Raw genomic sequence first — 115,343 nt, forward strand, 5'->3', positions numbered from 1 at the left:
AGTTTATATAAAGCTGTAACAATCTTCCGTTCAGTACGGCTTAGTGGTTTGCGCTTTTGGTATCCCTTCAGCAAGGATTGCACAAATTCAGGATTGAATTGAGTCGTATTCATAAGGGCCTTTGCCAAATCAGCATAGACTGAGCCGATCTTAACCCGATCCCAATCAATGATTTTGAGATGACCGTCATCCGAAATAATGACATTTGGGGTAGTGATATCACTGTGTATCAAGGAGGGATGCCGATGTTCCATCCGAAGCAGTCTTATGATGGATGCATCCTGCAAATCCTTCCATGCTCGCCTGGATAAACGTTTGCAGTCTTCGCCGTGAGCATTGTACCAGTTGCGGTACGTTTTATCATGGCGACTGTTTTTTATCATTTTTCTTTGAAAAAGACGATCCTGGTTTTTCCAAATCCGCAATTGTTGAATGGTCGGAGGGGACTTTCCTTTATCCATCCGATTCAAGCCGGTGGAGGTGGCGTGAAGTGTGGCAAGTGCCCGCCCCAGTTTTTCGAAATCTTCAGCGGTCTCCAGTCCCCGTCCTTTGATCCACTGACTTACATAAAATGGCGTTCCTTGATATAGAGTCCATAACTTGCCGGAATGAGTGGGGAGCCATGCGGGCATGTAGGTATACTTTCTCTTTTTCAAAAGCCTTATATGACTCGCAGCTCGTTCCATCTGTTGAATCGTATTTGAACGGATCATCTTTGTACGACTAAAGGGCTTTAATGCATAAGTTCCCTTTTTCGTTTTCACCTGGATCACTGCATTTTTTCGGTATAATGAGGAGACTAAGCTTGATTTTAACGGGATCAGGCCGAAACGACGGGTGATTTTGCGAATCTGTGCTTTAGTATAGGATTTCGCCATAAGAACCTCACTTGACTTTGGATTGAAGAAAAAGGTAATCCTCTGTTAGTTATCAGTCTATTCATGAAGAAATAATAGGTGCAGTTTTATGAAGCCATCTTCGTTCTTTTCCTATGTCACATTGGTCAAAAAAACGGAGCAGCGAAAGTTCGCTGCTCCGTTTTAATTAGCGCTGTATTTAGTTACCCTGATTATGACCTGGGTGATTAATATTCGTTGTCATCATCATCTTCGTCTGTATCCACGATTGCGCCAGATGATGCATGGATTTCAAGCTCAACGGTTCCTTCGTTGGTGAGTACCTTTACCTCGTAGATGAACTGTCCATCTTCCTTATCCAATTTAGAAGACAAAAGGGTACTCCCGGGCACGTGCTTAAGCGCAATTTGTCCAGCCTGCTTTTCAGTCAGGGTGATGTGATTTGGCTTGTTTAGGGAGGACTCGTCATTCGAGTCATGATCAAGCTCAGAATGGGAACGGATGGTTTTCCCCGTATAAGCATCAACATCTATATCCCAATCTTTATCCCCTTGCTGGAGATCCACCTCATAGTAGACTTTTCCGTTCTTGCGCTCCAGTTCGACATCTTCAACTTGTGCATTATTCCCCACAGCCTTCTTGGCAATGTTGGCAGCGGCGGTCGCTCCAATAAGGCCCGTAGGTTTAGCGGCCCATACGGCATTCGCTGAGACACCCGTAACTGTAACTCCAAGCAGAACCGTGGCTGCCATAATTCCTAATGTATAGTTTTTTTTCATTACATAATTCCTCCTTGTGCTATAAGCATGAATACAGCTTATCTCTTGAACATGAGAGGAACATAATAGAATCATGAGAAAACCATGAGAAAACATGAGCTGAGATGATCATCAAGTTGTCATGATTCGTTGTGCTCCTGTTTTTCTTTTTCCCACGTTATAGAGTCGATAGAGCCCGATACTGCATTGACCTGTACTACTGCTTCACGCCCATCTTTTACCTCAACCTCAACCAGATAATAGAGGCCTTTGTCGTTGCGATGAAGCTCAATATCGTCGGATGTTCCGTTAACTGCTTTGGCAGCAAGCTTGGCTGCTTCTTTCTCTGTAATAACGAGAGAAACCGGGTCAGGTTTATTAGCTGGATTTGATGTGTCTCTGGTTGGTGAGGTACCGGGCTTGCGATCTTGGGGCTCCTGCTTCGCATCTGTATAAGCCTGTGTCCGCTTAATGGAGTCGATGACACCATCATAGGCATTGGCTTTTATATCGTACTTCCCTTTGGCGCGTTCCAGCCTGATCAGATAAAAATCACCCAAGCGTTGGGATTCGAGCACCTCGCCAGGATACTGATGCAAAACGGATTGGATGATGGCCTTTTCTTCCAATGGAGAAGCTGCTAACGACCGTGCCCAAGGCCACTGTAAAAGACAAATTGTAATCAATACAGCCGCCAGCGTACCCCCAATCATCCACACATAGATGGTTTTCATCGTTATTCCCTCCTTTGGCTTATTATTTTGGAACGGTAGGGAGGATGATCGTTGCAGTTGTTCCGCTCTCCTCTACACTTTCTAGCCCAATTTGAGCATGTATAGCTTGTGCAATTCCTGTAGCCAATGATAAGCCTAGCCCAGCCCCACCTTCCTCGCGGCTTCTGGCTTCATCCACACGATAGAAGCGGTCGAATACTTTAGATAACTTTTCTTCCGGGATTCCAATTCCTTGATCTGTGATTCTTATGCAGGGTTGAGCTGTACCGCCCACCGTATCAATCATCAGGTGTATCGGCTCGTCACTGTATTTGCGTGCATTATCCAAAAAGATAAATAGGAGCTGCTTCAGCTTATTTTCATCGGTATAGCCAATGCAGTCTGCCTGTACATCCAGTTGAATTTGTCGGGCGAACGCATTTTCAAATGTAGCTTTTAATTCTGTCGCTATTCTGGTCAGGCGTACAGGCTCCAGCACGACATTCCATTGTTCTTCGTTTCTGGCCAACAGAAGAAGCTGCTCTGCCATGTCCTTCATTCGAATCGCCTCGGAATGGATCGCTTCAACGGATTCGGCGAAAATGTTGGGATGCTGCAACCCCCGCCGTTTGAGCAGGCTGGCATAACTTTCAATAATGGTGAGAGGTGTCTTCAATTCGTGGGACGCATTAGATACAAATTGTTCTTGCCTGACGAAATTCCGCTCCAGCAGTTCAATCATGTCATTAAATGTTTCACCCATTTCGACCAGTTCGTCGCGTGATGATGAATTGAGCGGAAGACGTTTAAATTTCCCGCTGCGCTGAATTTCTTTCATCGTACTAATCATAGATGTGATTGGACGTGTGATCAGTCTGCCGAGCAGTTTTCCCGATACCACGACAGGAATGAGCGCAATTCCAGTGACAGCAACAAGTACGATTCTGAGTACCTGTAGCGTCTGCATCGTTGGTTGCAGACTTTCGATCACCTGGAGATTGACAACCTCACCATTGGTCCAAATCATGGGGACCGATACAAGAATGTAACGGTTGCTTTCATAGGTAATCATGCGAACCTGCCGTGTTTCATCAAAAACGCCCTTCATCAAGCTAAGAGATTGCTCGGAAGAAGAGGTGATAGGGGGAAGAAAATCGCCTTCCGGCCTCATCAGCCGAAGCATGCCATCCAGCGGTACATAGGCTCGGAGAAGGTCCTCTGCGGCTACGGATACCGAAGCGCGTTGAATGCCGCGAATCATGTTCTCTGCTGCGGCCTCTACCTGGTCTTTTCGACTGTCTATCGAAAGTTGGCTGAATAGGAAATAGATCGAAAAATTAATGGCTACAAGTAAGACCGCGAATAATAACGAGGTGTACGTATGGATTTTGTTTTGTAGCTTCATAAAGATTCCTTCAGTACATAACCAATTCCGCGTACAGTATGGATAAGCTCAGGGAGCTGGCGCGTAGGGTCGATTTTATTGCGCACGTAGCGAATATACACATCGACCACATTGGTATCGCCCATATAATCTATGCCCCATACATTCTCCAGTAATTGTTCACGGCTAAGTACCTGCCGCTGGTGTCTGAGTAAATGAACGAGCAAGTCAAACTCTCGCGGTGTAAGCTCAATGTTGTGCTCTCCTCGAAGAACTTCACGAGTACCTTCATGGAGACGTAAATCCCCGGCACTAAGCCACTTATCTACCACTTGTGGAGCCATGTCTTTCGTTGCACCCACTCTGAGTGCGGCCCGTACACGTGCAAGCAGCTCTTCGATCACAAACGGTTTGGTAACATAATCATTGGCTCCCAAATCGAGTCCCTCGACCTTATCTGCAATGGAACTTTTAGCCGTCAGCAAAATGACAGGAACGTTCGCATCATGCTTACGAATCCTCCGAAGTAGCCCGATGCCATTGAGACCGGGAATCATAATATCCAGCAACACTAGATCCCAATTGCCTTTGCAGTACGTCTCTAGCCCATCAATTCCGTTTTTTTCTTTACATACTTGATAGCCTTCAAATTGAAGTTCGATCTCTAGAAGCCGGGCAATCTTTTCTTCGTCTTCTACGATCAAAATAGATTGTTTCATGATCATGCCCTCCTGTAGGCGAATAGCCGATACGGAAGTATTTTAGCATATACGGACAGGTAAGACACTCCAAAGCGCAGGGCAGTGAGGGAAGAGATGTTTAAAGTGTGTTATATTTCTTGACATTAAAAAGGAATAAAATGTAATGATAGCGCTATGACTTTGTTTTTTTATCCTTTATGCACAACAAACAAGCCTTTGTTTTGGTCAGGACGAACATTGTTTATGTAAGGAAAGTTGCAGTAACATAAGTTAAAACTATTCACCAGAACCGAAATAAGGGCAGGCCGCGGGCTTGCCCTTTGTCGCCAGGAGCGTAAAATAAAGCGAAAGCAGGGATTCAAAATGCATAAGCTTGGGATGATTACGATTGGGCAAGCCCCCCGGTCAGATGTGGCGCCTATCATAGAAAGGGCATTGGAAGGACGGGCAGAGCTGGTACAGGCTGGTGCGCTGGATGGGCTCTCATTGGACTATATACAACACCATCTATCACCGTCACCGGGAGAATATGTATTAACCTCGCGCTTGACGACCGGGGAGTCGGTGGTCATTTCACGCGAAAAAATCCAGCCGCTGCTCCAGGACAAAATCACACGTTTGGAGGAGCAGGGCATACGTACTATTTTGTTACTCTGTACCGGTGTGTTTCCTGGATTGCATACCCGAAGCGCTTTTCTAATTGAGCCAGATCATGTGCTTCCTCCTGTACTAAAGGCCATGTCCAGCGGAAGAAGGTTGGGTCTCATTGGACCGCTCGAAGAACAGAAGAACAACCTCAAGCTTAAATTCAGCCCTTATGGATTGAATCCAGAGTTTGCGGCGGCCTCGCCTTACAGTGGCAGTGAGGAAGAATTTCGCCGAGCAGCAGGACAGTTCAAGAATCAAGCCGATCTGATCGTGCTGGATTGCATGGGCTATACGGAAACGCATAGAGAGCTAGCGGCGCATTACTCAGGGGTTCCCGTTGTATTGTCCAATGCCTTGATTGGCAAACTGGTATCGGAAATGGTGTAAGGGCCCAAAAATTGGAGGTAAGAACTATGAGTCAACAACGTATTGAAATCAGTAAAAATGTATTGCAAAAATGTTTGGGACTTACCGCTGGAGAGACGCTTTTGGTCGTAACCGACGATGATAAAAAAGAATTGGGCGAGTCCATATATGAAGCTGGCAAGGCACTGGGGGCAGAAGCAGCTATTTTGACGATGAAGGTTCGCTCTAAATCGGGCGAGGAGCCTCCGGCCCCTGTTGCCGAAGCCATGCTTCGCTCCAACGTTGTTGTATGTGTCACCCGGTATTCGCTGACACATACAAGTGCCCGTAAGCAAGCCGCAGCTGCTGGAGCACGCCTAGCGACCATGCCCGGCATGACAGACGATATGTTCATGAATGGAGCAATTGCTGCTGATTATCCGAAGGTCAAGGCGCTGACCGAAGAGGTGACCGCATTGCTGACTGCTGCCAAGCAGGTACGGATTGAAAAGGAAGGATATAGTCTGAACTTTACCATAGAAGGGCGCAACGGCGTTCCCAGCACAGGTATGTATTTGAATCCCGGCGAATCGGGCAACCTGCCTTCCGGTGAAGCGTATATTGCTCCGCTGGAAGGAACGGCACAGGGTCAGATTGTGGTGGATGGTTCTGTGGCGGGAATCGGTGCCTTAAAAGACCCGCTGCTGCTGACGGTGCAAAATGGAAGATTAATCGCCGCAGAAGGGGAAGCCGGACAGTCCCTGTTGGATATGCTCGGCGAAGGCGATGGTAGAATGCTGGCCGAATTTGGTATTGGAACGAATGATAAAGCCCGCATTACAGGTGTTGTGTTAGAGGACGAGAAAGTATATGGCACGATTCATGTCGCTTTTGGCAGCAATAATACCTTCGGGGGAACTGTCGCTGCGGGTGTACATATTGACGGAGTCGTACAAAAACCGGATGTATATCTGGATGATCGTCTGATTATGAAGGCTGGTCAGTTGCTAGAGCGATAAAGGGAGGAAGTTATCATGCTTGGAATAATCAGAGTGCTTACCATACAGGACAAAGTAGCTATCGACCTTCACGGCCGGGTCATTGAGCAGCACTACGGGCTGCCTGTCACCAGTGTATGTATCCCCGATCAGCCGAAAGGAATCTACGATGATATCACAGACCGGGAAGCGGTGCCTAAAATTGTGCTCGCGGCGCAACAACTCGTTGAACAAGGCTGTACGTCTATCGGTATTAGCTGCGCGGCTGATCCAGCGCTAGAGGAAACTCGTCAGGTTGTATCTGTACCTGTATACGGGGCGGGGTCCTGTGCGGCACTCTTGGCTCTGACATCGGCCAGCCGTGTAGGCGTGTTGACCATTTTGGAGGAGGCTCCGCCGCTGATTCGCCGCATTTTGGGCGATTCCTATATCGGTACAGAGCGTCCCATAGGTGTGCAGACGACACTGGACTTGAACACTCCACAAGGTAAAGAGGCAGCTATGGCAGCAGCGTTACGGCTTCAGGAGAAGGGGGCTGAGGTAATCGTACTTGCCTGCACAGGTTTTGTAACGATGAACTTTGCGCCAGAGTTGGAGCGTACACTAGGGATTCGGGCTATTGACCCGATTGTGGCGTTGGGTGCAGCTGTTTCGGTACGCTAGCAGACACTTCGTGTGGGGGACAAGCAGGATAGTTCTTAAACTTCATTATAAATAGTTGAATATTGAAATAAACCGCCTTTTCCAGAAAAGGGCGGTTTATTTATGTTCCATTGAGCTCCTAAAGATAGGAATGGGCTGGTGTGGATAGACTTGACCAAGCGGTAAAAGGTTTTGTTTTGTACACTTTTTTGGTACACTATCCTGAAAATTAAATGAACTAAGGATTTTGCAAAATAAATAGCAGGGTGGTCTGTCTTTATGAAAATACCGGGTGTAACAGTTCAAGAGCTCATGGCAATACCCGTGTTGAAGGAGGCGAAGGTATTAAGCGGAGAACAAGGGCTAAGCCGGGTTGTCCGGTTTATTGACATTATGGAAGTTCCTGACCTGAAAGGCTGGGTTCGGGAAGGTGTATTGTTGATGACTACGGCTTATTCGATCCGTCATGAGCCTGAGGTATTGTGTCAAATTATTCAATTACTGCATCAGGGCGGGGCGGCGGCGCTTGTGATCAAGCCTACCCGCTTTCTCACGGAAATTCCCCATAGTGCGCTTGAAGAAAGCAATGCCTGCGGCCTTCCTGTGATTGAGATTCCAGCCGATATTCCCTATACGGATATTACGCAGCGTGTCATGGATATGGTGTTGAACCGACAGGCAGAGCTGCTGCGACGTTCGGAAGAAATCTATCGAACGTTAACGACGATGGTGCTGGAGAACAGTGGCATACAGGCTGTAAGCGATAATATAGCAGAGCTTTTTAAAGCTCCGGTTGCTTTGGTTGATAATGGTGGTCAAGCCATTGTCACTTCACCACAAGATTGGGATTGGGCGAAGGTACAAGATGCTCGTCATTTTCCCATTAGTGTGGATAAACGTACAGTCGCCAAGTTGGTCATTGCCCGCAATGAACTGGATGATATGGAGCAGGTTGGTATTGAGCAGGCACGTCTGGTGATGGCGTTAGAATTAATGCGTGAAAAGGCAGTAGAAGATACGGAAAGCCGACTACGGGGGAATTTTATAGATGAGCTCATGACACCTCCGTTGCCGGTGCGGCATGAGGTTGAGCGGAGAGGTCGTCAATTGGGATTCAACCCGGAATATAACTGGGAGGTGGCTGTACTGGAAAGTGCTACGGCTCCGCCAGAAGAGATTCTTTCTGGGTTATTGAGTATGGAATCGACCCGACGGCGTGTGGTGTCTCATATTGAGTTCCGTTCAAATCGTGCGATATTATTTCTGCCGACTCTTCAGCCGAATGATCATCAGAACGCACCTGGCTCTGATCAGGAAACGTCCTGGAGTGATACGCTGAAAAACTGGTCAACTGAAAAAGCCTGGGGTACCGCCGATTATTATTTAGGCATCGGAAGTGCCAAAAAGTTATGGGAGCTGCTGCAAAGCTACAATGAAGCACGTCGTGCCATTACTGTAGCCCAGCGGCTGTATCCTGATAAACGTGTATGCAAATACAGCGATATAGAGATGCACTATATGCTTGGAGAAGCGATGGACAAAGAGGAATTTTCAAATTTGTTTGAACGCAAGCTGGGGAGACTTCAGCAATATGATCGCTCACATGGCAGTGACTTACTCAAAACGTTATTTTATTATTTGGAAAACAGGGGCAGTCTGGTAGATACAGCCAATTATCTTTTTATACATCGTAACTCAGTAAAATACAGATTGGAACGGATACGCGACATGACGGATTTTGATCTTAACGATCCACGTGAGCAGTTTATATGTCATACATGTCTGATTCATTATTATTTGCGGGAACATAGGTAGCTGGAGCGTTTTTTTAATGCAGGGAGGGCAGGACATGGATAAAAAAATACTGATAGCGGACGATGAGGCGAGCATTCGGAATGCGCTGGCTTATGCGTTAAAGCGAGAGGGTTTTTTGGTGGAAACCGCTGTTGATGGGGAGGACGCCTTGGAAAAAGTGCGTTTGTTCCACCCAGATGTGCTCATACTGGATGTGATGATGCCCAAACTGGGTGGATATGAGGTGTGCCGCCGCTTGGAAAGTCGGAAGGGCATCGGTATTTTACTGCTGACGGCCAAAAACGATATCGTTGATAAGGTACTCGGGCTGGAGTTGGGTGCGGACGATTTTATGAGCAAACCGTTTGACCTGAGGGAGCTGCTCGCTCGTATTAAAGCATTGGTACGGAGACTGGAGCGAGAAGGAGCGCCTGCCCCGGAAGGAACAGAAATGGTACTCGGCCCATTACGGGTACGTCCGTCCAGCCGAACGGCTGAACTTGGAGCCATAGCGCTGGATCTAACCCCCAAGGAGTTTGATGTGCTGACGCTGTTGGTGTCTCATGCCGGGAGGGTGTATACACGGGACGAGCTGCTGGAGCAGGTATGGAGCTTCGATTATGTGGGCGGAACGCGGACGGTGGATATTCATATCCAGCGCTTGCGCAAGAAGCTTGAGCCACATCAGGCGATACTGCAGACCGTGTATGGTATCGGCTATAAGGCAGAGAAAATGACGTGAACGAACATCATTCACTCCATCAGCAAGGAAGCTTGCGGTCCACCGACCAACAGAAGCGCAAACGCAAACCTACAGGCTTAAGCCTGCGTTGGAAATTCCCCCTGGTACTGGCGGCTTTGCTGCTGTTTACTGTCGGTGTGCTGAGCTGGCTCGTGCTTACTGGCATTCGTGCTAACCAGACAGACCAAATGGAACGCAGCTTAAAGCGCCAGGCCGAAATTGTAGAAATGCGTGTAAAACAGTCTTACCTGTTGGGAGTGCGCCAATCACCGGAAGGCTTCATGAAGAAGCAGGCGCCCCAACTCGCAGTGGAACTGGGCGTATCCAGCAATATGCGCGTTGTTTTATATGATGGCCAGGGGCATGAGGTTGGCAATTCTCTACCGCTGGCTTTTAGAACAAATGTCAGCCAGGCCCTTTCCTATGCGCTCCAAGGCAAAATTGCGTATATTACGGAAGGTAGCGCAGTCACCTATTTGGCTCCGCTTCAAGGTCCGGACGGCTTGCTGGGAGTGGTACAGCTTCATAGCTCAACAGAAGCGCAGCAGCAGTTCTACCAGGCCATTGCCCACTTGTTTCTATGGACGGGGGGTACGGTGCTGGTATTGAGCTTTATTTTGGGCTTAGGCTATGTCAGCCGCCAGACGAGGGATATCGGACGACTAACTCGCGCTTCCGAGCAGATATCGACAGGGCACTATCCAGAAGCCAGACTGCTTCGACGGCAGGACGAGCTGGGAAGACTGGATGAAGGAATGCTCCTGATGAGTCATGTGATCCGGGAGAGCATTACCGCGCTGGAAAACGAAAAGCTTCGGCTGGAAGAAGCGGTTCAGCGTTTGAGAGAGCTGGAGCAGCAGCAAAAATCTTTTATTGGAAATATCAGCCATGAACTGAAGACTCCATTAACCTCTATTCAGGCTTATGCTGATTTACTGGATATGTATGGGGATGATCCTGAACTGGTGCGTGAAGCGAGAGAAAGTATCAGTAAGGAAACAAAACGGTTATACGAGCTTGTCGAGGACTCGCTGCGGCTATCTGTGCTGGATAAATATGATTTTGAATTGCATACGGAGGCTGTGAAACTGCATTCGTTGCTGGAAGATGCAGGGAGCCGTATTCGAGGGAAAGCGGCGGCGCGTGGACTGAATTTTTCGATAGATACCGTTCCTGCTCAGGTGTGGGGAGACCCTAAGTATCTGATGCATATTGTACTGAATTTGCTGGATAATGCAGTGAAGTACAATCGGGACGGTGGATGGATTACGTTATCGAATCGAGTAGAACAGGACACCGTGATTGTGTGTATACGCAATTCCGGCCCATGGATTCCTAGGGAGCAATGGGACATGATTTTTGAGCCGTTTGCTACCTTAAGTCGTGATCGATCTCGTCAGGACAGCGGTACGGGACTTGGTCTTCCTCTGGCGCGCAGACTGGCGGAGCGCATGGGGGGAGAGTTGCAGCTTACAGCTTCAGATCATAGTGGGTTGGAAAATGACAACGGGCATACAAATGTAAGTGGGAATGAATTTTCGCTTAGACTCCCTCTCTTGGTTCACGATGGCTCCCTGTAAACGGCCGATTGTTAGCACAGGGCTAGAATGGTGTCTTGTTTACAACTTGGAAACAATTCGATGTATTCATGAGATGTTCGGGCATTAAACTGGGGGTATCGTTAACAAGGAGGCCGTTGTACATGATAAAGAAAAACATAGACAGCTATGGGCAAAAGAACGGCTCCCCTCGTCGCGAAGATTCCCGCACAAGAGTTTTCAGACAGAAAGCTACGGGGGTGCTCATAACCGGCTTAATCGCCGGGGGATTGCTCAGCGGTTGCGGCATAAAGAGCGCAGGAGAGACAAATCCAGCATCCGATATGAAACCGGGCCAACAGCTTACTGTGATTGACACGGATGCAGCCCGGCAGCAAGTAACGGACGAGCTGGTGGTATCGTCTATCGACAGGCTGGGGGATGTCTACGCGAGGTCTTGGCTGAGCGACGAAGAGCTGATTGTGGAGCGTAAAACCCAGCTATGGATTCATAATGTAGAGACAGACAAGGAGCGGATTTTAACACCAGGTCGTAAGGCTCCGCAGTTACTTGCTGCGGTATCACCGGATCAGCGCCATGTCTTTTTTACTGAGGGCAGCACCAGCAGCAAATATGATATTCAAGGCTATATTCTGGAACTAAGCAGTGGTAAGGTTACATCGGTTGGCAAGCTGGATATGATTAACGAAGTGAGCTGGAGCGATGAGAATCATATCATTACAGGCACACCGGATGGTAAAATCCAGCTGATTGGTCTGGACTGCAAAGCTAAAGAATTGAGTTTTCAAGATCCGAATCGCTCTGAATTGATGTCTCATGTCGAAAAAGTGGGTAACGCCATATTTTATACAGGCAGTGATAAGCAAGGGTATCCGGTGCTGAATCGGTTCACCCTCAATCATCCTCAGGCTGTGACCATTGCAGAGGGTGCCATGTCCTTTGCCGTGTCGCCTGATGGTAAGTCTATTGCCATTGAAAAGCGGAAATGGAATACATCCGAACCAGCCCGTATGATCATTTTGGATGAACAGGGCAAAGAGAAAGGAATCGTCGGTCAAGGCACTTTAATGAGTCGTGGAAGCTGGTCCAGCGACGGGTCCAAGCTTGCTTATTCCATTTATGATGAGGATCAGCAAGGCATGAGAGGGCTGTATGTGTTTGACCAGTCCACGGGTAAAACCACTCCGGTTACGACCGATATCCAATCCTATGACAGCCCAACGGTATGGAGCCCATCCGCCCGGTTTTTATCCATGTACCAGAACATTTCGGAAGGTGGAAAACAGCTCAACCAAAGCTACATCGTCGAATTTAAGAGGAAGTAGTTTCTGGATCCAGTCGTACACGAGGCTCATCGTTGACAAGGAAATCATACCAGCGGTTGCGAAACCGAACTTGAGGTCCATCAGCGGGGACGTGTGCCTCCATTCGCAGCGCTTCTGGGATTGGACGCGGATGCTGGCTTTCCACCACGGCCCGATCCTCTTCCAGCACCTTGCCACTGTATCTGGAAAAAATGTGGCTCATGCCTGGTACAAATCTGGCAAAATTACGTCCAGCCAGTCCGTAGATGGCAGTTAACTCTTGCCCAATCGGAGTGAAGGTGACGAAATTAATAAACTTGCTGCGTCCTTCCTTGGCGGGAGTCAAAATCCATTGCTGTGGAAAGGTATATTGTAATAGACCTTTCCCGTTTTTCACTCGAATATGATTGTCATCCGCTTCAAACTCGATATGAATGTCGGTGGAGGATTTTTTACCGATCGTTTTGTTATGGACAATTGGCAAATGAGCGACATCCAGCACGCTCTCCACAACTCTCGTCAGGTGTGCCTTCCACACGGAATCGTAGGGAGACAAAATAAGAGAGGGGTCCTCCAGCTCGGGGAAAATCTCCAGAGGAGGTGGGGATGTGGATGTCCCCAACCCTGAGTTTATCTCAGACTTTGAGCCAACGGCCTGAGGATATACCCACAGCAGGCCTGCTTTTTCAATCGCGGGGTAGGCATAGGTATGAGCAAACTCAGGAATAGCCCGCCCCGGATGTGCCGGAATATCCACACACTGCCCACTCTCATCGAAAGACCATGCATGATATGGGCATGTGATGTGCCCGTTTTGACAATAGCCTAGCGACAAATCAGCTCCTCGGTGCGGGCAATAAGCATGGATGGCATGTACCTGACGATGATCATCACGGTACAGGACAATATCTTTGCCAAGCAATCGCTTTTTAAGCGGTTTATTTTTTAGTTCCTTGGACCAGCCAACGGCGTACCAGGCGATCGGGAATACCTGTTGGTCACTTACACGAACTTCACGAAAGCTGGGATGGATGTTCATCTATATCAACGCTCCTCGTTCTGTTTCTCAAGTATGACCCATGGGTCATTTATCATATTAGTATAATACACCCCTGATCCAAAACGAAACAGGCGTCCTGAAATTGGCAAGAAACGAAGGTCGCTTAAGGTTGTATGAAATAGTAAAAAAAGGCGCATATCCTTTTTAGGAATGCACCTTTTTTAAATTAGGCTGGCTATTTGATTTTGTATGACTATACAAACTTACGATGATGTTTCTTACCGTCATATGAGAATAAGGCGAGCTTACCCTCAATCAATGTTTCCAAATGAACGGTGCGCCCCCACAGCTGATATACATACGGAAGTGTGCGCTCCATATATTTTAAATCCAGCTCAATGCCTTCGTACTGGTGCTTGAGCTTCAACTCGCCCGTATGCAGATAATCTCCATCCTCGACGACGATATAAGGGGAGCCTCCATTCACACGTGAAAACACAAGCTGATCCCGTATGTTTTCCCAGGATTTATCGGTAATTTTCCAATCGGGTCCCCGTTTCTCAAACACGTACAGATCCAAATCCTCTGTCAGTTTCTTGGTCATGTAATTGCGTATAAAAGAGGTGTCTGAGTCGAACTCTCGTACCTCGAACATTTTAGCGCGTCCTTCGCCCGGTTTGCGTCCTTGTCGTTCTTGCTCCTCACGGGTTGGGTTATCCCATCGTTTTTCAATATCCTCAAATATTTTCAGACCCAAATAGTACGGGTTCAGGCTTTGCTTGGAAGGCTGTACGACAGAGGCGTTCAGCATCGCAAATTCAACGGTTTCCTCCCCGGTCAAATCCAGTTCCCTTACAATCCGCTGGTGCCAATAGGAGGCCCAGCCTTCATTCATGATTTTGGTCTCCATTTGGGGCCAGAAATACAGCATTTCGTCTCGAAGCATCGTCATAATATCCCGCTGCCAGTCCTCCAGCACCTCCGAGAATTCCTGAATAAACCAGACGATATCTTTTTCAGGTTCCGGTGGGAACTGGCGTATCTTGATGCCCTCGGTCTCGGCCGGATCATGATGCTTCACTGTGTCCAGTGACCACAGATCATCGTAAGGCCCAGGGGGACGCTGGCGTTTTCCAGGTTCTTTCTGCTCCCGAATTTTGAGCTCCATGTAGCGCTGTTTATCCAGATGCCTTGGTTTGATAATCTGTGGATCCACATGCTCTTGTATCGCCAGTACAGAGTCAATGAAGGATTCCACAGCCTTTGAACCGTATTCCATTTCATAGCTGTTGATTCGGTCTGCTGTGGCCGACATACTCTCCACCATATTGCGATTAGAAGCTGAGAAGCGAGCGTTGTGTTTGAAAAAATCACAGTGTGCCAGTACATGGGCGACAATCAGTTTATTTTGCACTAAAGAATTTCCTTCCAGCAGGAAGGCGTAGCAGGGATTGGAGTTAATGACCAGCTCATAGATTTTGCTCAATCCAAAATCGTACTGCATTTTCATCTTGTGAAATGTTTTTCCAAAACTCCAGTGGCTGAAGCGCGTGGGCATACCATAGGCTCCGAACGTGTATACAATATCCGCCGGACAAATCTCATACCGCATCGGGTAGTAGTCGAGCCCGAAGCCATCTGCAACCTCCATAATTTCTGATATCGCATATTCTAGCTCCTTCTGGTCGGTGCTCATCCCACCGTTCCCCCTTCCCGTTTGCGAAAAAAGGTACGTAAGGCTTGGTATACCTCACCTTTTTCCTTGATGACATAGTACATAAACTGATCCTTTTTAATATTCTTGTAGGCTGACATCAGCGTGCTGCTACGATTATATTGATTCACTTCTCCATAGCCGAACATATTGCTCCGCTTTATAAGTTCCTCGATTAGCTTCACACACCGCTCATTGTCCGAGGTCAGGTTATCGCCATCCGAGAAATGGAAGGGATAAATATTGTAGCTGGAAGGAGGATATCGTTTGTCGATAATCTCTAGTGCTTTCAAATAAGCGGAAGAGCAGATCGTGCCGCCACTTTCTCCGCGGGTAAAAAATTCTTCCTCCGTAACCTCTTTAGCCTCGGTATGATGCGCGAGAAAGACAATTTCCACCTTTTCATACTGACGGCGCAAAAAGCGGGTCATCCAGAAAAAGAAGCTGCGAGCGCAATATTTTTCAAAAGAGCCCATCGAGCCTGAGGTGTCCATCATGGCTATAATCACCGCGTTGGATTGAGGAATGGTCTTCTCTTCCCATGTTTTGTACCGAAGATCGTCCGGACTAATATGATGAATGCCCGGTTTCCCTTCACGGGCGTTGCGGCGCAGGTTTTCGAGAATGGTTCGTTTCTTGTCAATGTTCGCTTGCATGCCTTTTTTACGTATATCATTGAACACAATAGATTCAACTTCAATTTGATCCTTGTCTTTTTGCTGTAAATTCGGCAATTCCATTTCCTCGAACAGCATATCTTCCAGTTCTTCTATGCTGACTTCCGTTTCCATAATATCGTGTCCCGGCTGATCGCCGGCTTTCTCACCTTTACCAGGCTTCTGGGAGGCAGGATCACGTCCGATGACATCCCCCACCTGACTATCTCCATCCCCTTGACCTACATGCTTTTGCTTTTGATAGTTATAAATGAAGCGATATTCATCCAGACTGCGAATCGGCACTTTGATAATCTGTTGACCGTCCGACATAATAATATTTTCTTCCGTTATCAGATCGGGTAGATTTTGCTTAATGACATCTTTGACCTTCTGCTGATGACGTTGCTGGTCCTGGTACCCTTTGCGATGCAGCGACCAATCTTCGCGGGATACGACGAATGAATATGGCTGGCGTGGTTCCGGCATTATTAGGCACCCCCCAAGTGGATACACGGCACAGTTTGGCCTTGTTGGTTATTAAGTATATTCACGGGGATGAACGATATGTGATGGAACTCGATTTAAATTCTGCCCGTTTGCTTTTATAATGAAAGTAAAAAATGTAAAAAAAGAATGGAGAACCTTGGGTTATGGAAGAAATTGCAGTACTTATAGTAGACGATGAGCAGGGGTTGCGGGATATGCTGACAACGGTGTTAAAAAAAGAAGGATTCCTTCAAGTCAAGCATGCTGCAACGGGTCGGGAAGCGCTGCAAGTCGTGATGGAATCTCATATGGATGTGATTGTACTTGATGTCATGCTGCCTGATAGCGATGGGTTTGAGGTGTGTCGTCAAATGCGTCTATATACGGATGCCCCTATTCTTTTTTTGACGGCAAGAGATACAGACCTAGACAAATTAATGGGGTTCGGTATCGGGGGAGACGATTATATTACCAAACCGTTTAACCCGCTGGAAGTCGTTGCGCGTATGAAAGCTCGAATGAAATATCGGAAAGTTTCGACAGTGGCCATGAAACCGACCTTACGCACTTTAGATTTTGGATATTTTCGTCTGGAGCTGGAATCCGGTGTATTGTATGTGGAGGGAAAGCAGGTCGATTGTCCGGCACGTGAATGGCTACTGCTGGTTTTTTTGTGCAAGCATCCTAACCGTATTTTCAGTGTACGGCAGCTTTATGAGGCGATATGGAGCGAGGCCTTCTTGGGTGATGAGAAGACCGTAGTGATTCATATCTCCCGTTTGCGGAAAAAAATAGAACCTGATCCCAAGCACCCGCAATTTTTAATCAATGTAAGAGGGCTTGGTTATAAAATGATGTCAGTCAAGATGGGGGAGCAAGAATGAACTCTCTGGTTAAGATGTCCTTTCGCTTTATGAAAGTAACGTTATGCTTTGTACTGGCCTATGTCCTATGTTTTGTTATTTGCACGATCTTATATATTTTTATAAAAAGTATATTTGGAGCATCTCAAAATATAAATATTGATCTGTTCTGGACAGGACTTGGTATCGTGCAGAGTGTTGTGTTCATAGCTGCCTACGGATGGTATATAGGCAAACCTTTGGTATATGTAATTAAATGGATTGGAAATATTGCGACAGGGGAATTCCAAGCGCCGCTAAGTGAACTGGAACTGCCGGAGGGCAAAAAAAACCAGAAAAATAGTTATAAGCTCCCGTATCAATTGTATAAAGAAGTTTTTGAACAAATGAATATCTTATCGGCTCAATTGCGCAGCAATGAGGAAGAGAGAGTGGAATTAGAGAAACGAAAACAGCAGTGGGTAGCAGGTGTAAGCCATGATCTCAAAACACCATTATCTTATATTGAAGGATATGCGGCTATGCTAACTACTCAAGAGTATGACTGGTCTGATGAAGAAAGAAGAAGCTTTAGTATGAGTATCAGTGAGAAAGTGACTGAAATGAAGCAGTTGATTCAGGATTTGAATGCTTCTATGCAGCTTAAGGAAAGTCCATTGCCAATCCAATTGGAGAAGGAGGACATTGTGGAGTTTCTCCGTAGTACAGTCATAGATATCGCTAACCATCCTTCGGCTGAGCAATACGAATTTTCTTTTACGTCAATGGAGGCGGCATGTATCATGCCCTTCGATAGCAAATTATTAGGCAGAGCGCTGCAGAATTTTTTGATCAACGCAATCATTCATAATCCTCCAGGTACACACGTTTCCATGGAAGTAAGTAAAGCGAACGATAAGCTTCATATTTCTATCGAAGATGACGGAATAGGAATGAATCCCAATGAGTACATGCAGGTATCTCATTTCCAAGGGCATGGAATACCTATTGCCAAAAGCTTTATTGAGGCGCATAACGGAACGCTTCATATCCTTTCAGGCAGTAAAGCAGGTACTAGGATGGAGATTTCACTGCCGCTAAACATCTAACTTTTTAACATCTAATCTCACATTTTGCAGTTTGCTCGGTTTTTTTGCCTGTTGTTTAGGGACTGTTTACCTGATGTTTACTTTACTTCAGTAAACTGTATGTAACTTAAGCTTCAGCATTAGAAGTCGAGAGGAGATCAGGAAATGTCTGAATATGTAATACATACACAGCAGCTAACTAGGCGTTTTGGAAAACGGGAATTTGTAAAACGAATAAATCTCCAGGTACCTGGACAGCAGATTTATGGATTTTTAGGACCTAATGGGGCGGGTAAAACAACCACGATTCGTATGCTGCTTGGGCTGATTAAATCCACCTCCGGAGAAATTGAGATTTTTGGGAAAAAGCTGAAGGATCAGCGTATGGAAATATTGAAGGATATTGGTTCCTTGGTTGAATCACCTGCCTATTATGCCCATTTATCCGCATATCGAAATTTAGAAATCGTTACAACCATGCGTGGACTGCCGACCCGAAGAATTCATGAAGTGCTAGATTTAGTGAGATTAACCAAGGATGCGTATCGTCCGGTAAAGGGATATTCCTTGGGGATGCGACAAAGACTGGGGATTGCTATGGCGCTTATTGCCAACCCCAAATTATTGATACTTGATGAACCGACGAATGGTTTGGACCCGTCTGGTATTCAGGAAATTCGGGAGTTAATTATGAGCCTTCCTGGCGCTTACGGAATGACGGTACTGGTTTCGAGCCATTTATTAAGCGAAATTGAGCAGATTGCAACCTATGTAGGAATTATTAATCAGGGTGAAATGATCTTCCAGGGAACGATGAAGGAACTCACCGCCAAAAGCAAGCCTCAATTATTCATTGAAACCTCAGATCCTGTTCTGGCTGCCGGTGCACTGATTCAGCATGGGTGGACGGCCGGAGCTGGATCGATTGAACAAAATGAGGTCGTAACTCCTATTGTAGATCGGCAACAATCTTCGGAGATGATCAAGGTGCTTGTGGAACACAATCATCCCATTTATCGGGTCACAGAGAAGAAAAAAACATTGGAGGAGATATTCCTGGAACTGACAGGTAAGGAGCGAAGCTTATGATACTCCGGGTTATAAAGTCAGAGGGGCTTAAGCTGAAGAAAATATGCTGGTGGATTCCTCTTATACAGGGGTGTGTACTTACAGGCATGACTGCTGTGGAATGGTATCTTTACTTTCGGCAAGGACCGGGAGGTGTCTACGCTGGTTTTGCCGTTATGTTTATGTTCCTTTCATTTGTGATGTTGCTTGGCGGTACACTTTTGGCGAGTATTATGGCCGGTACAGAGCATGATACTCAAACATGGAAGCAGCTTATGGCCATGCCTGTTCCCAGAAGTTATATCTATTTATCCAAAATCGTATGGATCGTGATTCTGCAGTTGGGTACCGCCTTGATCACTGTAGCAGGTATGAGCCTCATCTGGGTATTATATACAAACGAACCCATTCCTTGGCGGATCATGCTGTTACAGCCGATTAATGCAAGCTTGGCTACCCTACCAGTACTTGCAATTCAACTTTGGCTGTCTACGCTTTTCACTAATCAGGCATTCCCATTAGCGTTTGGTATATTCGGTTCAATTGCAAGCTTGTTTTTGGCACGCACAAGTATTCTGTGGATTAAAATATTGCCTTGGTCGTACCCTGCACTATCAAGTCCTCTGATGAAGGAACACATGATTTGGGTGATCGTTGCTTTAAGCGCAGGAGTGATCTTTACGGGACTTGGTACACTACAGTTTACCAAGCATGAATTCAAATAGAGAGGAGAAGATACATGGGCTCTATTTTACGCGTGGAGACAATAAAACTTCAATGGATCATGGTATGGATTCTCATTATATTGGATGCGGTCATAAATTCTTTAATGGGAGTCCTGGAACTGAATGATTTGAAGCAGTTTTTTTCGCCCAGCTGGTTAACTTTATATACGTATTCAGCGCAATTTCACTCTATGTTTTTTTATCCGCTCTATTGTGGAATTATCGCTTCTCTTTTGTGCGCGTACGAGCATCGGGATGGGGGATGGAAGATTTTACTAAGCAGCCCGTATCCTCGTCAGCAAATTTATTATGCAAAATATATATTGCTCATTCTCATACTGGGCCTGGATCAGCTTATATTTATAGCAGGCTATTTTGTAAGTGGAAATATAGCAGGTGCTCCAGGAGAAATCCCTTGGTCTGTCGTTCTTTCTACCGGTTTGGGAGGGTGGCTCGGGATTTTTCCCCTGGCAGCACTACAGCTTATGCTCTCGATAAAAATTCGGAATTTTGGAGCTTCTCTGGGAATGTCCATTTGTTGTGTTGTTCCTAATATTGTTATAACAGGCTTTCACTCTTCCATAGGTGCGTGGTTTCCTTTTACGATTCCTTATTATATTATGATGCCGCAAACAGCGACTTATGCACCCAGAGTTGAACCTTACAGTCTCGGACTGATTGTCATTTTTACGTTTTTAGCCTATCTGTATGGTGGAAGAAAGATGTTTGTGAATAGGGACTGGTTGTAGTTAGGATAGCATGAGGATGTAATCCCAACCGATCTCTTTGTTCTCAGCAACACTTAATAAAGCAGCTGCAATCCCAGCAACGCCTTCAAGCATGCCCGCTTTTGTCAGCCAAGTTAAAGAGCCATCTGACCTTGGCTCGGGGTCCAGATATCCAAGTGGGCTATCCATTTGAAAGCGATCAAGCAGACAATTCGTTAACTGTTGAATAAGCGGGAGAAAAGCAGGCTCTTTACTATGACACCACATTCGCCAAGAGATGGTAAGTAATCCGGCAAGACCGTGACAGAGTGCAGAAGAGTCCATTTCCCGCTTAGCTATCTCATAGGAGATTGCACCGACACAAGCTTTCACAGCCAATTTTTGCAGTTCCTCATTATGGAGAGCCTTTCCGGCAAGAAATAGGGTACAGGCAATGCCGGGGGTACCGTAACACCATGCTTCTCTTGCTCGTTCCAAATCAAACCGTAGAGAGCCTATTTCAGCTTCGAATGGAACAATATGAGGCCAGTAGCTACCATATTCATCTTCATATTTATACTTAAGCAACCATTCCGCAATGGTTTCAATCGCTTGATATTGGCCTTTTACTTCAATTCCAGCACTGTAAGCTACAGATAATAAAGCCAACGGTCCAGGAATACCGTGTGCCATTCCACAATTAAAATTGCCCAGAGGATAGTTACGTTTATCCCGCTCTAAAAATTGAAACTTTTGCGGGGAGTACCACCCTGGGACATAACGATTGTGAATATGTATGGGATGTGTAAGATCGGTAAGAAATTGAAGAATTGGCTCAACAAGAGGAGTGCAGATAGGATCGGTTGAGTTCATCAAAATATATCTTCCAATCCCTGAAGCTCCCGAAATGGTGTCAAAGGCTTGCATGGGCATACCTTCGTGAAGGCTTAATTGTTCTGTGTTCGACTGAAGCCATTGCTCTGTTAGAGGCATCATCCATTGATGTATTTGCTGTAAGAAATTACTGTAGTATTTTCCATGATTAGAAGCCTCTCTTACGGACGAAGCGATACCTGCCCAGCCACTGTAAAGAGAGAGATCGTGAAGACCATTTTTAGCAAGTGAGGATTGAATCTGAGCCATGTTTGAATGTATGGCTCTACTCCAATCATACGAAGGGTCTGTAGCACGCCATTGCGATAGTAAATGAATGTTACCAGGATAACCATGCGAAAGTGAAGTTTCTCCCCATGGGTGGTACTTTGTTTCTGGCGAAACATTGTGTTCCGCATGGACTGCTGCATAGACGGATTCGGGCTCGCATAGACGTAAAGCAATTTTTTTACTAATATCTCTTGCACGAACTTGGTCGGATTGTTGTATAACAAAACTATCAATTTTCATATGAAAGCCTCCATTATTTTTTTCTTCATTATATTGTCACTAAAATCTAGTGTGTTGTCCTTAAAAATACTAAAAAATAATGAAGGTTTATCTTAAATGTACTCGTTGAAATTAAGACAAATGTAAGAACTATATAAAGTCTAGTTAAGATTATATAACTTATAATAAAATTGTAAAAAATAAAAGGAGGTAACAAGATGAAAAATCAATTTGATCTGGACTTGCAAGTAGCTAAAAATGAGGTTGCTTCAAAAGGGGTTCAACCAGCCAGTGGTCTTATCTGTACTCCTTCATGTGCAACAGGTACTTTGAATTGTCAAGTTAGTCTTAGCTTCTGCAAAACGTGTTAATAACGAAAATACATGGAAAAAAGGCACGGTTTCTATAACCGTGTCTTTTCCAGTTATGAAAATGAGGGAAGGATTTATGGTTGAAGATTTGAAGGGGAGATCAGTTGAAATCAGTAAGTATATAGCACAAAAGCTAATAGACCTATCATATACAGAAAAGATAGTTAATCATACAAACAACCTTTCACCTTCACGTGGAAAGTCCCCTTGGAATCCTGGCTCGCTTGCCGATGGAATTCCGGGTGTGTTTGCGCTGTTGTCCGAATGGGGTTACCTGGAGCCAGATCAAAATTGGGCAGAGCATGTGCATAGTCAGTTACGGCACTTAGATGCTAACTCTCTATTATTATTGCCTCGTATTTCTCTTTATTATGGAACAACAGGAGTAGCTTATGGCATATTATTAGCTTCCAATAACAGAGCTAATTATAACAAACTAATCTCTCAGCTTAATAAGTATATTGAAGTAAAGTGGGGGGATTTACCTGTAATTGGCACAATTACAGAGTTCAGTAGGCAAATGGATATCATCAATGGGCTGCTCGGAGTGGGCAGATACACTCTGGAGGTTGCTGAAGACAAGACGATGTGTGATCTGTCTCGTCAATTATTAGACACCATTACGCACTTTATACCTGAATATATACATTTGTCGTCAAGGGAAGATTCGGCTTCAATCCATCTAGGTTTGGCGCATGGTATCACCGGAATACTTGCACTGCTTGTCACTGCCCTACAAAAAAAGATCGAAGTTGAAGGACTACATGAGGCTATAAAACATATAGCCGATTTTTTGCTTATTCAAATTCAGGAGGATCAATATGGCTGGTATTGGCCTGTAAACTCTCAAGCGTCTTCAATGAACAAGAGAGAGAAAAAAGTAGGGATGAGAGAAATTGAAGGCTGGTGTCATGGAACCTTTGGAATAGCTTGGACATTATTCAGAGCAGGAATTGAGTGCAGTAATGAAGAATGGAAAAAGATAGCGGAAAAAGCTATGAAATCCATATTTTGCTTAGATGATGAGCTACTAAACGCGCTATCCCCTACTTTCTGTCACGGGTTGGCCGGTTTGCTTCATATGGCTCATAGATTCTATTGTTTAACCGGTAATATAGCAGCGTTACGCTTTGCCGCTCAGATAGCTTTAAAGTTAGTAAATTTATACGATGAAGAACTCCCATTTGGATACCAGGATTTGGAGGGGACAACTCATGTTCATAATGTAGGAATACTGCAAGGAGCAACAGGGATTGCATTAAGTTTGCTGGACTATGGAATTGGGAAAGAACATCCTAAATATTCAGGGAGATGGAGTGAATTGTTTCTAATTTCTTAAGGGTGCTACCTTATTGCTTTATCTGAAGCATTGGTTTTGGGGGGATTAGATGAAACAAAAATTTATGGTTATATCATCTTTTAGGAAGATCAAGCATTTTTTTGAGACTTTAAGCACTCCAGAAAACATTCAAATCATGTTTTATGATTCGCTTTACCAGGCTCTACCGGAGATTGATGAGCAGTGTATCGGTGTAGCTTTGAATCAGGATCATATAACGCTAGAGGACTTGTCTTACTGGCACACCATTAAAGAAAAATGTACGGTCCCATTTATCTTTCTTTCCTATCATAGTGATGACCAACGGCAATTGGATCTCCTCAAACAACTCTTTTCAATGGCATCATCTGAATATGAAATGGAAAGAGAACAGCAGGCTATTAGTTTATCACCCAATGTCATTTTTGATCCTGCTGGAAAGGTTATTTGGAAGCAAGGGCATGAGCATATGCTGACTATGATGGAATTCCGGTTATTAATGTATCTTCTTACTGCAAAAGAGTGTGCTTCAACAATTGATCACATTATAGACAGAGTCTGGGGAGTGGATGCTTTTACTACGTCTAATACGGTGTATGTGCACATCCGAAAATTGAGAGAGAAAATAGAAGATGATCCAAGTCATCCAAAAATTCTGGTAACATGTCATGGAATCGGTTACAAGTTGAATATATTTCCTAAAAACTTGGAGGTGGTCAGTTGTGAAGAGACAACTGCATTACACTGATGCGCATAAACTACATAATGAAGTGAGAGATCGGGATGAAAGATGGTTTAGTGCATGTGATTTTTTTCTAATCAGAGCTCCATTACTACCGCTAGACCGATATTTTCAGGTGTTTTCGGATCAAGATGTGGACAGCCAGCTTACTTTGGAGGAAATAACTCGTCGATTAAAGTTGATATCCCAAGAAGCTGTTGTTCAAGAAGCCATATCATTAGCCTCTCCTTCCCTAATGCAGTTTCTACATTACTTGAATGATGATCATGCTTTGGATGATAAAGGAGAGCTACAAAAGTATGAGAAGACGCTGAACAGCTTTTATCGTTATTTTATTCGGATGACTACCCGAACGACTCCATTTGGGTTATTTTCAGGAGTGGGGCAGGGGATTTGCGGGAAGACTACCGATCTGGATATTGGTAGCTATCCTAAGCATCTGAAGAGAGCCAGACCCGACATGGAATGGATATATAAACTGATTCAAAAAATAGAAGCTGATCCGACCATATTTAATCAACTAAAGGTTTTCTTAAACAAAACGGTTATGATCAAAGGAAATCGAGCCAAATTACCATTCCGACCTAAGCATGGAGCAGCAGAAGCTGATGATTCGGCAGAAATTTTTAATTCCATTCGGCTTACTGACGTTGTTCGAATGACGTTTGAAGCTGCGGAACATCCCATTCGGGTGATGGAACTCAAAGAAATACTATTAAAGGCATTCCCTGACGCTACTTTGGAAATCATAGCTGATTATTTGCAGCAACTAGTAGAGCAAGAGTTTATTTTGAGCGAGCTTAGACCTCCGTTAATGGATCATTCACCCTTTCATTACATATTCGAAAAAATTAAAAAACTGGACATTTCCGATCCTTGGATTCACATTTTACACGAAATTGATGCTTTATTACTTCAATATAATCAATGCACGATTGGAGAAGGAGAGAAGGTCTACCGGAAATTATGTGACAAAATGCTGGATATCATTTCTGTAAAAACACCTGTACAAGTTGATGTTAAATTGGATAAAGAAGTAACGCTGCCGAAACAAGTGCTTGATGAGGTTTCATTAGGGGCTGAAGTCATGTGCAAATTGTATGCATCCCCCAAAACGGATGAATTGGCTGAATATTTGAATCGTTTCTTGGAAAAGTACGGTGTGTATCAGGAGGTTCCTATTCATGAACTGTTTGATGAGGATTGGGGTCTGGGTATACCGGAAATGTACCGTTCAAATGAAAAAAAATCAATGGGCATGGAGGCATTTAAACGCAACGCTGTTCTCTTTCAATGGGTTTCGAATGCCATTTCTAATCATGAAATAGAACTTGCCCTTACAGATGAACAGTTAGAGCAACTGATGATTTCTGATAACTACGACACTTCCCCAGAATCAATGGAGATCTATTATAGTATATTTGCTGATTCTCCTGAAAAAGTTGATTCTGGAGACTATTCGCTTTTACTTGGAGCCAGTGCTGGCTCGAATAGAGCGGGTAAAACCTTTGGACGTTTTCTGGATATGTTTAGTGAGGAGTTTGTACAAAAATTCTCTGAAATATATGATCATCACCGATGCTTTCATCCCGATGCGTTATTGTCAGAGATGGTTTTTATGCCGGAACAGGGGAAAATATCAAATATCTCATTAAGCAAAAATTTAATGGCATATGAGATTGTGTCGGGTACCACTTCTTCTAAAGATGAGGACCATACGCTCTGTATTGATGATTTAGTGGTGGGTGCTACTCATGATCGTTTTTATGTCAAGTCCAGACGTTTGGGTAAGGAAATAATCCCCTTGCAAACACACATGCTGAATTACAAGCTTTCACCACATATATTCAGATTTCTAACGGATATTACTAATAAAGAGATTGGTACGTGGTCTTATTTTGACTGGGGGCCATTAGAGCAGTCCCCTTTTTTGCCAAGACTAGTATATAAAAAGATCATTATTAGTGCTGCGCAGTGGAAACTGAGCAAAGCTTCATTGAATATTTCAGAATCATGCGAGTCCAAAGAAGGAGAAGAACTTTTCCATGTGTGGAGACAACAATGGAATGTACCGCGTTATGTTTACCTAACGATGGGGGATAATCGCCTTTTATTAGACCTATGCAACCTTTTCCATATCAAAGAATTGCTACATGAGGTGAGCAAGACACGTGAAGGACAGGAACTTCTTCTTACCGAGTGTTTGGGTAATCCCTTCCATACCCCAGTACAGGGGACGGGAGGAAGATATATGGGAGAATTTGTGTTTCCACTAAAGAAGAAAAAAATAAAGGTGAAACCGAGTATCCCTAGTTCACAAAACCATATTGTTTCTCAAAACTTCATTACTCATACTTCTTCCAGCATTCATAGAGGCATATTTCCAGGAGGGGAGTGGCTATACCTTAAATTGTACGGAGTCAAGGAAAGAGAGACTGACCTGGTAGGCTTAAGCCTAGAGCATCTCTTAAAACAGCCGGGGTTTAAGGATTGGAGTCGAAAATTTTACTTTTTGCGATACGTTGATCCTGAACATCATATCCGTTTACGTTTTCAGGGAGAGCCCGATAAGCTATGGACAGCTGGTTTGGCGCAATTAAATCAGTGGGCAGCCGAGTTACGTGAAGAGGGGCTAATAACGAATATGGTCATAGATACATACCATCCTGAATTGGAGAGGTATGGAGGACAGACACTTATGGAGCTGGCAGAACAGGTTTTTGACGTGGATAGTCAATGGGTCATCGCCTATATGAAGGGAATTCGCTCTAATGCTTTCAATCTGGACATAGAGATTGCGGCTGTGATTAACATTATTCATTATCTGAGTGGTTTTGGTTTAACGATTCAGGATCAAGTGGAATGGCTAGAAGAGAGAATTGATTGCAAGCCTCATATGAAGGCATTCAGGGATGTCAAAAAAACATTGATTACCGCTGTAGAATCGAATTATGAATGGATTGGACAAGCAGATACGAACACACAGGTTGCTTTCTTAGCGCTTGTAGAAAAAAGACAGACTATGATTCAGAAGTATGCTCAAGCGATAATCCTGGCTAAAAATAATCACGAACTTACCAATCATCCTGATGATATTTTAGGCAGCATCATTCATATGCATTTGAATCGTCTGCTTGGTGTAAATAGGGAGCGAGAAATAAAATGTATGGCTTTAGCTAAGCATACAGTAGCTAACCTGTTGCATAGGAAAGGGGTAAGCTATGTCACAGTCTGATGGACAAACCAATGATCTGATCTCTTTGTCCTATAAAAATATATTTCGTACCTTTTTATTTTGGCCTCGTATATTCAGGCTGCTTTGGGACACACATCCTTCCTTTTTGATTGCTATACTCATTACGAATTTATTGAAGGGTGCAATTCCTGCTGTGATCCTTTTAACTACCAGAGAATTAATCAACAGTGTCGTGGCCGGAGCGTCAGGGGGAAGCTTTCAACCTGTTTTTATAGCTTTTGGCGTCTTGATCGGTGTCAATTTGCTGTACGATCTGATCAACATTGGCGAAAGCTTTTTTCGTAAAATGTTTCAAAGCCGGCTATCGAACCAGGTAAATATCAGAATTATTGAAAAAGCACAAAAGATGTCTTTGCAGTCGTTTGAGGATGCAGATGTGCAAAATATGCTTCAACGTGCTCAGGGAGAGGCAGATTTCAGGCCGTTTGAAATATTTACTCAAATCCTTGCCATTATTAGCAGTGTTGTAACCTTATTTTCGACGGGTGCGATTCTCATCGCATGGAGATGGTGGGCATTCTTATTCATTTTTCTCATTCCATGCTTATCATTTTATTCTTTTTTACGTATTGGACAAAGAGAATTTAATGTTCACTTTCAAAGAGCAGGAAGACAACGTGAATCCTGGTATTTGTCGTTTTTAGTGACAAGAGATAATAGTTTTAAAGAAGTGAAAATATTTCAATTGGGAGACTATCTTCGAAAAAGATATAAAACGATACTCGAAGGGTTTTATCGCGAGGATAAAGTGCTAGCAGTTCGTAGATCCTATACTTCTCTTGTATTTCAGATTGTAAATCAGGGTGCGTGTGCATTTATTATTTTCATGGCCATACAAGCCACTTATGTTGGTCAAATTTTAGTGGGGAACTTGGTGAGCTTAATTCAGGGTATCACGTTAACCCAGTCAACATCGCAGAGCATTGTACAAGGGATTTTAAGCTTGTGCCAAAATAATTTGTATATCAAGCAGCTATTTGACTTTTTGGATATGCCAGAAGAGGCAAAAATACAAAAATCAGTTCAGCAATTGCCTTTGTCCGCTATTCACAGTATTGAATTTCGGAATGTATCGTTTAGATATCCGAACACGGAGGAGAATGCCATTTCTAATGTTAGCTTCAAGCTTCATCAAGGAGAGAAGCTGGCCATTGTAGGGAGAAATGGATCGGGTAAATCAACGATTGTGAAGTTACTAACTCATCTGTATTCCGATTTTGAAGGAGAAATCTTAATTAATGGACACTCTATACATGAATTGGATAAAGACAGTTTTAGAGAAAAGATAGGCGTTGTTTTTCAGGATTTTGTACATTATGAGATGGCTGTTAGAGATAATATAGGCTTTGGTAATGTGGCTTCCAGAGAAAATGATGAGGCTATTTGGACAGCTATAGAGAAGGCGGGAATCACAGATTTGATAGTCGGCCTGCCTGATAAAATGAATACCTTGCTTGGAAAATGGTTTGAAGATGGACAGCAGCTATCTGGAGGACAGTGGCAGCGTATTGCAATAGCCAGGGCTTTTATGAGAAATGCCGATATATATGTCTTGGATGAACCAAGCTCTTTTTTGGATCCACACGCGGAGAAAGAGGTTTTTCAAAAGTTTGATCAGCTTATTCATGAGAAAATTGGAGTGTTTATTTCACACAGATTGTCCTCCGCACGTATGGCCGATACCATTATTTTAATGGAGGAGGGCAGAATTGTAGAAGCAGGTAGTCATGAACGCTTAATGGATATAGACGGAGTGTATGCAGAAATGTTCAGGCTTCAAGCCTCCTCGTATCTTTCACAACGAGAACGTTGTTTTGAGGAAGAAAATCTGTCGCCCTCGTTAGTAAGGACGACAGGTGGATCATAAGAAATGGCAGATGCCCTCCTATTGTAGGAGGGTAATTTTTATCTTCACCACAAAAGTCGAACTACAGCCATACTCACAATACCGACAACGACGGTAGCCAGCAGGTTTTTGCTCCACAAGGCGGTCACTAGCGTAGGAAGAACAGCCATAAGCACTTGCCCATTAAGAGTGACTGAGGTTTCGGTTCGAACGAGCAGATTTTCCATCACGAGGGCCGTGAATATGCAGATGGGAATATAGGAAAGCCATTGTAGCACTGGCTTGGGTAGCGCCAGCTTTTGCAGCACGACAAAGGGAATGATCCTTGGAATCGCCGTGACAATCATGGCACCGATAATGATATACAGGACATTGGGATTAATGTTCATTTGTCGGTTAACACTCCAATCGTTGCGGTGATCATGGTCGCTATAATGACGGCGATATGTGATGGCACCCACCAGGACAAAAGGTACATCAGAACAGCCATACATAGCACAAGCAGCAGACGATGCTTGAGTTTGGAGGTCTGGACACTTTGGAGCTGGGAAATGAGTAAGGCAAGAAACATCGCAGGCAAGGCAAAGTCCAGACCAAAAGCCTCCGGTCGGGAAATCCAGTTCCCGAGAACCCCTCCCGCCACACAGGATGCAATCCAGGCGAGATAAGCTGTGATATTAAGTCCGTTCATCCAGCGGTCACTGACCTGCCCGCCTTTAGCCAATTTATCCGACGCTACTCCAAAGGATTCGTCCGTCAAAAGAGCGCCGATGCCTATGTTTTTCCACAATGAATATTTAGAAAAGTAAGGAGCCAGCGACGCACTTAACAGCAGATGACGAGCATTTACAATGAATGTCGTTAAAATAATGACAGATGGAGGGCTGGCTGCAGCCAGCATCGAGCACATAATAAACTGGGAGGCTCCGGCGTATACAAGCGCCGACATGAAGGCAATTTCCATGGTGCTCACCCCTGATGAGGCACCCACAATGCCTGCCGCGAACCCAATACATACATAACCGAGCAATGTAGGAATACAATCTTTAACCCCTTGTAAAAAACTGAGTGAATCGTGCTTCGTTCCGCTCAACTCCGAAGCTATGGACATTTTAACCTTACCCCCAGTGTATAAATTTTATAATAGTATATAACGTAAGTTGTAAAGTATCAATATATTATACGTTTGTATGTTATATTGAATAATGTCTATAGCGAACACACAGGGAAAATATTTATTTTATTACTTTTTAGAACTTGACCCTCAGACTATTCGTTATTATCCACAACCAATTAATATACAACTTCAATTAATTAATAAGGATTTTGTTAAAGTGAAGAAGGAACACGTCCCCGATGTATTAGTTTTTCGAGAAGGTAAGATGCCACATTTGTATAAAGCCTGCACAGATTACTGTAATGATAAAGGGTGGAAGTATTCAGTCATTTATCCAAAAACTCTGTCTTCTATAGTAAAAAGAAACTTGCACTCTATTATGCACTACAAGCATATACGATCTGATTTTGACGCTTTTTCTCATGAAATAAAAAAACTTGACAAAACGACGCAATACCGATTTCATATCGTCGCCCGTTATTTTCAGAAAGTGATCCCAACATGATGTAGAACAGAACGCTTTATGTTTGTTTTTTGAGTCATAGTTTAGCACTCCTTCTTTTAGTTTAGTTTAAATTACTGTTTCATCAATTGCATGATTTGGATTTCCATTCCCCATGGTGCAGTAATATAAAAGAAACCAAGTGGGCTGATTTCTCTTACAGATACAGAGGGTTGAGCCTGGAAATACGTCATAGCTGCGTCCAAATCGGAAACCGTGATGGCAAGGTGGGCAGCACCTACATCGGAAGGATTCATCTGATAGGGATGTTGATGCTCCACCGTCCACTGCGCCAGTTCGATTTGTAGGCCGCCGTATTGCAGAAAAGCAGCACCTGCTACACTGGAGCCGGCAGGAACGCCGAAATATCTGTTTAACTGGTCATCGTCAAACTTCATAGGGCCTGGACTAAACAATACTTCAAATCCTAAGATATCTGTAAAAAAATCGATGGCTTCTTTAAGATCGGGAACAACGTAACCGGAATGGTGGATTGTTCCCTGGAAAATCGTATTTTTCATATTACTCATGTCTTGCCAATCCTTTCCTTGTTGATTGTTTGTTGATAACGCAGTAGATCAAGTTGCAGCTGCACGCTTCCCAATGTCGAAAAAGCTTCGAATCATTTACTTCTATAATAGAAGCGATAATTAAGAAAGAACTTGAGGCAAGTATTTTTCGAGATGATGATGAATCAGAATGCAGGAGTCCGTGAGGAATCCGTTCGAATTGCATCTGTAATGTTAAGCTGGAGCATTTACGGGGCGGCTGTTAACTGGCAATATAACGAGACAAGGCCAGCTGAGGAATATATCCAATTGGTGATACCTTATCTTTCTCAAGGACTGAAATTTTTTATTGAGGAAGGTGCACGTTAGTTGTTCAATCAGATAAAGTAACACTCACTCTAAGAGAGATCTTCTTATACCGAACAGTCTTTATTAAAGGGGAACTTAATTTAGGGATATATAGTCAACAAACAGGTCATTATGCTAACTGGGTACGTTAGTTCAATAAAACAGCTGCAGTCTAGTGGTCTTGTTCTACAACAATGCAGCAGGGGGGTCCGTTCATCACGACCTACACGCGGCTAGAGGTGATCCACGGGCAGATTTATGAGTAAATAACCGCCGAAGAAAAGGCCCGAGCTACATACCAGTGGCTGATTGACAAGATGGATGATGTGGATCTGTAAGACAGCCTCAAGTTTCTGCGGGAGCGGGAGATTTTGCGTGCACTGCGGTTCAAGGAGTCGGTGCAGATTATTATTGAATATACGGGAAAGAAAAAGGTATTTTGAGTTAAGTTGACTGAGTACTATAATTCATTAATTTAAAAAAGGGCTTGCGTGCTTATGTGGTTTTCTCCATCCCACCGGACCAGTAGGAGAGATCAGGAATTTTCATTGATTTTAGTGTGAGCACGTCTCGTACCTGCTAATATAGATTAGAGGTGTTATACTCGACTGGTGTGTTAATGAAGGAATATTTTCTTTAGCAGAACGAATTGAGAATATTTAAAGCTTATTATCAGTTCCAATTCAGTTTAAATAACCAATAATAACTAAACAGAGAAAAGGTGTGTTCATATGAGTACAGCAAATCGTGGAATCCACATTGGTCCTCCCCGTTTTAAAATAGCCGTTCATTCTGTCGTATGGCTAGCAAAAAGTAACAGCGTTTTATCTAGTGCAATGATTGCGAGTCAAGTTAAATCGCATGCTACATTCATGAGAAGAGTCATGCAGTCTTTAACCATTGCAGGTATCGTGGAGTCAAAAGGTGGACGTGAGGGGGGCTACATTTTACGAAAAGCTCCCGGTCTAATTACTTTAGGTGATATTTATTATGCAGTAAATACGGATATATCAGAATCTGATTTTGATATCGATTGTGGAGATGCCGCTAAACAGCTTGATCTTGAATTGGAAAAAATTCTGTATGAAACTGAACAGCACACTATAAAATATTTGAGTCAGTTTACAATCGAAGATGTCGCTAACCGTATAGATTTATTTTAATTAGTAAAAATTGAAAAAGGCTAAGCCAAAATTTATAATGTGCTGATTCAAAGGATGTCGCCATATTGGCGACTTTTTATTTTCTTGCTGGAATTTGTTAAAACAGTACACTGATCGCTCATCTCCCCAATTGCGCATACTTGTAACTAATGTATATAGAGAACAGCACTGGTATGATAATACCAGTTAAAGTATTAAAGGATACTACCAGAATAGACCCGTTCCCAATATCTTTTAGTTAGTCATATAAATTTTGATGGTAAGTTCAATCAATAGACGAAAGTAAGTTATTTAAAACCCTAGTTGTAAGAAAAATGATTAAAAGTATCCCTTCTCATCGATCATAGTTAGTCATCTATCGTTGTATTCAGAAGATAGATAAATAAGACACGAATGCTGTGAAAGGGCTCCCCCTTAAAACGCTATTGCCCCTACTGACCAAACAATCAGGTGTCACTCCTGTACTACAACGTTATAAAGCATATTTTGTAACCTAACATTCGTACAGAAATAAAACTTGAGATTAAGGAATAAATGAATTATAATGTGCTCATCACAGTTGCATTTAAAAGTTTTAAATGTGCTTTAAAAAGGCACAATATGAAATGGACTGAGATAAATATCTTACTTTAAGGGAGAAATTACTATGTCCAATGTACTTTTTATTAAAGCGAATGATCGTCCAGCAGATCAAGCAGTAAGTGTTCAGATGTATGAGACTTTTCTCAAGACTTATAAAGATACCCATTCTTCTGATGTAATTACTGAACTTGATTTGTTCGTAGAGAACCTTCCTACTTATGGGAATACTGTGATCACAGGCATTTATAAATTAAGTCAAGGTTATGAACTTACGGCAGAAGAGTTGGAAGCCACAACAACGTCCAATCGTTATCTGGATCAATTCCTTGCCGCAGATAAAGTAGTCATTGCCTTTCCACTCTGGAACACCATGGCACCTGCACCGTTAGTCAACTACATCGCTCATATCTCCCAGGTTGGCAAAACATTTAAATTTACTGCTGAAGGTCCTGTTGGTCTTGCCGGTGATAAAAAAGTCGCATTGCTAAGCGCACGTGGAGGAATGTACTCGATAGAGCCGATGGCATCCTTCGAATCAGCGGTTAAACCAGTGAAGATGAATCTTGGCCTTTTCGGAATTCAAACTACCGAGGTTATTATTGAAGGACATAATCAGTACAAGGATCGTGCAGAAGTGATTGTAAAAGAAGGACTTCAAGAAGTGGCGAAAGTAGCATCAACGTTCTAAGACACTTTCCAGGAGGGCTTCACCTGTTTGGCGCCAGCGGCTCTATTGGGCAGATGCTGATACGGCAAGCACTTGAGAAATGTGCTCTTGTAAGGCCTATGGACGCAAATCTGCAAGCCTATTCTAGAAAATAAGAATTATAATTTTGCAAACACTATTTAAACGTAAAGGCAGCCGATTATTGGTTGCCTTTACAAATTTAACGTGATCTCTTCGGTAAATTGGCAAATGGGACTAAAGAAACGGTGGGCACGTAACTTTTAATAACGCTATTCGTGTCTTTCGGAGGAAATTTGGGATTAACCACTAAAACAAGAAGGATAGAGATGAATATGAACAGATGTAGAGGACAAGGACGTATATTTAATGGAATCCGCGCTGGCGCTTCAGCCCGGCAGGGAAGATAAAAAGTTTTTATAAAGGCCGTGGGCATTTGTGGTCATGAACGTTTATAAGGCTGCACGAGTGTTATTGAAGCTGGAGGCACAAAATTCATATGCAGGGTTGGCATGAAAACGGTAGCAAAAAAGAGCATCAAAAAAATTGAAACGTTTCCATCTTAGTGTTATTATAATTTTCATAAAGAGAGATAGGGGGAGGGAAATGCCAAGTATTAAAGATGTAGCTAACATAGCTGGCGTAGCTGTGGGAACGGTGTCCCGAGTTATATTAGCCGCCAACTATATAGAAAGAGCACGCAGGCAGGGCATTCGCGTTCCAGAGGACGTAAAGGTTATCGGCTACGACGGGATTCAGGATCATCCTTATTTTCATCCGATATTGTCTACAATCAGGCAGCCAGTGGAGGAGATGGCACGTATGACAATCAGACTGCTTTATAAGAAAATCGAAGGTGAAACTTTAGATCAGCAAGTGTATCGTCTCCCTGTTGTCTTCAAGCAAGGCGAAACTACATGATTTTATTGTGAAAATATTAGCTCATTCGGTCGATTCATAGTATGGATCTACTAACTGACGTTTTTCTTACAGTAAATTGGAAACGTTTCAAAAGTGAAAATATCCTAGTTCAAGAACTATTGAGTCGGATCATTCTGGATAAAGCCAAATCAAAAAATATGGAACCGGATCAAACGCGACTATTCCTTAAACATTCAAACTTCAAACTTTTTTCTTTTGCCAGAAGAAAGATATCTCAGTTCTTCCCGATATTTCGCCACGGTTCTGCGTGATAGATGCAGACCTTCCCTTTCCAGTACGATGGTAATAGCCTGATCCGATAACGGATTTTGCTTGTCCTCATTATCTATCAAATTTTTGATACGCTTTTTTGCACTCTCCGATGAAGCAGCATCTCCGTCCGCTGACGTCAAGGAGGAAGTAAAGAAGAATTTGAGTTCGAACAATCCGCGAGGCGTCTGTATAAATTTATTACTGACCGCCCTGCTGACCGTGGATTCGTGTAAGCCCGTCTTTTCGGCAATCTCCTTTTGGGTGATTGGTTTGAGGAAATACACGCCATGCTCAAAAAAATCCTGCTGCTTTTCCACAATGGCCTTGGCAACCCGTAGAAGAGTCAGCCGACGTTGCTCCAGGCTATTGATCAGCCATTTTGCCGTATTTATCTTCTCATGGATAAAACGTTTGGTTTCACTATTCGGTAGATCCTGCATCATTTGCCGGTAAAAAGGGTTGATCTCAACCCGCGGCGCACTAATGTCATTAATCAGGACAAGATATTCGCCGTTGGCTTTTTCGACCGTTATATCTGCTATGATGTATTGCTGCTCTTTATGAGCAAATGCTGCGCCCGGGCATGGATTTAGCTTGCGAATTCGATCGGCCATCTGTATAACCTCTCGCCTACCGATTTCAAGAGCATCCGCAATTTTTTGTATCCGATTGTTCGCCAGATCGGCCAGATGGTTGCTTACTATTCTGACTATGCATTCATCATCCATGCCAGCAAGCTGGAGCTGGAGAAGAAGACACTCTTCCAAGCTGTAAGAGGCGATCCCCGGTGGATCAAAACTCTGTATCACCAAGAGCATATCCTCAATTTCGGCTATGGGAGCGTCCAATAGTGAGGCGACTGTTGGAACATCAAGTTCTAAATATCCCATTTCGTTCAAATTGCCAATGAGGTACCGTGCCACCATACGCTGTGAATTTGTAAGCCCACTTACCAGTCCAAGCTGCCTGTTCAGATGTTCAAACAGGGTATCATTCGGATTGGGGACAAAATCCAGAAATGTAACGGGGTTTGCTCGCTGGACCGATGGATATTTTTCTCCGCCACGATAATGTTCAAGCAGCTCTCCTTGATCTTTCTGTGAAAACCGCTCTGCTTCTTCTTTGATACTGCCTATGAACATATTAAACTCCGGCAAATCAATGACTGGATTATCGTTCGCCTGTTCATGCAGATAGGATATTAAATCAGCAGAAGAATATTGCAAGATCGTGATTGCTTGTCGCAATTCGGGCGTCATGACCAGCTTGAATCCTTGTTCCTGTTGTAATCCATATCGTATCATTGACTTATTCAAACTCCTTTTCCATACATTTCTAGTTCAAATTCACAGTCATTTATGAAAGATCTACTTCTCTAAGCCTATGCGATTCTCCTGCCTAGATGTTAACGTTACCGAGTAATTTTATCTGATAGAAACGATTCATCAACAAGCCAAAGCTTGTCGTAATAAGTAACAGTTATTATGTGTGTTGCATTTTTGGTTATATACACTATCTTTCTTGTATACTCATTCATTGAATAACATAATACACTGGAGCTGGAGGAATCATTTATGGAAACTTATAAAATTGTCTGCATTGACATTGACGGGACGCTGCTTAACTCGGCGCATCAAATCACGGAAGAAACCAAAGAAACCATTCTCCAGGTTATAAATGGTAAGCAGATTCCAGTGGTTCTTGTCTCTGCGCGAATGCCAAAAGCAATTATTCCATTGCAGAAGCATCTTGGTATTTCTGAGCCTCTCATATGCTACAGTGGGGCACTTGTTATAGATAGGCACGGGAACAAGCTGAACACCCGTTATATAGATACGAAAATGACACAGCGTTTGCTTGACAGCCTGGCTGCCTATGATCTTCACGTAAGCCTGTATAAGGATGATGAGTGGTATATTGAGCAATTGGATGCATGGGTGATCCCGAAGAGATCAGCCGCGTCCTTCAAGTATTGCGACCCGTATACGGTGAAGAAGTAAATCTCTACTTATCCAAGCCTACTTATCTAGAAATCATGTCAAAAAAGGCTTCCAAAACCGCAGCCATTCAAATTCTGCTAAAAGAGTACCAACTGAAACAAAGCGATTGTCTGGCTATTGGTGACAACTACAATGATATCGACATGCTGGCCTTTGCGGGACTTGGCATTGCCATGGAAAATGCTCCACTTGAGGTCAAAGCTGCTGCCAACACCGTTACTCTCTCGAATGACGAGAATGGAGTAGCTCATGCGCTGAAAAACCATATTCTGTTCCCTAAATAAGCAGGTTGATATCAATTTCCAATGACTGATTCAGGCTGGAGGAATACAGGTGAAACGAATAGATAAGATTTTAGAGTATATTGCCGAAAGTACCAAGAAAATTTCCAAAGAGGCATTACTTGCGGGGGAAGGGATTACGGCTGCGGAAATTGCTGATGATCAAAAGATGCTGAGAAACAATGTGAGCAAAGAGTTGAATAATCTGCTGCGTGACGATCTAATCCTTAAAATCAAAGGAAGACCGGTCAGGTTTCTGCACAAGCAGATTATCGAGGACACCTTTCGGGTTCGGCTGAAAGAGAAACAAATTAAGGTCAAAAGCATCAAAGAGGTATTGCTGCCTGACGAACAGGTCGATCCATTCCATGCCTTGATCGGTTTCAGGGGCAGCATGCGTAACCAGGTTGAGCAGGGGAAGGCAGCGATTCTGTATCCTCCTAGAGGTCTGCATACACTGATAGTCGGACAGACTGGTGTTGGAAAAACTATGTTTGCCAGGTTGATGTACCATTATGGCAAGTATATGAAGCGGTTTTCAGAGAATGCGCCATTTATCGTTTTTAACTGCGCTGATTATTTCAATAACCCCCACTTGCTACTTTCCCACATCTTTGGTCACGTTAAAGGGGCGTTTACAGGCGCTGATCATGAAAAAGCAGGGCTGGTGGAGAAAGCTGACGGAGGCATCCTTTTTTTGGATGAGATTCACCGTTTACCCCCGGAAGGGCAGGAAATGATTTTCTATTTCATGGATACTCACACCTATAACAAATTGGGTGAAACGGATCGAAAAAGAGACGCGAGTGTGTTATTGATTGGAGCTACGACGGAGGATCCCGGATCATCCATGCTGAAAACCTTCATTAGGCGCATACCCATCACAATCAATATCCCTTCCCTTCAGGAACGTGCTATTGAGGAGCAAATGCTGATTTTGAAGTATTTGTTTGCTAACGAGGCCAATAGGGTAAACAAGCCGATTAGGATTGAATCAGAGGTAGTAAGAGCACTGATCGGCAGCGTCACCTACGGCAATATCGGCCAGTTAAAGTCGAACATCCAGCTGGTATGCGCGAAAGGGTTTTTAAACAGCATACATGAAAACAAAGAAGAAATAGGACTTGATTTTAAAAACCTGCCGGGCAATATCCGAGATGGTTTGTTTAATATTGATAAAACGCAATATAAGATGAAGGAAATGGGATGTATTTCCTCGTGCCTATACATTACTCCAGAAGGAAGAAAAGCTTTGGATGAAGAGGTTGTTTCCGAGCTGCCGTTTAACCTTTACAAACTAATTGAAGACAAGATTGGCATGCTGAAGGAAGAAGGGCTCGACGACGTCTACATCCACAGATTTATTGCTACGGATGTCAATATCCATATTAAAAGTTTTTATAACCGTTTTTATAACACCAAGGGGAGCAGGGAACGAATTCTGAAAATTGTGGACAAAGACATCCTTGAATTCTCCGAGCAGATTAAGGAAATGGCCAAAAAAGAACTAAACCGAATTTACAGCGAGAGATTCGTGTATGCTTTCAGTCTTCATTTAAGCGCCTTTTTCAAGCGCACCAGAGAGAAAAAATACGGTGATGCACGAATCTATGAACCGATGAATGACCATGATGAAGAGTACAGACTGGCCCAGACTATCAAAAGTTTAATCGAGTCTAAGTTCGGTGTACATGTACCGGAGGCCGAAATAACTTATATGGCGATTCTTCTGAAATCTGTTGAGGAGGAACGACAGGGTAGTGTGGGAATTATTGTGGCGGCACACGGCACCAGTACAGCGAGTAGCATCGTCGGTGTCGTAGACAGCTTGCTGGGCAGTTCTAATCTTTGCGCTGTTGATATGCCCCTCGATGTCAGTCCTAGGGAAATTTTGGAGCTTATTATCGATAAAGTAAAGAGCATTGACCGTGGTAGAGGCGTGTTGCTGCTGGTTGATATGGGCTCTTTGCTCAAACTTGAAGAAACTATTATGGAACGTGTTGGAATCAATGTAAAGACCATTGATATGGTTTCAACTCCGCTCACGCTGGAGGCTGTCCGAAAGGCCAGTGTTTTTGACATGGGGATAGAGGAGATATACCAATCGCTAAAGGATTTCAGGGGATATAACAATAGCAGCGCCGCAGTGAAAGTGGTTCATAAGGCAATTGTGACAGTTTGCTCCTCCGGCAAAGGTGCAGCGGTCAAATTGAAAGAGTTTGTGGAGAAAATTGTCTGCGATTTGACGGATGAGGAAATACTGGTTGTCCCGGCAAACGTAAGGGAGTTGGATAAAGTGGTCCAGGATATGCGGTCTAAGCGAACAATTCTTGCCGTGATTGGAGTAAAACGGCCAAGCGAGCCGGAAATCCCGTTTATTCCCTTGGAAAAGCTGATTGAAGCAAGCGGTGAGCAGACATTGAGAGAGCTACTGCTGAATAACAAACAGATCCCTGCTGTGGATCAAAGTGTAGTCGTCAGGGAGTTATGCGAGGAAAGTCTGAAAGAATTTATGACTTATTTGAATCCCCACAAAGTTCTGGGAATGGTGATGAGATTTGTGCAAGAGCTGGAACTTGGATTGGAAGTCAAATTTGATTATGCAACAAAAGTCCAAATTTCTACTCACACAGCTTATGCGCTGGAACGCATGGTTATTCGCGATGGACTTGTTTATCAGGGGGAAGTGAAAAAGCTCGACCAGCGCATATTCGAGGTGGTAAACCGTTCATGCAGCATATTTGTTTCTGGTATGAATCTTATACTTTCTGATGACGAAAAATATTATATTTGCGAAATGTTGAGCGAAGTATATAACTTTACTCCACAGTAATGGCCAAAGAGTATAAAACGCTTTCATATGTGTATGAAAGTAGCGGAAATTGATAAATGATGATCTGTTCAGACTGGAAAAAACCTCCGACGCAACGGGGGTTTTTTTGTTGTTTACAAAATTTCCTCTGATCTATACAGATGTTTGGCACAGAACTTGCATTAATAGATATATGTGGAGAGAAACAAAGGGGGTGAGACAGATGATCGGTGTAATTGTTGGGACACATGGGAAATTTTCTGAAGAAATACTGAGGTCAACAGAAATGGTTTTCGGCCGATTGGATAATGTGGCAGGTGTTACGTTTGAACCAGGTGAAAGTGTCAGCGGACTTGTAGAGAAATATAAGGCTGCGTTGGCATCGCTGGATTGGACGGACGGTGTTATCTTCCTTGTTGATCTATTCGGCGGCAGTCCTTATAATGCTGCCAGCCGAATTGCGGTTAACCATGAAAAAATGGATATTGTGACAGGAGTAAACATGCCAATGATCGTTGACCTTCTTGCAAACAGAGGGATTGAACAAGTGGAGAATTTGGTAAATCTAGCGATCCATGCAGGGCACGATTCCATGATGTCTTTTCGTGCCATTCGAAACAGTCAATCAGAGGAGGAATTATAGAATGCAAATTGCATTAGTTCGTATTGATGACCGTCTGATTCACGGTCAGGTGGCGACCGTTTGGGTGAAAGAAGCGAAGTGCAACAAGATCATCGCCGTTAGCGATGATGTCGCAGCGGATACATTACGCAAAACCTTATTGCTTCAGGTGTCGCCGCCTGGAATTAAGGCGTATGTCGTAACGATTAACAAAGCGATAGAGGCTTATAATAACCCCAAATACAGTGATTTTAAAACATTGTTCCTCTTTACCAACCCTACAGATGTGCTGCGGGTTGTAGAAGGGGGAGTACCCATACGCTCGGTGAATGTTGGAGGAATGTGTTTTAAGGAAGGGAAGACACAGATTACCGGGGCGGTATCCGTAAACCAACAGGATGTAGATGCATTTCGTAAGCTGCATGAAAAAGGCATTGAGCTGGAAATCAGAAAAGTAGCCAGTGATCCGAAAATCAACTTAATTACCAAACTGCAGGATTTGTGATCGTAAATACCAGGCGGCAACTAGAGAGGAGTTATAGAAATGACTGTTTTTCAAATTGTGATGGTAACACTGGTAGCGGCCATATGTGGCATGGGTAGCGTTCTGGATGAAGGGCAAACCCATCGTCCTCTGATTGCGTGTACGTTGATTGGCCTTGTCCTTGGCGATCTCAAAACTGGTATTATACTTGGCGGTACTTTGGAATTAATGGCTTTGGGATGGATGAATGTAGGAGCATCCATGGCACCAGACGCTGCTCTAGCCAGTGTGGTTTCAACCATTTTGGTCATCGTCGGCCATCAATCGATCGGCGCCGGAATTGCCGTTGCGATTCCAATTGCAGCCGCCGGACAAGTGCTTACCATTTTTGTCAGGACGATTACTGTCTTCTTCCAGCATTTAGCTGATAAGTATGCGGAATCTGCAAATTTCAAAGGAATTGAGCTATGTCACTTTATTGCCTTACTTTTGCAAGGTCTGCGCGTTGCTTTGCCCGCTGTTTTGGTGGCAGTTGCCGCAGAAACGGGCCTGGTGACTGCTATGCTTAACGCAATTCCGGAGGTTATCACAAGAGGACTACAAATTGCGGGCGGCTTTATCGTAGTCGTAGGGTATGCGATGGTCATTAATATGATGGCAGCCAAATACCTGATGCCATTCTTCTTTCTGGGCTTTGTCATTGCAGCTTTTACCAACATTAATCTGGTTGGTTTTGGGGTCATTGGCGCGGTTCTGGCTCTGCTTTACATCCAGCTGAGCCCAAAATACAACCAGCGTAATGAGAAGATGGCAGAAATTGAAGAGTTATAGTAACTACCTGAAGGGAGAGGAGAGCATTATGAAAGAAAAGAAGCTGACTAAAAGTGATTTAAATAAGATGTTTGTCCGTTCATGCTTCCTGTTAGGCTCGTTCAATTTTGAGCGAATGCAGTCGATCGGTTTCTGTGTCACCTTGATCCCTGCGATTAAGCGTCTGTACAGCAAGAAAGAAGATCAAAAAGAGGCATTGAAAAGACATCTGGAATTTTTCAACACTCAACCGTTTATCTCGGCGCCTATTATGGGTGTAACGGCTGCGATGGAAGAGCAGAAAGCAAGCGGCCAGCCGATTGACAATGCCACCATAAGTGGAGTCAAAGTCGGTTTAATGGGACCTCTTGCGGGAGTGGGTGACCCCATTTACTGGGGGACTTTACGCCCAGTTCTGGCTGCACTCGGAGCCTCAATCGCCTTATCCGGTAGCCTTGTCGGACCGGTTCTTTTCTTCCTTCTCTTTAACACTGCACGCTTGGCAACGAAATGGTACGGTCTGAAATACGGTTATCACAAAGGTACGGAGATTGTCTCCGATATGTCAGGAAACCGGTTGCAAAAACTCACGGAGTCAGCCTCCATACTGGGGCTTTTCGTTATGGGCGCACTTGTTTCCAAATGGACCACACTGAATGTGCCGCTGGTGGTATCAAAATATGTGGGAACGGATGGAAAAGAGGTTATTACGACCGTTCAGATGATTTTGGATCAATTGATGCCCGGACTTTTACCACTATTATTGACCTTTTTATGTATGAGACTACTGAAAAAGAAAGTGAACGCAATCGCTCTGATTTTTGCTTTATTTGCAGTAGGCATTATTGGATATGCATTTGGTGTTTTGGCTTAAAACGTGCCGGTCAGGGAGTTATTCTTGACCGGACATTGTCGGATTTTTGTAACTAAAGCAGCGTAAATATAAGATATTGAGCTATAGAGTTAAATTTAAACGCTTTATTTGTAATGTCAAGAACATTACTTGGAGTTCAAAATATTAAAAGAGGATGTGAAAGATGGTGAAGAGGAAGTTAAGTATGCTGCACAGTCAATATCCCCGAAAACACAGTGAAATCAGGAATAAAGGCTAAGTGAATACAAAATTATCAGTTCATAATTAATCTAAGTGTTCTTTTTTTATGGTGAAAAAGGATAGCCTATTTGAAAAATTACCTTTGTTCGGCTAAAATTTTGTAATATACATTTTTAGCTACAGGACAATCTAATATCTAACCTAAAAAGCCCCGTTAAAAAGGGGCTTTTTTACTTTATGTATAGCAGGTGAAATGGCTAGCTGTTTCCAGAAAAATGTTGCACTCATTCAAATCTCATCCTGCTATTTGGAGAATGCATCTTTGGTACTTAAGCTTTAACTTACGGAGATATTTGGAAAATTAACGGCCTAGTGATCCGCATGGTCATTCGTGACGGATTAGTGTATCGGGGGAATGGGAATTTATTTGATCAGCGTTTACTGGTTGCGGCGAACCATTCCTGTGAAATATTTGTCAGTGGTATTAATCTGGTACTGACCGAAGACGAAAAATATTATATTTGCGAAATGTTAAGCGAAGAATATATTGGTATTGCCTAGAAACGGTGAAAGTGTATAAAACGCTTTCAAAAGTGTATCGATGATTGAGATTATGAAAATAAGTATCTGGCAATTTAAGACCAAAACCCCCGTAGCTTAGGGGATTTTGGTCTTTTTAAATTGAACATTGAAACATACAGATGTTTGGCACGAGTCTTGCATAATAATATAGACGAAGGAAACATTGAGGGGGTGAAACAAATGATAGGAGTTATTGTAGGAACACATGGGAAGTTTTCCGAAGAAATCCTAAGATCAACGGAAATGGTCTTCGGCCAGTTGGACAATGTGGTAGGTGTGACGTTCGAAACTGGTGAAAGTGTCAGTGGACTTGTCGAGAAATATAAAGCGGCATTGGAAACGATTGATTGGACGGATGGACTGATCTTTCTTGTCGATCTGTTTGGGGGTAGTCCTTACAATGCGGCCAGCCGTCTAGCATCCATTCATGAAAATATGGATATTGTAACTGGAGTAAACCTGCCAATGATCATAGATCTGCTCACTAACAGAGCATTAGAGGAGGAGAATCTGAGTGATCTGGCAATCCGTGCGGGTCAGGATTCAATGATGTCTTTTCGTGTCATCCGAGGTATGCAAATAGAGGAGGAATTATAAATGGAAATTTCATTTGTTCGGATTGATGACCGTCTGATCCACGGTCAGGTGGCCACTGTGTGGGTGAAAGAAACGAAGTGTAATAAAATCATCGCTGTGAGTGATGAGGTTGCCGCTGATACGCTGCGCAAAACCTTATTGTTACAAGTGTCACCGCCTGGAATCAAAGCCTATGTAGTCACGATTGACAAAGCAATTGAAGCGTACAATAACCCGAAGTACAACGACTTTAAGACCTTATTTTTGTTTACCAACCCAACTGATGTGATGCGGGTTGTGGAGGGAGGGGTGCCGTTTACATCAGTTAATGTAGGCGGTATGTGCTTTAAAGAAGGAAAAACACAGATTACCGGAGCAGTGTCCATAGATAAACAGGATGTGGACGCATTCAGGAAACTCCACGAAAAGGGCATTGAGCTGGAAATCAGAAAAGTGGCCAGTGATCCGAAAATCAATTTGATGAACAAGCTTCAGGATGTCCAGATGTAATAGCAGATTGAAATAAAGGAGGGGGGTTAATATCATGAGTGTTTTTGAAATCATGATGGTAACGTTGGTTGCGGCCATTTGCGGGATGGGAAGCGTTTTGGATGAAGGACAGACTCATCGGCCTTTGGTTGCGTGCACTTTGATTGGTCTGGTCCTGGGTGATATCAAAACGGGCATTATTCTTGGTGGTACGCTGGAATTGATGGCTTTAGGTTGGATGAATGTGGGGGCGTCAATGGCTCCGGATGCTGCTTTGGCAAGTGTGGTTTCGACTATATTGGTTATTGTTGGACACCAGTCAATTGGTGCCGGGATTGCTGTTGCAATTCCGATTGCGGCTGCAGGGCAAGTGTTAACGATTTTTGTAAGAACGATTACCGTATTCTTTCAACATTTGGCGGATAAATATGCCGAGTCAGCAAATTTTAAAGGCATTGAATTATGTCACTTTATAGCTCTCCTTCTTCAGGGGTTACGCGTTGCTCTTCCTGCCGTATTGGTAGCAATTGCGGCAGAAACTGGCTTGGTTACAGAACTGCTTAATGCAATTCCCGAAGTCGTTACAAGAGGGCTGCAAATTGCAGGCGGATTCATCGTAGTTGTAGGGTATGCGATGGTGATAAACATGATGTCGGCCAAATATCTTATGCCCTTCTTCTTCCTGGGATTTGTCGTTGCCGCTTTCACGAACATCAATCTAGTTGGTTTCGGGATCGTAGGAATTGTGCTGGCTCTGCTATACATCCAGCTCAGTTCGAAATACAATCTGCGGAACGATAAAACGGCGGAAATTGAAGAGCTATAAGAAAATATTTTATGAAAGAAGGGGAGTACATATGGAAGAAAAGAAGCTGACCAAAAACGGCTTGAACAAAATGTTTGTACGTTCATGGTTCCTGCTGGGCTCTTTCAATTTTGAACGGATGCAGTCGATTGGTTTTTGCGTTACCTTAATTCCGGCGATTAAGCGGCTGTACAGTAAGGTTACTACCGCTCTTACTGACCTTCCTTTGCATGAGACTGCTTAAAAAGAAAGTGAACGCCATGGCTCTCATTTTTGCGCTATTCGCAATTGGTATTATTGGATACGCTCTCGGTGTCTTGGCTTGAATAATTCTTAAAACTATCTGGTCAAGGAGTTATCCCTCACCGGGGATAGGCTTTCATTATAAGGTGTTTTGACCTAATTTATAAAATTAATTATAAAGGGAGTGAACAAGATGAGGAGTAAAAATATGAATCGGATTTGTTCTTTAGCACTTAGTATCATCTTATTATTATCTTTAACTTCATTCACGAAAGCGTTTGCATCAGATCCAGGATATTATCAGGAAACGTACCGCAATCAATTTCATTTTTCTCCCGAGGCCAACTGGTTGAACGATCCCAATGGAATGGTTTATTACAAGGGGGAATATCATTTATTTTACCAAAATTATCCATATGGAACGAAATGGGGACCGATGCATTGGGGGCATGCAGTGAGTAGAGACCTTGTTCATTGGGAACATCTACCTGTTGCACTTTCTCCCGATATCCACGGACAGATTTTTTCCGGAAGCACTGTAATCGACTGGGGAAATACAGCCGGCTTTGGAAAGGAAGCAATGGTAGCCATCTTTACCCATGCAGGTGATAAGGGTCAGGTTCAAAGCATTGCTTACAGCTTGGATAAAGGGAGAACATGGAAAAAGTATGAAGGGAATCCGGTAATGCCTGAACCTCCCGCCGCCGATTGGCGCGATCCCAAAGTATTTTGGCATGAACAATCCAATCAGTGGGTGATGTCGTTAGTTGCTAACAATAAGGTGATGTTCTATACTTCTCCCAATTTAAAAAATTGGACTTATGCCAGTGAATTTGGTCCAGATGGTGGAATACAGGCCAATAGTCTGGATTCCACTTCTTACGCGATTTCCTCACAAGAAGGTGGATCATTCAACTATGAGGGCGACATTACCCTTAATGCAAAAAATGGCCGGGAAGGTTCGGGAGGACTGGTTTTTCGTTCTGATAAGCGTGCGGCCAACGGCTATGTAGTCAATCTGGATGCCAAAAATGATATCGTAACTTTAACTAAAAATAGGAATGGAGAAAGATTGGAAATTGCGTCCAGTTCTTTGCACCTGGATACTTCATCTACCTATCATTTACGGATCGCAACGGATAGGAATCACATTCAGGTTTTTGTAAACAACCAAACGGTTATTGAGCAAATAGATGATGAATTTGCATACGGCTACTATGGGTTAACCGCATGGAATTCAACAGCCTCTTTTCGAAATGTGAAATTCAATAATACGTCAAACTTTGTGACCAATTTGTCGAAATGGGAATTTGTAAGCGGTTCCTGGGAAGATACCTTGGAAGGAATGAGAGGGACTTCCCCACAGAATTCTTATGTAATGAGCGGCCAAACCGGGGAGAACTTTCGATATCGGGCGAACATCGAATTATCGGATGGTGGAGATGAAGTCGGCTCACTTGTTTTCCGGGCAGATACCGGGGCGAGAAATGGATATATGGTGAGTCTCGACGGTCACAACGATACGGTAAATTTGATGAAACTTGAGGACGGGAAGAAATCTGTTCTCGCTAAGGCCACTGTATCTCTTGCTACGTATACGAGTTATCCTCTCGAGGTGAGGACTTATGGAGAGAATATTAAAGTATATTTGAATGGCAAACTTACGCATGATGTTAATGATTCTACCTATTCCTCCGGCATTTTCGGCTTGCATCTTGTAAACGCCTCCGTGATCTTCCAAGATGTTCAATTGGGCAAAAATATCATCACGGAAGAGAATGGAATACTTAACCATGATTTTGAAACTGGGGATCTGACTGGCTGGACTGGTATGTATGGGGAAGCATTTACCAATGGTCATGTAACGGATCGAACGGATTGGTGGGGAGGAACTTTCGACCAGCAAGGCAAGTATCACCTATGGGGTTTTTCTGATCGCCACAAGGGGGATGATGCTACCGGAGAACTGCATTCATCCTATTTCAAACTGGGTGGCTCTGGAGAGATCAACCTGATGATGGGAGGAGGCAAAGACGTCAGCAACCGTTATATATCGTTAGTCAGAGCTTCCGACGATCAGGAATTGCTTCGTCAAGCAAATACGAGATCTGAAAAGGAGACGTATAGCAGATACGTATGGGATGCTTCCAGTTATATTGGTGAAGTGCTGTATATCAAAGCTGTAGACAATGCAACGGGAAGTTGGGGGCATATCAACCTGGATGATATCAATGTTTATAATGACAGACCCATTCCGGAAGACGTTGACCAGGTTGCACAAGAGCCGGAAAAAGGCAACTTGGCACAAAGTGGCCTCATAACGGATTGGTCTGCCGTCTCAGGTTCGTGGATACCTTCTACAAACGGAAGTATAGGCGGCGTATGGGAATGTCCTGCATTAATTGAATTGCCTATTGATGGCGACCCTTCAAAAAAGAAATGGGTTCTGCAGGTAAGTATAAATCCGGGAGGACCGGCAGGCGGATCCGGAATGCAATATTTTGTAGGAAGCTTTGATGGGAAAACCTTCACCAATGAGAATTCTTCCGACCAAATATTATGGTCCGATTACGGAGCTGATTATTATGCCGCTGTGGAGTGGAGCGGAATTGAAGGGGAGAAGGGCGAGAAATACTGGCTTGGCTGGATGAGTAACTGGACTTATGCTCAAGATACACCTACTTCAACATGGAGAAGTTCCATGTCACTGCCGCGAATGATGGAACTGACCCAGACAGAGGAAGGATTACGGTTAAAACAAACACCAATTTCTCTGGCCGGCATTCGTGCTGAAACAAAGGGAATTTCATATATAAATGAAAAGATTAAGGGAGAAAGCGACCTCCTATCCAACTTTTCTGACGATACATTTGAAATGATTGCAGAGTTTGATCTTTCCAACAACGAAGCAACTGAGTTTGGTTTTAAGGTTCGTAAAGGAACTGAGGAATATACAACGGTCGGGTATGATGTCTACAATGAAAAGCTGTTCGTTGACCGTACGAATTCCGGGAATTATGATTTCGGACCTGATATCACAAATAAACATGAAGGCCCGCTGAAGGCTTCAAACGGTACGGTGAAAATGCATATTTTTGTTGACCGGTCGGCGCTGGAGGTGTTCGGGAATAATGGAGAAACAGTGATAACTGACCAAATATTCCCGCACCCTTCGAGTAAAGGAATGCAAATCTACAGTAAGGGCGGGGATGTGGAATTAAAGTCTTTGAAAATATTTCCGTTAAAGAGTGTCTGGAAAGCGACCCCATCTAGTGTCTCCGTACTGTCAGATTGGACGACGATCAGCGGCAAATGGGCGGATACTATCAATGGAAAACAGGGGCAGGGCGTAGGGGATGCGTTTATTCTGGCAAGTAATGTCGGTGAGAACTTTATATATGAAGCGGACATTAAAGTGCCGGATACAGATTCGCATCCCGATGATCCTGAAAAAGATAACATAGAAAACCCCATCGGCGCAGGTGCCTTGGTCTTCCGTTCAGACCCTACGGCAAAAAATGCGTATGCAATTAATCTGGATGTACGGAATAATGTGGTCAAGTTAATAAAATTTGTTAAAGGAACCGGTAGTGAGCTTGCCATCTACAATAATGACGCGAAGCTGAAACTACGGACAAATCAGGATTATCACCTCAAAGTTGTAGCTGTCGGGGATACCATAAAGGCTTATTTGGACGGACAACTGGTGATTGATACCAAAGACCAAAGTTACACACGAGGATACTTTGGGTTAAATGTATGGGATACAACAGCATTCTTTAATAGTGTTCGAATATCAAGTTACAATTCCGGCCATTCCGGTGACAATTCTCAGAACAACAAGGGCAGCGACAGCCAGGCGGTAAAGCTGCCAGTCAAGGCATCTATTCCGGCTTCCGCCACTTCAGGAACATTGGAGTATGCTCCGGGTATTACACAAAAGGCTGATGGCAGGAAAGAAGCCGCAGTGGTCGTGGATGATCTTACTTTGCTTAAAGCTTTGCCGGTAAGAAAAGGTTCTGCACTAACTTTGCATGTGAAAGCTGCTGGGGCTGACGTGGTCATCGTTGAGCTGACCAGCATGGCCAATAAGCTTTGGAGCGAGCATCGAACTCTGGATCTTCAGTTGATTACAAAACTGGGGACGTACACCCTTCCAGCCAGCAGGGTGAATAGAAATACCTCACCTTCCAATAGCGTGCCAGGGCTGCGAATTACGTTATCGAAGGCAACAATGCAGCAAAATGCGGCTATTCAAGAAGCGGCTGTAAAAGCGGGCGCAACCGTGGAAACGACTCCTATAGACTTCAAGGCTGAAGCAGTAACAGGCAGTACAACAACCGCTCTTGATTTCGGTGATACCTATGTGAGCCGGACACTTCCGCTTTCATCAGCGATGGACCCAAATCGTTCCACCGCAGTTTGCTACGATGCAGCCAGAAGGAAACTTATCTTTGTACCGAGCATTTTTCGGGCTGGGGATGATGGAGCCTCCGTTGAAATAAAGCATAATTCCAATGGTGTATATACCGTTGTCAACAGCAGCCCGACCTTCGGTGATTTGCCAGCTGGGTACTGGGGCAAAGCGGACATAGAGCTGCTTGCCGCAAAAGGAATTGTTGTCGGTTCGGTAAAAGGAATATTTGAGCCATCCAGGCCTGTTACCCGCGCCGAATTTGCCGCTATGCTTGTTCATGCACTTGGGCTTAAAGAACGGGCGACTCCAGTCTTTAGGGATGTAGTCAAGGGTTCATGGTACGGCGGATATCTCAGCGCAGCCTATTCAGCTGGGCTGGTCAAAGGTTATGAAGACGGTGCTTTTCGTCCGGAATCGGGGATTAGCCGCCAGGAGATGGCTCTACTTGTCCATCAAGCATTACAATATACCGGGCATGTCTCAGTCAACAGCAAAAACGGGCAATCGCTAGATGGATATGCCGACCGCTCGTCTATCGCGGTTTGGGCGCAAAATGCAGTAGCCGCTGTTACAGCTCAGGGCATCGCACAAGGTATGGACACTGGACACTATGAGCCACATGCAACAACTACCCGCGCCGAGGCGGCAGTTATGATAAAACGTTTGCTTCAAAAGATTGAATTTATCAATAAATAGGCAAAATGAATAAAGTCCCCGGACTCTTAATGCAATATGCATGCGGACCGGGGACTTGCTATGTGAAATACACAATATAAGCAATTTGCTTATATTTCAAAAAAATACTTAAAAACACTTAACAAAAAGCGTCTAATCGCTTATAATGAATATAGGGATAGGGGGGGCTTTATATTTACCAAGAGGAACGACTTTTAAAAATTTTGGAGTATCTCCAAAGCCGTAACCAATTATCAAATTCGGAAATTTGCGATTTATTAAACATCTCGAGAGATACGGCAAGAAGGGATATTATTAAGCTTGTTCACGAAGGGGGGGTTATCAGAACCCATGGAGGTATTGCCTTGCCCTTATTAAAAGAAGAAATAAGAGCCTACAAGGAACGTGTAACTTCAGCAACGAAGCAAAAGATGCTCATTGCAAAAGCAGCTTCCGCGCACATCGCTGACGGAGATGTTTGTTTCATGGATGTATCGACTACCATTCAACTGCTCTGTGGGCAAGTGGACAAGAATCTCACGGTTTATACACACTCGTTGGATAATGCAGAAGCTTTATCAGCAAAAAGTGAAATTAACATAAACTTGCTCGGGGGCAAATTTAATCATGAAAACCGTTTTTTTTATGACCACTACACGGCTATGCAGTTGAACGATGTTTTTTTCGACAAAGCTTTTTTAGGAGCTGCCGCCATCATGGAAGACGGAGTGTATTTTGCAAACCGTGATGATGCTTTAGTTAAAAAGCTGGTATCGGGACGTGCCAGAGAAGTATTTTTACTTGCTGATTTCAAAAAATTTAATTTAACAAGCCCGTTTAAAGGCCTGAATTTTTCCGAAATTGATATTCTAATTACAAATCAGAATGCACCGGAACACTCATTGCTGATGTTGCAGGATAGCGGAGTAGAAATTATCAAGGCGCTTGAGGAAGAATCGTGATAAATAATCGCAAGGGAGCCATCGGCCATGATACAAGCAATCTTTAGCGATATTGACGGGACGTTGTTAAATTCAAAGCATCAAATTACGTCCGACACCAAAAATACAATCCAAAAAGTTGTGGGAAGAAATATCCCTTTTGTACTTGTTTCAGCGAGAATGCCAAGCGGCATTTTTCCTCTTCAGCAAGAGCTCAATATTCACGCTCCCGTCATTTGTTATAGCGGTGCTCTAATATTGGGCGGCAACAGGGAAATCCTTCATAGCATCTGTTTATCGAAAAAGAGCATTAAACGAATATACGATATTGTAATGGATCATTATCCTTCTATCAGTTTTAACTTGTATGGACATGACCAGTGGATCGTTGGCAACATTCAAAATCCTTGGGTAATTCAGGAAGCGGAAATTATTAATGGCTCCCCCATACAGAGGGTACTCCCCTCATATATAGAAGAAGATCATGATACTCACAAAATTTTATGCATGGGAGATCCCGAAGACATTGAGCGGCTTGTACAACAAATCAATGAAGAAGTTACTGGTATCAGTGTTTATAAATCCAAGGGAACCTATCTGGAAATTATGGATGAGATGGTGTCCAAATCGTATGCCATTCAGGAGCTCGAGGGGATATTTAATATTACTTATCGTGAATCGATGGCCATTGGAGACAACTATAATGACATGGATATGATTTTGTACGCAGGCCTTGGGATTGCAATGGGGAATGCGCCGGAGGAAGTTAAGAAAATTGCCGACAGGGTCACATCGAGCAATGATGAAGACGGTTTGAAAATAGGCTTGGAGGAATACATTTTGTCCGTTTGAAATGATCCAGTGACATTGGATATCCAAACACCAAAAGACGGTAGGCATTGGAAATAGAAGAGAGGGGGACACTTAACCCTGAGGATACTGATTTTGTATCTTCTCGGTATGTTAATTCGTTTTCTTTAATTCTATTGAGGACTTAGAAAGAGTCGAATCTTAAAAGCCGGAGTATCTAGAAAAAGAATAAAACGTATACTCAATACTTCACCTTAAAGGTCAATTATATTATCGGTTATATGTACAACCAGAATTTAATTCCCAAAGGTTATAAGTTTGTAGCAGAGCCAAAGTCTGAATCAGACCTTATAAATAAGTTCTTAACATTAAGTGAGCATGTTGGTGGTTTATTTAGATTTAAAATGATTTGTGCTGCAAAAAAATTAATTGGAACCAATTAGAATTTCATCAATATTCCTATACTCTTGAGATTCAAATGTATTTGATTCATAATAAGAAAAAGGTAGAAAGGATACCAAGGTATCATAAAAATTTATCGAGAGGTGTTCTAAGCTATCAAATTCAAACTTGTTGGCTCTTGGCTAAGGATTACACAGAGAAATTACTTAGGGAAGAACGGGCTTTCAATTGTCAAAATGTATACAGCTATATTGGAAAGGCTCGCATTTGTTTAAGGCAAAATTGCCCATACAATCTTTCCTTAAATTACAAATAACTTCAAATAACTTCAAATAACTACTATAGTTTCAGTCCATATGTACAAATTAGCCTGATGCAAAGTCTTGATGAGTGCTTATAGTTCGAATAGTGACTATGACCAAGCCTTTCTTGAATTCTTTTTACTACAGCAATGGAACGTTTTATTCACTTTTGTTTCGAAAAGTTTAAAGATTGATGAGGTGTTTTTGATGGAATCAAAAGTACAAAAAATCATCTTATTTACCACTAAGTGCTTGTCCTGTTGGAAGGTCAATGGGAACTGTTCTTAAAGAAGTGATTGGCACAAAAGGGGACATCAAATCGGAAACAATATATGTTCACGTTCAGATTGAACTTACTAATAAGTATCGAATTAAGACTAATCCTACTATAATGTTTTTAAATGGAAGTGACGTTGAAATTTATAGGGTGGAAGGCTTCCATGAGACAAATGAAATACTGGGGTTAATTAATGATTTGGATGAGAAACATATTACGTTAAAAACGATATACGATGAGAACTCAGAGACTAGAGAGGATTACATAATATATCTGTACCAAGACGAGTCTGTTTCCCCGATCGAAGTTATATATGTTAATAAAACGGGGGTATTTGCTCCGCGCATCACTGTAATTAACTTATTAATCCAGGCACAAAAAGAAGGATACATAAATCCATTTCCAAGTTTTTCAGTTCTTGAGGCAGTTCAGTTTAATGGAGATAATGGAGTAGTCTCTTTGAAGCTTCCAGATAAAACTATCTCAAGCGTCGATATAGAAAGGATGAGACGTTTACTGGAAAAAACGCTATCCAATTTCGGAGTTTGTAGTGCTCAGCTTAAATTAACGGATTGAAATAGAGTCGAATTGTTGTAGGGTGGTGAAATTCAAGTTGCGTTACCCGCATTACGAAGGGGGCTTTAAGAGATTAAGGGATTAATAAAATACTGCGGATGATGTATTATATAAGAGAACCCGTCCTTTTCGTTATTTAAATAGGATGAAGATTCGAAAAAGGCAACTGATAATCAGATGAAATAAGACAACAAACGGCAATGTTTTTTGATTTACAACAGAAAGTAACGCCAACCAAACGATTGACGTTATGTAATGGATATTCTTTTTATTCTACCAACTTTTATGGATGATTATAGAACATTATTTTGTTGTCCAATAGCTTTATTAATTCTTTTTAAGCCTTCCGCTAAAGTCGCTTTAGGACATGCTAGGTTCAAGCGGATAAAACTATCAGAATTTTGGACAAACATGTTTCCTCCTTCTAGTAAAACTCCTGCATTGTATGCGAAAAACAAAGGAAGGTCCTCGCTTTTATCAAAATAAGCACTTAAATCCACCCATGCAAGATATGTTGCTTCGGAAATTCGAAACCTGGCTTTCGGCAGATTAGCTGCGAAATATTCCTCTGTGAATCTGAAATTCTCATCAAGGTAGATCTGTAATTCCTCAAGCCATTCCCCGCCTTTTTCGTAAGCAGCCTGAGCTGCTGCTATGCTTAATGGATTGTCAAAGTTGTAATGTCTGTTCAGCCAGATATCCTTTAGTTTCTCATCGTGAATAATAATATTGGATATCATTAAGCCAGCAAGATTGAAAGTTTTACTAGGTGCCATACAGGTGATTAACTTCTTATATTCCGGCATTGTTTTACCGAGCGGAATGTGCTTCTGTCCAGCGCGTATTAAGTCACAGTGTATTTCGTCTGAAATAACCCATAGTTTATGCTTCTCAATTATTTCTGATAATTTATCTAGCTCCTCTTCTTTCCAAACGCGACCGGTTGGATTGTGAGGGTTACAGAAGATGAAGAGTGTGGTCTTAGGGTCTGAAGCTTTTTTTTTCAAAATCTTCAAAATCTATGGAATAATACCCATCTTCGTACATTAAGTCAGAACAAACAGATTGGCGATGACTAAAATCTGCCGCGTATTTGAAATATGCATAAGATGGTGTTAAAAACAGGACCTTTTCATCCGATTCGCAAATGTAATCAACTAACTCATACAACGCAGGAATTATACCATTCGACATAACCAAGTCTTTCTTCTCGAAAGTCCAATCATATCGCTTCTTACACCAATCTGAAAATGCTTCGTAGTAGTCATTTGAAAATACCCTTGTATAACCAAATATACGTTTGTTTAAACGTTCCTTAATCCCATCAATAACCACATCAGGAGTAGCAAACTCCATATCTGCAATCCACATTCTGATAAATTCTTCATCCTTGTAGGGAAAAGTCATTGTTTCATCTGCATGAAAAATGTAACTACGAAAGCCCTCTATATTTAAAGCATTTGTATCTCTTCGATCGATAATTTCATCAAAATTATACATTTCCTGTTTTCTCCTTTTTATTTTGTATATTTCCAATCGAAGCAGCTAAATTAACCTCCTTCGGAAGAAAACTCCCTCAAACCAACTAGCTTCCCGCATAACAGAGAAGGATTAATTTATGTTTGGTGAATTGAAATCTCATTTTCTAAATAATTTCACTGATTGAAGCCTAATAACTCAAAGTGATAGAATTTTCATTAGGATAGATTTATTGATTGGGATTTCTACTCAGAGTGGATTTTTGGGTCCTTACATGATACATTTTATGTAGTTTGGTCATTGTGCTTTACTTTTCAACTGTAAGTATATTTCTACGAAACATTTTGGAGGAAATATGTCTGAAATAACAATTGAAATTGGTAAACGAATACGGAACGTTAGAAAGGCCAGAAAAAGAACTTTAGATGACCTATCACTGGTGATATGTAAAAGTAAATCGACGATTTCAAAATATGAAAAAGGAGAAATATCTGTTGATATTGAGACTCTATATGAAATAGCTGATGCGCTGGATGTGCATGTTGAACAATTGCTTTATAATAAACCCAAGCGAGCTAATATCATGCCAATTAAGACTCCAAATTTTTTTAGTGGGGTCTCCCAGTTCTATTCGTATTTTTTCGATGGACGTAGCAATCAATTGATACGATGTGTCTTTGATGTGTTATCTAGAACAGAAGATAATCAATACAAAGTCATGACGTACATGAATTTTAAAGACTATAATTCATATCAAAATTGTGAGAACACATATTGGGGATATATTGAGCATTACGATGTTTTGACCAATATATCTCTTACCAATCAAGATTCAGCTATAGAAAAAGCTAGCGTTCAGATCCTAGCGTCTTATTTAACTTCAGATACAAAATGGGGCTTGTTTAATGGATTTTCTTCTAGACCTATGATGCCTATCGCAGCTAAAATGCTATTTTCCAAAGAAGTGCTAAAAGAGGATGCACGCCTTATCCAACAACTAAAAGTATCGAAGGATGATATCAGGATACTAAAACTCTATAATATGATGGCAGTAACTTAACAATGTTTTGTTTTAATTAAGTTAATTAGGCAAGCGCTTTCTCAAGCAATAGCTTTGCAATCCGATCAGGATAAATGCTAAGGCTGCAATATGAATTATAATGGTTTATGAGAATATCTGAGTTAATTAAAGATGAAATGTTTTCGGCAATCGAAAAACATCCTGGCCTGCCTTATATAAAAGAAAACGACTACGTAGGATAAGTACTCGTTTTCTTTTGATTAAACTCCCTCGATATGTTTTAGTTTCTCACTTCACCTTCCAAAGAATGACTAAAAAGGTGTTCAGCGACCTTAGAGATCGTCGGACACCTTTTGCTGTTCTTACGCTTCATTCCTTGATTCAACCTTGCGCTACGAAACGATTAACTTCTTCCAACGACGGCAAGGCAGCAATCGCTCCAACTTTAGTGCACACAATAGCGCCGACTTGATTGGCAAGTGTCACAAATTCCTGCTGCTGCTTCGCGTTGGAGGTAAATGCCTTAGGCTGACTCAGCTGGCTGATTTGATACAGCATTGCTCCGACGAAGGCATCTCCGGCACCAGTAGAGTCGATCGATTTGACAGCAATACTACCGATTAACGAACGGGAGGCACCACTTGAGATGAGGGTTCCTTCTTTCCCCAAGGTAACTGCCACCGTCTTGGCTCCCAACCCATGCAAAAGATCCAATGAAGCATCGCAGTCAACCAGCCCTGTAATGATGTTTAATTCCTCTTCGCTTACTTTTACCAAATCCGCATTGTGTATTCCTCTTCTGGACAATGCGATAAATTCCTCCAGCCTGTCTTTCCAAAGGTCCCCCCGATAATTGGGATCAAAGGAGGTGAACTGCCCATTGGCCTTCGCTCCATCCAATAAAGACAAATACGCTTCTCGGAAAGGATCGGCGAGCAAGGCCGTTGCCGAGCCAAAATGCAGAATGGCAGCCTGCCGGGTCCATTCTCTATCAATGTCCTGCAGAGACAGTTGACGGTCAGCTCCGCGGTTGAACACGAAATCCCGTTCGCCGTTAGCGGCAAGGGAAACAAAGGCCAGTGTAGTCGGCGTTGCCGGATCAAAAAGGAGCATGGACGTATCCACATGCTGCTCATCCAGAGTTTGCTTCAGGTACATACCGAAGGGATCGGCTCCGACTTTTCCCAAGAATGACGCTTTTCCTCCGAGTTTGGCTACGGCTGCGCTTACATTTGCCGGAGCACCACCGGCCTGCTTGGAGAAATGCTGACCCTTGGCAAGATTGACATCAATATCCGTGCAGAAAAAATCAATAAGCAGCTCGCCCACACAAAGAACCGTTCCGTCATTTTTCACATTAATTCACCTCTTGATAGATTTAGTTTAGAACAGGCGTCGAGTCCCGGTATACGATATCCGTTGCAACATGGGTCACTCGGTACGGCATGGTATTGTCTTTGATTCTGGACAATAACATTTCGGCTGAAATAATCCCCATCTGACTACTGTAAATATGTACGGTAGTCAGATGGGGCTCGACTACCCGGGATTCTGAAGCATCATCGAACCCGCAGACAGCAACATCTTCCGGGACTTTAATCCCTTTGTTTTTCAAAGATTTTATCACGCTGATGGCAATGAAATCATTGGCGCAAATAAAGACGGAAGGGCACTCCCTCAGGGCATCCAATTGCTGCTCCATCCAGTTCTCCTCTATAAAGAAATTGCGGTCCGGCGCTACAATGCTATGGGCAGGGTCCAAGGTGATTCCGGCTTCTGCTAGGGCTTTATTGAATCCCGTCCAGCGTTCATTGAAGCTTTTGCAGTGATTATAATCGCCTACAAAACCGAAGCTTTCATAGCCATGATCTATTAATTTCCGGGTAACACAGTATGTGCTGTGCTCATTTTCCATTAATACCAGATCTGCCTTCAATTCCGGATACACCATATCTGCAGCGCAATCAATAAAAATGGTTGGGATGCCAAGATCCGTGATCAGCTTGCTGTATTCCTTGCTGAACATTTCGATGCAGAAGATGCCAGCCACATTCGAAGGCTCAAAATTACCGGGTAGGGTCATCGTATTGATATCGTTCTCACGGACAAAATAAATGGATAAAGTATAGCCCTGGTTGCTGATTTCCTTCTCCAGCCCGCTGATCAGCAGCGATCCAAAGTGTGAGCTATTGGGAAGATTACAGGTCAAAAGTGCGATATTGCCCTGTTTTTCAGAGGCTGTTTCCATATAAGAAAATTGTTTGTATTTAAGCTCCACTGCTTTTTTGATCACCTTGTCCCTCGTTACGGTAGGAATATTCTCTACTCCATTAAGCGCCTTGGATGCAGTGTTTCTGGAAATTCCCAAGGCATCAGCGATGTCTTGAATAGTAACCTTTGACTTTCTCGTCATATTGTTCCACCTTATTCTCCCGAATTAAGATTCTTTATATTTCTAAATATATAGTATTTCCATGCTTTTAACAATGAAATTATTCAAATGAACAAATAAAGTTTACATTTATTCATTTATTGGATGCATTTTCAAGGAATTTGGTGTTAAAAATATTACATTCCTCTTTAATTATGCTTTTTTAATGAATTTAGTTGCCCAAATGTATTGACTTATTCAATGTTCAGCTGTTAAATTGTAAGAGAAAAAATGTTCAAATGTAAAATGTAAACCCATTCATCTTGGGGAAGGGTAAATTTCTAGTCATGTTGGAGGTGGGGAAATTACCAGTAAGGCATTTGCAAAACATCTTGCGTAATTATGTCAGAGAGATGACATAACATGGCTTAGAACTGTCTTTAATAACAAGCCGTGAACAGTAGGGGGGAAAAGATTGGCAAACTCGATCGCTCAAAAAAGGGGAGTTAAGGCTTCAGAAACAAAAAAAAGAAACCATTGGCTAAGTTACATGGTTCGAAATTATATATTGTATTTGTTTCTGCTTCCGTCCATAATTCTTACCGTCATTTTCAAGTATGTTCCCATGTACGGCTCGATCATTGCGTTTAAAAATTTCAGCCCAAGAAAAGGCATCATGGGTAGCGAATGGGTTGGATTTGAACATTTTCAGCGGTTTCTTTCATCACCAAATTTTTATGACATTTTAATGAATACGCTTAAATTAAGCGCTTACGGTCTTATTCTCGGTTTCCCAGTACCGATTATTCTGGCCTTAATGCTAAATCTGATCAGAGGAGCGAAGCTCAAGAAGAATATTCAGCTTATTGTATACGCACCTAACTTCATCTCGGTTGTTGTTGTTGCCGGTATGCTGTTTGTTTTTCTATCGCCGACTGGAATAGTGAACGCTTTGGTAACAACCTTCACTGGCAAGCCGATTTCTTTTATGACTGATCCCGCCTATTTCCGAACGGTATATATTTTGTCCGGTATATGGCAAACAGCGGGCTGGTCCTCTATCATTTATGTGGCCACCTTAGCCAATGTGGACCCGCAGCTGCATGACGCTGCAACAATTGATGGCGCTTCATTGATGAAGAGAATCTTCCACATTGATCTGCCAGCTCTCAAACCTGTCATGGCCGTCCTGTTCATTCTCGCTGCAGGGGGTATTATGTCGATCGGCTATGAAAAGGCTTACCTGATGCAGACGGCTCTGAACACACCAACCTCGGAAATCATCGCGACTTACGTATACAAGGTGGGGTTACAATCCGGCGATTATGCTTATTCTACGGCAATCGGGTTGTTCAATTCCGTGATTAATGTATTCCTGTTGATTTTCGTAAATACCGTCGTCAAGAAGCTGAATGAAGGAGAAGGGCTGTATTAAAGAAGGAGGTATTTATGGATATTCATTACACCGGGAAGGACCGGATTCTGCTCATCATCAATTATATTCTACTTGGTTTGTTTGTTCTCGCTATTCTGTTACCGCTGGTTTATGTGGTGCTTTCGTCCTTTTTAACTCCAAATACCCTGATTACCAAAGGGTTTGCCATTACATCATCAGACTGGACACTCACGGGATATGCCAAAATCCTAAGCAACAGTGCCATGATCCGCGGTTTTTTTAATGCTATTTTTTATTCAGCAGCCTTTGCGTTCGCAACCGTATTATTTTCCGTCTTCGCGGCTTATCCGCTTGCGATTGAAGAGTTGGTAGGGAAACGGTCCATTATGATCTTTTTCCTGATAACGATGTTTTTCGGTGGCGGTCTGATTCCTACCTATCTGGTGATTAAGGATTTAGGCATGTTGAATACGGTGTGGGCCATTATTCTGCCCGGCTCGATCAGCGTATTCAATATTATTCTGGCAAAGACTTATTTCCAGGGACTTCCGAAAGAGCTGTTCCAGGCGGCGAGTATAGACGGAGCTTCCGAGCTCAGTATTTTCTTTAAAATCGTCCTGCCGCTTTCCAAGCCTATTATTTTTGTTCTAGCTTTATACGCTTTTGTCGGACAGTGGAATTCTTATTTCGACGCCATGATTTATTTGGATGATCCGAAGCTGTTTCCGCTTCAACTGGTACTGCGCTCCATTTTGATACAGAATCAGGTTCAGCCCGGCATGATTGCCGATGCGATGGCACAAGCGGAGCTTAAGAAATTGTCTGAAATGATTAAGTACTCTGCCATTGTCATATCAAGTTTGCCTTTGATTGTCATGTATCCATTCTTCCAGAAGTATTTCGAAAAGGGTGTCATGGTAGGTTCGATTAAATAACAAACCGGGGGAATAGAGATGAAAAAAACATTACTAACCTTGTCTGTGTTGGTACTTTCTACTTCACTGCTTGCTGGATGTGGCGGTTCAGGCAATAATTCTGCGGCATCCGAAGATTACAAGCTGGAAAATGTTACTCTGCCGCTTAAAGAGAAAGTTACTTTGCATTTTATGACTCAAAGCTCGCCGCTGGCACCTTCCGATCCAAATGAAAAGTTGATTTATAAAAGACTGGAAGAAAAAACAGGAGTGCATATCGATTTTACCAACTTCACCTCCGATTCCTTCATTGAAAAAAGAAACCTTGCTGTTGCCAGTGGAGATCTTCCAGATGCCATACTGGATGCCGGCTATTCCGACTATGATTTGTTGAACCTCGGACAGGATGGAACCATTATCCCTCTGGAGGATTTGATTAATAAATACATGCCGAATCTACAGAAGGTATTGAAGGAAGCACCTGAGTACAAATCCATGATAACTGCACAGGACGGGCATATTTATGCTTTTCCTTGGATTGAAGAGCTGGGGGCCGGGAAGGAGAGCATTCATTCTGTAAACGACATGCCATGGATCAATGTGGAGTGGCTGAAAAAGCTGGGACTTAAAATACCAAAAACCACCGAGGATTTAAAAAAAGTTCTGCTCGCATTTAAAAATGACGACCCTAACGGAAATGGCCAGGCGGATGAAATCCCGCTGTCCTTTATACTCAATAACGGCAATGAGGACCTGAATTTTCTGTTTGGATCATTTGGTCTTGGGGACAACGGCGATCATACTGTAGTGACCAATGAGGGGAAAGTGGTCTTCACTGCCGATCAGGACGGTTATAAAGAGGGGATCAAATACCTTAATGAGCTGTATAAGCTGAACCTGATTGACGAAGAGTCATTCGAGCAGGATTACAATACGTATCTGGCCAAAGGACAGAATGAAAAATATGGTCTCTATTTTCAATGGGATAAGGCGAACATTTCAGGAGACAACGATAAATATGAATTGATGAATCCGCTCGCGGGGCCAAGCGGTGAAGTCAATGTGACCCGCACGAACAATCTCGGCTTTGACCGGGGGAGAATGGTGATTACCAGTGACAACAAAAATCTTGAGCTTACAGCAAAATGGATTGACCAACTGTATGATCCCATCCAGTCCGTACAGGACAACTGGGGCACCTACGGTGACAAAACTCAGCAGAACATTTTTGAATACGATGAAGCGAGTCATATGTTGAAGCATCTTCCGCTTAAGGGAACTGCGCCTGTCGAGCTGCGTCAAAAAACGAATATCGGTGGTCCATTGGCAATTCTTGACGAGTATTACGGAAAAGTAACGACCAAGCCCGACGATGCAGTGGGGCGGCTCGAGCTCATAAAGAAAAGACTCGTTCCTTATATGAAGGCTGACCATAATTTCCCGAAAGTCTTCTTCTCGCTGGAGGATCAGAAGCAGATCTCCACACTGGAAACCGATTTGTTTGCTTACGTTAACCGCAAACGGGCAGAATGGATCAAAACAGGCAAAGTGGAAGAAGAATGGGCGGAATATAAGGCCGAGCTGTCCAGACTGGGACTAGACAAATGGCTGGAAATTAAGCAGAAAGGCTACGACCGATATCTTAAAGATCAAGGCTGAAATATATAAAAGGTGGTTGGGGCTGTTAAACACCTTATCAACAATCAATAGGAGAGTGGATACCATTAAAGACATGTATCTAACGGACGACAGTAGCAGCAGAAAAGGATCACGAAACAGTAATTATAGGGAGACATACAGGCCTCAATTCCATTATTCACCTGAGAAAAATTGGATGAACGATCCCAACGGCTTGGTTTACTATGAAGGAGAGTACCACCTGTTCTACCAGCATACGCCCCATGATACGCAGCCTGACTTTGGCCGCATGCATTGGGGGCATGCGGTAAGTAAGAATCTAGTACATTGGGACGAACTCCCACCGGCAATTCCGCCTGGAGAGGACGGAGCAATCTTTTCGGGAAGTGCGGTGGTGGACAAGAACAATACAAGCGGATTTTTCAACGAAGAAGGATCAGGATTGGTTGCAATTTATACGAATGAGGGCAACAGGGCTCAGCCCGGCAAGCCACAGGTGCAAAGTATTGCTTACAGCAAGGACAAAGGTCGAACCTGGATAAAATATGAAGGTAATCCGGTCTTATTCCCAACGGAAACGCTAGATTTTCGTGATCCGAAGGTGTTTTGGCATGATGAATCGTCGATGTGGATCATGGTCCTTGCCGTAAGAGAACGTGTAGAATTTTACACATCTCCAAACCTGAAAGAATGGTCTTTTGCAAGCGAATTCGGTTCTGACATTCCGCATATCCACCGAGGGATATTTGAATGTCCTGATATATTTCAAATCCAAGTGGATGAGGATCCTAATACCACGAAGTGGATTCTGATGCTAAGTGTCGGGGATAGAAATGGTGTGAATCCAGATGATCCGGAACCACCGGCAGGTGGTTCTGGCATGATGTATTTCATAGGCAACTTTGACGGTAAGGCATTTGCTCTGGATGAAGCGCTGAAAACTTTCGATGCTATTAAATGGGTAGACTACGGATCAGACTTTTACGCAGCCGTGACCTGGAATGGCATTCCAAACGAGGACGGTCGAAAGATTTGGGTCGGCTGGATGAACAATTGGCGTTATGGTACCACGCTACCTTCAGAGGAATGGCGTGGCAAGATGTCAATTCCCCGTGAGCTACAGCTTAGGACTTCTCCGGAGGGACTTCACTTAATCCAAGCACCCATAAGTGAATTAAGTCAGCTAAGAAAACCGATTTTGTCTCTGCAAGACTTGACGATTAAGCCAGGTATGAACGTGTTATCTGATATTTCTGCTGCAAAGGCAGAAATTATTGCAGAATTTGAAATCAGTACTGCCGTGGAATTCGGGTTCAAAGTGCGGAAGTCTTCCAATCAGGAGACGATCATCGGATACAATATCTCGAATGGGGAGTTGTTCGTCGATCGGACGAAGTCGAGCGCCATTGATTTTCATTCCGATTTCACAGCAATACACAAGGCCCCTATGAAGCCAGAGCATGGACGGGTACAACTGAGTATTTACGTGGATTGGTCAAGTGTCGAGGTCTTCGGAAATCATGGAAAAACAATCATTTCAGACATGATTTTCCCGGACTTGGAAAGCAGGGGGCTGGAACTCTATGCCATTGGCGGAGAACTAAGGGTCGTATCGCTTCAAATCAATGATCTAGTAAGCATTTGGGGAAATGATACTGTTTAAACGTTAGTTATCGTTATCATTCAAATTGAAATTATCTCAAGACAGAACTCGTTAAGCATTGGCTTGATTCGACGAAGTATTACAGCCCGGTTGCGTGCATCCGTATCTGAAACTTGGTCCTCAAAACCAATTAAAGTAACATTTTTCTACCTGGACACGTAACACCCGGTCGGCTCACAACCGTATCGGGTGTTTTCATATCCTTGGAAAGTTAGCAGAACTCGAAAGACGACCACGGAGCAATATTCATAGCCTAGAAACATTCTTTCATGATACTTTTGTGCTACTTCCGTAATTCCCATTCTTTCCCCTCCTATTGAAGCTAATATACTTCACCAAAATAAACGATTACAATGTTGACATATCGATTACAAACCGATAACGCACATCACTCCGAATGACCTCGATCATAGGGGCGATACCATGCTCAGCTGAAAAGTCGAGCATTTCTTGTGTTTCTTTGATACCGCCAACGTTTGATGCCGTAATATTCCGACGCCCAGCAAATAAGAAGAAAACATTATATTGATCTGGCTTGTTTGGCAGACCAAGATTTACAAGTGCCCCGTCCACACTAAGGATGGACAGAAAGGCATCAACGTTGATATTTGCAGACACTGTGTTTAAAATAAGATCAAATTGACCAGCCAACTCAGTGAACGTGGTGGGATCAGGGTTACGTAACAGTGATTCGCGCCAAACGCAAGAGCTTCATCTTTTTTGTTCATACTATGGCTCAGGACAGTTACTTCAGCACCCATCCTATGGGTAAACTGAATAGCCAGATGACCAAGTCTCCCCATTCCCCAAATAACTACTTTCTTACCTGGTCTGGCGTTCAGTTGAAGCGATTTGTATATTAATGAATAGAAATATACAAATCGCTCATTATCTATTGCTCACTGGAATCGAACGCAAGTATCGGACAATCCTGCAATAGGTTAACCGAGTGGGAACAAGTTATCAATTCAACCAAGAATGGACTACAAAAGTTAGAGACGTGAGCAGCGGATAATTTGCTGAATCAAATCAGCTTTGAATGATTGGGTATGCACTTAATGGAATACCACTAGAAAAGTTGTATCGTTGAAAGTTCTTTACCTCGGTTGGTGACGGTAAAGAACTTTCAACGAGATCCGAAGGGGTTCCCTATGAGAGTGCTTCCTTGTCCCGCTCCGATGCAGTTCGGCATATTTCTGCGTGTTTGTCCCATATATTTTCCTCCTTAGGCTCAGATTTCGTTCAATCAAGAAGGAGGGTTGACACCTATATCGGGAACAAATATAATAAGGCTATTCAAAACATATGAACAGTTGATCATATGTTTATATGAATTCAATTCGTTTCTTTCAAACTGTACAGAGAGGGAATGAAAAGCCGATCGAAAAAGTGGAAAGGTATTATGACAAACCATTCAATTTGTTTAAGGAGAGGATAACGGTGTCCGTAAATAATCACGGTCATGACCATGGACATAACCATAACCATGTACATAACCATAACCATGTACATACCAACAATAAAAAAGTACTCCTGATTTCATTCATCATTATTACGGCGTATATGATTATCGAAGCGGTTGGAGGAGTGATTACCAACAGTTTGGCTCTGCTTTCCGATGCGGGTCATATGTTGTCCGATTCCATCGCTTTAGGGGTGGCTTTACTTGCATTCACATTTGGTTCCAAAGCTGTAAACACAGGGAAAACATACGGCTACAGGAGATTTGAAATTTTAGCTGCAGCCCTTAACGGTGTTACGTTGATCGGTATTTCACTCTACATTTTTTATGAGGCGATTGAGCGGTTTATGAATCCTCCGGAAGTAGCCACCTTTGGCATGTTGATTATCAGTTCCATCGGATTGCTTATAAATCTGTTGGTTGCGTGGATTATGATGCGTGGAAGTGACACCAAGGAAAACCTGAATATGCGCAGTGCCTATTTGCACGTGCTCAGTGATATGCTGGGGTCAGTTGGCGCCATTGCCGCAGCTCTTATGATGATGTTCTTTGGCTGGGGCTGGGCAGATCCGTTTGCTAGTGTCATTGTCGCGGGACTTGTTTTACGCAGCGGTTACTTTGTCACAAAATCGTCCTTGCATGTTTTGATGGAAGGGGCGCCCAAAAATGTTGATATGAACGAAATTGTCAATTCAATCCGAAGGGTAGATGGTGTTAAGGGAGTCCATGATGTACACATTTGGTCCATTACAAGCAGCATGAACGCTCTTACTGCTCATGTTGTCGTTAACGGAGAAAAATCGATCTATGAAACCGAAGTGATTCTAAAAAAAATCAAACACATGCTGAAACACAAAGAAATCTGGCACGTGACCTTACAAGTTATGTCCGAACGGCATGCTCACGATAGCTCGATTTTATGTACCGTCAAAGCCGATGTGTCGGATGCGCATGCTCATCATCAACATTGATGGACACGGAATCGTCAACATCAACCGCTGTAGACGAAATGAATTTATTCCCCCACAAGCGGCCTCTCCACTCCATAGTGTGATGAGGCTGTTCTGCTTCTTATGGAAACAAAGTCAATCAAATCAAAATGACTTTTATAATGAGTTTTTAATAAAAGGTGTTTGGCCTACATTCAAGTTCGGAACTAATTCTTACTAAAATAGTATCTCAGTGTAATAGAAAAAGTACCTTTATCCAACTGGATTGTTATTAACAAGCCAGTTTTGAGATTGTATTTGTTAAGCTGGGGTGAAAAAGTGTCCATCAGTTTTTTTATTTTGTTTATTATTTTTTGGAAAATATTAGATATGTGAATTGCGTATTTCGTTTGATATACGGGTATACTGATGACGAAAATGAAAAGGGAGGAGATTAAGATTAATTATAAAGATATATAATTTACATATTCAGCTTCTTGATGTTTATGAGAGGAAGCCTAAAATTAAGTGGTGCTCAGAGATTTATTATTCAAAACAACATGAGGATATTGAAAAAATAACAGATTGAAAGATGATAAGACCAGTGGGTGGTTTCATTTCAGCGTAATTGAAATATGGTTCTACATGATTAAATAGACAAGCCAAAGCGAAAATATTCAAGAAAAGCAAAATCACAGATGAGTTCCCAGTTTGGGATTTGATTCTGTGATTTTTCTCTTATTTCACGAGCGGAAAAATGTTTGAATTGGAGGTTATTACAAAGAAAATATAACGAAAATTACCGCTAGAAGCAGGCTAAAAGGGCTTTATTTAATCTTGGCAGCAATATGGTGTGGATTACTTGAGTTTGAAGACATGTCCTAGTTAATTAAAATCTTAAATAAGTTGAATCTTTAGCTGTTGATCTAAATCAAAAGGTCTTCGGCTTTTTGGCTTAAGAACAAAATAGACTTAGTAGTTTAAACGATCCAAAAGCGGTGCTCAAATGTACTCCCGATGAGTTCTTCGAAATGGCAAACGGGCAAGAACTGATGATGAATCGAAGCAGCTCGGATGTGTTCATACAAGGGCTGTTTTGACTGAATGGGGAACTCGTAAAAAAAGGGCGTCCAGTCAGTTCATGACTTATGGGACAACCCTAAGGTGGTGATTATATAAGCTCCTGCCGCTTTTTCAGATATCCGTAGAGAATAATTCCCGAGATCGCGCAGATGGCTGCGCATAGACCGATAACTCCATATCCCGCCTGAAGCCCGCGCAGTATGCCAAGCTCAGTGGTTGCGCCGTAGACTATCTTGACCCCTTCGATTACCCAGCCGATCACATAGTTGCCAATGACACTACCTACGCCCATCAGCGTGACGACGAACGTAATAGCTGTATCACTGTCCTTCGGATATCTCCTTGCTATGAACGCCATCACGGTCGGATAGATCATTGCAATACCTGCACCCGATACGGCAAAGAGAAACGCTAGTCTCTCTCCACCCGCGATTGCTGCGAACGTACATATCGCTGAGAAGGCGGAGAATAGAATCGTCGAAAGCACGAACCCCACCCGGTCTGTGAGTGGACCAAGCAACAGGCGCCCCAACGAGAAGGTAAGAAAGAACGCTGAGAGCATGCTGGACGCCTTCACCGTGCTCCATGAATACGCTTTCTCTAAAAAGTTGACCAGCCAGCCCCCAACTGCGAGCTCAGAGACTACTCCAAACGACAGGATCATTACCATCATCCAGAGTGCTGGATCGCGGGTTAGCGTCTTGAGTGAGGTTCGATCCTCATGCTGCAAATCGTCTCCCGGGAAGGTGCTAAGCAGTGCGGCCACAATCGGCAGCAGGCAGAGCGACAACATAGCCAGATACATCCCCCGCCAGTCCAGCATATGTCCAAATACCGTCAGTGACATGACTCCCGTCGCCAGCAAAGGGGCGACTGTTGAGCTGAGCCCATAGAAAAAGTGGGACAAATTCATCATCGTGCCGGTATTTTTCACAAAAATCCTCGCCCCCAAAATTGCGAGCGCAATCTCCAGCATGCCGTTCCCGATATACATCAAGAAGTAGGACGAGGCGAAGAACGGATACGTGTGCGACAGGTAGATGAACACTCCCGAGATGATCATGGAAGCAAAGGAAATGATGCTGACCGCCTTGATTCCCCACTTACGGACAAGGACAGCGGTGAACGAGCAGGCAATCAAATAACCAAGTGCGTTTAGAGACAACAATGTTCCGAGCTGCTGTTCATCCAGATTGAAGTCGAATTGGATGCGTGGAATGGCAGGGCCTTTAATATTTTCCGAGATGCCAAATACAATAAAGCCAATAAAAATTGTCGCCAGCTGCATCGTATACATGTGGCGGGACTTGCGGGTTTGCAGATTCAAATTTAATCCCTCCTAGATAGCCAAGCTTGATTTTCTCACCTGTTGGGTGTTCAGGGACGGAAAAGTCATAGGATAACAGCCCTCCTTCAGGATATTACAATAGTTTTGAAAAAAGTTTTAATAAGTGAAAAGTTTAAGGACATTTATATTCAATGTCAAATGTTTTTATTGCATGTTGAAGTAAGCGAGGAACCTGACCATATTACAGTAAATTGTAGCATGTCTACTTCCCGTTTAAGCTTTGTATTACCTTGATCGGCTACACTTAATTTACTGTGGATAATAAGTCGTGCATCCAAAATTGCAAAAGATAAATGATATTTTACGATACAGTCTATATATAGCGAACACACAGTCTTTTGTGTATTCTTCTTATATAGACTTTTGGATACAAGGAGGCATCGTCCGTGGATTCAATGCAGTATATTATTGGCTCTAATTTGGCTCAAATCAGGAAGACTAGAGGATTAAGTTTGGATAAGGTGGCTGAACTGACAGGGGTCAGCAAAGGGATGCTGGCTCAGATTGAGAAGGGGAAATCCAATCCTACGGTAACAACCCTTTGGAAAATTGCGAACGGTCTGCACGTATCCTTCTCCACCTTTCTTAAAGAAGACCCGCCGCAAATCACGAAGATTCGGAGGGAAGACCTGCATCCGGTTATTGATGAGGACGGTAATTATTTTGTTTACCCTGTATTCCCGTATCACGCTGAAAAGAAGTTTGAGGTGTTCACGGTAAGTCTGAAGCCAGGCTTTACACACCAGGCAGAGAAGCATTTGGGAGAGGAAACGATTCTCATGATCCGTGGGGAAATGTACTTTGAAATGCAGGGGCAACAGCTCAAGCTGAGTGCAGGGGATGCCGTGCAGTTTCAAGTATCTGACATACATACCTACCGGAATGATTCGGATGAGGATGCCGATTTTTATGTATTGATTTATTATGCGGATTAGTGGGATGATTAGCATAGTCTAAAACAGGCTTCCACATCAGGATTTTGCAAAATCCTGAGATATAAAAAGAGAGCAACGAGGAAAAGAGAGGAAAGAACCCATGGAAAGCAAGTACATCCGAGAAACCTACTGCTTCAAGACGTCCCGAGTATTTCCCAACGATATCAACAATCATAACACGCTCTTCGGCGGCAGGCTGATGTCGTATATCGACGATATCGCATCTATTGCAGCTGCTAAGCTGTGTCGTACGAACACAGTTACAGCCTCTACGGATTCGGTGGATTTTTTGCTACCTATCCATCCGAGTGATTCTGTCACGCTAGAAGCGTTCGTAACCTGGACAGGCCGTAGCTCGATGGAAGTGTTCGTAAAGGTAATTCGTGAAGGACTGATGACTGGCGACCGGAAAATCGCAGCCACCGCCTTCCTGACCTTTGTGGCATTGGACGAGAACAACCGTAAAGTGACCGTCCCGCAGGTGATTCCAGAAACAGAAGAGCAGTTACAATTGCACCAGACGGCTCCATCACGCGCAGCCATACGGCGTCAGCGGAGGGAAGAAAGCAAACAGTTGGCTAGTTTTTTGACAACAGATTATCCGTGGGAACTGTAACGTACTAGAGATTATCAATTACATCGTTTTACGTAAAAAGGAGCCGTCTTTTCCGTTAGCAGTCACCATGATCTGCTCGGAATACGGCTCCTTTTGAAAATAACTTGAGCTATTCTACTTTAACTACACGGAAATGCTGATTCGTCCCACCATTATCGCCCCATTGAATGGCTTTGGCTCCATCGGCGGTGGCGCCTTCAGAAATATCGATCAGCTTGCCGGTTGCCCGATTTTTCAGCTTGTAATAACCACCGGTTACGGATACTAATTGCCAATGCTGACTGGACCAGCCTCCGTCACTCCACTGCTCAATAACTGTACCGTCTGTTGTGGTACCGCTTTCAACACCAATTAGCTTTCCGCTGTTGCGGTTCACAATTTTATAATATCCGCTGCCTGCATCCTTGAGCTGCCATTGCTGGTTTGCTGCTCCGGAATTTGCACGCTGCTCCAGGTCTGCGCCGTCCGTCGTTGCATTGCCAATAATGCTTAGTGGCTTATTGCTCTTGCGATTCACTAGCTGATAATAGGCATCTGGATCAATGGCAATTGGCGTTGTTATCCCCTCGACCACACCACTGGCGGTGTCAATGTTAATGCTGTCGAACCAATCCATGGCTAATGAAGTCGCTGTTGGAAAACGCAGTGGCAACCATACATATTGAGAATCCTGCACAGGACCGCTCCACGCACCCGCCCAACGGTCGCCCAAATACAGGTATGAAGTTGTCTGGGCACCCTCAACAGGAATCACGTAAGCCGACTGTGAACCATAAGTCGTACCGTCCCCGAAGTTTATCGTATTACTCCAGGTTCCTTCAATGCTGGATGCGGTAGCATACTTGGCCTGATTGGGATTCCAGCCGGTTGCCCCGGATGTAATCAGGAAGTAGACGTCTCCTTTTTTGAACATCGCCGGAGCTTCACGATATTGTCCTGGCCAAAGTGTAGTCACCAGCGATTCAACTTGCAGAAAATCCGGTGTCAGACGATAAATGTTCAGATCCGCGTTTACTCGGGTAGCCGAAATGAGGTAAGCTGTACCGTTATCGTTGTATACGGTCATATCGCGCGAATCGTATTCCAGAGGACGGAAGCTGCCCTGATACGTGTAATCGCCGTCCACGGTATCGGAAGAGGCGACAGCCACTCGGGCCTCGTTGTAATTAACCCCATTCTCCTTATGCATCCATAATACGTATTTACGTGTTTTTTCATTGTAAATCACTTTCGGACGTTCAATATTCGAAACATTCAGCTCTACAGCGGAGCTGCTGGTCAGTACGTTTTTACGAAACTCCCAGTTTTTTAAATCAGAGGAACGGTAGGCGGATACCGCCTTGAACGTGCCGTTGGGATTACGATTTTCACCAAACCAATAATAGTAACCGTCTACTTTAATCATACCACCCCCATGGGCATGGACCACGTTTCCATCTGTATCTTTAAACTGAATGCCATTCACAACATTCGCTGAAGCGGCTGAAGCGATCTTAGGAGAAAACATCTGAAAAATGCTCAACGTCAGCAAAATAGAGAGCATAATACACAGCAAGCGGGCAAAATCATATTTCATTGTTTCGTCCTCCTCTGTATGCGTTATTTTAAAGCGCTTTCATTAATAGGCTCTATGAAGTAGTTTTAATAGAGATGCTTATCCCAATTGTATCCATATTGAATTGAAAGTGCTAGAGTAGTATATTGACCATGTACACGGCACACGCCATCCATATCTAACAGACTTCCATCGAACGGTGAGTGTTACAAAATGGCTGATATTCATTAGATATACAGGAGGCAACCATGAAAATATACGCGATTGATACGAGCAAGCCGGAGGCTGAGGAGCATTACGAATTACTGGTAAATCGGGTTTCGCTGGAAAAGCAGCACAAGTTAGATCGTTTTTTACATCGGGAAGATGCTTTGAGGGGCTTATATGCCGATGTGCTGCTAAGATGGTTGGCCTGCCGGCAATTGAAGGTATCTAATGCTAGTCTTCAATTTACATACAATGCGTTCGGTAAGCCTTCCTTGATAAATGCACCCGGATTCCATTTTAATGTTTCTCACTCGGGAAAATGGGTGGTATGCGCTATTGATGATCACCCGCTTGGAATCGACATTGAACAGCTCCGTCCTATTGATTTTGAGGTAGGTAGAGTGTGCTTTTCGGACACAGAGTATGATGCGTTAATGCGTCAGGACGCAGACAGCCGATTGTCCTACTTTTACGATCTATGGACGCTTAAAGAAAGCTTTGTGAAGGCCGAGGGGCAGGGACTAACCCTACCGTTGAAGTCTTTTTCATTCGAGCTGAAGGCACAACCGTTCATAGGCTTCACGACAGAGGGCTTTACCACCGAGTATTGTCATTTTAAACAGTATGAGCTGGATCAGGATTATAAAATGGCTGTCTGTGCAGCTCATGACCAATTTGCCCAGCAGGTGCAGCAGATAGATATAAATACACTACGCTTGGAAGTGGCAACACAGGCGTAATATGAAGTGGATATGCGTATAGTTGAAAAAAGGAGATGAGTGGCGTTGACATTCGTTTTGTTCAAGCACGGCCGGTTGCATGGGGATTGGGCTTCCAAAGGAGACTCCATCGTTGTACAGCAGGGTCGGATACAAGCCATCGGATATGCTCGGGAGCTTGAATTGCAGTTGACCGGTAAGGAATATGAAACTGTGGATTGGGAAGACGCCTATGTACTGCCAGGCTTAACCGATTCACATATGCATTTGTCTATGCATGGTATGAAGCTGGCTATGCTGGATTTAACATCAGCTACCTCCAAGGAAGAGATGCTGGCTATGCTGCGCAAACGGGTCGCTGTAACACCGCCGGGAGAGTGGATTTTAGGACTTAACTGGAATGAAAATGCGTTTATTCCTGTTGAAATTCCGGGTATAGCCGAGCTGGATGCCATTACAGATCAGCATCCGGTATATCTCACTCGTACGTGCTTTCATACGTTCTTGGCCAATTCAGAGGCATTTCGGCGTGCAGGTATTAGCGAGGACACCCCTAACCCGGCTTCGGGAGCCTATGGACGAGACGCAGATGGACGGTTGAACGGATTAATTTATGAGGAAGCATCCTTTGCCTTTACTAGCGTGCAGCCAGAGCCGGATTATTTGGTTAAGAAGGATACGATTCGGCGGGCTTGCCTGGATGCGCTACGGCTTGGTCTGACTGCTGCACACACGGAAGATTTACGTTTTTTGGGCAGCGTGGAGACGATGCAACGAATTTACAGGGAGTTGAGGGAAGAAGGTCTTGCTTTTCGCACACACCAGCTCATCTATCATCCATTTATGGAAGAAGCGAAAGTGCAAGGGCTGCGTGCAGGTACCGGAAATGAATGGTTTAAAATCGGTGCGATTAAAATGTTTGCCGATGGCGCTATTGGTGGAAGAACGGCATTATTGTCTGAACCTTATAGTGATGCTCCACATACCTGCGGAATGGCGATTCAACCGCAGCCAGAGCTGAATCAGATGGTGGCAGCTGCCAGGGCCGCAGGCTTTCCGGTGGCTGTACATGCTATAGGGGATGGGGCAGCGCACATGATTTTGACAGCGATGGAGGCCCATGTGCTCACGGAGGAAAGCGGTTTGCCAGATCGCCTGATCCATGGACAGGTGCTTAGGAGGGATTTGGTCAAGAGAATGGCGAAGCTGCCGCTGATTGCGGACATCCAGCCCCGTTTTGTCGCAAGTGACTTCCCTTGGGTACTGGATCGGGTGGGGAAAGAACGGACTGAATATTTATATGCCTGGAAAAAGCTGCTGGAAGCAGGCATTCCATGTGCTGGAGGTAGTGACGCGCCGATTGAGCCGTTAAACCCTTTTCTTGGTATTCATGCGGCAGTGACTCGCGCCAAGCCGGAACAAATGCATGAGGGCTATCTTCCCGCTGAAAAGCTGGATGTACATGAAGCCATTCGTCTGTTTACCACGGGAAGCGCAGTAGCAGCCGGGGAAGCTGATGAAAGAGGGGCGATAGCTGAAGGGAAAGCCGCTGACTTTACAGTCATTGACCGTGATGTATCGGAAAGCACGCAAGCTTTACTTGATGTTAAGGTACGAATGACAGTTGTAAACGGGAAAGTTGCATATCGGTCATAGGCTGGTGATAAGTATGTATGCCAAAAGCCTTCAACTTCACTTTTCACGTGAGGTTGAAGGCTTTGTATTTTATAAACCACGCTGTATAAATCGGTCTGCGTTTTTTACACTGGACCACAGATCAGAGCTTGCTCCGCCCGGATACCAGTAGGCGAAGCCAGCAAACCCAGCATCCTGCCCCAAGCGATACTTACGAGTGAAGGATCGTCCTTCTTCAAGCCACAGCTTATGAAGCTGCGTGTCTTTGTAAGACACGGTATACTGCTGAATATCCTCATTCCAGATTGGTTTGGAGACGGAACGGGATACTAGCTGGTTTTGCTGATCTAGTGATATATCAGAGGAAGCGATTGAATGTCCGCTAGCGTTAAGCGTCCAGTTCCGTGTAAATAATGGCAACGCCAAGATCGCTTTCTCCGGATAGGTGGTTTGTACAAAACGCCGCACGCTTTCACGGAGCCATGGCAGTGAGGATACAGAGCCGGGGATCGAGCTACCTCCCCAATGCTCGTCATATCCCATCAGGATCAGATAGTCTGCCGCAGCACCAAGCTGTTTATAATCAAAGGCGGCAGTCCAGTCCGTTCCGTAATCAGGAGATACACAAATCGCCAGTACCGCATTCTGACTCTTCAACTTAGCTTTTAATTGTTGGACGAACAATGTTAAATTGGCACGGTCCTGACCATCTACATTTTCAAAATCAATGACAAGTCCGTTCAAACCGTATACAGATACGGCGTTGGCAAGCTGAGTTATAGTTTTATTCCGTAGAACCTCACTGGATAGAATTTGGTGCGTCAGCACCAGGTTGGAACGGTTGCCTACCATAGCCCAGATATTTTTATGATGCTGTTTGGCCCAGGTGAGCAGCGACGAATTGGTATAGTCGCTTATACTACCTGTTTCATTTAGAAAAAACCAACGTGGTGACAGGGTGTTGATGTTGGATTGGAGCACCGTATTTTCAAACTGCTGAACGGTTTGATCATATTGCCAGCCTAGTCGGATGGAAGAAGCAGTGGAAGCAGTTTGGTTAGCATGCTTAGTTGAATACGTTAGCAGACGCTCCAGCAATGCCGCTGTTTCTTCGCGGGTTAGAGAGGATGCTGGACGAAAATAGTTACTTTCACCTTTCATAAAGCCGTAACGATTTACGGTGGTTACCGCATCAAGAGCCCAATCTGCAATTTCCCCAGTATCTGTGAAGGAGGAAGTAGCATTTCCTGATCCGCCCGAAGAGCGGATGAGACGTGCGATCATCAAGGCCGCTTCTTGACGGGTTATAGGACTATTAGGTTGAAATGTCGCAGACGTTCCCCCCTGAACGATATTGAGTTGAGAAGCTGCTTCAATCCATCCATAGTACCACGTCTTTTTGGCAACATCTCGGTAGGAAGAAACGGCCGCTTGTACAGGCTCCAGACCGAGTGTACGGTCCAGTGCGGTAACCCATTCGGCTCTGGTAACAGCCTTTTTAGGAGAGAAGTAACCAGGTTGTGTACCGTTTAAAATTCCTTTAGCGTGCAGGGAAATAATAGACTGATAGGCATAGCTGTGTGCAATATCTTGGAACGTAGCACCAGATGCTGCTGCTGGAGCAGCTAAATATGATGTGGATGTGGTGAATATTGTGATGGCTGCAGTTGCTGAAAGGGTGAGCCGGGTTAACCAACGTGATTTGGAACTCATACCAAATAACCTTCTTTTTTATGATAGATTGTAGATTCATATATTGTTACTCGACGAATAATACTATCAAAAAGAGGAAAGTTATTCATTGCTAAATTGCTGGAAAAACACCAAAAAACCCGCTACCTATGCGGCAACGGGTTTGATATTGGATAAACTATGCTTTTTTGGCATACATAATACCGATAGTCTGTGGACCACAATGACTGGAAATGACACAGCCTGCTGTCGTTAGCAGTACCTCTTGTGCGTTCGTTTCTTCTTTCAAACGAGCTTGCAGCATCAGCGCATCTTCCTCGGCCAAAGCGTGCACGACAATAATGATATCGTTATCCATCTGATCTCGTTGATTCAGAGCGTTTTGCAGCATCTGATCCAGTGCTTTTTCACGTTTGCCGCGGACTTTGTAGGCAGGCGTCATTTTTCCGTCAATCACTTTGATCACCGGACGAATTTTGAGCAGACTGCCGATCAGGTTTTGCATGCCTGAGCATCTTCCGCCTTTATACAGGTATTCAAGTGTATCAATGACAAATTCCGTGTCTATTAACGGCCTGGTTTTTGTCAACATGTCTACAATTTGCTCTATCGTATTGCCGTTGGCTGCCGCACGAGCAGCTTTCATCACAAGCAGGCCAAAGCCGCACGACAAATTCAAGGAATCAAAAACCGTAATGCGGCCTTCCGGAAATTCGGAGGCAGCGAGTAGCGCATTCTGGTACGTCGATGATAGCTCGGAAGACAGACTGATATATAAAATGTCGTCCCCTTGTTCTATGTAAGGCGCAAAGGCTTGAATAAAATCCGACGGAGAAGGTGCGGCGGTACGCGGTAAATGTCCCTCGCGGCTTACACGTTGAAATAATTGTTCTGGGTGAATGTTTACACCATCCTGCAATGCCTCATCACCAAATACTGTATACAATGGCACAATACTAATCTCGTACTGTTGACGCCAGCGAGCAGGAATATCACTGGTACTGTCGGCAAAAATTTTAATTTTGTTCATACATTGAATCCTCTCTGTGTGATGCAGAAAAATTATAAAGATTGCACGGAGGAAGGATAGATATCCGCTGTGCTATTCGGAACGGAAAGACCGATGGCAAGAAGTGCAATAAAGCCCACAATAATAAGTGCATTAATGATTAAGCCTGTAATAGCAAAGGTTTTCTTACGGTTTTTTAACGCAATTCCAATGATACCTACCACAAGTCCGCTACAATTCAGCAACAGGCTACCTAAAAAAATAAAAGGAAGCAGTACCGTTCCGGTTTGCTGCAGAGCAACTTCCGGGTTCATCGTTTGGTATTGGCCGAAATGAGCCAGCAGATTAATAACCATAATAGCCAGAATAATATATCCGATCAGGCTGACAAGCGACATAATAAAAGAAGCAATTCCGGGACCAGAATGATTGAGCTTGACCGGAGGCTGGAACACAGGAGTTTCTGAAAAAACAGGGTGCTCCTCAGGCGCAGCAGGCTTTTGCAAATTAGGATCTTGGTAACTCATTTTTTCAACTCCTTGAACATAGTCCGAACAGGTACTAATTTTCCACAAAATAAACAAAAAAGCAAGCTACCTTACACATTACCCTTCAAAAGACAGGGTCTAATCATCCAATTCTGTATGCGGTCTGTTCACACACGCTGGCTGGTAAACTTCATACGGTTTCGATAAAATAAGAAGAACATTCGACTAAAAGGATGAGATGAAAAGGAGTACACAAACATGCAACGAAAATGGATATTTGTGGGATCTATAATGATGATGTTGGCGGTAGCCATTGGAGCGTTCGGGGCACATATTGTGAAAGCCCGGATCGACGCGGATGCTTTGGCCGTGTATGAAACAGGTGTAAAATATCATATGATTCACGCTGTCGGTTTGCTGATCATTGCGTTGGCTGCTGGACAGTGGGGTTCTTCCAACCGTTTAAGATGGGCAGCGCGTCTGTTATTAACGGGTATCATTTTGTTTTCCGGCAGCTTGTATGTGCTAAGTTTGACCGGAATCCGTGTGCTGGGAGCTATCACCCCCTTAGGAGGCGTGTGCTTTATTGCAGGATGGATATTGTTGGCATGGGCTGCCATGGGGCTGAAGAAAGAGGATTAGAGTTCTTTTCGGATAATGCAAAAAAAAGAGAATGGGTAAGAAAGACGTCATGTTTTTCCTGCCCATTCTCTTTTTTTATGCTTTGTTTTTTTATGAAGTATTTACATTTACGATGTGATTTCATCGATCTCATTCATTTTAAAGGAGTACACTTGCTTCTCATCTACATGATACACACTCAGCAGGCTATTATCATGATCCAGATTGAGGATGCGGCAAGGAATGCTACGCTGTCCGCCATAGCGGTTCACGATTAACCGTACAAGCGTGTTATCTTGTATATAGCGTTTGATCCATTCATACGTACTAAGTTCTTGTTGTGTTGCAGGCTTTGGCTGTACGTGGGATTGTTTGATCTCTTGAACGACTGGCGGCTTGTTCGTAACTGCGGCTGACTTCTTTTTGGAGAACTTTTCCGCAAGCGTAGCAGCTGCGTCAGACGGGTTATTACCGGCTGACTGTTTTCTTAGATACAGTGCAGCTTCGATTAAATTCCCAAGTTCGATACCGGATTGAATCCGGCTATCCGCAATGTGTTCGTTTTGGCTCAGGAGATTAAGCAGGAACTGAAGGGCCTCTACGTTTGAACGGCCTTTAACTAATACATCTACATTAAATAAATAACTGGTTTCGTCTTGATTTGATTCCTTTTTCATACATCCTCCAGCCCAAGCCATGGGTAATTAGTCTTTTATAGTATCTATCAATATATCATTAAAACGTAATCTATCATAGTGCCTAAGGCCCTGTTGTTGGATATTAACAAAAATAAAATCTATATAAAGCCCTATCTGTAAAAATTTAATGGAGTACACTGGAATTGTACATTTTTGCATGTGTACACGAATGAGGTCAGTATGTGAGCACCAGATATAGATAAGCAAAGCCAGAGTTACATATACAGAGAATAAAGGAGGTAGGGGGTGAAATCAAGTAGTTTAAATTTAAAATATGTTAGAGTGGGAAAATATAACGAAGCAGTATCATCCATTCAGAAGAAAAGTAAAATCCCCCTTAACGAAAGGGGGATGGGGCATATCAAAAACATGATATATTATAGTAAGCGCAATTAAAGTAAATTTTATTTGCGATCAAAATGGGATTCGTTGTGATCGAATAAGGTAGTCATGTTCGACTGCCCAACTCACAAGGCCACTCCAGAAATCTTCACAGGCTGAAATGATCTTCGCTGGTTCAGCTAAATCTCCAGACATGACCAGCTTAACGACATCATCAAATCCTTCTGGACGACTCGGCAGTTCCAGGGCCTCCAGTAGAACCATTGAACCCGTTGAGAAAAGCTTCTGATTGTGCAACCCAACTAACATAGCCCCATATTGGGCAAACTGCATTACCAAGTACGGCAAGTAGGTATGAGGGCCATTTACACGGACATTTCTAAGCTTTCCTATAAACTCGTACATTTCACCTACAAGCACTTCGTTGATGGCATGCCTGAAATCTTCCTTTGTTGGGGATTCGGCCGCTTCCTTTAATATAGAAAAAAAGTTTTTAGGATCATACAGACGAAGTGGGGAAAAGAAGGGTCCATGTGTCAACGGCCAATCGCCCTCAACAGTAGAGGCAATTTTAAGAAGAATGTCTGAACTACAGACGTTCACCTCAGCTTTCCAGGGCCCCGCCGACCATTCATGGCTAAATTCTACGGGGCCGTTTGGTTCACTCAGTACACAAAACATTTCAATGTCCGAAAAAGGGCCGTCAGTACCTTTGGCAACAGATCCATAGACCCCTATAGCCAGAATTTTGTCTCTGTATACTTCATGTAACCTCGCAGCTATTTCGTGGCAAGTCTGAAGTCTCTCACTTCGAGAAATGTTGACAGGTCCATTCATGTCCATTAGTGATCTCCCTCTGTTTCCTACGGTCTAAGTGACTTGTCCAATTTACGGATTTGCCATTCAGCGAGGGTTTAATTTCACTTGTGAGCCCTTGCCGCCCGTCTGGATTCCGGTTTCCTTCACTCCGGCTTCCTTCAGATCGACCAGTAGCCGCTCTAGTACCGCTTTGGCGACAGGTGCTTCTTTTGCACCAGACGCTTTAACGACCAACTGTACCGGTTTGCCGGAACGCAGATGTTTGTCTGCCTGCCGCAGCTTCGTGTCGTAATCATGCTCCTCAATATGAGCAGTGAAGCGGAGCTCCTTGACCTTTTCTTTGCCGCTGTTTTTTGCGGTTCGGCCGACATTCGTTTTGCTTGCTGCGGCTTCTTTTTGCGCAAGCGCTTTTCCTTTGCCCTTTGCGACCAAGCTACAGGGCGGTGGACTGCTCATCAGTGAAGTGCAGACCAAGTCCACCCCTTTAGATCGGGCCAAGGCCAAGGCCTCTGACTTGGAGACAACGCCGAGCTTCTCCCCTGCGAGTCCAGTGAGTACCACTTCGTCAGCTTTAATTTGCTCGTTGATTAATACTGCCACGTAAATGTAGCCTCCCTTAAACAATGATAAAGCTATCATATACGGAACCTGTTTGCGATTCAATTTTAGATTTATCCGTATTGACAAAAGTCACTAAGCCCTATAATCTTTTACTGATAATGATTATCATTTTCCAATGCAATATACATACAGGGGTGATTGAGAGAAATGAAAAAGATGTTGAATAGCCTATTATTATTTGTAGTTTTTACTATTGTATTGGCGGGCTGCGGTGCGGCTGGGGATAGCTCGAAGACGGAAGGTACTGCTGGGTCTGAGCAGACATCCACAACGGCTGGTCCGGTTACGGTTAAGGACGACCACGGGGAAGTCAAGCTGGACAAGCCAGCGGAACGTGTCGTTGTACTCGAATGGACGTTTACCGAGGACCTCATTGCACTTGGCGTACAGCCTGTCGGCAATGCGGACAATGAAAACTACAAGCTGTGGGTAACACCGGAGGCGAAGCTGGCTGATACCGTAACTGATATCGGCACACGCGGCGAACCGAATCTAGAGGCGATTGCGGCGCTCAAGCCGGATCTTATTATCTCTAACGCCGATAACAATGCAGCGATCTATGCACAGCTTAAGGGGATTGCACCAACGATAGAATTCGATCCTTACAAGGGGAACGGCTATGATTACGACCGTATGGTCGAAATTTTCAAGCAAGTCGCTGTGGCTACCGGAAAAACGGAACAGGCTAATAAGGTCCTAAGCGAACTTGACCAGCACTATGTAGATGCAAAGGCTACATTGGAGAAGGCCGGCAAAGCAGACTTTCACTATGCGCTGACACAGGCCTTTACAGCTCAAAATGCTGCCAGTCTGCGAATGTTCAAAGAAAATTCGGTAGTAGTAGGAACGCTTGCAAAAATCGGCATGGTGAACGACTGGAAGTCTGACCAGATCGAGAAATACGGGTTTAGCACCGTTGGCATTGAAGCTCTTCCAGCTGTGCAGGACAGCAATTTTATCTATATTACGCAAAAGACGGACGATGTATTTGGAGCCGCGATGAAGAACAACTCGGTATGGAACGGACTGAACTTTGTCAAAGAAAAACGGACCTACCCACTGGACGGTACAACATGGACGTTCGGCGGCCCAATCTCATCCAAAGTACTGGTTGATCAGGTAGTTGGAGCACTGACGAAATGACCCGAGCAGACACAACGGGTTTATCGAAGACTTGGCGTGTAGGAAGCATCTTTGGGGGCGGATTGATCGTCCTCATCGTGCTTTTTTTTGTAAGCTTGTGTTATGGAGAGGCTTCAATCCCGCTGCATACAGTAATTGAGGCGTTGACCCAGCGTCAGGATACTCTTGAACATAATATGGTGTGGGATCTCCGAATGCCGCGTACGGTCATCGGAATCCTGGCTGGTGGTGCGCTAGCCATCGCCGGTGCTCTGCTCCAGGCCATCACCAAAAATCCGCTGGCGGCTTCTGATACACTAGGAATTAACGCCGGTGCCTACTTTGTGGTCGTCCTTGGCGCGGTGATGTTTCCCGGATTGCTGCACCAGGCGCCGTTTCTATTTGCCGCTGTCGGCGGCCTGTTTGCAGCGGTGCTGGCTTACTTCATGGGCGGGGGACGAGCTGGAAGTCCGATTCGGTTGGCGCTTGCCGGCTTGATTGTATCCATGGTTCTCGGTTCGTTTACCGGAGCTTTGCATATCTTTTATTCATTTGAAACGCAGGGACTGTTTCTCTGGGGTTCTGGCTCGCTTGTGCAAAACGACTGGAGCGGGACGACTTACGCCTGGCCCTGGGTCGTAGGACTCTCGATCATTGCCGTTCTGCTGTCAAGGCAGTTTGATGTTCTGGATCTGGATGAGTCCACATCCACGTCACTCGGGCAAAAGGTTAGCTTGACCCGGGCGGTGGGAATTGTATTGGCTGTCCTGCTGTCGACCATTACAGTCAGCGTCATTGGACCCATTGGTTTTGTGGGTTTGGTAGCTCCGCATTTGGTACGCTTAAGCGGCTTAAAAATGCATCGCTGGGTGCTGCCTGGTTCTTTCCTGTGGGGGGCATTACTGTTGACCGGCGCTGATGTGCTGGCGAAAATGGTCCACCAATCAAGCATGGATCTGCCGACCGGAGCAATGATGGCCTTGATTGGGGCTCCTTGGTTAATTTGGTTGATTCTGTGGAAGATGAAGCTGCCTTCTGGTATTAGTGGGCAATCTTCAATGAACATAGGTGTGCGCTCTCGGAAATTACCGTATGGCAGGCTGGTCATGTTGCTTGGGTGCAGTGCCGTGCTGTTGACCGTATTCAGCCTGATGTTTGGAGGAATGCGAATTCCGGTCGGCGATTTGCTGTCCGGCCTGTTCGGCGGTGAGAACGCAAATTCGGCTTTGCTGCAGTTTAGAATTCCGCGCACGCTGGTGGCAGCCGGGGCTGGTATCGCGCTTGCGGTCAGCGGTGTCTTGATCCAATTAGCCGTTCGTAATCCCTTAGCGGATGCCTCGATCATTGGTGTTTCTTCAGGGGCTGGTTTCGGCGCGCTTGCAGTGATTATCGTTTGGCCTGGGCTGCCTGTTTATATGCTGCCCATCGCGGCGATTGCCGGAGCGACGGTGTCGGCGGCGGTGATCTTCTTTTTATCATGGAACAAGCACCTAAACCCGTCTGTGGTCATCCTACTTGGGATTGCCGTATCAGCGATCGGAGCAGCTGGCATTCAGATACTGATTATCCAAGGTTCGCTTTGGGGCAGCACAGGCTATATTTGGCTGACCGGTAGTACCTACGCTCGAAACTGGGGGCAGGTGGCGACGATTCTGGCTTTTCTGCTCGTGTTGTTGCCAATAGCCTGGTGGCTAGCTCGCCGCTTCGATCTTTTGGTGTTTGACGATAGCAGCGCCATGGGACTGGGACTTCCGGTGCGCCGCACTCGGCTGCTGGCCATGGCAGTGGGTGTGCTGCTGGCGGGCGGAGCGGTGGCCTGTGTGGGTACAGTTGGCTTCATCGGGCTGATTGCCCCGCATATCGTCCGTACGTTGATTGGGCACCATGTACGCCGCTCCATTGTTCTGTCGAGCATCTTGGGAGCGGTGATGCTGGTGCTGGCTGATACGATTGGCCGGACAGTGCTTGCGCCGACCGAAATTCCTTCCGGATTGCTGATCGCACTGATCGGTGCACCGTATTTCCTGTACTTGATGTATCGCTCCAATAAGAGTAAGTCAGTGTAGTTGAATATGTACACAAACAGGCTGTTTCCTAGCGGATTTTCTGTGGGGAAGCAGCTTTTATTATTAATTCTCCTACGTAGTCATTGGACTTTATATTTACAAATCTAATAAAATAGATATAATATTTTATATGGAACCGTCATTGATTTATAAAGCATTGTCAAACGAAACTCGTCGTCTAATTATGCTGTGGTTAAAAAATCCAGAAGAGTTTTTTGATGAACAGGCTTATCTAAAGCAAGGGCTTAATTTTCAAATTGGTGTATGTGTGGGAGATATACAGGCTAAAGCGGGACTTGCGCAGTCTGTGATTTCAAGTTATTTATTAACGATGCAAAAATCCGGTTTGTTAGAGTCTGAGCGTATTGGGAAGTGGACGTACTATCGTCGGAATGAAAAAACAATCCGGGAATTTGCCGAGTACGTTCAAAAGGAACTATAAACTGAAAGGAGGTTTTTTTTCACATAACATATCTACAAATCTATATATATATAATTAAATTGGAGGCTTATACTTAAAATGAAAAAGGTTAACCCGTTACTTATTATCATTCTGGCTTTAGGCGTATTCGGCATTATTACAACGGAAATGGGGATTATAGGTGTTCTCCCCCAAGTAACTCAAAAATTCAATGTATCAGCTGCCCAGGCTGGTTGGCTCGTCAGTATTTTTTCTTTAGTTGTTGCCATTTCAGGTCCGTTCTTGACCTTACTCGTTTCCGGTATGAATCGTAAAGTCATTCTATTAACCGCTGTATTCAGTTTTGTCATTTCCAATATAGTCTATGCCTATACCACTCATTTTGAGGTCATGCTCATTTTTCGTGTTCTTCCTGCTATTTTTCATCCTGTCTTTTTTTCGGTCGCTCTCGTGACTGCATCTCATCTTGTCCCCCCTGAAAAGAGTAGTAAAGCGGTCACCAAGGTTTTCGCTGGAATTACAGTAGGATTTGCGTTTGGCGTGCCTTTGACTTCCTATCTTGCTGAAAAGATATCGTTAGAAGCTGCTTTCTTATTTGGTGCTGTCGTAAGCATGATTGCATTTGTAGGAATACTCGTATGGCTTCCTTCCCTGCCAGTTCAGGAAAAGATGTCTTATGGCAAACAGCTTGGTATATTACGTAAACCTCAATTGTGGTTCAACATTGTGACTGTTATTTTTATCTTTGCAGCTATGTTTTCGGTGTATAGCTACTTTGCTGAATATCTTGGAGAAGTAACTCTTATGAACGGGTCATGGATCAGTATGATGTTGATGGTCTTTGGAATCGTCATGATTTTTGGAAACTTTTTATTTGGGGGATTATTACATAAAAATCTGACTAAGACCGTCATCATGTTCCCATTGCTATATATGGTCATTTACGTATTCACTTATGCTCTGGGGACTTCTTTCCTACCGATGATTGTGGTTGTGCTCATTTGGGGGGCCGTGCATTCCGGGGGGCTTATTATTAGTCAAACATGGTTAACCACTGAAGCGAAAGAAGCTCCAGAGTTTGGTAACAGCCTGTTTGTCTCATTTTCTAATCTAGGTATTACGATGGGAGCTGCTATAGGCGGGTGGTTTATCTCTCACTTGGGAATACACCAGCTCATCTGGAGCGGAATGATGTTTGCACTGCTAGCGTTTTTATCTATGATTATAAAAATAAAATTGTTCAATTCGAATGCAACGGAAGTCAACGTGCGTTAAAATATGGATAGACATTAGAAGAGTACTCTACATTATGTATTGGGAGGAATAGATGAATATTCGAATGTATCACGATCTGGAGGCTCAATTGGAAGAAGCGATTTGGGCTCTTGGAGAGGAAGCAGCTCATATACTCCCATTAGATAGCAACTTGGCCGAGGAAAAAGCACAGAAGGCTTGGGATCTAATACCCGAGCCTAAGCATACATGGGGCATCACAGGGGTAACTTTGCATCAATACGTTCAAATTCTTAATTATAACGGGCATACTCAGCGATCAGTAGAGCTTTTAAATGAGGAGATTTTAGATTTGGAAGGTTCAGGGTACCGGATTATACATGCTGAACCTTATATCCAGATGGCGGAAACACTTCTTCATCAGAGCAAGCCTGTATTAGCTCATGAATATCTCAAGAAGGCATACTCGATTGGGAGTGCAAGAGCATTTCGGGACCAGCCCAAGCTTTATCTCAAAATGGCGAAAAGTAAAGCTCTGGATGAACAGGATATACTACTTCAATTTGCGGCGTTAAATGTGAATGCCAAACTTCTAAGCGATTTAAAGGATAATCAATAACCAATGTAATGGCCTCATACAGTCTGAGATAAAATGCTGATCTGGATACGACGGAAAATGGGTTTCAATATTATTTATGGGGAGGACCAATGCATTGAAATTAAAAGAAGTGCTCTTAGGCACCCACAGTTTCGAAGCGATAAAAGCTTTTTACGGCTCTCTCTTGGATTTGCAGGTTGTGGAGGAAAACCCTTTGAGATTGTCTTTTCAAGTAGGGGAATCGGTTCTTGCTTTTCAGGAATCCTCCCACATGGAAAATGAGTTTTATCATATTGCGGTTACGATTCCAACGAATAAATTCATAGAAGCAAAACAGTGGGTAATCGACCGTGGGATTTCATTGATCTCAAGACCCCAAGAAGATGAGTTTTTTTTCGAAAACTGGAATGCAACAGCGCTTTACTTCTATGATCCGGATCATAACCTTGTCGAGTTCATCGCTCACCATACACTCAACAACGCAGTCACTGAAGCTTTCGGGCCCCACTCTCTACTTCGTATAAGCGAGATCGGTCTTCCTGTCGATGATGTCTCCGAAGTATCTAGGATAATCACCGAAACGTTCCAACTTGATTCATGGGGAGGGGCTGGACAGAAATTCGCGCCGCTAGGGGATGTAGAAGGATCATTTATAGTCATAGACAAGCAACGGCCTTGGTTTCCTGATGATAGGCTTCCGGCCGTATTTAACACCAGTGTCTTGTTTGAAGGTCCATACTCTGCCAGTCTTTCACTGCATAATGGTTTGTATGAATTGAGATCAAACTGATTTAGGGCTTCCCCGGATTTCTGGAATAAAGCCTACACAAGGGGGAAATCCGGGGACCATAATACATTCAGGAGAGAATATATGAATATTAGACTACTTCATTCAAATGAAAAATATCCAATAGAGCTCTTGTTACTAGCTGATCCTTCGCACCAACTTGTTGAGGAATACTTAAAAAGAGGGCAGTGTTTTGTAGCAGAGATTGACCATCATATTGTTGGAGTCTATGTTCTATTACCTACAAGACCTGAAACAGTTGAGTTAGTGAATATAGCAGTATCAGAAGATATGCATGGTAAAGGAATAGGCAGACAATTAGTGACACATGCAATTGAAACAGCCAAGACACAAGGTTATAAAACGATGGAAATGGGCACAGGTAACTCTAGCATAGGGCAGTTAGCTCTCTACCAAAAATGTGGGTTCAGAATTGTTGGTGTAGATCTAGATTTCTTTGTCAGACACAACTATCTAGAAGAAATTTATGAGAATGGCATACAGTGTAGAGATATGATTCGTATGTCTCAGGATTTATAGAGCTTGGTTTGCTTGTAAACCATCCAAAAAGGGATCTTAAGTAAGGTTCTGAAAGGTATATGATATTGTTCCAAAAGATGGTACAATGAATTGCGGAAAGGCTATACAATCAATGGATTGCAATAGTCCTCTTTTTAATGAGTTGATATCCTAACAAGTTCCTGATAAGGGGTGGTTACTTTTGTACAACACAACCACGATACTCACAGAGATAACAAAACATATGAAAGATAAAGATTTAATCCTTAGTGATCTTGCCAGAGAGGCAGAGATGAATCCGGGAACCATGAGCAGTATTATTAATGGGAACCGCACTCTTTCAGTGGATCAGCTAGACCGAATTACAAAAGCAATGGGGCATCCCGTTGGCTATTACTACGAACGGTATGTGTCTGAGTATTTAACAGAGGCTAATCCGAATTGGCGTCGAATGAGTCCTTTTATACATAATTGTGCGAAATTGAACAAACTGGACTGCATTCATGATGTGGTCAATCTATTAATGGATAAGTTGGGCTATTCAGAATCCTTATTTGAGCTTGCTGAAGAATTATTTCATGAAAAGAAGTACCAAGCGGCAGCCATACTCTATGAAAATGTAGCTGTAAGTGAGAAAAAACAATACTCAGAACGCCTCGCTATGTGTCAGTACCGCTTGTTCCATACGAGGCAAGGAGACAATCAAGAGAAAAACTATGAAGCGGCAGTTCAATTTGAAATATATGTTGACCGACTAGATGAGATAGATCAGTTAGAAGCGTTAAAAGATTTGGCGAATACATACCGTTCGTTACGTAAATGGGACAAAGTAGAACTGTTCGCTAAAGCTTTGGGAGACAAAGCTAAAATTCAATACAAACTGGAACAACAGCGGAATCATATGAAAAAAGAAAATTCAAAGAAACCAAGTTTTCCTCTGTTTGCTTATTGGGCATTCTCACATTTACTTCGTGCTGAAGTTTGTGAAGCTCATAAAGATTATCAGAAGGCACTTCAACATACGTACACATATGGTGACTTAAGTTGGGTGAAAGATTCAGATGAAACTACTTTGAAGTGGAAAAGGCAATATGAAGAGTGGGCTGTGGGGAATACCTATTTGAATAAGATTCTTGCTGGCGAAATAAGCGTTCTATCTGATTATCTACTTTATATATCATCAAGAAAAGATGAGATTCTTCCTGCACTTGATATTATAGTAGATTCGGCTAATAGATACCATTTTGATGTGGATGTTATTTTAAAGCAATTCGAAGGAGAAATTTTATCTTTTCTAGAGCAACAAAAAATTGAGAGCTTTTATACTAAGCGTTTCATAACAGAACGTTTTATGCATTTTTCTAAGGAATTATCGATCTACTATTTGACCAAGAAAAGATATTCTGATGGCTTCAAATTTTTAATAAGTTGTTTGGAAAAATCTACATTAATCAATAATAAATCATATATAATTAAATGTATGAAGCTGTATGAGTCTTATCGAGAGTATGCATCATCTGATGTGAAGACAGCATACAGAAAATTGATTAATGAGGTGGATAAGGATGAAGCGTAAAATAATTTTAAGCTTATTGGTAACAAGTTTTATGTTGTTGATATTAGTAAATCCTTCAGCAGGTTATCAGGATTCTGTACATAACTATCAACCTGCACAGCATGGTGAAATGTAATTATTTCTAACAGGAAAAAGATTCTTAGTATTTAAAGTAATTAAATGGTATAGATTGTTAAAATCAATGGATAATGGAACAGGTTAGATGGAATGATCCGTCTAGCCTTTTTATTGCGTGTTTTGCTGTATATAAGCAATATGAGGAAATCTTCTTTTGAGAAATATATGTAAAAAGTGCAAAAATGTTATGTGTGCTGTTGTAAATAACTGAATGGTATATGACTTTGTTCCAAAAGACAATGATGGGCTAAAGTAATTCTTACTAACTGTTTCTCATTACATGGTTTAATTATGTATCATATGCCGAGTCTACGTTGAAAGGGTGGTTTATCTATGGAGATCACACCTACGATTAGAGCAGAAGTTCAAACCTATCTGATAAGAAAAAGCTTAACCATGACCGAGTTTGGTCACATTATTGATTTGAATGTAGGAACAGTTAGTGGCATTGTGACGGGCAACCGACCTATTTCTGTTCACCAGCTAGATCGTATCACTATGGGTATGAATTTGCCACCGGATTATTTTTATGAACGTTATATTGATGAATGTATTGAAGAAGAACCTCTCAACTGGCGAAGAATCAGCCCTTTTTTGTACCGATGCGTGGTGTTAGGACGACTTGATTGCTTGCGAAGAGTTGTAGGTATGTTGCTAGATAATCCTGTTTATCTTCCTTCACTTTTTGAAGTAGCCGAGGATTCTTTTAAAAAGGGTAATACTGAAGCAGCGGCGTTCCTTTATGAAAACGTGTCAGAAGGGGAAAAGTATCAGTATTCAGAACGATTGGCGGTTTGCCAGTATCGATTGTTTACGATTCGTATTGGAGACGATCAAGAGAAAAACTATGATGTAGCCATTCAATTTGAGCCTTACGTTGATCGATTAGATGAGGTAGATCAGTTAGAGGCATTAAAAGACTTGGCGAATACATACCGCTCGTTACGAAAATGGGATAAAGTAGAACTATTCGCTAAAGCAATGGGAGACAAGGCAAAAATTCAATACAAACTGCAACAACAGCGGCAGCATGTGCACAAAGACAATTCAAAAAAACCTAATTTTCCTTTGTTTGCGTATTGGGCATTCTCGCATTTACTTCGTTCACAAGCATGTGGTGAGAGGAAAGACTATGAAAAGGGACTTCAACACATTAAAAAATACGCTGATTTAAGTTGGGTTACTGATACAGATGAAGAAGCTTTGAAATGGAGAAAAAAGTACGAAGACTGGGCAGTAGTAAACACGTATGTTAATAAGCTTCTTTCTGGCGATAAGAGCGTTCTTTCTGATTATGTAGCTTATATTTCTTCAAGAAAAGATGAGATTCTTCCCGCACTTGATATTATAGTCGAGACAGCTAACCGATACCATTTTGATGTAGATGATATTTTAAAGCAATTTGAAGGAGAAATTATCTTCTTTCTGGAGCAGAAAAAAGTTGAAGGGTTGTATTCTCAACGATTCACAACGGAGCGATACACTCATTTTTCAAGGGAACTGGCAATCTATCTTTTACGTAAAGGGAAGTTTTCAGACGGCTTCACATTTTTGTTAAGTTGTTTGGAAAAGTCTGCTGAAGTTAATAATAAAATACAAGCAATTAGATGTATGAGGTTGTTTACGTATTTTAAAGAACATGCATCTGCTCATACGAGGACAGTCTACGGAAATCTGATTAAAGTGGTTAATGAAGATGAAGAGTAAGTTGAGCCCGCCCTCCTAGTATCCAGTTTTATGTCAGTATCGGTAGTAGTTACGATCCAACTGGACAACATGGAGGAATGTTGGAATAAAATAGTCTCAAGTTCAAGATCACAGTAGACCTAGAAAAATAACTATGATCAAGAGGTTAGATGGAATTATCCGTCTAGCCTTTTTTAAATGGCCTGTTTTGTTATGCATAAATAAGCTTCTAGAAGTGACTTAGCTTGAACTTTTATCTATAAAATGCTTATTCGATCATTGAAAGAATATACAATGTAGAAAGTAGTATTTTAATAACAAGACATATTGCCTATTTCCTCCATTTCCCTTATGATAATTGCACTACTACCAAAGAAGGAGATACATATGAAGAAAGCTATTCTACTACTATTAATGTTTGCTATCTTAATTCCATCACAAGTATTAGCAGCAAAAGCTACAAAAGCTATGTCAACAAGTGAAATCGAAAAAATATACTTTGAGGATTACAAAGGTCGTGTCAAAGAAATTAGAATTGCACAGAAGCATCTAAATGCTGTACTGGGGGCAGAAGTTCGTGAGCTAACTCAGAGATTAAGTCAAGCATCAGCGCGCTATAAAAACGAAGTGAAAAATAAATCAAGTAAAGCGGTAATAGCTCAAGCCAAGGCTGATTGTGATAAATTAAAGAAGCAGCTCGGCGTGGCTAAGGTGGAACTAAATAAAACAGTTAAAAATTACAAAAAAGAAAGCGAACAAGCATTAAAGGATATTGCAAATCAGAAAGCAGAGCTTATAAAATTCATTAAGAACCACACAGCAGGAAAAGATAAACTTACGGAGTCTCAATTTAGCAAACAAGTTAATGGAGGTATTAGCTCGATTAACGGCTCATTTACTGGCATTTTAAAAATGTTGACGGAAGCTGAATAATGGTGAGTAAAGGCAGCAGGTATCACCTGTTGTCTTTTTAATTTAGGCTTAGAATGGAAGTTATTGTTGGAGACTTTGGATTGCTGTGGAATGGGGACAAAGAGGATATATGGATATGGATGAAATGAATTTGTTCGTTTTTATATAATGAAGTACGATTAGCGAGGAGAAAAATTTATGAATCGTAAGTTTTTTATCATGGCTTTGATAAGGGGGATTTTCGGGTATTTCCCTTGTGGGCTGGGAGTTGCAGTATTATTGGAGGCTTATAGCAGATATAGTCTAAGAGGTTTTTTAATTGGAGCTACATTTTTCCTTATCGGGGGATTGGTGCTTTACTTCACAAGACGCTATGAATCATCAGATTGGTTACTATAGATAAAACAAATATTTCATTACAAGGAGTATATGATGTTATCACCAAAACAAGAAGAGAGCCTTAGTAAATTTATGAGTAAAATTCTTAGGCATACACCAGAACAGTTTGGAATTAAGTTGGATCATGAAGGTTATTGCCACGTGCAAGACTTAATTTCAGCAATTAAATTAGAGAATAGATGGTCGGATATAGGAGAAGCAGGAATTGATCAAGTCGTAACTAATTGTCCAAAGAAGCGATACCACATGGTAAATGGATACATACGAGCTAACTACGGGCACAGTACAGGAAGATTAGATTACAAAGAATCTACTCCACCAACGACTCTTTATCACGGAACAAATAGCAAAGTAGTTGATAAAATTATTACCGAGGGTATTAAACCAATGGGGAGAAAGTATGTTCATCTATCTGAGACACTTGAATTTGCAACATTGGCAGGTAAGAGACGTGGTGAATTAGTCATTCTTGAAATCGATACAGTAAAATCGATGGCTAACAATGTGAAGTTCTATATCGCTAACAATGGTATTTGGCTTGCCGATTTTGTGCCCCCACAATATTTTAAAAAAATTTAACACTGATATTTTCGTTTATATTAAAAAGAGGCATTTATACAATACTTTTGACATAGTAAATCCGTTTATATCAGTCCATTTGTCACATAATATAAAAGGAAATTTCAGGATAACAGGTGGATATCCCTAAACATCTTCCTTCTGATAAGATTATTTCCATCTAAATTAAAATGGACGTGATCAATTGGGGAGAATATTGGTTCCACCTGATAAGCTAATGGAAGTGGCTGACCAGTTCTTGCATGGTAAACACGAAATGGAACGTATGTTGAATTTACTGAATGGAAGAATTGATTTTGTCCAACAAGGTTGGTCTGGTGCTACCCGAGAGAGGTTTTTCCAAGATTTTCAGGTCTCTAGACAATCCATGGGCGTGACGCTTGAACGACTTTCTACGGTTGCACAAGAACTCATTTTTATTTCAAAAAACTTCACACAGGTAGATGGAGAAAAAGTCGTACTGGATGTGCCGGGGAATGGTGTGCCTGTTAAAACGGCATCAAGCGGTGAAGGTTGGTTACATAAAATCTTTGAACAGATCGGTAAAGCTGAGATCACAAAAGCCGAAGCTCAGATGGAAGCTAGTAAGACTCAAGGAGAAATTCTCTGGGATACGGCTCAGGGAGCAAAAGGAGCTATTCAGGAAGATTTAACATTGGGGATGCTGCCCGACAAAGACCGTAACTATGATCATCCCATGGCTGCTAAAGTAGGTGAAATTCTCGGTCACGTAGCTACGACATTGCAGGGGGCTGGTGAGGTAGTAGCTGGAATAGGTGGAGAAGGATTATCAGTTGCTGTTTCATCTACGGGTGTAGGGAGTATCGTTGGAGTACCAGGATTAATTGGATCGGCAGCTTTGGCGGCTCATGGAAGTACAACCGCAGTTAAAGGCGCAAGCGGAATAGGAAAAAGCTCAGCGGAATTGTGGCAAATGATGAAGGGAGAAGGTGGAGGTTCAGCTAAACAGACACTTACTTCCAACAAGGGAACGTCGATAGATGTTACTCCTTCATCTAATCATACAAGTACGACAACGAATCCACATCCAGCTAAAGGTGAACCTAACTCATCAATTGATATTCTGGATAGAAATACAGGTGAGATAAAAACAAGAAGATATTATGATGAAAATGGAAGAGCTACACGCGATGTAGACTACACGAATCATGGAAATTCAAAGCAGCATCCAGAGTGGCCTCATGAACATGTTTTTGAATGGAAAGAAGATGGGACATTTAAAAGAGTTAACAAGAAGTAGGAGGGACTATTTTGGAATACAATGAATTGGTGGAACGTTTTGAAATGGGGGAAGAGTTTCAGTTCTACTTTAAAAATGATAGCTATTGGATTAGCCAGAATGAAGAAGAGTACTTTCTTACTCGTGAAAGGGACAGTTTTTCGCAATCATTTGAATCAGCAAGAGAGTTGTTCATTAATGGGAAGATAGATGATAAGACTATTTTAGAGTTGTGGGATAGCATAGAGATTTAAAAAAGTACAATTTGAGCCTACTCCTTAATAATAAAAACGGGAGTGGGCTTTTTATATAGTTAGTCAATCTGAATAAAGGAGGATGACATTTACAAACACCTTGCTTCAAACGAAGGTGCGTCAAATTCAAATTACCATGCTCCAATATCAAACATTACAAGTTGTTGAGCTAGGATAAGGGAATCAAGCAGATGAACAAAATGCCCATCTAAAAAGATATTATGGATATTGTTAAGGAACTCGGTATCACGAAACAACAGCTACATAACTATAAAAAACTCCTAAAGTTGATTCCTGAGTTACATGATATGATTAAAGATCAGGAGTTGAAAGCGATGACTATAAGCTTTTGGTCATAGGTATAAAGTTATCTTATTTCACATAACAATTAGGAATTAAGTTCGTTTTCCATAAATCGGAATAATGTTACTATGTCATAACGAACTCAAACAGAGGTATATTATGACAACAATTAAAGTGACACCTGAGCAGCTTATGACTGCCTCCAAGCAGTTTGAGTTAGCACAGCAAACGGTAACTCAAATGAATAGTAATTTAGTACAACAAATTTCATCTATGGGGCAATTGTGGGAAGGACTGACTAAAGAGCACTTTTACTATTCCTTCCAAACCTCTCAGAAGAATATGAATGACTTTGTTACCTTGACGGATTCTATTGCTAGGGAATTACGTCACCATGCAGATAAATTCAGATTAGCAGATCTGATGGAAGTAGGTAACATTGACGCAAGTTGTTTACCACCTCCACCGAATTCATGTGCTGTTCCTGCTCCAGATACACGGAATGCGTTCCAAAAATCAGTAGATAGCTTAACTGAACTAGGTGAGGATTTTGTAGACGCTAACTCAGTACGCTATGAGAAAAAGTTTGATTCAGTCTGGAGCTTTCTAGATTATATGTCATATGGTATTCCAAAAGGAATGTACCAAGGGTACATGGAACGGGCAGCTAAACAAAACAATTCATGGAATGACATGCTCAATTTCGGTACATTTGGAGTAACAGGTATGATTCAAGGGGCATTTAATCCCAACAATGCCTGGTCAAAGGAACACTGGGCTAATATGATCGGTACAGCAGGATTGTTTGGAGGAGTTAGTTCGGTAATCAAGCCTAAAATTGGGTTATCAGGGTCTGTAAAATATACTCCGTTAAAAGATGGAACTACCCAAATAATAGAAGGGGCAGACAATACAAGAAAAATTATAGATACTAATGGTCTGCGTAATGAAGTACCTTTAACTGAAGCACAAATTGGGATTTTAACTCAGTATGCAAAAAAAATAGGAATGCCAGAAGAAAATATCCGTGTAGCGGGGCCTAATGATACTTCTCCTACAGGATTATTATTCGATACGATTCTCAATATAAATAATGATGTACTTCCTTCTAATGCCACAGGTAAATTAGCAGCTAATAGCCGGATTACTGGTCATGGAACAATAGCTCATGAAGTTGTCGGGCATTATGAAGCAGGACTAGCCGGAAAATCCTTTCAAGTTATGGATGATGAATTTAATGTTATAACTAGGAACTTTGCACTTGACGAAGCTCAAGCAAGTATCCGAGCTGCAAGATTTGCTCCTGATTTGACTCAAATAGAAAGAATCATGCTTTTAAGAGATGGAATTACTAGATTAAAAAACGAAGGTATCAAAATTAGGGAAGTTAAAGATATACTGTTCATACATGAACGTTAGTTAGAATGGAGATGTTCTTTTGGAGATTATGAAGTTAGACGATATTATTAAAACACCCAATAAAGGAATCATTTTAATTGGAACAAATATTGGATTAGATAAGCAGGATCATACGAATTTAAAAAGTTTGGTAGGTTCAAAAATACAAGTAGATAAGGTGGATGGGACGAAATGTGAACTGGACGTATTGGATATTAGCCTTTCTTTTTCCATTGCTAACCTTCCACTCATTGGTATTAGTGTAAAGGATTCAGAAAATATTAAAGATATAAAAAAGGGAACACAAGTAGTGCAATTACTATAGATCTATAATGTATTGCGATTTTCATAAAATAAATTAAGGCATCTGAAAAAGTGGAGTATGCGAATCGCATACTCCTATCTTTACTTATAGTGTTGTAAATATAAACAAAGAACATACGCCTACAAAAAAATTAACAGCAAAAGCGAAAAGGAATTTGTACTGATTTTTGCCAAAGTTAAGAGGCCCCTCCAGCGTAGTTATTCACCAGGATATTTTGAGCGTATCCACGGGCGTCCACACTTACCCGCAAATGCTGCATAAAATATCCCGGGTGAACAAATTGGAGGTGCATGTAATAACCATGATACACATGGAATCCGTGCAAGTGGGTGAGCATACATTTATCGGAGTCGAGGTCAAACTGCCTAAAACAACGCTGTTAACTATCTCTAACTCCCGTGGTTACATCATGTGTGGTGCGTCTAAGGTGTATCGAATTTGAGGTAGTAAAATTTTCCGCTGTCTAAGCCGTAAGGTCAAGCGGGACAAGCTTTCATAGCATTTTCAATTTACTGATCTGTACTGATTCATACTATTAAAATCTTATAAATGGCTGAATTTTGTGACCGCATTTGTGACCTCTTGGAGAAGGACAAGCATGTGACTGTGCATTGCATTTCCGTTATAATCCTTCAAAGAATAATTATACGCCCCATCATCTACTCCTTTAATGGGGGCTTGGCTATACTGAATAATTTTATCTTGCTCTTTAAAAATACCTTGCATTGGTTTCGTCCTTAAAAATAACTTGTGTACTAACTAAGGGAGCTTTACCTATTTGAGTTTTAACTGAATAAATTTCAGATGGTTTGTATCTTTGAATTTTTACAAGATAATCAAATACTTCGTTTTGAGTATCACTTTTAGTGTAACTACTAAGCATCCAAACGCTTGCGAATATCATTACTATAAAGATTGCTATTCCATATTTTCTCATAACTATCTCCTTTGTTGGAGCAAGCTAAAGTGGCGCTACCAATGACGTAATATTTGCTTCGAACCGTCACTTAAAAAAAGGAGCCGTTGCGATTTGGACAGCTTCTTTTGCTTTGGAGTTATTCAAAGAATCTACTTATTTCCTCTTATACATAAAAAAGTAATGGTATACACCACTCCAGCAAAGAGGCTTAGTAGAAACGAGGTTGATAATGTTCTGAAAATAAAAGTAGAAGTGGGTACCGTATAAAATTCAAACATACCGTTGCTCGGAGTACTCGTTGTTGTTGGCCCTTTAATAAAGGAATAGTATATTCCTACAAAAAAACCGTAAGACAAATACTTAATTAGATTTTTTTCAAATTTACTCATTTGTTAGCCTCCAATAATGTTTTTGGAAAAGTAGAATTCTTGTACTATGAAGCCATTCAAAGTAATGTAGGAAAAGTCTATAAATATAGCGATCTTAAAAATTTTTGGTAAGGATGTTTATTGATATTATGTCAATTATATTGTTTTAAATCAAGAAAAAGGAATAATGATGTAATCATTATTACTCAATCTTTGGTGTTAGCCCTATGGATAAAACCCCTGTAACTCTAGGTACACAGCGTCCAACATTAACATTACGTTAAATCCAGTCATATCAAGGCTTATGACAGTTTGTCAAAAGTATAAGGAAAAGAAAACTTCTTATAATCAGGAATTTTATTCTTTTTCTTCGTGATTCACTAAACCTGGAATGACGTTCAATAAAATGTACAACATATAAGCTTAAAAAATTGGTCTAGGCTCTTTGCATGTCTATGTGAAGCAAATGTTACAAAGAGGAAGGCAAAACAAGAAGGAATGTGTATACAGGAGTCAAGAAGAGTCATCCCCCATGAATATGAAGCTATTCGCCTAGCAATAGACGTTTCTTTGTTAACAATTTACTATACTTATCCAAAATATATGGGGAATTATCCCTATCTGTTGTATTATAAGATAGTGTGAAAAAGAGCCAAAGTAGCTAAGGAGGAACATTGTTGTCTATATTTGTGATAGTGTGTGTCGTTGTTGTATTGATTGCTTTGGTGTTGCTACGCTTATTTAAGAAGCCTAGAGTTCAGGAACCGTATAAAGTAACGCAGAATATTGACCCTTATAAAATTGGCATTAACGAAATAGACCGTATGGAGGATGGCAAGGACTTTGAAATGTATCTGTTCAGGCTGTTCCAGTGTTTAGGCTATGGTGATGCATATAAAACACAAGACAGTAGAGATTTTGGAACAGATTTGGTATTTACGGACAGAGAGGGCTACCGTAATGTCATTCAGGCTAAACGGTATGCAATAAGCAATCCTGTTGGTTTAAGCGCAGTTCAGGAAGTTTATAGTTCTATGCGATTTTACAGAGCTAAGAAATCTCTTGTCATTACTTCAAGCAAATACACAACTTCGTGTGAACAGTTAGCCAGTTATAATGGAGTAAAGCTGTTGGATCGCAACGATTTAATTAAAATGATTGAGCTATTCAAAGAACAACAGCACAGCAAGGTAAAAGATATTATTGAAGCAGAGCCATACTTGAGTTTGGATTCATGGGATGATTATAGGAATAACAGTAAAGTGATTAAAAAGGATCGCAAGGCTGAAAAGCTTATCGCTTCAGGTAACTAGATACTGGTGACTCTTGTAGTAAAACCATGATTTTATTAGGGTGCATAAGAAAGAAATCTAGTGGAGGATTAAGCGTGGAAATTATAACTAAATATTTGCCTTTAGTCGGAGTTGGATCTGTAGTCGCACTAGCCGTACTAATTTTCAAAGCTATTGCGTTAATTAACTCAACTCCTCTTGAAAAGCTATTGTACAAGAGTAACAAGAAATATATGGTAACACCACTGTCGATTGCTCTAACTGTTGCTTCTACTGCTATACTAATTGTCATCATGGGTTTTTTTACAGGTGATATCAAAACTATAAAAGACTTCAAGGGGATAATATTAGGAGCTTTAATTCTTAGCTTTTTATTATGTTTAATTATTTATGTGACTTTATATTTTGTAGCAAAGAGGATAGGAAGAGTATACTATTTCACAGATAATATAAACGGGACAGATATTGAGCTTTACTTATTAAAAACTACTGATGAGGGTTATATTTTATTGTCTGATAAACCAGACATTTATTCTAGGGATGGATTTAAGATATTAAAGAAACAAGAAGACATACTCAATAAGAAGATTTATTCAAAGACAATCAATTCATAGTATTGGAGATGATGATCTAAAAATGAATCAAAACCAGCATTACACAATGACCTACACTCTGAACAGCGGCATCAAAGGAAGTGTAAACCTATTCACCAAACAAATACAGGACTGGATAGAATCTTATCGTGTAGGCAGTAAATATGTAACAACAGTTGGCAGAGAGCATTTTGGATTGAATCCTGAGCTTGTAGCAGATTTTAAGGTACATAATGAATATTCTGAGCAAGGGAACATGTAACAGCATTACAATCTACAGTAACAAGTAAGGCCAGTGAACAGTTAACAAATGCATATAGTCAGCATAAGGTATTGATTCAAGTAGAGTGTAAATGTGGAGCTTCCTATATAGAGAAATCAACATACAGAAGGAACAAATGGGGCTGTAAAGAATGTGGTGATATTGTATTCTTGGATAGCAAAAAGGGTATGGTGGATACGAATAAAGGAAAAGCATGGTATATGACAAATAAGTATTTCGTTGAGAGGTAAGGAGGCTTCTTTGAATTTGAGAGGTTAGATTTGAGTTTCTTCTATTATATATATGACATGAACCAACTTGATAGAGTGAAAACTGATGAAAATAACACTTCCATTCCGCGATTCTTGTTACGATTACGATACGTGTTTGCTGTTTTTAAAAACATAGATATTTAAAGGATTTCTTAAATTTTAATTGCACACAATTTATTAGGTGAAAGTCTTAAAATCCCTTGATGTACCAATCTTTTTTGAAGATTTTTCTCCGATACCAACGATTGAAACCACGATGCAAAGTAATTCTTCACAATTCCCTTTATTTATCTGTATTTTCACTGTTTTCTCGATACGACAACGATGTAAATATATTCAGGCATAATTTTGAACCATAATGGCTCAAAAAGTCATATGGAATATAGTATTTATGCACATATGAGTAATTTTCACGATTGAACTTCGATACGGGTGTAGTTACAGGCTATCTGTACAGTGCCTCCAAAGTTGGTGAAACCCTCATATGGTTGACACAGCGTCAACTTCCTATCCACTTTACTGAGAACATCAAAATATTACTTTCAAACTATGATTACAAGTAGCTTGAAAAAAAGTAGATCAAATTGACTTTTGTTGAATCTATGTATATAATTTGAATATATTGGATAGGAATTTTTATCCAAAAGCTTAGAATATACATTTTTAATCAAAATTAGAGATTATAGCACATGTATAGATCGCTCAAATCTATATTTACCATTACATACTTTTTTAACATAAAGCTCTGTATTTAGCCTTAAAAAAATTGATTGTTATTGGACGGTTACTCTGCCGGACATAAACAATATATTCGCAATTGCTACTTCTTACTTAGAAGGTGATTGCGTAAGCTCGTATTTCTATTTGACTTATGGAGCTAACTAACTAAATTTAACATACATCATCCTCCAAAAAATAGACATACGAGACTCTGTCATATGGAGGGACAAAAAATGAAGTATGGATAAACATGTAGACAAACTTTGAACGGAGTATTCTCTTATATCAATTAAATCCCATTTGGAGGTATAATCATGAAAAAAGTTCTTAGTTTAGCTTTTTCCGCTAGTCTTGCTCTAAGTATCCTTCTTCTTCCCAGTGCAAACATTTATGCAGCCGATGAAACATCGCCTTCCTTCAGTGTTAATGACAATTCTTATCAGAAAATGAAAGATGCTGGAATGAGTGATAATGATATTGAGTTACTCCGTAAACATAATGAAAATGATCTTCGTATCATAAAAAGCGGGGAATTGGAAGAGAAGGCATTGAATGACCAAAAAACTAGCCAATCGCTCACTGATAGCTCGGAGAATCCTAGGTTAGCAGCATCAAGTTTAGGAACAGTTGGTGATATTTTGGTTGCCTATAACGCAAGTTCGTGGGGTATTGATTTCGGATATCCAGGACATGCTGCTATTGTTTCCTTACTAAGTGGTAAAACAGTAGAATCGTTCCCAGCTGATGGAGTTCAATATCACACAAATGATTGGAGAGGTCGCTCAAATGTTTATGGAATGAGCGTTAAAGGGGCTTCGGGTTCCCAATATAGAGCAGCTGCACAATATGCAGCTAATCAAATTGGAAAACCCTATAACTGGAATTTTGTTAATCCATGGACAGAAGCTAAATTTTATTGTTCACAGTTGGTATGGAAGGCTTGGAAAACTCAGGGGATTGATGTTGATTATATAACAATTGATCCTATTGTTACCCCAATGGAAATAGCTAAATCCGGTAATACTTCAATTTACTATAGTAACTAACAAACCTAATCACTCACAGGAATATATATTTTTTCCTGTGAGTGATTTCACTAAGGGGGGACATTATGCTCTTTAAAAAAAGAATAAGAATTATTGTTGCAACTTTATTTTTACTTGGATTAGCAGTTTCAACGTTTTGGTTTACTACAACACATCATTCATTGAAAAATATAACAAAATCAGAGACATTTACTGTTGTTTATTCTAATGCAATGGATGACGGTGCAGAAATTGTGAAATACAGCAATAAAGGCGAGATTTTAGACAAAAAAAACTTAGTTAATGCCCAGTCACTTTATTATTTTGCCAAAGTAAAGAATGACTATTATTTAATGTCTGAACGAAAAAATAGACATTACATACTTAATCAAAATGGAATTCTTCAACCATTTTTTGGACCTAATAAGTATGGAAAAGATAGGAATATCGGAACTTCATTTTTAAAAGAAAGCGACAATCATCTATTTTTCTCCATGAACGTGGGTATTAATCCGAGTTATTCTCCCACACAGTACACCAATGAATTGGTTTATTTCGATAAAAAAAATTTGAAATATAGAAATATTCTTTTGAATGGATATTTATTATCAACCGTTGAATACAATAATATGGCATACACTTTATATGTGAACAATAATGATAATTCTGTAGGTATTTATGTCATTGATTTAAAAACATCAAAGAAGATCAAACAATTCACTATAGAAAATCGTTTACATGGTTTAAAAGAATACTTTCCGGTAGGCCAAAATGGAGCATCACTACAAATATTTAAAGGCAAGCTTATTGTATTTCTTGATGGCAATACATCTGATACACAATTTCATCCTATAATGCAGATAATTGACCCTAAAAATGGTAAGTTAGAAAATGAAACATCATTGTCAGATACTTCATTTTTGTTTTATGACAGCCAAATTTACAACGATAAATTATATATTCTCTCTGAAGGCTTAAATTATACTATTTTCAATGACCTCAACAAAAATCCTAAAAAGTTGAGATTAAAACAAAGCAATTCCGTCTCCGAAAAAATACAAAATGAGAAAGGAGTAATATCTGGAGTACACTATCTTGCAGGATCTGTTTTTGTCCTATATGATTATGTCAAAAATTCTCCTGCTGATAGAATAAGGGAAATAAGAGAATATGACTTATTGACAGGCAAAGACTTACATGTCATTCCTCTAGCATTTAAATCAAACAAGGAAATGATTCGTTTTTTTCTGACTAATTAACTTTAAGGAGTGATTATTATGATTTATTGGTTATTTCCAAAACTTAATCCCCTCCTCCCTACTTTTATATTTTGCCCCATTCTGGCAATCTTGATCGGAGTATGTTTCGCCTATTTCAAAGGAAACATCTACTTAGGATTAATACTAGCCTTGTTACTGCCTCTTATATTTATTGCCACTAATTTAGAAACCATTGCAGTTAATATAGATGCTTGGCTTCTATATGGTTTTATCTACGCAATTATTACGTTTGTGGCTTATAAGATGGCGTTTTCACAGTTAGGAAAAACGAGTTAATTTTTTCACACTATTATCAATAGTCACCACGACCAACTTTTCGCACACTAACTTAGGTATAACAGGCAACGATGCATCTCTAGAGTTCAATCCAGTTTATTTGCTAATTGGAAATCATTCCGGAAATGATGGGTCTGGTTACCCGATTAAAATTTCTGGGAATGGATATGCAAATTAATTAATGAAGGGTTAGGGAAGAAGTGAAGGCTAAATTGAAATTTTTGGGGTTGGCTGCCCTTACTGTTACGTTTGCTGTAGTTATTGGTAATAATATTTTTGCTAGTGACGATGCTTCTGAAGAAATGAAGGGCGTTACAAAAGCAATAGTCCCTGATAGTGTATTAGAAGAACTTAATCATCCTGATAAAATTTATACTAAAGATGGATTATTTATAAAAAAACCGCAATCTCTCCATGATGAAGATAAATTCAATCAAGATGAAGTAGTCTACGACGTTTCAAAGGCTACTGATGAAACTAAAGCAATCATTCAATATGACGCTACTTACATCAAGGAAGAAGACAGTAAATAGATTTGTGTACTAAAGCATTTGAAAAGTTAAGCTGTATAATTGGAATATCTAGGGCGACTTCGGTTGCCCTTTTTATTATGCTCAATTTAGCCAAGGTCTTTTTCAACACTATGTCATAAAGTATGCTTTTAGACATATTAAAAAGATACCTGTTTAAGTGTGTCAAAAAGTGGTATAATGAATTTAGTCACATGACATGAATTGTGTATACTTTTTGGCACATCATTGGAATAAGGGAGTGTAAATGTATTGAAACTAGCTTATGGTAGAGTATCTGCTAAGGATCAAAATCCAGAGCGACAACTAGTAAAGTTTCGAGAATTGAAAATTGATGAAAGATATATTTTTGTGGACAAGTTAAGTGGGAAGAATTTTAACCGACCTCGCTATCAGGCAATGCGGTTAATGATTCGTGAGGGTGATTTAATTTACATAGATGCACTGGACAGACTAGGTCGAGATTATGATGGTATTATAGATGAATGGAAATACATTACGCGGGAAGTTGGAGCAGACATTATATGTCTGGATAATGAAACTTTATTTGATAGTCGCAAATTCAAAACAATGGGTGATTTAGGAAAACTTTTAGAGGATCAATTCTTAAGTATGCTTGCATACGTAGCTGCACAGGAAAGGTTAAAAAATAAGCAAAGACAGAGTGAAGGGATAGAGGTAGCCAAAGCAGCAGGGGTGAAATTTGGCCGTCCTAAGCAGGAGATCACAGCTGAATTTGCTCGTGTATATGACAAATGGAAATCTGGAGCAATCAAGGCTGTGGAGGCAATGAAAGAACTAGGTATGAAAAACAGAACGTTTTATCGTAGAGTTAAAGAATATGAGCAACAGAAACAAGTAGGATAAATTGTTCATGTGTTTAAAGCCTAGATGATTATGTCTAGGTTTCTTTGTTATGTTTGCTGATCAATACTAGCAGGTACAATAAAAAGGACGGGGGTATTTTACATCCAAAACGCCTATTAAATTTCCAAAATTGCCCCTAGCACATCCACTTCCACACTGAAGTTATTTTTTTGACTCTATATGATTGTGTAATACAATTTTGTAACTAGGTTTTTTTCGTTTTATATGTAATATTTATACTATTACAATTATAAAATGGAGGTAGTCTAATGATAGCACCTTTTAACTTTGAGCTCATATTGGATTTTCATGCTGATTGGATTAAGTTTATAAAACTCCAGTTAGAACAATTACCAACTCTTCAGAAGGAAGATTACATAGATATTCCTGAAAAAAAACTGGCTTATTATTATTTCAACTGGCTTAATCGTGCAATTCGTCCGAAGCCAAGAAAGGTACACATTTCAAAAGAGCTAAATTGCCCAGCTTCTCTAAGGGGAGGTATGGATTTAATTATTGGAAAGATTGAAAAAGGGGAAGAACTTATTCCTCATCTTAGTAGAAAAATAAAGGATATTAATTATAGTGATCAGTTACTTAATGATTGGGGAGTACACCATCTTCATCTTGGTACTTTAATTGAAAAAGATGGTTTTGTTCAAAGAAATCCTAGAGTTTCTCAATTATATAATTTTCTTCTTTACGCACGTTTTGATGAAGAAAATGCTTATCTAATCGATGTGATGGATCACAAATCTTTTAGTAATCAGAAGTTAGTACAGATAATGCATTATAATTGGCCTGAAACCATAAAACATTTTAAAGTTGATGAAGCTTTTACACTTGATGATCCCATTTCAGACGAATTTGTTAAAGAGCTTCGAAATATGGGGGGAACATACTTTTTTGAAGCCGAAAAAGGTGCAGTGTATGGACCAATTGGTGGGGGGTATTCAGTAGGTGGAACAAGTGTAAGAGCACTTACAGATGGTGATTATTACCATAACAAAGTAATGCATCTTGAGAAGCATGTTAAGGAGAATATGGGGTTTTTTCTCGGAGCAATTAGAGAAAAGATTGGGAGAGATCCAAAACAGATTCATTTCAAGCTCTTTATTGAGAACGACAATTTTTATATATATGAAGCATACTCAGAAATTTTATTTAAATAGATTAAAGTATAGCGAAAAAGAGATTTAACAAATTGGAGAGTCGATAAATATTTAGTTTATAAAAAGAGCAACCGTTGAGGTTGCTCACAGATATTAAGCTAATTGATTTTCATTACACGTTTGAAGTATATTTAGCAAGTTTCGGTTTCTGTAGCGAAGACTTCTAGATGGCTCGTAAGCAAAAGCGAGAATTGAATTCTTTATTTTTTCCTTGATTTTAGGATGTGTAAAAAGTTCTTCTAATCGCCTTTGTAAATTGTCAGAGGTTCCAACATAATCCACATCAATTTTTTTATCTTGATCCATTGAGAAGAAAACGAGGTTTCCTGGAAACTCGCCAATTTTGGAAGTATCGAAACTTAAAGATATTGATTTGATAGTTAAAGCGACATAATCGATTGTTTCGTAATCAGTCTTTGTTAAAGGTAACTTCTCGATGGCAAAATTATAACGATAATATTTTTGTGTAATTAGTTCCACCTCAGTATTTTTATAAATATTATAGTTCATAAATTTAGATTGGTCGACGTTCAAATTTAAGACCAATCGTTATTTTAATGGATTATAAAACAAAGGAAACTGCAATGAAAAATATTTCGATTTATGTAATTGAAGTAGAGAATAAGGGATATTTGAACAGAGATAAAGAGAGTTTATAAGACGTATTCAAGTAACTTAATATCGTTATAAACATGACGCAATTGAGACATATGAGAATCCTTGCCTTGACAATGTGGATGCTTATGCAAGAAACTACAATTTGCCATCAAAAGAGTGAGTTTTTTTCGAAGTTATTCAATATGAAAAGGTGTGTATTCAATTTTACAGAAGGTTGTTGGTCTGCTTCACACATTAATTCTAAGCCGAATATACCGATAGATTACAATAAAATATAAACACAGCTACACAATCTGGTAACTTTGTATTGGATGAGTTGTATTATGATTTTCTAAATAAATTATACATATGCATAAAGACGATACCCTTAATCATAAAATCATCGTAAACTATCCTAAAAGGTATCTTAACTACATATATGAAAAGTATATGATTTTGTACCAAAAGATGGTACAATCAAAATCGTTAGGGTATTTTACTACTTGTTTCACAACTACATAATAATTTTAGCTATGCATCGTATTGTAAGTTCACGCTGAAAGGGTGGTTTATAGATGAAAATTACACCCACGATTAGAGCAGAATTGGAACAATATCTAAAACAAGAAGGCTTAAACCTATCGCAATTTGGACAAATTACAGGGATGAATAGGGGAATAATAAGTAGCATAGTGTCAGGAAACAAATCTATGTCTGTTAATCAGCTTGACCTAATGACTGAGGGCATGGGTTTACCAGAAGGTCACTTTTATGATTTATTTATAGAAAACTACATCATCGACACACCTCCAAATATGAGGCGAATCAAGCCATTTTTATATCGTTGTGTAGAGCTGGATAAGTTTGATTCAATTCGTCGAGTGGTGGGAGCCATCATGGATAATCTTCTCTATTCGCCAAAGTTATTCGAAATTGCGGAAAGCTTATATGAACAAGGACGACACGATGCTGCGTTGCTTCTCTATGAGGGTGTAGCTGAATCTGAAAAGTATCAGCATTCTGAACGCTTAGCCGTCTGTCAATATCGCATATTCAAGATTCAGATTAGAGACGATCAGGAAAGAAATTTACAAGCAGCACTCCAATTTGAGTCATTTGTCAAACGACTCGACGCTATAGACCAGTTAGATGCCCTCGTAGATTTGGCTAATGTATACCGATCATTGCGCAAATGGGAACGGGTTGAGGAAGTTGCTAAGGACTTAAGGACTTTAGGTAAAGCGCAATATTCTATAGCACACTCTCTAAAAAGAGAACAACATAAGAAGCCTTTACGACCGTTATTTTTTTATATAACATTCAGTAATTCACTTATTGGAGGCGCTAACTATGAGCAAGGAAACTATGAGTTAGCACTGCAAGCAGCCTATGAATCTGCTGATTTGGAATGGGTGAAAGAGACTGATAAAGAAACAAAACACTGGAAAAACTTATTTCAGGAGTGGGGTGAGGCTAATGTGTGCCTGACCAAGCTGATGGCTGGCAATAGAGAGGTACTTCCTGCATATGCTGATCTTATCACAAGGACGAAAGATGAGATTCTTCCGGGTCTATGGAACATTATGATCGCAGCCAATCGTTATAGCATAGACGTTGATGATATTCTGAATCGATTAGAGTGTGAAGTTTCAAACATACATGATTATCACGGAGGAATACAAACTAATGACCAGCAAAATATTAATAATCAGCTTGTTGGCATATTGAGTGAATTGGCTGAATATTGTTTATCCAGAGGCCAGTACGAAAAGGGAGTTCGGTACTTATTAGATGGTATGAGGAAATCCATTATAATTAATAATGAACGCTCAATCCTTCGTTACATGATAATTGTCGAACGGTATCAGAAATTTGTCTTAGCTGAAGCCAAGACGGAGTATCATAATTTAGAAAGCTATGCACGACGACTTTCTTATTAGTATTAGTCATAAGTACACAAACAATGAGTAGTCAATTTACAACTATACCAACGGCAACTCCAAGTGTTGGTTTCAAGTTTAGGGCTGGCAGATTGGAAGTTTAGTGATCAGATTACTTTATACTATGATCCAATTGGTGGGGCTTGAACTGAAATTTGAATGAAAAAGCTTTGAAATAATGCAGTCATAAAATGGGTCTTATTACGAACCCAACAGGAATCATTCCTAATACGAACCAATGGGAAACAAGGGAGAATATTAAATCATAATTAAAGGTTAGACGAGACTGTCCGTCTATCCTTTTTTTGTATGTTAAGGAATGAATAGGGCGATAAAGATGTGAGGAATTGAAAATATTTATCTAGGGTTACCTCTCTAAGTTGCAGAAAAACAGCGGTACCGATAATGACAAAATTTAGACACTGGTTGGCACCGCTACGTATTAGGATCTAAAGTGAGTTAGATTTTGGACTGTTTATCTACCATAACTAAATGTGAAGCCTTGGCTAATTGCTTTTCTCATTTGACCATTAACTCCTACATTGTAACCGAAAACACCTAGAGAAACCCCACCAGACTCTGTTTCTATAGTATCAACCACAGCAGTTCCAGTAATTTGAACCCTTTGGGTAGGGAATTTACCAGTTATAGAAATGGTATTAGCATGTGTATTTTCCAAACTCCAAGATCCACCACTAACAGGTGTCCAATATGTTTCTGAAATATTCGAAATCTCACCCAATGAACCACTACTTATACTGACATTACCGAATATAATTTAGCAGTTACAGACCAACCTTATAGTCTTGATATACAGTACATGTTTCGTAGCCGTTTGTTGTAGTTTAATCGTATTACTTACTTTCAACTCGCCTACAATGTAAATCACATTCCCTGAACCTTTTTTCAATAAACTCCATAAAATAGAATTTGTTAACGATCTCATTATAGTACTATCTGAAATAATTATAAAAAATAATAAAAATAATATGTTATTGTAAATAATTGACTGGAGGTGTGCTGGATGGATATAGGTGAATTAGTACAGTATTTAAATCGGATGAGTTCTAGCATAAGTGAAATAGGGGATAAAACTAGTTCAGGTTTACAGGACATTGAAACCAGATTGAGCAACTTAAATAGCACTCTTACTATCACAAATGTTTTGCTCATCGTTCTAATTATTGTTATTGCCATAAATACATTTCTAAAATGGAAAAATTCAAAGAATTAATTATCAGCTCATTAAATATGTTCATACATGAATGCCCCTATACATGCCAGAAAGTTGAGGCGATCTGGTTAGGGGCATATTCTTATGGATCGAGTATTGAAGCTACTAGTACATGAAAAAGAATGCGAGCCTAAAACACAATTCAGTATTTTCTCAAGAAATTAGCACAACCAAGCAACAACTACATAATTATAAAAACTTCTGACACTCATTCCTAAGTTGCAGGATATGGTTGTCGTTACAACTATAAGGCCTTTAGACATAGGCAGAAAGATTAACTCTTCACATAACAATTAGGAATTAAGATGGTTTTCCATAAATTTGAATAGTGTTATTATGTCATAACGAACTCAAACAGAGGTATATTATGACAACAATTAAAGTGACACCTGAGCAGCTTATGACTGCCTCCAAGCAGTTTGAGTTAGCCCAGCAAACGGCAACTCAAATGAATAGTAATTTAGTACAACAAATTTCATCTATGGGGCAATTGTGGGAAGGACTGACTAAAGAGCACTTTTACTATTCCTTCCAAACCTCTCAGAAGAATATGAATGACTTTGTTACCTTGACGGATTCTATTGCTAGGGAATTACGTCACCATGCAGATAAATTCAGATTAGCAGATCTGATGGAAGCAGGTAACATTGACGCAAGTTGTTTACCACCTCCACCGAATTCATGTGCTGTTCCTGCTCCAGATACACGGAATGCGTTCCAAAAATCAGTAGATAGCTTAACTGAACTAGGTCAGGATTTTGTAGACGCTAACTCAGTACGCTATGAGAAAAAGTTTGATTCAGTCTGGAGCTTTCTAGATTATATGTCATATGGTATTCCAAAAGGAATGTATCAAGGGTACATGGTACGGGCAGCTAAACAAAACGATTCATGGAATGACATGCTCAATTTCGGTACATTTGGAGTAACAGGTATGATTCAAGGGGCATTTAATCCAAACAATGCCTGGTCAAAGGAACACTGGGCTAATATGATCGGTACAGCTGGATTATTTGGAGGAGTTAGTTCAGTAATCAAGCCTAAAATTGGTTTGAAATCATCTATTAAGTATGAGATTCCGAAGAATAATACGAATTCGAAATTGCGTAATTCAATAGAATCTGAACCTAAAACAGAAGTACAAACAGGTGGAAGAAACGATCTTTCAATTGATGAATATTTTCGTAGAGAAGCTGAAGCAGATGAGATGTATGATCAAATCAGAGCGTCTGATAGTGATGTAAGAGCAATAGCTGAAAATTCTGGAATGAAGGAAAGTAGAGTTCAAAGAATCAAAGAACACGTTTTCATAAATGAACATATAAAGTCGAGTGGTTATGGCAGATTTCATTCTGATTACGAAATAGCTCAAGCATGGGATAGATTACAAAAAGGATTACAAACAGAAAAAGATATGGATTTGCTTAATCATGAATTGTTTGAATCCAGATTTGAGGGTATATTTAAAACAAACTATGAGACTGCTCATAAAGCTGCGGTAAGGTCGGGTCGTCCATGGGAAATAGAATAGAGGAGATTTTATAATGGGAGCATTTGTTTTACTTTTTAAAGAGCATGAGGATGAGAATGTAGTTATTTATAGATATGGCCCAAGTGAACACATTATGGGGAAAATTCAATTGAACAAAGAGACTAAGCTATTCTCTGAAATTGAACCTTTACCAGATCCGAGTCATTCAAATAAATTTTATTTTGATAGGGCTGCACAGCGGATGGCACGTTGCTTCGTTAAAGAAGGTGGTATATTTCCCGAAAAGTTGACATTTGAATCATAAAGTAGCTTCAATAATACGAACCGAGCTTGCTCCTTTAACAATAAAATAGGAGTGAGCTTTTTTCATTTTTCATAGTAATTTATCTGATAAAGAAGATAATTTGCATGCACCTAAGATTTAGAGGTGGGTTTAAACAGGAGAGTCTTCAATCAGGCTACTTACTTAGTGATATGGTTAAAGTATACGGAAGGTACGTGAATGTTATGAAGTATGATACATACTCAAAGTTACGGGAAGAACAAAATAGTCTAATGAGATTATTAGAGGGGAGGGGTTTTATGAATCGGAGATTTTTATCATGGCTTTGATAAGAGTTTTTTTAATTGGAGCTACATTTTTCCTTATCGGGGGGATTGGTGCTTTACTTCACAAGGCGCTATGAATTAATAAAGTGCTTCTTGGATTGTCAACACTAAATTGTACTGATTTTTGCCAAAGTTAAGAGGCCCCTCCAGCTGTAGTTATTCACCAGGATATTTTGAGTGTATCCACGAGTGTCCACACTTACCCGCAAATGCTGCATAAAATATCCCGGGTGAACAAAGAGGAGGTGCATGTGAGAACAATGATACACATGGAATCCGTGCAAGTGGGTGAGCATACATTTATCGGAGTCGAGGTCAAACTGCCTAAAACAACGCTGTTAACTATCTCTAACTCCCGTGGTTACATCATGTGTGGTGCACTGGATGTTGGACTGCTCAATGAGCGGCTGGCGGATCGGAAAATTCTTGCAGCACGAGCTGTGGGGGTAAAAACGCTGAAAGAATTGTTGGAAGCGCCGATGGAATCGGTGACGACAGAAGCGGAGCAACTGGGGATTAAGCCAGGTATGCCAGGATACGAAGCACTTTTGAAACTGGTGTAATGAAGCCTATGTGCATATGTTGCATAAAAGTAGAGGAACAAGAACGAAAAAAAACCGGACTTTTTGGCTCCGGTTTTTTTCTGTGAAAAGTTTTATTCTATCGAGTAGAATCATTTGAATTATATACGAACTATATGACCTGCAAGAACAATTATTCGGCAAACAAATGGGTCAGGTTCTCGCTAAAGGGTGCTTGTACAATTCCTTTTTCGGTAATGATGGCGGTAATGTACTCATGAGGTGTAACATCGAAAGCTGGGTTGTAGACTTTGATGCCCTGCGGGGCGGTCCTTTTACCAAAGCTTTCGGTAACTTCCTCAGCAGAACGCTCTTCAATCGGAATATCTGCGCCTGTTGCGGTCTGCAAATCAATGGTAGATAGTGGCGAAGCGACATAAAAAGGAATACCATGCGCCTTCGCTAGCACAGCTAGGCTATAGGTGCCGATTTTGTTGGCCACATCTCCATTAGCAGCGACTCTATCTGTGCCGACAATAACGGCCTGTACCCATCCTTTGGACATCACCATGCCCGCCATATTGTCACAGAGCAGGGTGACATCAATGCCTGCCTGCTGAAGCTCGAAAGCGGTCAGGCGCGCCCCCTGCAGCACGGGGCGGGTTTCGTCGGCAAATACTTTGAGGTGGATGCCGTTCTCCTGCGCAAGGTACATCGGCGCGAGCGCTGTTCCGTATTTCGCTGTCGCCAATCCGCCTGCATTGCAGTGAGTAAGTACGCCCATCCCGTCCTCGAACAGAGGTAAAGCATGGATACCGATCTGGCGACATACTTCCTCATCCTCTGCCTGAATGGCTGTGGCTTCACGCTCCAGCCCGGCATTCCAGTCTTCGACCTGACCTCCGCTAGCTTCAACGATGAGTTCCCCAGCCCGCTTCTTCATGCGGTCCAGGGCCCAGAACAGGTTCACTGCCGTCGGGCGTGAAGTAGCCAAATGTCCGCATACGGCGTGTACATGCTCCAGCCACCCAGCAGCGTCGGTGCCGTCGTACGCGGTAGCTCCTAGCACAACGCCGTAGGCCGCAGCCATCCCGATAGCGGGCGCACCGCGTACCTTCATGGCATGTATGCCATCCCATACTTCCTCGGACGTGAATAAATCCAGCATGACAATCGTTTCGGGCAGCAGACGCTGATCCAGCATGGACAAATAGTTGCCTTTCCACACCAGCGAAGATAGAGCCTGACTGGACACTGCAGCTTTTCCAGAGGTTACGGGCGCCGATTCTTTCTTTTCACTCATATTCATTAAGCTCCTTTAGTTTGGGCAGCTGTTGCTGTCCGAACAATGTCTCCCAGTTCCCGAATCGAATGAAGCTCGCGATTGCGAAGAACCAAGGATTTACCGATAGATAACGCCAGACGTTCCGCAGCTTCCTTGATAGCAGGATCGGCAATGGTGTCGATATCTGCCACATGCGACAGGCTGATGATACGGCGAATCACTTTGCACCCTGCAAAACCAATCGTATCTTGCAGTACTTTCTGGAGATACAAGTCCTGATATCCCGCTGTACGTGCCATATGATCGGTGACATGCTCGTCCCACAGTTTGCGGAACCTATGCTCAAACTGCTCCCATACCTGAATGGCGGTCTCCAGAACCCAGT

The 115,343-nt window shown here is 42.0% G+C and carries 106 protein-coding genes and 7 pseudogenes (2 of these 113 cut by a window edge); 82 read left to right on the forward strand and 31 right to left on the reverse strand.

Annotation, left to right across the window (positions count from 1 at the left end):
* The 5 genes from KAI36_RS07640 to KAI36_RS07660 form a co-directional block, all read right to left on the reverse strand.
* Window positions 1-878, reverse strand: partial view of an aminoglycoside phosphotransferase family protein gene (locus tag KAI36_RS07640; protein WP_220027420.1) — the 5' portion only. Its footprint begins 133 nt before the window's first position; 878 of the gene's 1,011 nt are visible here — the first part of the coding sequence; its start codon is at window positions 876-878; its stop codon lies beyond the left edge, outside the window.
* 206 nt (window positions 879-1,084) lie between these two features.
* On the reverse strand, window positions 1,085-1,636 hold the full coding sequence (locus tag KAI36_RS07645; protein WP_023987815.1) for a PepSY domain-containing protein: 552 nt from the start codon (window positions 1,634-1,636) through the stop codon (window positions 1,085-1,087).
* A gap of 119 nt (window positions 1,637-1,755) precedes the next feature.
* Window positions 1,756-2,349, reverse strand: a complete 594-nt coding sequence (locus KAI36_RS07650) for a PepSY domain-containing protein (RefSeq protein WP_220027421.1) — start codon at window positions 2,347-2,349, stop codon at window positions 1,756-1,758.
* Between the two features lie 22 nt (window positions 2,350-2,371).
* On the reverse strand, window positions 2,372-3,733 hold the full coding sequence (locus KAI36_RS07655) for a sensor histidine kinase (protein WP_220027422.1): 1,362 nt from the start codon (window positions 3,731-3,733) through the stop codon (window positions 2,372-2,374).
* Entirely contained in the window at window positions 3,730-4,431 is a 702-nt protein-coding gene (locus tag KAI36_RS07660; protein WP_276572460.1) for a response regulator transcription factor, read from the reverse strand. The genes KAI36_RS07655 and KAI36_RS07660 overlap by 4 nt, the downstream gene beginning before the upstream one ends.
* A 345-nt stretch (window positions 4,432-4,776) precedes the next feature.
* On the opposite strand from KAI36_RS07660, the gene KAI36_RS07665 reads away from it, so the two are divergent.
* The 7 genes from KAI36_RS07665 to KAI36_RS07695 all read left to right on the forward strand — a co-directional run bounded on the left by KAI36_RS07665 (window position 4,777) and on the right by KAI36_RS07695 (window position 12,466).
* Window positions 4,777-5,448, forward strand: coding sequence for an AroM family protein (locus tag KAI36_RS07665; protein ID WP_220027423.1), 672 nt, complete (start codon window positions 4,777-4,779; stop codon window positions 5,446-5,448).
* Between the two features lie 26 nt (window positions 5,449-5,474).
* Window positions 5,475-6,425, forward strand: coding sequence for an aminopeptidase (locus KAI36_RS07670; RefSeq protein WP_076293735.1), 951 nt, complete (start codon window positions 5,475-5,477; stop codon window positions 6,423-6,425).
* A gap of 15 nt (window positions 6,426-6,440) precedes the next feature.
* Window positions 6,441-7,067: an aspartate/glutamate racemase family protein gene (locus KAI36_RS07675; RefSeq protein WP_220027424.1), complete on the forward strand. Its 627-nt coding sequence runs from the start codon at window positions 6,441-6,443 to the stop codon at window positions 7,065-7,067.
* Window positions 7,068-7,325: 258 nt separating this feature from the next.
* Window positions 7,326-8,861, forward strand: coding sequence for a PucR family transcriptional regulator (locus KAI36_RS07680; RefSeq protein WP_028542942.1), 1,536 nt, complete (start codon window positions 7,326-7,328; stop codon window positions 8,859-8,861).
* 34 nt (window positions 8,862-8,895) lie between these two features.
* Window positions 8,896-9,582 (forward strand): response regulator transcription factor, encoded by a 687-nt coding sequence (locus KAI36_RS07685; protein WP_220027425.1) that lies wholly within the window; start codon window positions 8,896-8,898, stop codon window positions 9,580-9,582.
* Window positions 9,579-11,162, forward strand: coding sequence for a sensor histidine kinase (locus KAI36_RS07690; protein ID WP_220027426.1), 1,584 nt, complete (start codon window positions 9,579-9,581; stop codon window positions 11,160-11,162). The genes KAI36_RS07685 and KAI36_RS07690 overlap by 4 nt, the downstream gene beginning before the upstream one ends.
* A 122-nt stretch (window positions 11,163-11,284) precedes the next feature.
* Window positions 11,285-12,466: a TolB-like translocation protein gene (locus KAI36_RS07695; protein WP_220027427.1), complete on the forward strand. Its 1,182-nt coding sequence runs from the start codon at window positions 11,285-11,287 to the stop codon at window positions 12,464-12,466.
* Here KAI36_RS07695 and KAI36_RS07700 read toward each other — a convergent pair.
* From KAI36_RS07700 to yhbH, 3 genes are all read right to left on the reverse strand, one after another.
* Window positions 12,453-13,484 carry an aromatic ring-hydroxylating oxygenase subunit alpha gene (locus KAI36_RS07700; protein ID WP_220027428.1) on the reverse strand — a complete coding sequence of 344 codons (1,032 nt, stop codon included), beginning with the start codon at window positions 13,482-13,484 and terminating at the stop codon, window positions 12,453-12,455. The genes KAI36_RS07695 and KAI36_RS07700 overlap by 14 nt on opposite strands.
* A 214-nt stretch (window positions 13,485-13,698) precedes the next feature.
* Entirely contained in the window at window positions 13,699-15,141 is a 1,443-nt protein-coding gene (locus KAI36_RS07705) for a SpoVR family protein (RefSeq protein ID WP_220027429.1), read from the reverse strand.
* Entirely contained in the window at window positions 15,138-16,304 is a 1,167-nt protein-coding gene (gene yhbH, locus KAI36_RS07710; RefSeq protein WP_025723949.1) for a sporulation protein YhbH, read from the reverse strand. The genes KAI36_RS07705 and yhbH overlap by 4 nt, the downstream gene beginning before the upstream one ends.
* A gap of 164 nt (window positions 16,305-16,468) precedes the next feature.
* On the opposite strand from yhbH, the gene KAI36_RS07715 reads away from it, so the two are divergent.
* From KAI36_RS07715 to KAI36_RS07735, 5 genes are all read left to right on the forward strand, one after another.
* Entirely contained in the window at window positions 16,469-17,188 is a 720-nt protein-coding gene (locus KAI36_RS07715) for a response regulator transcription factor (RefSeq protein ID WP_220027430.1), read from the forward strand.
* Complete coding sequence (locus tag KAI36_RS07720; protein ID WP_220027431.1) at window positions 17,185-18,255, forward strand: sensor histidine kinase; 1,071 nt, start codon at window positions 17,185-17,187, stop codon at window positions 18,253-18,255. Before KAI36_RS07715 ends, KAI36_RS07720 begins: the two co-directional genes overlap by 4 nt.
* Window positions 18,256-18,399: 144 nt before the next feature.
* Window positions 18,400-19,323 (forward strand): ABC transporter ATP-binding protein, encoded by a 924-nt coding sequence (locus KAI36_RS07725; RefSeq protein ID WP_220027432.1) that lies wholly within the window; start codon window positions 18,400-18,402, stop codon window positions 19,321-19,323.
* Window positions 19,320-20,027 carry an ABC transporter permease gene (locus tag KAI36_RS07730; RefSeq protein WP_039269797.1) on the forward strand — a complete coding sequence of 236 codons (708 nt, stop codon included), beginning with the start codon at window positions 19,320-19,322 and terminating at the stop codon, window positions 20,025-20,027. The genes KAI36_RS07725 and KAI36_RS07730 overlap by 4 nt, the downstream gene beginning before the upstream one ends.
* A 32-nt stretch (window positions 20,028-20,059) precedes the next feature.
* Complete coding sequence (locus tag KAI36_RS07735) at window positions 20,060-20,776, forward strand: ABC transporter permease (RefSeq protein WP_258382265.1); 717 nt, start codon at window positions 20,060-20,062, stop codon at window positions 20,774-20,776.
* Here the strand turns inward: KAI36_RS07735 and KAI36_RS07740 are convergent, their stop codons facing one another.
* Complete coding sequence (locus KAI36_RS07740; protein WP_220027433.1) at window positions 20,777-22,138, reverse strand: lanthionine synthetase C family protein; 1,362 nt, start codon at window positions 22,136-22,138, stop codon at window positions 20,777-20,779.
* Window positions 22,139-22,335: 197 nt separating this feature from the next.
* Between KAI36_RS07740 and KAI36_RS07745 the strand changes: the two genes are divergently transcribed.
* The 5 genes from KAI36_RS07745 (at window position 22,336) to KAI36_RS07765 (ending at window position 29,671) form a co-directional block, all read left to right on the forward strand.
* Window positions 22,336-22,488: an FDLD family class I lanthipeptide gene (locus KAI36_RS07745; protein ID WP_013309465.1), complete on the forward strand. Its 153-nt coding sequence runs from the start codon at window positions 22,336-22,338 to the stop codon at window positions 22,486-22,488.
* Window positions 22,489-22,564: 76 nt separating this feature from the next.
* Complete coding sequence (locus KAI36_RS07750; RefSeq protein ID WP_220027434.1) at window positions 22,565-23,827, forward strand: lanthionine synthetase C family protein; 1,263 nt, start codon at window positions 22,565-22,567, stop codon at window positions 23,825-23,827.
* Between the two features lie 49 nt (window positions 23,828-23,876).
* On the forward strand, window positions 23,877-24,554 hold the full coding sequence (locus KAI36_RS07755) for a winged helix-turn-helix domain-containing protein (RefSeq protein ID WP_220027435.1): 678 nt from the start codon (window positions 23,877-23,879) through the stop codon (window positions 24,552-24,554).
* Window positions 24,529-27,783, forward strand: coding sequence for a lantibiotic dehydratase (locus tag KAI36_RS07760; protein WP_220027436.1), 3,255 nt, complete (start codon window positions 24,529-24,531; stop codon window positions 27,781-27,783). The genes KAI36_RS07755 and KAI36_RS07760 overlap by 26 nt, the downstream gene beginning before the upstream one ends.
* A gap of 106 nt (window positions 27,784-27,889) precedes the next feature.
* Entirely contained in the window at window positions 27,890-29,671 is a 1,782-nt protein-coding gene (locus KAI36_RS07765) for an ABC transporter ATP-binding protein (protein ID WP_258382266.1), read from the forward strand.
* A 44-nt stretch (window positions 29,672-29,715) separates the two neighbouring features.
* Here the strand turns inward: KAI36_RS07765 and KAI36_RS07770 are convergent, their stop codons facing one another.
* The 3 genes from KAI36_RS07770 to KAI36_RS07780 form a co-directional block, all read right to left on the reverse strand.
* On the reverse strand, window positions 29,716-30,039 hold the full coding sequence (locus tag KAI36_RS07770; RefSeq protein WP_220027438.1) for an AzlD domain-containing protein: 324 nt from the start codon (window positions 30,037-30,039) through the stop codon (window positions 29,716-29,718).
* Entirely contained in the window at window positions 30,036-30,761 is a 726-nt protein-coding gene (locus KAI36_RS07775; protein WP_220027439.1) for an AzlC family ABC transporter permease, read from the reverse strand. The genes KAI36_RS07770 and KAI36_RS07775 overlap by 4 nt, the downstream gene beginning before the upstream one ends.
* Before the next feature lie 582 nt (window positions 30,762-31,343).
* Window positions 31,344-31,799 carry a VOC family protein gene (locus tag KAI36_RS07780; protein ID WP_258297342.1) on the reverse strand — a complete coding sequence of 152 codons (456 nt, stop codon included), beginning with the start codon at window positions 31,797-31,799 and terminating at the stop codon, window positions 31,344-31,346.
* Between the two features lie 153 nt (window positions 31,800-31,952).
* On the opposite strand from KAI36_RS07780, the gene KAI36_RS07785 reads away from it, so the two are divergent.
* The 5 genes and pseudogenes from KAI36_RS07785 to KAI36_RS07800 all read left to right on the forward strand — a co-directional run bounded on the left by KAI36_RS07785 (window position 31,953) and on the right by KAI36_RS07800 (window position 35,477).
* A complete protein-coding gene (locus KAI36_RS07785) occupies window positions 31,953-32,147 on the forward strand; it encodes a hypothetical protein (RefSeq protein WP_220027440.1) in 195 nt (64 codons plus the stop codon).
* Between the two features lie 160 nt (window positions 32,148-32,307).
* Window positions 32,308-32,569, forward strand: a pseudogene (locus tag KAI36_RS27145) (manganese catalase family protein); the annotation flags it as partial.
* Window positions 32,570-32,857: 288 nt separating this feature from the next.
* Window positions 32,858-33,289, forward strand: coding sequence for an RrF2 family transcriptional regulator (locus KAI36_RS07790; RefSeq protein ID WP_220027441.1), 432 nt, complete (start codon window positions 32,858-32,860; stop codon window positions 33,287-33,289).
* Window positions 33,290-33,908: 619 nt separating this feature from the next.
* The gene (locus tag KAI36_RS07795; protein WP_309137785.1) at window positions 33,909-34,559 is read left to right on the forward strand and encodes an FMN-dependent NADH-azoreductase; all 651 of its coding nucleotides are present in this window, start codon (window positions 33,909-33,911) and stop codon (window positions 34,557-34,559) included.
* Window positions 34,560-35,162: 603 nt separating this feature from the next.
* Window positions 35,163-35,477, forward strand: a complete 315-nt coding sequence (locus KAI36_RS07800) for a substrate-binding domain-containing protein (RefSeq protein WP_220027443.1) — start codon at window positions 35,163-35,165, stop codon at window positions 35,475-35,477.
* Window positions 35,478-35,671: 194 nt separating this feature from the next.
* Here KAI36_RS07800 and rpoN read toward each other — a convergent pair whose 3' ends face one another.
* On the reverse strand, window positions 35,672-37,054 hold the full coding sequence (gene rpoN, locus KAI36_RS07805) for an RNA polymerase factor sigma-54 (protein ID WP_220027444.1): 1,383 nt from the start codon (window positions 37,052-37,054) through the stop codon (window positions 35,672-35,674).
* Window positions 37,055-37,324: 270 nt separating this feature from the next.
* Between rpoN and KAI36_RS07810 the strand changes: the two are divergent.
* From KAI36_RS07810 to KAI36_RS07880, 18 genes and pseudogenes are all read left to right on the forward strand, one after another.
* Window positions 37,325-38,034: pseudogene (locus KAI36_RS07810) on the forward strand (Cof-type HAD-IIB family hydrolase).
* Window positions 38,035-38,083: 49 nt separating this feature from the next.
* Window positions 38,084-40,864: a sigma-54-dependent transcriptional regulator gene (locus KAI36_RS07815; protein ID WP_220027445.1), complete on the forward strand. Its 2,781-nt coding sequence runs from the start codon at window positions 38,084-38,086 to the stop codon at window positions 40,862-40,864.
* Between the two features lie 202 nt (window positions 40,865-41,066).
* The gene (locus KAI36_RS07820) at window positions 41,067-41,486 is read left to right on the forward strand and encodes a PTS sugar transporter subunit IIA (RefSeq protein WP_103744601.1); all 420 of its coding nucleotides are present in this window, start codon (window positions 41,067-41,069) and stop codon (window positions 41,484-41,486) included.
* A gap of 1 nt (window position 41,487) precedes the next feature.
* Window positions 41,488-41,970 (forward strand): mannose/fructose/sorbose PTS transporter subunit IIB, encoded by a 483-nt coding sequence (locus tag KAI36_RS07825; protein ID WP_103744600.1) that lies wholly within the window; start codon window positions 41,488-41,490, stop codon window positions 41,968-41,970.
* A 39-nt stretch (window positions 41,971-42,009) separates the two neighbouring features.
* Window positions 42,010-42,780, forward strand: a complete 771-nt coding sequence (locus KAI36_RS07830) for a PTS mannose/fructose/sorbose transporter subunit IIC (RefSeq protein ID WP_039276321.1) — start codon at window positions 42,010-42,012, stop codon at window positions 42,778-42,780.
* A 28-nt stretch (window positions 42,781-42,808) separates the two neighbouring features.
* The gene (gene manZ, locus KAI36_RS07835; protein ID WP_103744599.1) at window positions 42,809-43,633 is read left to right on the forward strand and encodes a PTS mannose transporter subunit IID; all 825 of its coding nucleotides are present in this window, start codon (window positions 42,809-42,811) and stop codon (window positions 43,631-43,633) included.
* Window positions 43,634-44,194: 561 nt separating this feature from the next.
* Window positions 44,195-44,374 carry a hypothetical protein gene (locus KAI36_RS07840; RefSeq protein ID WP_220027446.1) on the forward strand — a complete coding sequence of 60 codons (180 nt, stop codon included), beginning with the start codon at window positions 44,195-44,197 and terminating at the stop codon, window positions 44,372-44,374.
* Between the two features lie 201 nt (window positions 44,375-44,575).
* Window positions 44,576-44,992 carry a PTS sugar transporter subunit IIA gene (locus tag KAI36_RS07845; protein WP_220027447.1) on the forward strand — a complete coding sequence of 139 codons (417 nt, stop codon included), beginning with the start codon at window positions 44,576-44,578 and terminating at the stop codon, window positions 44,990-44,992.
* On the forward strand, window positions 44,993-45,481 hold the full coding sequence (locus tag KAI36_RS07850; RefSeq protein WP_220027448.1) for a mannose/fructose/sorbose PTS transporter subunit IIB: 489 nt from the start codon (window positions 44,993-44,995) through the stop codon (window positions 45,479-45,481). It begins immediately after the preceding gene.
* Between the two features lie 34 nt (window positions 45,482-45,515).
* Window positions 45,516-46,286, forward strand: coding sequence for a PTS mannose/fructose/sorbose transporter subunit IIC (locus KAI36_RS07855; RefSeq protein ID WP_220027449.1), 771 nt, complete (start codon window positions 45,516-45,518; stop codon window positions 46,284-46,286).
* A 31-nt stretch (window positions 46,287-46,317) separates the two neighbouring features.
* Window positions 46,318-46,461, forward strand: a pseudogene (locus tag KAI36_RS27150) (PTS system mannose/fructose/sorbose family transporter subunit IID); the annotation flags it as partial.
* A 34-nt stretch (window positions 46,462-46,495) separates the two neighbouring features.
* A complete protein-coding gene (locus tag KAI36_RS27155; RefSeq protein WP_080710673.1) occupies window positions 46,496-46,591 on the forward strand; it encodes a hypothetical protein in 96 nt (31 codons plus the stop codon).
* Window positions 46,592-46,716: 125 nt separating this feature from the next.
* A pseudogene (locus tag KAI36_RS27555) lies at window positions 46,717-47,763 on the forward strand (glycoside hydrolase family 32 protein); the annotation flags it as partial.
* A 762-nt stretch (window positions 47,764-48,525) separates the two neighbouring features.
* Entirely contained in the window at window positions 48,526-51,621 is a 3,096-nt protein-coding gene (locus KAI36_RS27165) for a GH32 C-terminal domain-containing protein (RefSeq protein WP_258382316.1), read from the forward strand.
* 173 nt (window positions 51,622-51,794) lie between these two features.
* Window positions 51,795-51,956 (forward strand): annotated as a pseudogene (locus tag KAI36_RS27670) (DeoR family transcriptional regulator); the annotation flags it as partial.
* Between the two features lie 9 nt (window positions 51,957-51,965).
* On the forward strand, window positions 51,966-52,562 hold the full coding sequence (locus tag KAI36_RS07870; protein ID WP_258382267.1) for a DeoR/GlpR family DNA-binding transcription regulator: 597 nt from the start codon (window positions 51,966-51,968) through the stop codon (window positions 52,560-52,562).
* 27 nt (window positions 52,563-52,589) lie between these two features.
* Complete coding sequence (locus tag KAI36_RS07875) at window positions 52,590-53,393, forward strand: Cof-type HAD-IIB family hydrolase (RefSeq protein ID WP_220027452.1); 804 nt, start codon at window positions 52,590-52,592, stop codon at window positions 53,391-53,393.
* Between the two features lie 933 nt (window positions 53,394-54,326).
* Entirely contained in the window at window positions 54,327-54,908 is a 582-nt protein-coding gene (locus KAI36_RS07880) for a thioredoxin domain-containing protein (protein WP_220027453.1), read from the forward strand.
* 293 nt (window positions 54,909-55,201) lie between these two features.
* Here KAI36_RS07880 and KAI36_RS27525 read toward each other — a convergent pair whose 3' ends face one another.
* Together KAI36_RS27525 and KAI36_RS27530 are read right to left on the reverse strand one after the other, a co-directional pair.
* Entirely contained in the window at window positions 55,202-55,924 is a 723-nt protein-coding gene (locus KAI36_RS27525; protein WP_276572462.1) for a MalY/PatB family protein, read from the reverse strand.
* Entirely contained in the window at window positions 55,890-56,408 is a 519-nt protein-coding gene (locus KAI36_RS27530) for an aminotransferase class I/II-fold pyridoxal phosphate-dependent enzyme (RefSeq protein WP_276572463.1), read from the reverse strand. The genes KAI36_RS27525 and KAI36_RS27530 overlap by 35 nt, the downstream gene beginning before the upstream one ends.
* A 334-nt stretch (window positions 56,409-56,742) precedes the next feature.
* Here KAI36_RS27530 and KAI36_RS07890 point away from each other — a divergent pair, with 334 nt between their 5' ends.
* Window positions 56,743-57,447, forward strand: a complete 705-nt coding sequence (locus tag KAI36_RS07890; RefSeq protein WP_220027454.1) for a helix-turn-helix domain-containing protein — start codon at window positions 56,743-56,745, stop codon at window positions 57,445-57,447.
* Window positions 57,448-57,789: 342 nt separating this feature from the next.
* Here the strand turns inward: KAI36_RS07890 and KAI36_RS07895 are convergent, their stop codons facing one another.
* Together KAI36_RS07895 and KAI36_RS07900 are read right to left on the reverse strand one after the other, a co-directional pair.
* Window positions 57,790-58,764, reverse strand: coding sequence for a carbohydrate kinase family protein (locus KAI36_RS07895; RefSeq protein ID WP_220027455.1), 975 nt, complete (start codon window positions 58,762-58,764; stop codon window positions 57,790-57,792).
* A 22-nt stretch (window positions 58,765-58,786) separates the two neighbouring features.
* Window positions 58,787-59,821: a LacI family DNA-binding transcriptional regulator gene (locus tag KAI36_RS07900; protein WP_220027456.1), complete on the reverse strand. Its 1,035-nt coding sequence runs from the start codon at window positions 59,819-59,821 to the stop codon at window positions 58,787-58,789.
* Between the two features lie 508 nt (window positions 59,822-60,329).
* On the opposite strand from KAI36_RS07900, the gene KAI36_RS07905 reads away from it, so the two are divergent.
* The 4 genes from KAI36_RS07905 (at window position 60,330) to KAI36_RS07920 (ending at window position 65,390) form a co-directional block, all read left to right on the forward strand.
* Complete coding sequence (locus KAI36_RS07905) at window positions 60,330-61,214, forward strand: ABC transporter permease (protein ID WP_258297332.1); 885 nt, start codon at window positions 60,330-60,332, stop codon at window positions 61,212-61,214.
* Window positions 61,215-61,228: 14 nt separating this feature from the next.
* The gene (locus KAI36_RS07910) at window positions 61,229-62,110 is read left to right on the forward strand and encodes a carbohydrate ABC transporter permease (RefSeq protein ID WP_013309484.1); all 882 of its coding nucleotides are present in this window, start codon (window positions 61,229-61,231) and stop codon (window positions 62,108-62,110) included.
* An 18-nt stretch (window positions 62,111-62,128) separates the two neighbouring features.
* Window positions 62,129-63,748 (forward strand): ABC transporter substrate-binding protein, encoded by a 1,620-nt coding sequence (locus KAI36_RS07915; RefSeq protein ID WP_220027458.1) that lies wholly within the window; start codon window positions 62,129-62,131, stop codon window positions 63,746-63,748.
* 73 nt (window positions 63,749-63,821) lie between these two features.
* A complete protein-coding gene (locus KAI36_RS07920; protein ID WP_258297415.1) occupies window positions 63,822-65,390 on the forward strand; it encodes a glycoside hydrolase family 32 protein in 1,569 nt (522 codons plus the stop codon).
* Between the two features lie 348 nt (window positions 65,391-65,738).
* On the opposite strand, the pseudogene KAI36_RS07925 reads toward KAI36_RS07920, so the two are convergent.
* A pseudogene (locus KAI36_RS07925) lies at window positions 65,739-66,229 on the reverse strand (zinc-binding dehydrogenase); the annotation flags it as partial.
* A 601-nt stretch (window positions 66,230-66,830) separates the two neighbouring features.
* Between KAI36_RS07925 and KAI36_RS07930 the strand changes: the two are divergent.
* The gene (locus KAI36_RS07930; RefSeq protein ID WP_276572464.1) at window positions 66,831-67,823 is read left to right on the forward strand and encodes a cation diffusion facilitator family transporter; all 993 of its coding nucleotides are present in this window, start codon (window positions 66,831-66,833) and stop codon (window positions 67,821-67,823) included.
* Window positions 67,824-68,952: 1,129 nt separating this feature from the next.
* Here the strand turns inward: KAI36_RS07930 and KAI36_RS07935 are convergent.
* Window positions 68,953-70,191: an MFS transporter gene (locus KAI36_RS07935; protein WP_220027461.1), complete on the reverse strand. Its 1,239-nt coding sequence runs from the start codon at window positions 70,189-70,191 to the stop codon at window positions 68,953-68,955.
* A gap of 407 nt (window positions 70,192-70,598) precedes the next feature.
* On the opposite strand from KAI36_RS07935, the gene KAI36_RS07940 reads away from it, so the two are divergent.
* Together KAI36_RS07940 and KAI36_RS07945 are read left to right on the forward strand one after the other, a co-directional pair.
* On the forward strand, window positions 70,599-71,147 hold the full coding sequence (locus tag KAI36_RS07940; protein WP_029516544.1) for a helix-turn-helix domain-containing protein: 549 nt from the start codon (window positions 70,599-70,601) through the stop codon (window positions 71,145-71,147).
* 100 nt (window positions 71,148-71,247) lie between these two features.
* Window positions 71,248-71,763 carry an acyl-CoA thioesterase gene (locus KAI36_RS07945; protein ID WP_013309488.1) on the forward strand — a complete coding sequence of 172 codons (516 nt, stop codon included), beginning with the start codon at window positions 71,248-71,250 and terminating at the stop codon, window positions 71,761-71,763.
* A gap of 109 nt (window positions 71,764-71,872) precedes the next feature.
* Here KAI36_RS07945 and KAI36_RS07950 read toward each other — a convergent pair whose 3' ends face one another.
* A complete protein-coding gene (locus KAI36_RS07950) occupies window positions 71,873-73,339 on the reverse strand; it encodes an RICIN domain-containing protein (protein WP_220027462.1) in 1,467 nt (488 codons plus the stop codon).
* 227 nt (window positions 73,340-73,566) lie between these two features.
* Here KAI36_RS07950 and KAI36_RS07955 point away from each other — a divergent pair, with 227 nt between their 5' ends.
* Entirely contained in the window at window positions 73,567-74,265 is a 699-nt protein-coding gene (locus KAI36_RS07955) for a 4'-phosphopantetheinyl transferase family protein (RefSeq protein WP_220027463.1), read from the forward strand.
* A 45-nt stretch (window positions 74,266-74,310) separates the two neighbouring features.
* On the forward strand, window positions 74,311-75,900 hold the full coding sequence (locus KAI36_RS07960; protein ID WP_220027464.1) for an amidohydrolase: 1,590 nt from the start codon (window positions 74,311-74,313) through the stop codon (window positions 75,898-75,900).
* Window positions 75,901-75,969: 69 nt separating this feature from the next.
* On the opposite strand, the gene KAI36_RS07965 is transcribed toward KAI36_RS07960, so the two are convergent.
* The 3 genes from KAI36_RS07965 to KAI36_RS07975 all read right to left on the reverse strand — a co-directional run bounded on the left by KAI36_RS07965 (window position 75,970) and on the right by KAI36_RS07975 (window position 79,107).
* Window positions 75,970-77,592, reverse strand: coding sequence for an S-layer homology domain-containing protein (locus tag KAI36_RS07965; RefSeq protein WP_220027465.1), 1,623 nt, complete (start codon window positions 77,590-77,592; stop codon window positions 75,970-75,972).
* Between the two features lie 157 nt (window positions 77,593-77,749).
* The gene (locus KAI36_RS07970; protein ID WP_220027466.1) at window positions 77,750-78,601 is read right to left on the reverse strand and encodes a DegV family protein; all 852 of its coding nucleotides are present in this window, start codon (window positions 78,599-78,601) and stop codon (window positions 77,750-77,752) included.
* A gap of 32 nt (window positions 78,602-78,633) precedes the next feature.
* Entirely contained in the window at window positions 78,634-79,107 is a 474-nt protein-coding gene (locus tag KAI36_RS07975; protein WP_103744435.1) for a hypothetical protein, read from the reverse strand.
* Window positions 79,108-79,326: 219 nt separating this feature from the next.
* Here KAI36_RS07975 and KAI36_RS07980 point away from each other — a divergent pair, with 219 nt between their 5' ends.
* Window positions 79,327-79,710 (forward strand): DUF423 domain-containing protein, encoded by a 384-nt coding sequence (locus tag KAI36_RS07980; RefSeq protein ID WP_071640103.1) that lies wholly within the window; start codon window positions 79,327-79,329, stop codon window positions 79,708-79,710.
* Between the two features lie 107 nt (window positions 79,711-79,817).
* Here the strand turns inward: KAI36_RS07980 and KAI36_RS07985 are convergent, their stop codons facing one another.
* The 3 genes from KAI36_RS07985 to infC form a co-directional block, all read right to left on the reverse strand.
* Window positions 79,818-80,366 (reverse strand): hypothetical protein, encoded by a 549-nt coding sequence (locus KAI36_RS07985; protein ID WP_103744434.1) that lies wholly within the window; start codon window positions 80,364-80,366, stop codon window positions 79,818-79,820.
* Between the two features lie 435 nt (window positions 80,367-80,801).
* On the reverse strand, window positions 80,802-81,572 hold the full coding sequence (locus tag KAI36_RS07990; protein ID WP_103744433.1) for an ANT(4')-I family aminoglycoside nucleotidyltransferase: 771 nt from the start codon (window positions 81,570-81,572) through the stop codon (window positions 80,802-80,804).
* Between the two features lie 60 nt (window positions 81,573-81,632).
* Window positions 81,633-82,148, reverse strand: coding sequence for a translation initiation factor IF-3 (gene infC / locus KAI36_RS07995; RefSeq protein WP_103744432.1), 516 nt, complete (start codon window positions 82,146-82,148; stop codon window positions 81,633-81,635).
* Between the two features lie 168 nt (window positions 82,149-82,316).
* On the opposite strand from infC, the gene KAI36_RS08000 reads away from it, so the two are divergent.
* The 18 genes from KAI36_RS08000 to KAI36_RS27675 all read left to right on the forward strand — a co-directional run bounded on the left by KAI36_RS08000 (window position 82,317) and on the right by KAI36_RS27675 (window position 98,146).
* Window positions 82,317-83,312, forward strand: a complete 996-nt coding sequence (locus tag KAI36_RS08000) for an ABC transporter substrate-binding protein (protein ID WP_220027467.1) — start codon at window positions 82,317-82,319, stop codon at window positions 83,310-83,312.
* Complete coding sequence (locus tag KAI36_RS08005) at window positions 83,309-85,357, forward strand: iron ABC transporter permease (protein WP_103744430.1); 2,049 nt, start codon at window positions 83,309-83,311, stop codon at window positions 85,355-85,357. Before KAI36_RS08000 ends, KAI36_RS08005 begins: the two co-directional genes overlap by 4 nt.
* 130 nt (window positions 85,358-85,487) lie before the next feature.
* Window positions 85,488-85,799, forward strand: coding sequence for an ArsR/SmtB family transcription factor (locus tag KAI36_RS08010; RefSeq protein ID WP_103744429.1), 312 nt, complete (start codon window positions 85,488-85,490; stop codon window positions 85,797-85,799).
* A gap of 78 nt (window positions 85,800-85,877) precedes the next feature.
* Window positions 85,878-87,053, forward strand: a complete 1,176-nt coding sequence (locus tag KAI36_RS08015) for an MFS transporter (protein ID WP_075153988.1) — start codon at window positions 85,878-85,880, stop codon at window positions 87,051-87,053.
* A gap of 52 nt (window positions 87,054-87,105) precedes the next feature.
* A complete protein-coding gene (locus KAI36_RS08020; protein WP_103744428.1) occupies window positions 87,106-87,630 on the forward strand; it encodes a hypothetical protein in 525 nt (174 codons plus the stop codon).
* A gap of 94 nt (window positions 87,631-87,724) precedes the next feature.
* On the forward strand, window positions 87,725-88,399 hold the full coding sequence (locus KAI36_RS08025) for a VOC family protein (protein ID WP_103744427.1): 675 nt from the start codon (window positions 87,725-87,727) through the stop codon (window positions 88,397-88,399).
* A gap of 81 nt (window positions 88,400-88,480) precedes the next feature.
* Window positions 88,481-88,936 (forward strand): GNAT family N-acetyltransferase, encoded by a 456-nt coding sequence (locus KAI36_RS08030; RefSeq protein ID WP_103744426.1) that lies wholly within the window; start codon window positions 88,481-88,483, stop codon window positions 88,934-88,936.
* 223 nt (window positions 88,937-89,159) lie between these two features.
* Window positions 89,160-90,491, forward strand: coding sequence for a helix-turn-helix domain-containing protein (locus tag KAI36_RS08035; RefSeq protein WP_374755044.1), 1,332 nt, complete (start codon window positions 89,160-89,162; stop codon window positions 90,489-90,491).
* Window positions 90,481-90,606: a hypothetical protein gene (locus KAI36_RS27170; protein ID WP_258043249.1), complete on the forward strand. Its 126-nt coding sequence runs from the start codon at window positions 90,481-90,483 to the stop codon at window positions 90,604-90,606. The genes KAI36_RS08035 and KAI36_RS27170 overlap by 11 nt, the downstream gene beginning before the upstream one ends.
* A 335-nt stretch (window positions 90,607-90,941) precedes the next feature.
* Window positions 90,942-92,315 (forward strand): helix-turn-helix domain-containing protein, encoded by a 1,374-nt coding sequence (locus KAI36_RS08040; protein ID WP_103744424.1) that lies wholly within the window; start codon window positions 90,942-90,944, stop codon window positions 92,313-92,315.
* Between the two features lie 366 nt (window positions 92,316-92,681).
* A complete protein-coding gene (locus KAI36_RS08045; RefSeq protein WP_103744423.1) occupies window positions 92,682-93,227 on the forward strand; it encodes a hypothetical protein in 546 nt (181 codons plus the stop codon).
* Window positions 93,228-93,404: 177 nt separating this feature from the next.
* Window positions 93,405-93,605, forward strand: a complete 201-nt coding sequence (locus KAI36_RS08050) for a hypothetical protein (RefSeq protein ID WP_028542918.1) — start codon at window positions 93,405-93,407, stop codon at window positions 93,603-93,605.
* Between the two features lie 33 nt (window positions 93,606-93,638).
* Window positions 93,639-94,184, forward strand: a complete 546-nt coding sequence (locus tag KAI36_RS08055) for an RNA 2'-phosphotransferase (protein ID WP_103744422.1) — start codon at window positions 93,639-93,641, stop codon at window positions 94,182-94,184.
* Between the two features lie 217 nt (window positions 94,185-94,401).
* On the forward strand, window positions 94,402-95,445 hold the full coding sequence (locus KAI36_RS08060; RefSeq protein ID WP_103744465.1) for a WXG100 family type VII secretion target: 1,044 nt from the start codon (window positions 94,402-94,404) through the stop codon (window positions 95,443-95,445).
* A gap of 11 nt (window positions 95,446-95,456) precedes the next feature.
* The gene (locus tag KAI36_RS08065; RefSeq protein WP_103744421.1) at window positions 95,457-95,678 is read left to right on the forward strand and encodes a hypothetical protein; all 222 of its coding nucleotides are present in this window, start codon (window positions 95,457-95,459) and stop codon (window positions 95,676-95,678) included.
* A 462-nt stretch (window positions 95,679-96,140) separates the two neighbouring features.
* Entirely contained in the window at window positions 96,141-97,400 is a 1,260-nt protein-coding gene (locus tag KAI36_RS08070; RefSeq protein ID WP_103744420.1) for a WXG100 family type VII secretion target, read from the forward strand.
* A 19-nt stretch (window positions 97,401-97,419) separates the two neighbouring features.
* The gene (locus KAI36_RS08075) at window positions 97,420-97,704 is read left to right on the forward strand and encodes a hypothetical protein (RefSeq protein ID WP_103744419.1); all 285 of its coding nucleotides are present in this window, start codon (window positions 97,420-97,422) and stop codon (window positions 97,702-97,704) included.
* Window positions 97,705-97,870: 166 nt separating this feature from the next.
* The gene (locus KAI36_RS27675) at window positions 97,871-98,146 is read left to right on the forward strand and encodes a hypothetical protein (protein ID WP_104495746.1); all 276 of its coding nucleotides are present in this window, start codon (window positions 97,871-97,873) and stop codon (window positions 98,144-98,146) included.
* Between the two features lie 267 nt (window positions 98,147-98,413).
* On the opposite strand, the gene KAI36_RS08085 is transcribed toward KAI36_RS27675, so the two are convergent.
* Window positions 98,414-98,641, reverse strand: coding sequence for a DUF3139 domain-containing protein (locus KAI36_RS08085; RefSeq protein WP_252508800.1), 228 nt, complete (start codon window positions 98,639-98,641; stop codon window positions 98,414-98,416).
* 1,027 nt (window positions 98,642-99,668) lie between these two features.
* On the opposite strand from KAI36_RS08085, the gene KAI36_RS08090 reads away from it, so the two are divergent.
* From KAI36_RS08090 to KAI36_RS08130, 9 genes and pseudogenes are all read left to right on the forward strand, one after another.
* Window positions 99,669-100,304: a restriction endonuclease gene (locus tag KAI36_RS08090; RefSeq protein ID WP_103744418.1), complete on the forward strand. Its 636-nt coding sequence runs from the start codon at window positions 99,669-99,671 to the stop codon at window positions 100,302-100,304.
* A 74-nt stretch (window positions 100,305-100,378) separates the two neighbouring features.
* Window positions 100,379-100,897: a hypothetical protein gene (locus KAI36_RS08095; RefSeq protein ID WP_220027468.1), complete on the forward strand. Its 519-nt coding sequence runs from the start codon at window positions 100,379-100,381 to the stop codon at window positions 100,895-100,897.
* A 22-nt stretch (window positions 100,898-100,919) separates the two neighbouring features.
* Window positions 100,920-101,389, forward strand: a pseudogene (locus tag KAI36_RS08100) (hypothetical protein).
* Between the two features lie 1,055 nt (window positions 101,390-102,444).
* Window positions 102,445-103,176 (forward strand): YiiX/YebB-like N1pC/P60 family cysteine hydrolase, encoded by a 732-nt coding sequence (locus tag KAI36_RS08105; RefSeq protein ID WP_052452867.1) that lies wholly within the window; start codon window positions 102,445-102,447, stop codon window positions 103,174-103,176.
* A 65-nt stretch (window positions 103,177-103,241) separates the two neighbouring features.
* On the forward strand, window positions 103,242-104,414 hold the full coding sequence (locus tag KAI36_RS27180) for a YncE family protein (RefSeq protein WP_258382269.1): 1,173 nt from the start codon (window positions 103,242-103,244) through the stop codon (window positions 104,412-104,414).
* Between the two features lie 18 nt (window positions 104,415-104,432).
* Window positions 104,433-104,711, forward strand: a complete 279-nt coding sequence (locus KAI36_RS08115; protein ID WP_103744415.1) for a hypothetical protein — start codon at window positions 104,433-104,435, stop codon at window positions 104,709-104,711.
* A gap of 200 nt (window positions 104,712-104,911) precedes the next feature.
* Entirely contained in the window at window positions 104,912-105,244 is a 333-nt protein-coding gene (locus KAI36_RS08120; RefSeq protein WP_103744414.1) for a hypothetical protein, read from the forward strand.
* A 249-nt stretch (window positions 105,245-105,493) separates the two neighbouring features.
* Window positions 105,494-106,108, forward strand: a complete 615-nt coding sequence (locus KAI36_RS08125) for a recombinase family protein (protein WP_103744413.1) — start codon at window positions 105,494-105,496, stop codon at window positions 106,106-106,108.
* Window positions 106,109-106,377: 269 nt separating this feature from the next.
* Entirely contained in the window at window positions 106,378-107,280 is a 903-nt protein-coding gene (locus KAI36_RS08130) for a hypothetical protein (protein ID WP_220027469.1), read from the forward strand.
* Between the two features lie 93 nt (window positions 107,281-107,373).
* Here the strand turns inward: KAI36_RS08130 and KAI36_RS08135 are convergent, their stop codons facing one another.
* Window positions 107,374-107,790, reverse strand: coding sequence for a hypothetical protein (locus KAI36_RS08135; protein ID WP_146088513.1), 417 nt, complete (start codon window positions 107,788-107,790; stop codon window positions 107,374-107,376).
* A 662-nt stretch (window positions 107,791-108,452) separates the two neighbouring features.
* Here KAI36_RS08135 and KAI36_RS08140 point away from each other — a divergent pair.
* Entirely contained in the window at window positions 108,453-109,817 is a 1,365-nt protein-coding gene (locus KAI36_RS08140) for a transcriptional regulator (protein ID WP_103744411.1), read from the forward strand.
* Window positions 109,818-110,292: 475 nt separating this feature from the next.
* Here the strand turns inward: KAI36_RS08140 and KAI36_RS08145 are convergent, their stop codons facing one another.
* Window positions 110,293-110,496 (reverse strand): hypothetical protein, encoded by a 204-nt coding sequence (locus KAI36_RS08145; protein ID WP_103744410.1) that lies wholly within the window; start codon window positions 110,494-110,496, stop codon window positions 110,293-110,295.
* 922 nt (window positions 110,497-111,418) lie between these two features.
* Between KAI36_RS08145 and KAI36_RS08150 the strand changes: the two genes are divergently transcribed.
* From KAI36_RS08150 to KAI36_RS08160, 3 genes are all read left to right on the forward strand, one after another.
* On the forward strand, window positions 111,419-112,582 hold the full coding sequence (locus KAI36_RS08150) for a WXG100 family type VII secretion target (protein ID WP_103744409.1): 1,164 nt from the start codon (window positions 111,419-111,421) through the stop codon (window positions 112,580-112,582).
* Window positions 112,583-112,595: 13 nt separating this feature from the next.
* Complete coding sequence (locus KAI36_RS08155; protein ID WP_025723989.1) at window positions 112,596-112,847, forward strand: hypothetical protein; 252 nt, start codon at window positions 112,596-112,598, stop codon at window positions 112,845-112,847.
* Between the two features lie 565 nt (window positions 112,848-113,412).
* Entirely contained in the window at window positions 113,413-113,715 is a 303-nt protein-coding gene (locus KAI36_RS08160) for a YunC family protein (RefSeq protein WP_023987881.1), read from the forward strand.
* A gap of 151 nt (window positions 113,716-113,866) precedes the next feature.
* Here KAI36_RS08160 and mtnA read toward each other — a convergent pair whose 3' ends face one another.
* The gene (mtnA, locus tag KAI36_RS08165) at window positions 113,867-114,976 is read right to left on the reverse strand and encodes an S-methyl-5-thioribose-1-phosphate isomerase (RefSeq protein ID WP_103744408.1); all 1,110 of its coding nucleotides are present in this window, start codon (window positions 114,974-114,976) and stop codon (window positions 113,867-113,869) included.
* Window positions 114,977-114,981: 5 nt separating this feature from the next.
* Window positions 114,982-115,343, reverse strand: partial view of an S-methyl-5-thioribose kinase gene (gene mtnK / locus KAI36_RS08170; protein WP_025719240.1) — the end only. It continues 862 nt past the right edge of the window; the window shows 362 of its 1,224 coding nt (coding positions 863-1,224); its start codon lies off the right edge, out of view; it ends in the stop codon at window positions 114,982-114,984.

The organism is Paenibacillus sp. S02, from assembly GCF_019454065.1.
GTDB classification, from domain to species: domain Bacteria; phylum Bacillota; class Bacilli; order Paenibacillales; family Paenibacillaceae; genus Paenibacillus; species Paenibacillus polymyxa_B.

Excerpts from the sequence above, each read along its gene's own strand:
- KAI36_RS07645 (WP_023987815.1), bottom strand. The coding sequence starts at position 1,636 with ATGAAAAAAAACTATACATTAGGAATTATGGCAGCCACGGTTCTGCTT.
- KAI36_RS07650 (WP_220027421.1), bottom strand. The coding sequence starts at position 2,349 with ATGAAAACCATCTATGTGTGGATGATTGGGGGTACGCTGGCGGCTGTA.
- KAI36_RS07655 (WP_220027422.1), bottom strand. The coding sequence starts at position 3,733 with ATGAAGCTACAAAACAAAATCCATACGTACACCTCGTTATTATTCGCG.
- KAI36_RS07660 (WP_276572460.1), bottom strand. The coding sequence starts at position 4,431 with ATGAAACAATCTATTTTGATCGTAGAAGACGAAGAAAAGATTGCCCGG.
- KAI36_RS07665 (WP_220027423.1), top strand. The coding sequence starts at position 4,777 with ATGCATAAGCTTGGGATGATTACGATTGGGCAAGCCCCCCGGTCAGAT.
- KAI36_RS07670 (WP_076293735.1), top strand. The coding sequence starts at position 5,475 with ATGAGTCAACAACGTATTGAAATCAGTAAAAATGTATTGCAAAAATGT.
- KAI36_RS07675 (WP_220027424.1), top strand. The coding sequence starts at position 6,441 with ATGCTTGGAATAATCAGAGTGCTTACCATACAGGACAAAGTAGCTATC.
- KAI36_RS07680 (WP_028542942.1), top strand. The coding sequence starts at position 7,326 with ATGAAAATACCGGGTGTAACAGTTCAAGAGCTCATGGCAATACCCGTG.
- KAI36_RS07685 (WP_220027425.1), top strand. The coding sequence starts at position 8,896 with ATGGATAAAAAAATACTGATAGCGGACGATGAGGCGAGCATTCGGAAT.
- KAI36_RS07695 (WP_220027427.1), top strand. The coding sequence starts at position 11,285 with ATGATAAAGAAAAACATAGACAGCTATGGGCAAAAGAACGGCTCCCCT.
- KAI36_RS07700 (WP_220027428.1), bottom strand. The coding sequence starts at position 13,484 with ATGAACATCCATCCCAGCTTTCGTGAAGTTCGTGTAAGTGACCAACAG.
- KAI36_RS07705 (WP_220027429.1), bottom strand. The coding sequence starts at position 15,141 with ATGAGCACCGACCAGAAGGAGCTAGAATATGCGATATCAGAAATTATG.
- yhbH (WP_025723949.1), bottom strand. The coding sequence starts at position 16,304 with ATGCCGGAACCACGCCAGCCATATTCATTCGTCGTATCCCGCGAAGAT.
- KAI36_RS07715 (WP_220027430.1), top strand. The coding sequence starts at position 16,469 with ATGGAAGAAATTGCAGTACTTATAGTAGACGATGAGCAGGGGTTGCGG.
- KAI36_RS07720 (WP_220027431.1), top strand. The coding sequence starts at position 17,185 with ATGAACTCTCTGGTTAAGATGTCCTTTCGCTTTATGAAAGTAACGTTA.
- KAI36_RS07725 (WP_220027432.1), top strand. The coding sequence starts at position 18,400 with ATGTCTGAATATGTAATACATACACAGCAGCTAACTAGGCGTTTTGGA.
- KAI36_RS07730 (WP_039269797.1), top strand. The coding sequence starts at position 19,320 with ATGATACTCCGGGTTATAAAGTCAGAGGGGCTTAAGCTGAAGAAAATA.
- KAI36_RS07740 (WP_220027433.1), bottom strand. The coding sequence starts at position 22,138 with ATGAAAATTGATAGTTTTGTTATACAACAATCCGACCAAGTTCGTGCA.
- KAI36_RS07745 (WP_013309465.1), top strand. The coding sequence starts at position 22,336 with ATGAAAAATCAATTTGATCTGGACTTGCAAGTAGCTAAAAATGAGGTT.
- KAI36_RS07750 (WP_220027434.1), top strand. The coding sequence starts at position 22,565 with ATGGTTGAAGATTTGAAGGGGAGATCAGTTGAAATCAGTAAGTATATA.
- KAI36_RS07755 (WP_220027435.1), top strand. The coding sequence starts at position 23,877 with ATGAAACAAAAATTTATGGTTATATCATCTTTTAGGAAGATCAAGCAT.
- KAI36_RS07770 (WP_220027438.1), bottom strand. The coding sequence starts at position 30,039 with ATGAACATTAATCCCAATGTCCTGTATATCATTATCGGTGCCATGATT.
- KAI36_RS07775 (WP_220027439.1), bottom strand. The coding sequence starts at position 30,761 with ATGTCCATAGCTTCGGAGTTGAGCGGAACGAAGCACGATTCACTCAGT.
- KAI36_RS07780 (WP_258297342.1), bottom strand. The coding sequence starts at position 31,799 with ATGAGTAATATGAAAAATACGATTTTCCAGGGAACAATCCACCATTCC.
- KAI36_RS07785 (WP_220027440.1), top strand. The coding sequence starts at position 31,953 with ATGATGATGAATCAGAATGCAGGAGTCCGTGAGGAATCCGTTCGAATT.
- KAI36_RS07790 (WP_220027441.1), top strand. The coding sequence starts at position 32,858 with ATGAGTACAGCAAATCGTGGAATCCACATTGGTCCTCCCCGTTTTAAA.
- KAI36_RS07800 (WP_220027443.1), top strand. The coding sequence starts at position 35,163 with ATGCCAAGTATTAAAGATGTAGCTAACATAGCTGGCGTAGCTGTGGGA.
- rpoN (WP_220027444.1), bottom strand. The coding sequence starts at position 37,054 with ATGATACGATATGGATTACAACAGGAACAAGGATTCAAGCTGGTCATG.
- KAI36_RS07820 (WP_103744601.1), top strand. The coding sequence starts at position 41,067 with ATGATCGGTGTAATTGTTGGGACACATGGGAAATTTTCTGAAGAAATA.
- KAI36_RS07825 (WP_103744600.1), top strand. The coding sequence starts at position 41,488 with ATGCAAATTGCATTAGTTCGTATTGATGACCGTCTGATTCACGGTCAG.
- KAI36_RS07830 (WP_039276321.1), top strand. The coding sequence starts at position 42,010 with ATGACTGTTTTTCAAATTGTGATGGTAACACTGGTAGCGGCCATATGT.
- manZ (WP_103744599.1), top strand. The coding sequence starts at position 42,809 with ATGAAAGAAAAGAAGCTGACTAAAAGTGATTTAAATAAGATGTTTGTC.
- KAI36_RS07840 (WP_220027446.1), top strand. The coding sequence starts at position 44,195 with ATGGTCATTCGTGACGGATTAGTGTATCGGGGGAATGGGAATTTATTT.
- KAI36_RS07845 (WP_220027447.1), top strand. The coding sequence starts at position 44,576 with ATGATAGGAGTTATTGTAGGAACACATGGGAAGTTTTCCGAAGAAATC.
- KAI36_RS07850 (WP_220027448.1), top strand. The coding sequence starts at position 44,993 with ATGGAAATTTCATTTGTTCGGATTGATGACCGTCTGATCCACGGTCAG.
- KAI36_RS07855 (WP_220027449.1), top strand. The coding sequence starts at position 45,516 with ATGAGTGTTTTTGAAATCATGATGGTAACGTTGGTTGCGGCCATTTGC.
- KAI36_RS27155 (WP_080710673.1), top strand. The coding sequence starts at position 46,496 with ATGAGACTGCTTAAAAAGAAAGTGAACGCCATGGCTCTCATTTTTGCG.
- KAI36_RS27165 (WP_258382316.1), top strand. The coding sequence starts at position 48,526 with ATGGGAGGAGGCAAAGACGTCAGCAACCGTTATATATCGTTAGTCAGA.
- KAI36_RS07875 (WP_220027452.1), top strand. The coding sequence starts at position 52,590 with ATGATACAAGCAATCTTTAGCGATATTGACGGGACGTTGTTAAATTCA.
- KAI36_RS07880 (WP_220027453.1), top strand. The coding sequence starts at position 54,327 with ATGGGAACTGTTCTTAAAGAAGTGATTGGCACAAAAGGGGACATCAAA.
- KAI36_RS27530 (WP_276572463.1), bottom strand. The coding sequence starts at position 56,408 with ATGTATAATTTTGATGAAATTATCGATCGAAGAGATACAAATGCTTTA.
- KAI36_RS07890 (WP_220027454.1), top strand. The coding sequence starts at position 56,743 with ATGTCTGAAATAACAATTGAAATTGGTAAACGAATACGGAACGTTAGA.
- KAI36_RS07900 (WP_220027456.1), bottom strand. The coding sequence starts at position 59,821 with ATGACGAGAAAGTCAAAGGTTACTATTCAAGACATCGCTGATGCCTTG.
- KAI36_RS07905 (WP_258297332.1), top strand. The coding sequence starts at position 60,330 with ATGGTTCGAAATTATATATTGTATTTGTTTCTGCTTCCGTCCATAATT.
- KAI36_RS07910 (WP_013309484.1), top strand. The coding sequence starts at position 61,229 with ATGGATATTCATTACACCGGGAAGGACCGGATTCTGCTCATCATCAAT.
- KAI36_RS07915 (WP_220027458.1), top strand. The coding sequence starts at position 62,129 with ATGAAAAAAACATTACTAACCTTGTCTGTGTTGGTACTTTCTACTTCA.
- KAI36_RS07920 (WP_258297415.1), top strand. The coding sequence starts at position 63,822 with ATGTATCTAACGGACGACAGTAGCAGCAGAAAAGGATCACGAAACAGT.
- KAI36_RS07945 (WP_013309488.1), top strand. The coding sequence starts at position 71,248 with ATGGAAAGCAAGTACATCCGAGAAACCTACTGCTTCAAGACGTCCCGA.
- KAI36_RS07950 (WP_220027462.1), bottom strand. The coding sequence starts at position 73,339 with ATGAAATATGATTTTGCCCGCTTGCTGTGTATTATGCTCTCTATTTTG.
- KAI36_RS07955 (WP_220027463.1), top strand. The coding sequence starts at position 73,567 with ATGAAAATATACGCGATTGATACGAGCAAGCCGGAGGCTGAGGAGCAT.
- KAI36_RS07965 (WP_220027465.1), bottom strand. The coding sequence starts at position 77,592 with ATGAGTTCCAAATCACGTTGGTTAACCCGGCTCACCCTTTCAGCAACT.
- KAI36_RS07970 (WP_220027466.1), bottom strand. The coding sequence starts at position 78,601 with ATGAACAAAATTAAAATTTTTGCCGACAGTACCAGTGATATTCCTGCT.
- KAI36_RS07975 (WP_103744435.1), bottom strand. The coding sequence starts at position 79,107 with ATGAGTTACCAAGATCCTAATTTGCAAAAGCCTGCTGCGCCTGAGGAG.
- KAI36_RS07980 (WP_071640103.1), top strand. The coding sequence starts at position 79,327 with ATGCAACGAAAATGGATATTTGTGGGATCTATAATGATGATGTTGGCG.
- KAI36_RS07985 (WP_103744434.1), bottom strand. The coding sequence starts at position 80,366 with ATGAAAAAGGAATCAAATCAAGACGAAACCAGTTATTTATTTAATGTA.
- KAI36_RS07990 (WP_103744433.1), bottom strand. The coding sequence starts at position 81,572 with ATGGACATGAATGGACCTGTCAACATTTCTCGAAGTGAGAGACTTCAG.
- KAI36_RS08000 (WP_220027467.1), top strand. The coding sequence starts at position 82,317 with ATGAAAAAGATGTTGAATAGCCTATTATTATTTGTAGTTTTTACTATT.
- KAI36_RS08005 (WP_103744430.1), top strand. The coding sequence starts at position 83,309 with ATGACCCGAGCAGACACAACGGGTTTATCGAAGACTTGGCGTGTAGGA.
- KAI36_RS08010 (WP_103744429.1), top strand. The coding sequence starts at position 85,488 with ATGGAACCGTCATTGATTTATAAAGCATTGTCAAACGAAACTCGTCGT.
- KAI36_RS08015 (WP_075153988.1), top strand. The coding sequence starts at position 85,878 with ATGAAAAAGGTTAACCCGTTACTTATTATCATTCTGGCTTTAGGCGTA.
- KAI36_RS08020 (WP_103744428.1), top strand. The coding sequence starts at position 87,106 with ATGAATATTCGAATGTATCACGATCTGGAGGCTCAATTGGAAGAAGCG.
- KAI36_RS08030 (WP_103744426.1), top strand. The coding sequence starts at position 88,481 with ATGAATATTAGACTACTTCATTCAAATGAAAAATATCCAATAGAGCTC.
- KAI36_RS08035 (WP_374755044.1), top strand. The coding sequence starts at position 89,160 with ATGAAAGATAAAGATTTAATCCTTAGTGATCTTGCCAGAGAGGCAGAG.
- KAI36_RS27170 (WP_258043249.1), top strand. The coding sequence starts at position 90,481 with ATGAAGCGTAAAATAATTTTAAGCTTATTGGTAACAAGTTTTATGTTG.
- KAI36_RS08040 (WP_103744424.1), top strand. The coding sequence starts at position 90,942 with ATGGAGATCACACCTACGATTAGAGCAGAAGTTCAAACCTATCTGATA.
- KAI36_RS08045 (WP_103744423.1), top strand. The coding sequence starts at position 92,682 with ATGAAGAAAGCTATTCTACTACTATTAATGTTTGCTATCTTAATTCCA.
- KAI36_RS08050 (WP_028542918.1), top strand. The coding sequence starts at position 93,405 with ATGAATCGTAAGTTTTTTATCATGGCTTTGATAAGGGGGATTTTCGGG.
- KAI36_RS08055 (WP_103744422.1), top strand. The coding sequence starts at position 93,639 with ATGTTATCACCAAAACAAGAAGAGAGCCTTAGTAAATTTATGAGTAAA.
- KAI36_RS08060 (WP_103744465.1), top strand. The coding sequence starts at position 94,402 with ATGGAAGTGGCTGACCAGTTCTTGCATGGTAAACACGAAATGGAACGT.
- KAI36_RS08070 (WP_103744420.1), top strand. The coding sequence starts at position 96,141 with ATGACAACAATTAAAGTGACACCTGAGCAGCTTATGACTGCCTCCAAG.
- KAI36_RS08085 (WP_252508800.1), bottom strand. The coding sequence starts at position 98,641 with ATGAGAAAATATGGAATAGCAATCTTTATAGTAATGATATTCGCAAGC.
- KAI36_RS08105 (WP_052452867.1), top strand. The coding sequence starts at position 102,445 with ATGAAAAAAGTTCTTAGTTTAGCTTTTTCCGCTAGTCTTGCTCTAAGT.
- KAI36_RS27180 (WP_258382269.1), top strand. The coding sequence starts at position 103,242 with ATGCTCTTTAAAAAAAGAATAAGAATTATTGTTGCAACTTTATTTTTA.
- KAI36_RS08115 (WP_103744415.1), top strand. The coding sequence starts at position 104,433 with ATGATTTATTGGTTATTTCCAAAACTTAATCCCCTCCTCCCTACTTTT.
- KAI36_RS08130 (WP_220027469.1), top strand. The coding sequence starts at position 106,378 with ATGATAGCACCTTTTAACTTTGAGCTCATATTGGATTTTCATGCTGAT.
- KAI36_RS08135 (WP_146088513.1), bottom strand. The coding sequence starts at position 107,790 with ATGAACTATAATATTTATAAAAATACTGAGGTGGAACTAATTACACAA.
- KAI36_RS08140 (WP_103744411.1), top strand. The coding sequence starts at position 108,453 with ATGAAAATTACACCCACGATTAGAGCAGAATTGGAACAATATCTAAAA.
- KAI36_RS08150 (WP_103744409.1), top strand. The coding sequence starts at position 111,419 with ATGACAACAATTAAAGTGACACCTGAGCAGCTTATGACTGCCTCCAAG.
- KAI36_RS08155 (WP_025723989.1), top strand. The coding sequence starts at position 112,596 with ATGGGAGCATTTGTTTTACTTTTTAAAGAGCATGAGGATGAGAATGTA.
- KAI36_RS08160 (WP_023987881.1), top strand. The coding sequence starts at position 113,413 with ATGATACACATGGAATCCGTGCAAGTGGGTGAGCATACATTTATCGGA.
- mtnA (WP_103744408.1), bottom strand. The coding sequence starts at position 114,976 with ATGAGTGAAAAGAAAGAATCGGCGCCCGTAACCTCTGGAAAAGCTGCA.